The sequence below is a fragment of the Paenibacillus sp. ATY16 genome (assembly GCF_003399985.2).
Taxonomy (GTDB): domain Bacteria; phylum Bacillota; class Bacilli; order Paenibacillales; family Paenibacillaceae; genus Pristimantibacillus; species Pristimantibacillus glycanilyticus.
In genome coordinates this window covers 1-115,343 of record NZ_NMOK02000015.1, presented here as the reverse complement: position 1 = coordinate 115,343, position 115,343 = coordinate 1, and the positions used below count along the sequence as shown (strand labels likewise).

Here is a 115,343-nt window from a genome sequence, read left to right as displayed (position 1 = left end):
TAATCCACCGGTTTTGAAGCCGATCATCAAATTTTCTTTCAAAAAGGAATTGAAAAATACAGGGCGGTATGTATAATGGAGTTAAGCGCTTAACTAATTTTACTTAACTTTGTTTTATATTGTCGAATAAAATCTTATAATTACTTATTTCATGTCTAATTAAGCGATTAACTAAACGGGAGGTACTATGACTACTATCCGATTGACGATGGCCCAGGCTTTGGTTCGGTTTCTCGATGCGCAGTATGTTTCAGTCGATGGCGAGGAGATCAAGTTCGTTCAAGGCGTCATGGGGATTTTTGGACACGGCAACGTAACGGGGATCGGCGAGGCGCTGGAGTATAGCCCCGGCAGTCTGACTTTGATCCAGGGCAAAAACGAGCAAGGCATGGTGCATGCGGCCGCAGCCTTTGCCAAGCAGAAGAATCGCCTGCAAATTTATGCCTGCACCTCTTCCATCGGACCTGGCGCGCTGAATATGGTAACCGCCGCCGGAACCGCTACCGTGAACCGCATACCCGTACTGCTCTTGCCCGGAGACAACTTTGCTTCCCGTCAGCCGGATCCGGTGCTTCAGCAGCTGGAAGTCGCTTCCGATTATACGGTATCCGCTACGGATGCTTTCAAGCCGGTCAGCAAATATTGGGACCGTATCGTACGGCCCGAGCAGCTCATGCCGGCAGCGCTCCAAGCGATGCGTGTGTTGACGGACCCGGCCGAGACGGGGGCCGTGACCTTGGCTATGCCTCAGGATGTTCAGGCGGAAGCTTATGATTACCCCGAAGCGTTTTTTAGTAAGCGCATTCATTATATCGACCGCCGCCCGCCTGCCGAGGGCGCGGTGCAACGCGCGGCAGAGCTCCTTAAGGGCAAGAAGAAGCCGCTTATTATTGCCGGCGGAGGCGTATTGTACGCATCGGCCGTGAGCGAGCTTCAAGACTTGGCGGAGACGTACGGCATTCCGGTAGCGGAGACGCAAGCCGGGAAAAGCGTACTCCCATGGAATCATCCGCTCAATGTTGGCGGCGTTGGAGTAACGGGAACGCTGGCCGCTAACCTGCTGGCGAAGCAAGCGGATGTCATCATCGGGGTGGGAACAAGGTATTCCGACTTTACCACATCTTCCAAATCTGCTTTTGCGGATGATGTTCAATTTATAAATATTAACGTGAGTCCGCTGGATTCCGCCAAATGGGGCGGTGCTGCCTTGACCGGCGATGCCAAGCTGGGACTTGCGCAGCTTGGAGAGGCTCTTGCGGCATCCGGCTACCAAACCGGTTACGGCGATCATGAAGTTGCGGATCTGAAGAAGACCTGGGATGCCGAGGTAGACCGGTTATACGCCTTGGAGCATGAGCAAGGACTTGCCCAGACCCATGCGCTTGGCGTCATTCAGAACGCGATTGATCCAAGCTCCGTTATTGTCTGCGCTGCAGGCAGCCTGCCGGGGGACCTGCACCGCTTGTGGAGACCGGCCGAGCCGAAAACGTACCATATGGAATACGGTTTTTCGTGCATGGGCTATGAGGTGAGCGGAGCTTTCGGAGCGGCACTGGCAACAGCCGGTGAACGGGAGGTCTATGCAATTGTTGGGGACGGAAGCTACTTCATGCTTCATTCCGAGTTGATCACAAGCCTGCAGGAAGGCGTCAAAATCACGATCTTGTTATTCGATAACCACGGCTTCCAGTGTATCCATAACCTCCAGCGCGGCCACGGAAGCGAAGGCTTCGGCAACGAATTCCGCTACCGCGACAAGGCTACGGGACGTCTTACCGGCAGCTATATGCCAATTGACTTTGCAGCCCATGCCCGCAGCTTAGGGGCCAAAGCCTATAAGGCGAATTCCGCGGAAGAGCTTAAGGCAGCTCTCCTTCAAGCCAAGCAAGAGACGGTAACGACCTTGATCGAAATTCCCGTCGTGCCGGGTACCAATACAGCCGGTTACGAATCCTGGTGGAACGTTGGCGTACCGGAAGTATCGGTCAGCAATAAAGTGCTGGACGCGCATGTGGACATGAAACAGCGGATCCGCGCCGCAAGAACGATATAAGACGCTAAGGGAGCTGAGGCTGATGAAGACATTGCCGTTCAAGATTGGCGCCCATCCGATCAACTGGGTCGGAGAAGACGTGAAGGAGCATGGCGCCGATACCACATACGAACAGATTATGGACGATATGCAGCGGTTAGGCTTGACCGGAACCGAGATGGGACGCAAATATCCGACCGATATCGGGGTTCTGAAGCAGGAGCTGGGGAAAAGGAACCTGAAGCTGGTATCCCAATGGAAATCCGTGCTTTTCTCGGATCCCGCTTACCGGGAGGAAGAGCTTGCGGCTTACGAGCAGCATGTCAAATTCCTCAAGGAAATGGGCAGTACGGTGATCAGCACCTGCGAAGTAGGCGGTTCGCTTCATTTCGATCCGCGCCGCACGCCTCACGAGAAGGAAGTTATTCCGTTAGACGAAGCAGGCTGGAAGAGTCTTGCCGAAGGGCTGAACGCAGCCGGAGCAATAGCCAAGCAGCATGGCCTCAAGCTGACCTACCATCATCATGGCGGTACGGCCGTAGAAAGCCCGGAAGAAATCGACCGTCTGATGGAGCTGACCGATCCGGATCTGGTGTACCTTCTATTTGATACCGGGCATGCCTACTATGGCGGAGCCAATCCGATTGAGGTGCTTCGCAAGCATTATAACCGGATCGCATATATTCATCTGAAGGATGTTAGGCAGCCAGTGCTGGATGAAGCGCGAGCGGAAAAAGCCGATTTCATCACTTGCATCCGCAAGGGCGTATTTACCGTTCCGGGAACCGGCGATCTTGATTTCCGCCCGGTTGTGGAGGAGCTGCTGGCCCGCGGTTACAACGGCTGGGCCATGCTTGAAGGGGAACAGGATCCTGCCAAAGCTCCGGCATTCGAATTCGCGTCCAAAGCCATCACTTATCTGGAGTCGCTACTTCCTACGAAAGCGGGGGAATCCCATTGAACGACATCAAGTTTCCGGCTGACCGGTCTCTCGACTTCACGGCAATCGGCCGTCTCTGCATCGACCTGAACGCGAACGAAATTAACCGTCCGATGGAAGAGACGAGTACATTCACGAAATATGTGGGCGGATCTCCGGCCAATATTACGATCGGCATGTCGCGCTTCGATCTGAAGACTGCGTTTATCGGCAAAATCGCCAATGATCAGATGGGCCGCTTTATCCGCGATTATCTGAAGAAGAACCGGATTGATACAAGCAATGTCGTTAACGACTACACGGGCGCGGTTACCGGTCTTGCTTTTACCGAGATCAAGAGTCCAACCGACTGCAGCATCCTGATGTACCGCGACAACGTGGCCGATCTGCTGCTTACGCCAGGCGAAGTGGATGAGGAGCTGATCGCCAAATCCAAGCTGCTCCTTATTTCCGGAACGGCGCTTGCCCAGAGCCCTTCGCGCGAAGCGGTGTTCCAAGCGCTTCAATACGCGAAGAAGCATGGCACGGTTATTGCCTTTGATCTGGATTACCGCCCTTATACATGGAAATCGCAAGAGGAAACAGCGGTTTATTATAATCTTGCCGCCGAGAAATGCGACATCATCCTAGGCACGCGGGAAGAGTTCGACATGATGGAATGCTTCGAGCAGGAGCATAACGATCATAGCACGGCATCGAGATGGTTCAATCATTCGGCGCAAATCGTCATTATCAAGCATGGCAAAGAAGGCTCCATCGCGTACACGAAGGACGGGGCAAGCCACCGGGCCAAGTCGTTCCCGGCCAAGGTGATCAAGACCTTTGGCGCCGGCGACTCCTATGCGGCAGGTTTCCTGTACGGCGTTATGCAAGGCTGGACGCTCGAGAAAAGCATGGAATTCGGCAGCGCGTCCGCGTGTATCGTTATTTCCAGCCACAGCTGCTCGGATGCCATGCCAAGAGCAGAGCAGGTTCATGATTATATCGCCCGCTGCGAACGCGGTGAAATTGTAGTCTAATTCGCAAATACAAGGAAGAGGTGCTCCTATGACGCAACAATTAAAAAACTGGATTGGCGGTCAATGGGTAGAAGCTGCAGCAACGCAAAGCGAGCCAGTCTACAACCCCGCTACCGAAGAAGTTCTCGCCAACGTTCCATTGTCTACGAAAGAAGACGTCGATCTGGCTGTACGCACGGCTGCCGAAGCATTCAAAACATGGAGCCGCACGCCGGTGCCAAAGAGAGCGCGTATTCTTTTCAAATATCAGCAGCTTCTGGTCGACAACTGGGATGAGCTTGCGAAGCTGGTAACGCTGGAGAACGGCAAAAGCTACAACGAAGCCTACGGCGAAGTACAGCGCGGGATCGAATGCGTGGAGTTTGCCGCCGGCGCTCCAAACCTGATGATGGGCAAGCAGCTCCCGGATATCGCAACCAACCTCGAATCCGGCATGTACCGCTATCCGATTGGCGTTGTTGGCGGCATTACGCCGTTCAACTTCCCGATGATGGTGCCTTGCTGGATGTTCCCGCTTGCGATTGCCTGCGGCAATACCTTTGTTCTGAAGCCTTCGGAGCGTACGCCGCTTCTGGCTAACCGTCTGGCCGAGCTACTGCAGGAAGCGGGACTTCCCGAAGGCGTGTTTAACATCGTTCACGGAGCACATGACGTCGTTAACGGTATGCTGGAGCATCCAACGATTAAGGCGATTTCTTTCGTGGGCTCCCAGCCGGTAGCCGAGTATGTGTACAAAACGGCTTCGGCGCACGGGAAACGCGTGCAGGCGCTTGCCGGCGCGAAGAACCACTCGATTGTTATGCCGGATGCGGATTTGAATCTGACGGTAAAAGAAATCGTAAACGCAGCCTTTGGCTCCGCGGGAGAGCGCTGCATGGCGTGCTCCGTCGTTGTGGCCGTAGGCGAGGTTGGCGACACGCTTGTCGGCAAGCTTAAGGAAGCGGCCGACAGCATTACGATCGGCAACGGCATGGAAGATGGCGTTTTCCTTGGTCCTGTTATTCGCGGACCTCACAAGGAACGCACGCTTAAATATATCGACATCGGCGAGAAGGAAGGCGCGCTGCTCATCCGTGACGGACGGAAGGACGCGGCTTCGGATGGTCAGGGATACTTTGTTGGTCCAACCATCTTCGACAAGGTGCAATGCGAGATGAAAATTTGGGAGGACGAAATTTTCGCTCCGGTCCTGTCGATTGTGCGCGTAGACACGCTGGACGAAGCGATCGAGCTGGCTAACCGTTCCGAATTCGCGAATGGCGCCTGCCTGTTCACCCAAAGCGGTGCGTCGATGCGCCAATTCCGCGAAACGATCGATGCGGGCATGCTTGGCGTTAACCTGGGCGTTCCCGCTCCAATGGCCTTCTTCCCGTTCTCGGGCTGGAAGAAATCGTTCTACGGGGACCTGCACGCAAACGGCACCGATGGCGTCGAGTTCTTCACGCGCAAGAAAATGGTTACAACACGCTGGTAATCGATCATACGGGAGGTCTACTCGATGTCTAAAGTGAAAATCGGCATCATCGGCGCTGGCCGAATAGGTAAAATACATGCGGAAAATCTGCTTAAGCATCCGGAGGTCGAGATCGTTGGCGTCAGCGATCTGTTCGCCGGACCGGAGCTTGAAGCCTGGGCGGCGGCAAAGGGCATTGGCCTCTTGTCCAAAGATTCCGATGCGATTATCGGGCATCCGGATATCGATGCTATCTTTATTTGCTCCTCCACCGATACGCATGTGCCGCTGATCAAGCAGGCAGCTCAAGCCGGCAAGCATATTTTCTGCGAGAAGCCGGTCAGCATGTCCATCTTGGAAACGGCTGAAGCGATAAAAGCGGTGAAAGAAGCCGGGGTTAAGCTGCAAATCGGATTCAACCGCCGCTTCGATCATAACTTCAAACGGGTAAGAGAGCATGTGGAAGCGGGAACGATCGGGGATTTGCATATCGTGAAGATCACATCCCGCGATCCGAACCCGCCGTCCAAGGAATACATTAAAGTTTCCGGCGGACTGTTTATGGACATGGCCATTCACGATTTCGATATCGCGCGCTTCGTATCCGGCAGCGAGGTTGTGGAAGTATTCGCGCAAGGCAGCGTTCTCGTTGATCCGGTATTCGAAGAATGCGGGGATATCGATACGGCGATTGTTAATTTGAAGTTTGCCAATGGGGCTCTGGGCGTTATCGACAACAGCCGCCAGGCGGTGTACGGCTACGACCAACGCGTTGAAGTGTTTGGCTCCAAGGGCAGCGTGGCGATTGCCAACGACCATCCGAATACGGCTGTTGTGAGCACGGCGGAAGGAATTATTTCCGACAAACCGCTGCATTTCTTCCTGGAGCGTTATATGGGCGCTTACGCGGATGAGTCGAAGCAGTTTATTGACAGTCTGGTTCACGGCACGGCACTGCCGGTAACCGGAGAAGACGGATTGCAGGCGGAACGGATCGCGCTTGCCGCGAAGCTGTCCTGCAAGCTGAACCGATCGATCAAGCTGGCAGAGCTGGACGAATTGCTGTTGCAGTCTGTCATACTATAACGGAGGTATACGAACATGTCCAAGCTTATCGTCACGCCAGAGAGAGCAGCGGATCCGGACGGCTCCGTCCTGTCCATTACGCCTGAATCGGCCGGATGGACATATGTCGGTTTTGAAGTTCTGAAATTGCAGAAGGGCCAGACCGTCGAGAGACAAACGGAAGACAAAGAAGTATGCCTGGTTCTGCTGAGCGGGCTGGCGAACGTAAAGGCTGCCGGCAAGGAATGGAACGAAATCGGCCGACGGATGAGTGTTTTCGAGAAAATCCCGCCGTATTCGGTCTATGTCCCCAATGGCCAATCTTACGGAATTGAGGCTTTGACGGACTTGGAGCTTGCCGTCTGCTCCGCACCCGGTCACGGAAACCACGAAGCGCGTTTGATCCCGCCCGAACAGGTAGGGACGGAAGTAAGGGGCTCCGGCAATATCGAACGTCTCGTCCAAAATATTTTGCCGGAGCAGGAGCCGGCCGACAGTCTGCTTGTGGTTGAAGTGTTTACGCCAAGCGGCCACTGGTCCAGCTATCCGCCTCACAAGCATGACAGGGATAACCTGCCGGAGGAATCGTTCTTGGAGGAAACCTATTATTTCAAGGTAGATCCGGGACAAGGCTACGCGATTCAGCGGGTGTATACGGATGAAAGGGATCTGGATGAGACGCTGGTCGTGAAGAACGGCGAGGCCGTGCTTGTTCCGCGAGGCTATCATCCGGTTGCTGCACCTCCCGGCTATGAAGTCTATTACTTGAATGTCATGGCTGGACCGCGCCGGATATGGAAATTCCACAATGATCCCGATCATCAATGGATCTTGAACTCTACGGCCAAGTAAGCCCGGCAATTGGCGCTCTCCACGGTTGCAACTGCCGATAGAAACACTCATAATAAGAAATCATGGGGATAGGTCATCTATCCCCCATCTTACTTTTCAGAGGGATTCGGCATGAAAGCAACCATATACGATGTGGCCAAAGAAGCAGGGGTATCGATTGCCACTGTCTCCAATGCCATTAACGGTAAAGGCAATGTCAGCAAGAAAAGACGGGAACAAATCTTTAAAATAATGGAGCAGATGAATTACCAGCCGAACGTAAACGCTTCCGCCCTGATGGGGAAAAAGACCTATACGCTGGGATTGCTTATACCCGATATATCCAACCCTTTCTTCTCCGAGATTGCGCGGGCTATCGAGGATCAGGCGCATCAATTGGGGTATAGCGTAATTATGTGCAGCACGGACAATAAAGACGAGAGAGTAGAACGTTATATTGCGCTGCTGGAACAAAAGAACGTCGACGGCATTCTTATTGGAACCGGCGTAGACAACCTGGACATCCTGACAAACCTGCAAGCCAGGAACATCCCGATCGTGATGATCTCAAGGGAAGCGACGGCTTTGGAGGTGGATACGGTTGTTGCCGACGACTATGTTGGCGGGCTCATGGCTGCGCAGCATTTGGCGGATATGGGACATACCCGGATCGCCATCTTGTCCGAGCAATTGAAGGTAAGCAGCGCCCGGGAAAGGATCCGCGGCTTCAAGCAAGGGCTGCAGGACCGCCGGATTTCATTCGACGATCGCAATCTCGTCATCTGCGATTACATGGTAGAGGAAGGACGCCGCGGAGCCGGCGAGCTGCTGGGCCGCGAGGACCGTCCAACGGCGATATTCTGCTGTAACGACGTGCTGGCAATCGGGGCGATGCAGGAAGCGAGGAGTCTCGGGATCAAGGTGCCCGAGGAGCTGTCGATTGTTGGCTTTGACGATACGATCCTGGCGTCTGTCGTTGATCCGCCGCTTACGACGGTAGCGCAGCCGATTGCCAGCATGGCGAAGCAGGCGTTTCAATTGATGATCTCCAATCTGGACGAAGCCGAGCCGGTCAAAAAAAGAATCGTGCTGCGGCCGGAAATCAATATCCGTCAATCGACGGCTAAAGCAAATACCTGATGAAATGCCTCCTGTAAGCCGGGAGGCATTTCATGTTTGTTCCGCGCCGGATTGGATGGCATAAGTTACGCAAAATTGGCTGGTTACAGAAGGTTGCCCGGACTTTATGATGAGGTCACTAACATCGTAAAGCAAAGGGTGGTTACGCATGAAGGAACTCATCTCCTTTATATTTCTAACGGCGGCGTTTATCTCCGGTCCGTTTCTTATTGTATTATTCGGACGTATGGCGGTACGCGGCGAGGAGCTTCTAGAAGCGGAGCAGAAGGCTCATTAAAAGAAAAAGACGTATGCATTGTGTCCCGAATGAGGACATGGCATACGTCTTTTTTCAATTGGACATCGTCTCTCTCAAGGCTGCGGCAAATTTATCAATCCCCGTCACAATTTCGTCGACGGAAGAACGGGCATAGGACAATCGGACAAACCCCGGCTCTGTGCCGAACACGCTGCCCGGAATGAACAATACGCCATGTTTGATTCCGTTATTAAGCAGGTGGTAATCTTTGATTTTTCGGTTGATTTTACACCAGAGATTTAACCCGCCTTGGGGCAAATGGAAGGAGACCTCGCTCCCAAGCTTCCGATGCAGCGCCTCCGCCATCATGTCCCGACGCAAACGAAGCGAATCCCTCAGCCGTTCCAGATGCGGAGCAAGCGAAGCGGACTCGAGCAAATGCGCGGCTATCCACTGCGGGAACAAGCTAAGGCCAAAATCCATCTGCTGCCGTGCATCCGACAGACGCTGGATAACGGTATGAGGCGCTGCCATCCAGCCGATCCGAAGGCCGGAAGCCGCTACCTTCGATAAGGAACCGATATATAGGACGCTCCCGTTCCGGTCCATGGCCTTGATCGGCGGAGGAGCGGCGTCATCGTAGGAGGTCAAGCTGAACGGATCATCCTCAACGATAGGTATTCCGAGCTGCTCGCAGCAGCTCAAGACCTCTTCTCTCCGCTGGGCGCTCATGACCATTCCGGTCGGGTTCTGGAAATTCGGATTGAGAAATACCATGCGGATCCGGTGCTGCTTGTAAAGAGCCCGTATTTCCTCCGGATCAACCCCATCTTCGTTAACCGTTAATCCGAACAAGCGGATTCCCGCCGATTGGAACATGGGCAGGGAGTAGCAATACGACGGATTTTCGATCGCGATGGCATCCCCCGGATTCAGCAGGCATTGCGTAATGAGATACAAGGATTGCTGAGAGCCCGAGGTAACCAGAATGGAATCATCGGTGGCCTGAATCCCGCGCAGCTCTTGGAGAAAGCCGGTTATTGCCGAGCGGAGCGGGACATAGCCTTGAGGATCTCCGTATCCGAGCGGCTCATGAAACGGCTGGTTCCGCATAATCGACGCAATCTCTTCGTTAGGCGACAGCTCCGGAGCTAATTCTCCGTTTGCGAAGTTAATAAACGGCTCTCCGCTTTGAACCGCTTCCCGAATCCTGCGCATGAATGGAAAGTTAGGCAGGAACGAACCGCCTTCCACGTAGCGGCTCCAATTCGGCGCGGGATCCATGCCCCATAGATGCCCGCAGACGCGGGTGCCGCTTCCCGTCAGGCTTTCGATCATTCCGGAAGCGCGAAGATTCTCATAGGCTTGGACAATGGTGCTCCGGTTAACGCCCAATTGCTCGGCCAGCTTGCGTTCAGAAGGCAAGTGGCTGCCGGGAGGCAGCTCCCCTAACGAAATTCTTTGCTCCAGATAGTCCGCGATTTGTTGATATAACGGTTTTTTATCCGTTCTGTCCGGTCTCCACATGCTGTTCACCTCTAACCACTACAATACTATACCGAAGAGCCATCCGTCTAAATCTGAGGCAGGGACGTTGATTTTGTCATGCCGATTAAAGTGTGCTAAAATTAGCACATATTATTGCGAAGGAGGAAACGGTCCGGCAGCTATGGCACAACTGAAACGGTTTGGATTTGGCGTACAGGCCTTAATCGTATTGGCTTCCCAGACAGAGCTGCTGACAAGCAGCGAAATTGCAGAGCGGATACATTGCGAGCCAACCGCTTTGCGGAAGATTCTGTCGCAGCTCGTGGAGGGCGGCATCATTGAAGTGAAGCAAGGGCGTACCGGCGGCTACCAGCTGGCCAAACGTCCGGAGCTTGTTACGCTCCGCGAGGTGTATAAGACCGTGCATGAAGAGGAGCCTCCGTGGGACCGCATGCTGGACACAACCGGGAATCATCATTTCGGCAAAAAAGTAAACGAATCTTTCAAGCAAATCATGGCGGATATTTCCGACCAGGTTTATTTTGTGCTGGGCAACTATACGATATCCGATTTATTGGATTAGAAATAGTCGTTCATCCATTCAAGAGCAGCCTCAACAGAGGTCTTCTCATTCTAAATTGTGCAGAAATACGCACATATTCAAAGGGGAATTCTTTTATGAAAATCAAATGGTATGGCCAATCTTCATTCTTGCTGACGACAGACGTAGGCACGCGGATCTTAATCGATCCTTACGGACGTCTCCTTGGCTACAGGATGCCCAAAAATATCGAGTCCGACATCGTTATCGTCACGCATGATCATAAGGACCATAACCAGATTCAGGTGGCTTCCGGCGAATATATGCTGGTTAATCAGCCAAGAGGATACGGGAAAAAGGAGGTGTCCATCTCAGGTATCCCGACCTTCCATGACAAAGCAGGCGGCAAGAAAAGAGGCCCTAATATCGTTTTTGTGATTAAGGCTGGGGACCTGACGGTATGTCATTGCGGTGACCTGGGACATCTGCTGACAGCGGAACAAATCGCTCAAATCGGAAAGGTGGATATTCTAATGGTTCCGGCTGGCGGAAAGATGACCTTAAACGGTGCGGATGCCGCGGCGGTGATGAACCAGCTCGATCCTGCCATTACGATTCCGATGCATTACCGGACTAAGGCGCTTGGACTGCCCGGCAAGCTTTTGTTCGATAAAGTGGAGAATTTCATCTCGGCAGCCGGCAAGCCAAGCCGGGAAGTGAGGCAGCTTGAAGTGAAAAAAGAATCGCTGAAGGATTATGCAGGCATCGTTACTTTCCTGTATGATTAACGAGTAAGGGAAGGAAGGATTGTAACGATGGGCAGGCATGCAATATCGGAAGCAAACGGAATTAAATTTTTGATAACTCTCTTAACCGCCGTTGGCGGCGGGATCATTTTCTACCTACTGAATACCCCGATACCGTGGCTGCTGGGGCCTATGATAGCGGTGTTAATCGGATCAAACGCATGGAAAGGCAAGTATAGATGGCCTCGCCAAATCCGCAATTCCGGCTTGATGATTGTCGGGTATACCATCGGTCTGTCCATGACGGGAACGGCTCTGAAAGAGATGGGGGCGCAGCTGCCGACGATGTGCCTGATGACCGTTATTTTGCTTCTATTATGCGGGGGAATTGCTTTTGCGGTATCGAAGCTTTCGGATACGGACTTCGAGACCGCTTTGCTTGGCAGTATCCCCGGAGGTTTGTCGCAAGTACTGACGCTTGCCGAGGAGACGAAAGGCGTAAATTTGACCGTTGTCACAGTGACGCAGGTCGTCCGGCTGATGATTATTGTCATTGGCATTCCGTTACTCGTGTTCAGTCCGATCTTCGGACAAGTGCATGACGCGGCTGCTGCAGCCGTGCCGATCGCGGCTAAGCATGATAACTGGGCAGCTCTATTCCCGAACATATTGATTTTTGCGCCGGTATGCGTCATTTGTGCGATTGCGGGCAACCGGATCAAATTTCCCACCGCTTTTCTGCTTGGCCCCGCGATTTCTACAGCTATTCTCCAAGGAATCGGGCTGCACGGGCCGTCGCTTCCGTCTACGTTAATAAGCGCATCGCAGCTGATGATCGGCACGTATGTCGGGCTGCTGCTTAAGCCGGGCAAGCTCCAGCGGAAGGTACGGACGTTTTCTTTTGCAATAGTAAGCAGATTGGTGTTAATGCTCTGCGCTTGGGGGCTTAGCGAGCTCATGACCTTGCTTCATCCGGTAACGCGGTCTACCGCTTTACTTAGTCTTGCGCCTGGCGGGATGGATCAGATGGGGATATTGGCCCATGAGATCAATGCGGATCTGTCGATGGTATCCGGTTATCAATTGTTCCGTACCTTCTTTATTTACTTTGCGGTATCGCCGCTGCTGCGACTGTTATTCCGGATCAAGCTGAAAAGCCCGCGCGCGGAGCAGCCGCAATAAATCCGTAATGGAAGGGAGAACGAAGACGTTATGAAAATCATGGTTGCCGGAGCTGCCGGCGTTGTCGGACGTTTGCTGCTGCCTTTGCTGACCGAAGCGGGGCACGAGGTAATGGGAATCACCAGGAGCGCTTCCAAGGTGGAACAAATCGAGCAAGCAGGAGCAACAGCGGTTGTTGCCGATGCTTACGATCGAGACAGACTGTTTGAATTACTTGCGGATTACCGTCCGGATGTCGTGATTCATCAGTTGACGGCTCTTAGCGAATGGAACTTGGCTGATAATGCGAGAATACGCATAGAGGGGACTCGCAACCTGGTTGATGCAGCCTTGGCTGCCGGGGTGCCGAGAATGATTGTGCAGAGTATTTCGTGGGCTTACGAGCCCGGTGAATCGGTCGCAACCGAGAAGGATCGTCTGGATGCGGAAGCGCCGCTGCCGCGAAAAATCTCGATTGACGGTGTCATTGCGATGGAGCGGGCAGCAGCGGAAATGCCGCATTCCGTTATTTTGCGGTATGGGGCCTTGTATGGGCCGGGTACGTTTTATGACCATGAGAGCGGGATGTTTGCCGGGCAGGTGAAGCAGGGTAAGGTTCCGGCAACCGACGGCCGAACCTCGTTCCTTCATATCGAGGACGCAGCACGCGCTGCCCTTCAGGCGCTGGATTGGCCGGCTGGTCCCGTAAATATCGTGGATGATGAACCGGCGGAAGGGAAGATCTGGCTGCCGTTATATGCCAATTCGCTTGGCGCGCCGGAGCCGGTTACGCAGGATGGCATGAACCGCGGCGAGCGCGGAGCCTCGAACGAAAAGGCTAAACAGCAATACGGATGGACGCCTAAATACCCGTCTTGGCGGGATCAATTGTTAAGGACTTGAGACATTATGTATCAAGTCCTTAATTTTACAACACCAATATTCTAAAGTTCACCCCTCCTTCATCTGGAAATGAAAGCGTTATTATTTAGCTAGACCTGCCACCTAGACTTCCATCCAATAAGATTTGGGAGGTAAAGAGGCAATTATGAAGAAGATGAAGAAGGTGACGGCCGCCGTTTCCGCATTGGCGCTTGCCATCAGTCTTAACACCGTCTATCCCGCAGTCACGCATGCTGCCATTCCGAGTTCCCCCGCTAACTCCACGATTTTTGGTCCTAATGTGTATGTCTTTGATCCATCTATGTCCAAACCCGATATTGAAAGCGTTACCAGCGCCGTATACGGCAATCAGGAAAGAAACGAATTCGGCGATGAACGGTATGCGCTGCTCTTCAAGCCGGGCGCCTACGACGTCAATATGAACGTCGGCTTCAACACATCCGTAGCGGGTCTTGGACAGAACCCGGATGACGTTACGATAACGGGCGCTTTAAATGTCGATGCCAAATGGGATAACGGCAATGCGACCCGAAACTTCTGGCGTTCCATCGAGAACGTAAAGATCGCTCCGGCAGATCCGAATGCAACCGTCAGATACGCTGTCTCGCAGGCAGCCCCGATGCGCCGCGTGCATGTCGTAAGCAAGGATATGCATCTGTTTGATTTTACGGCATCCTGGGATGCGGGCTGGGCAAGCGGCGGATATCTGGCGGATTCCAAGATCGACGCCAATATTATTCCGGCTTCCCAGCAGCAATGGTTCTCCCGCAACAGCGAATGGAACAGCTGGTCGAACGGCGTATGGAATATGGTATTCGTCGGGGATAAAAACGCGCCTTCCGGCGAATTCCCGGATCCTCCTTATACAGTCATCGATAAAACGCCGGTTGTGAAAGAAAAGCCTTATCTTTACGTCGATAACCAAGGACACTATCAAGTGTTTGTTCCTTCGCTCGAGACGAATACGCAAGGCGTCAGCTGGGCGAACGGCCAGACGCCGGGGCAGTCGATCTCCATCGATGATTTCTATATCGCGAAGCCAGACTCGGCTACTTCGGCGGCTATCAACGCCGCTTTGGAGGATGGGAAAAACCTGTTCTTCACCCCTGGCATTTATCATTTAAGCGACACGATTCACGTAACCAACCCGAATACCGTTGTATACGGCATCGGACTGCCGACATTGATTCCGGATAACGGGCAGGACGTCATTGTTATTGACGATGTGGACGGAGTTAACGTATCCGGGCTTGTTATCGAGGCAGGCGAGCAAACCTCCTCTACGTTATTGAAGGTAGGTGAACCGGGCAGCGCAGCCGATCACTCGGCCAATCCGATTTTTCTTGGGGGCTTGGCATTTATTCGTATTTCCGGGATGCGGCGGTTAAGCTGGAGAACGCGATTGAAGCACCGGCTAATCCGGGCATCAAATTGCATAATCTGACGACGATTTGGCTGAACGGAACCACAGGCAGCGAGATTACGCATATTGTCAACGGCAACGGCGGAAGCGTAACCTCCAGCAGCAACATGAGACAAACGATGAAATTGTTCGCGGGGGGCGACGCGGAAGCGCCAACCGCTCCAACAGGCTTGACCGCAACGCCGGTATCCAGCAGTCAGATTAACCTCAGCTGGACGGCTTCGACCGATAACGTTGGCGTTGAGGGTTATGAGATATACCGGAACAACACGCTGATCGGATCTACGATCGCTACCGCATACAACAGTACGGGATTAAAGGCGTCGACAGGCTATACGTATAAAATCGTGGCAAAAGACGGAAGCGGCAACCGTTCGGCAGCCAGCAGCCCGATAACGGCCGTAACGCCGGAAATATCCGGCGGTGCGCTTGACCGCACAGGCTGGACGGCGGAATCGTCGCCTTCCAGCGGAGATGCTCCGGCCAATATGTTCGATGGAGCAGGAACCCGTTGGAGTGCGGGAGTTCCGATGGCAAACGGCCAGTATATTATCGTGGATATGAAAACGGCAGCGGATATTACGAAGATTGTAACGGAATCGAGCGGGTCCGATTATGCCAAGAGCTATGAAGTATACGTATCCGCGGACGGCACGAATTGGGGCAGCAGCGCAGCCAGCGGCAATGGAGCAAGCGGTGCAACAACCATTAATGTCACGGCCGCGGGCGTCCGCTATATCAAATTGGTTCAGACCGGTACATCCAGCAGCTGGTGGTCCATCAATGAATTTAACGTATACGGCGTATATCAGAATACGCAGGTGGACACAACTGCGCCGGATACCGCAATTGTTTCTTCACCGGCAGCCGTATCGGTCGACAGTACCCCGTCGTTTACGTTCGGCAGCAATGAAGACGGATCAACCTTTGAGTGCAGCCTGGATAACAACGGTGAATATTACGCTGCTTGTACTTCGCCGGTTACTTTTTCGAAGCTTGCGGACGGCTCTCATACGCTGTATGTCCGCGCGGTAGATATTTTTGGCAATACGGACGAAACGCCTGTCCCGTATACGTGGGTGATTGATACGGTAAAGCCGGTGATTGCGATAAACGGCGATCCGGTTGTTCAATTGGAGAAGGGAACGGCTTACACCGATCCCGGAGCAGCTGCTACGGATAACCATGACGGGAATTTAACCGGGCAGATTACGGTTACGGGAACGGTTGATCCAACAACGGCAGGAGACTATACGGTTCAATATAATGTATCCGATGCCGCCGGCAATGCCGCCGTTACCGTAACCCGTACGGTCCGCGTGCTGGAGCCGGTCGTGTCGGAAGGACCTTCCGCTACGATTACCGGCGCGCCTAATGCCCTTTCGAACAGCAGCTCGGCTTCTTTCAGCTTTATAAGCAACGAGGAGAATGCGACTTTTGAATACAGCTTGGATAATTCGGACTGGACAGCGTCGGCTTCACCTCTCGCATTATCGGAGCTTGCCGACGGACCACATACCTTGCAAGTTCATGCAGGGAATGGCCAAGTAACAGGCGAAGCCGCATCGTACACTTGGACGATAGATACAGTGAAGCCGGTGATTACGCTTAACGGCGATGCGGAAATTCAGATCACGAGAGGCACGGCTTATCAGGATCAAGGAGCAACGGCAACGGACAGCAGACAAGGAAACTTAAATAACGTTGTTACAACAGGCGATGTTGTAGATGTAAATACCGTTGGCGTCTATACGATTCACTATAACGCGACTGATGATGCCGGCAATGCCGCCGACGAAGTCAGCCGTACGGTGCGGGTAGTAGCTCCGCCTCCGGTAATTAGCGGTCCATCGCTATCCAGTGATGCCAATTTGAAAGCAATCAGCCTGTCCGCCAAAGGGCAAGCCATCAGGTTGTCTCCAGCTTTCAGCCCGGCTACTACCGACTATACGGCTGATACGGAAGCTGATCAAGTAGAGATAAGCGGGACTGTATCGGATTCCAAGGCAAGAATAGGTTTCAAAGTAAACGGCCAGGTTCCGGCATCGCAAAGCTTCGTTCATCTAACGCTTGGAGCTAACGTGCTGGAGTGGACGGTAGCAGCGGAGAACGGCAATACCAAAACGTATAAAGTGACCGTTACCCGTACAGCAGTTCCGGCTCCGGTCTTTAAGGATCTTCAGGGGCATTGGGCGGAGGAACTGATCAAGCAGGCTGCGGAGAAAAAGATAGTGAACGGCTATGCGGACGGTACGTTCCGTCCGGACAATACCGTTACGCGTGCCGAATTTGTGGTTATGCTCGTAAAGGCACTGCAGCTTCCGGTCTCAAGCAAGGAAGTGGCGTTTACCGACGGAGCAAGCATTCAGGAATGGGCCGAAGATTCGATTGCAATCGCCGTCAATGCCGGTATGATTAACGGCTATGCCGACGGAACCTTCCGTCCGGACGCTGCCATTACCCGTGCGGAGATGGCGGTTATCATTGCGCGTATCCTCCAATTGCCGGCAGCTTCCGCCGGGACTACGGGCTTCAGCGATGATGAGGCTATTCCGGCATGGTCGAAGCAAGAGATAGAAGCGTTAAAGCAAGCAGGAATCCTTAACGGGCGCGGAGGCAATCTGTTTGCGCCAAACGGAACGGCGACGCGCGCCGAGGCTGTCGTGCTGCTGCTCCGGCTACTGGAGCAATAGGCAGCTAGAAAACCACGCCAGCCGGCGTGGTTTTCTAGTATTAATTTCCATATTAAACATGGTAAGCTTAACTGGTAGATTAATATGATGGGATGTGAAAAGAATGGCCGAAGCTACAGCAGGTCGTAATCAGCTTACGTTTGATATTGTTATTCAGGCTGCACCAGAGGATGTATGGGCAGCGGTTGCCACCTCAGAAGGGGCTCAGGCAACCTTATTTGGCTGCACGATGCAATCCACTTTTGAGCCGGGAGCGCGAATTGAATTCCGCGGGCAAGGGGCGGACGGAGACAACACGCTGCATGTATACGGTTTTGTCCGCAGCTATGAACCCAACCATGAATTTGCTTATGAACAGCATGCCGCGCCGGCTTACGATCCTCATCATGAGACAAATTATTGCGATATGCACTTCCGTATTATTCCTGAAGGAGAGGAGACCCGGCTAATTCTTACCTGTGACTGGACGGCTGGCAATGCCGGCTATGAGCATGCCAAAGCGACTTATCCAGAGTCCGATTATATGGATGGGATTAAGCGTTTTGCGGAATCGCGGTAATGGCCTTATTTGTGGCAAGCATGACAAGCGCATACGCCATGCGGCTCTTGTCCCACATACAGTAACGGGACAACAACCATGGAGGTGCAGGCTTGAAATCCGCAGTCCGGAAATCTAGGAAGCACAAAAAGCATTGCAGGCGCAAAAAGGTATGCCGTCACCACAAAAAGAAACATTGCAAAGTCCATGTGACTGATGCGGAATTCGCTCGATTGATTAGCATTCTGGAAGGGATTAAGAATGAGCTCCCTACGGCGCTTACGCATACGGAGAGTCAGCATAATCACGGGCTGATGATGCAAAACGTCCGGCTGCACGATTTTGTAGCCAAATCCGGAATGTGCCGCAAAGATACGCTGCTGAAGCTGCTTAAAGATTTTATCGACCTGCTCAAGCGGATCGAGCTGTCCTTGATCGATAAGGCGATAGAACAGCAGGTCATTATTAATCAGTTGTTTATTACGATGGAAACGGTCAACCTGACGACCGTACAGCAAAACACGTTTGTAACCGAGATCAACCAAATTAACAATATAATTAACGTATTCGAAAATGATGGCCCTCCGGGTCCGCAAGGCCCCCCTGGCCCTCAAGGTCCTCAGGGTCTGACGGGACCGCAAGGCGCGCAGGGAGCACAAGGTCCGGCAGGAGCGCAAGGCCCTCAGGGAGTGCAAGGGCCGGCAGGTTCGTTCTCGCCGGCTTACGCCAATGTGTACGATAATGCGGCGCAGACCTTGGTTAATAATCAGGCGGTACGCTTTAATCAATTCGACCAGCCGTCATCCGTTATCGCAGGGGGAATTGTAGCAACGGCTACTTCGTTAACGGTGCCGACAGCCGGTGATTACACGGCAGACTGGAGCGTGTCCTTTCTGCCGCCTCCAACCCATTGCGCGTTCGGAATTTTTATTAACGGCACCTTGCATCCCGCAACCACCTCGGGGCTAGCCGTAACCGACGGTCAGCAAGTCAACGACGTAGGGGCAACGGCTATAATGCGTCTAGCTGCCAATGATGTGGTCGAGCTTCGGGCGCTTATCCCTGCGACCAGCACTCAGACCGCAATCAATATTAGTGCGGTCATCCAATACCCGCCGTTTGGCGGCGTAGCCGACCAGCCTATCGCCAGTGCATCGCTTAGAATCATCAAGCTGACCGCTTAACCGGATTTTTCTCGTTTAACTTCGCAAGGCTAGACAGGTTGTCTAGCCTTGTTTGTTATGTCCGGGTTTGTTTATCGGTTACTGGTTCACGCATCGGTTGACGACTAACTGCAACGTATGCTAATCTTGACTACGTTACTTATTTAGTAAATTAGTAAACAAGTATGAAGGAGATGATGAGCAAATGGAGAAACAGCGCAAGCGCGAACTAGGGACGGCTTACGCCCAAACCTTCCGGAGAATGGGTGTTTATCAGATTCGGAATACGGAGAACGGGAAAATTCTGGTGCTTGGCTCAATGGATTTGGATGGAGCAAAGAACCGGCTCGCCTTCATGCAGCAGACAAACATGAACACCGTATTCGAATTGCAGCAGGATTGGAACAAATACGGAGGAAGCTGCTTTGTTTTTGAAGAGCTGGATTCGATCAAGCCGCGCGAAGAGAATGTGACGGACCGTTCCGAGCTGAAAAAATATCAGGCGGAAGTGGATGCTCTACTCGAGCTTTGGATTGAGAAGCTTCAGCCCTATGAAGAAAAAGGCTATAACCGCCGGCCGCGCGCGAATTAAATCGTAACAACCTGTCATTCGATAATATACGGAACAACCCGCGACTTCCTTTGGAGGCTGCGGGTTGCTTTTGCATTCTGTGCGAATAAAACAAGCGAAAAGCTTCAGAAGGGGAAGCCCGCGACGTAGTTAAGCTTGCTACACGATCCTTGTTCACCTACAATCGAATTAGGACATTATCGGAGCTTGACGTGGGAAGAGGGGAATAGCCATGCAGACTTATACCGATCGGCAGTTTGAAGGCGTTGATTTCAGCGGGGAAGATTTCAGGGAAGCCGAGCTGACGCGCTGCGTATTCATAAAATGCAAGTTTATCGGCGCTCGGTTGGAGGAAGTTATTACGACGGGCTGCAAGTTCGAGGAATGCGATTTTCATGGCGCCGCGCTTAATGCTTCCGTGCATACCGAGTCGGCGTTTACGAATTGTTTGTTTGAAGGAGCAAATCTGTTTGTCGCAAAGTTCGCGGCCTGCAAAATGACCGGCTCCGACTTTACGCGTGCCGAGCTGAGCGGAATAACGATTGTTAAAGGCGACTGGTCCTATACGAATCTCAGGCATGTAAAGCTGGACAAGCAAAATCTGAGGGATATCCGCTTCGTGGAAGCCGATTTGATGGGAGCTTCGCTCGAGAAATCCGATCTTTGCAAATGCGATCTGACAAGGGCAAACCTGACGCAAACGAACTTAAGCGGCGCGGACTTGCGTGGGGCCGAGCTGGAAGGCGTACCTTGGAAGACGGTTAATCTTAAGGGAGCCCGGATGGATGCCATACAAGCGATTGTGCTGCTCAGGTCGCTAGGCGCTAAGGTAGAATGATGAAAGCGCATTAAAAATCTGCTAGGATAGAGTGGTTAGCACTTATCCTGTCATCATTTCATCATACATAAGGGGAGAAGCGGAAATGGCGGAATCTTCGGGCATTACGAGCTTTCTGGAAACAGTGGATATAGAATCCGGCGAGCGGAGCGTCCTGGCGTCTTTCGATTATCTGATTGAGGCGCCGAACTGGACAAGCGACGGCAAGACGCTTATTTATAACAGCAGGGGCCGGATATACAGCTTTAATATTGAACAAGGGACCAGCACGGAGATCCCTTCCTCCTTCGCCGTGCATTGCAATAACGACCACGTATTGTCACCGGATAATACCCGTCTTGCGGTCAGCCATCATACGAGAGAAGACGGACAATCCCGTATTTATACGTTCCCGCTGGAGGGAGGAGATCCCGTTCTTGTCACTCCGATGGGACCAAGCTATCTGCACGGCTGGTCGCCGGATGGCCGAACTCTCGCTTATTGCGCGGAGAGAAACGGACAGTACGACATTTATACGATACCGGCAATCGGCGGCGAAGAGACGCAGCTCACGAATACGCCGGGACTCGACGACGGTCCCGAATATTCGCCGGATGGCGGCTATATCTGGTTCAACTCCGTTAGAACGGGCCTTATGCAGGTGTGGCGAATGAAGGCCGACGGCAGCGAGCAGATGCAAATGACGTTTGACGAGAGCAACAGCTGGTTCCCTCATGTGTCGCCGGACGGCAAGCAGGTTGCTTATATCACCTACCGTAAGGGGGATGTGGCACCGGGAGATCATCCGGCCAACAAGCATGTGGAGCTCCGTCTGATGGACAGCAATGGCGGAGAATACCGGACGCTTGTTAAGTTGTTTGGCGGACAAGGGACGATTAACGTCAATTCCTGGTCGCCGGACAGCCGGAAGCTTGCTTTTGTCAGCTATCGTTTGGAATCCTAATACGGAATTATAAAAGCCGCTCTGCGCCTGCCTTATGAAAGGGGGCGATAGAGCGGCTTTTTCCTGTCTTCCGCAAGTCCGCTATAGGCAGGAATGCTTCATAAACTGGATGAAGGAGCGGACATGGAAAGCCATAATATCGGCCTTTCGGAAGGCCAGGCAAATATGGCGCTGCTGCACGTTTCCCGGCAGCTCGCGAAGCACCAGCTCCTTCGCCTGCACCTCTCTTGTCACGCTCCGCCAAGGCAGCATGCCAATGCCAATCCCGTGCTTGACGGATTCCTTGATCGTCTCGATCGCCCCAAGCTCCATGATAACCCTCCATTCCAGGCCATTATCCCTCGCCCATAGCTCGGACAACTCTCTGGAAGTAGAGCCGTGTTCATGCAGAAGGAAAGATTCATTCTTTAAATCTTCAACAAGGATAGTTTCTTTGTGGGCAAGCGGATGATTATAAGGCAGCACCAGCTTCAAATCGTCATCCGCCAGCGGAATAATCTCGAGATCGTCGAAGGGGCGGACGATCAGCGATACAACCGCGACATCAATCTCGAATTCTCTCAGCAGATTGATAACGGTACCGGCCTGCTTTACTGTCATTTGCGGCATAACCTTGTCGTATTTAGCTTGAAAGGCAGCTAAATAGGGGGGGAGGAAATAGGTAGCGGGCGTATAGCTTGCCCCTATTTTCAGATGCCCCCGGCCCTGCTCCCGGTGCTCCTTCATGAGCTGACCGGACTCATCCAATAACGCGCATATCCGCTTGGCATAGGGCAGCAAGGTTTGTCCCGCATCCGTCAGGCGCAGCTGCCGGGGATGCTTATAGAACAGCTCAACGCCTAGCGCTTCCTCGAGTTTTTTCAGATGAAAGCTTACCGTTGGCTGTTTAAGCTGCAGCTCTGCTGCAACCTCGGTTAAGGTAGACAGGCGTGCGGCATGGGCAAATACGCGAAGCTGCTGAATATTCATTATGGGCTCATCTCCTTAACTCTTCTTGTCATACTATAGATAATTTCGATGAAGCTATCAATATAGATAGATGTTATTTAATATAACTTTATCATTCACTTAATCTTCCATTTACAATCCGTCGTTAATCTGAGAATGAAAGAAAAAGACATTGGAGGGGTAAGAGAAATGGCAAACGGGTATAAAATGAAGGGTCTTATGCTTGTCAGCGTCTTGGCGGTAACAGCAGCACTGTCGGCTTGCGGAAATAACGGCAATAACGAAGCTAATACGGCAGCAACGGGCAACGGCGCAACAAATGCCTCCGCAACAACGGAAGCAAGCACGGAGCCATCAGCGGATGCGGCGGCTAGCCCGGCCGCGGCGGATGCAAGCAAGGATGAGCCTCTCGTTGTATATTTGAATGATTTCGACGATATCGTAAAACCAATGTTCGAAGAGAAGACAGGCTATAAGCTGGAGATCGTTTCCGGCAACGGCGCCGAGATCGCTTCCCGTATCGAAGCGGAAAAAGGCAACCCGCATTGGGACGTCGTATGGATGGACTCGATGCCAACCATCGACCAAATGGGTAAAAACGGACAGCTGCTCGACAACTGGACACCAAGCAATCTGGATGGATTGACGGATTTCGCAAAGACGGTCGTTCCAGCGAACAACACCTACTTCCCTACGGGCGCGCATGCCGCATCCGTTATCGTCTATAACACGAAAGCATTTGACGCAAACAGCGCTCCCAAAACATGGGATGACTTGCTTGACGCGAAATATAAAGGCGTAGTAGGCATGGCCGATCCGGCCGTAGCCGCACCTGCGTATCCGTTCGTAGCGTGGTTCTTCCAATCCAAAGGCATGGATCAGGGCAAAACCTATTTCGAAAGCCTTATGAAAAACGGCGTTCACGTTTATCCGAAGAACCCTAACGTAGCTAAAGCGCTGACCGACGGCGAGATCAAAGCGGCAGCTCTTCAAGAAAGCAATGCGTACACGCTGAAAAATGCCGGCGAACCGGTTGATATTATCTGGCCGGCGGAGGGCGCGCCTGCATCGGTACGCGTGGCAGCGATTCAAAAAGAGTCCAAGCATCAGGAAGCGGCAAAAGCATTCGTAGAATTCCTCCTTGATCCGGCAACCCAGCAGGCGCTTATCGATAAAGGCGACGAGAGCTATTTCGAGCCATCGGTAAAAGGCGTTAACCCAAAAGCCGACCGTGCGGCAGATGCAAAGCTGCTTGTTGCGGAAGCTGGCTGGGCGGGCGAGCATGAAGGCGAAATTAAACAATGGTTCGCGGATAACGCGGTGAAATAATGCTGCGACTTCAATCACAAGGAAACCGGACTGGCTGGCTCGTGCTGGCCGTCCTGTTTCTTCTTATTCTGCTGCCGCTTATTGCCGTCGTCATTCAGGTACTCCTGCCCGGAGTTTTTTTTGGTCAATTCGAGCTTGGCGATTTATCGCTTTTGCTGGATGTGTTCCGGCGGCCGCTTTGGTATGTTTCCCTGAAAAATTCCGTCATTCTTGGCATTGGAACCACGGTGCTGGCCACGATGATCGGTACGGCCATCGCGATGGCCAGATCGAACTGGGCCTTCCGCGGCGCCAAGCTGCTTGACTTTGCCGTATGGATTCTGATTATTACGCCATCCTTTATTTTGGCGCAGGGCTGGGTCATGTTTGCCTCTGCAGACGGACTTGCCGCCAAGTGGCTGGGCTGGCATAGCCTGCATTCGTTTATTTTTCAGCCAATCGGGCTTATTACCGTCATGACGCTCAGCAAATTCCCGCTTGCTTATTTAACCGTCTATTCCGCGCTGGAGTGGAAGGTAGACCGGCTGAGCGAAGCCGCGCGATTGTCGGGCGGGTCCAGCTGGACGGTATGGCGTACGATCCAAGCGCCGCTCCTGCTTCCGGCCATCTGTTCCGGAGCCATGCTTGTCTTTATGGATACGGTAGGCGACTTTGGTCTCCCGGCGTCCATCGCGACCATTTTCCGTTTTCCAACCTTGCCTTATTCGATTTATTCCGCGTTATACACGTCGCCGATCCGGTTCGATATGGCCGGGGCGTTATCGTTCTATCTCGTGCTCCTCATTGCCCTGGCGATGAGCGTACAGCTGTATGCCATGCGCAAGTCGCGTTATGATTTCCTGTCTTCGAGAGCAACGCGCTCAGAACCTAAGAAGCCGCGTAAGGGCGGGATTTATCTCGTTATTGGCAATATCGTGTTTCTTGCCGTCGTAATCGGTATTCCGTTCGGCTCCAACCTGCTGATGTCTATTTCGGGCAGCTCGACCGCCGGCAAAGGGCGCGAGTTGACGTTCGAACATTATAAAGCTTTATTTGCCGGTAATAACCGCAATTTGCTGGAAGGACTTGTCCATTCGCTGGAGATTGCGGCCGTAGCAGCCGTTCTCGGTCTGTTTGTTGGGTTCCTTGTCGCGTACGTTCTGACGTATTCGCAATTCAGGCTGCGCAAAACCATTGATGTCATCTCGCTGGTATCGCTCGCCGTACCCGGAATCGTACTGGGGATCGGGTATATCTTCATCTGGAATCAGGCATGGCTCGAAAAGATTGGACTTCTGCTGTACGGAACGCCTTGGATTCTGATTCTGGCTAGCGTAGCCGGCGTGATTCCGGTTATTACGCGCGTAGTGGTCGGAGCGATGGCGAAGGTGCCGAGACAGCTGCTATCGGCGGCGCAGATGCAGGGAGCATCGTTCGGCCAGAGAGTAACCACGATTCTGATGCCTCTAATAAAAGGGGCTCTCCTATACGCGGGTCTGGCTGCTTTCGGAGCAAGCGTATTTGATCTGGCCATCTCGTCCATTCTGTATCCGCCTAACTTTATGACGCTTCCGGTTGTCATTAACAAGGCATTCGAGGATCTCAAGTTTGGATACGCGGCGGCAGCAACGCTGACCGGCGGGGGAATTGTCATCTCGATCATTGCCGTAATGGAATTGCTTGTTAAACCTTCAAGAAAGCGGGTAAAATCATGACGAATACGATACTGGAAGTTGAACGGCTGGGCAAATCGTTTGGTTCCCATACCGCGCTGCGGGATATTAACTTCTCGGTGAGCCAAGGGGAGATTATCAGCGTGCTAGGACCGTCCGGGTGCGGCAAATCCACGCTGCTCCAGCTGATTGCCGGCCTCCAGCAGCCGGACGAAGGCGAGATCCGCCTGCGCGGCGCAACGGTGGCGTCGGTATCCCGGCTGGTTCCGCCGGAGAAACGCGGCATCAACATGGTATTCCAGGATTACGCGTTATGGCCGCATATGACGATCTATGACAATATCGCTTACGGCCTCCGCAGGCAAAAGGCAGCGGCAGCAGCCATCCGCGAACAAATCGCGGAGCTTGTAGCACTCCTGCATCTGGAAGGGCTGGAGGATAGGCTTCCGCCGCAATTGTCCGGCGGACAACAACAGCGGGTAGCTATCGCGCGTGCGCTGGCAACCAAGCCGGATCTGCTGCTGCTTGACGAGCCGCTCTCCAATCTGGACATGCGGCTCCGCATCGAGATGCGCTCGGAGATGGCTTATTTGTTTCGTCAGCTCGGCACAACCGTATTCCATGTGACGCATGATCCCGATGAAGCCTTTGCCATGGCCGATCGTCTTATGATTATGCGGGCTGGCGCCGTTGACCAGATTGACCGGCCGCAAATTTGCTACGACCGTCCGGCAACCTTGTCCGCAGCCATGCTGCTTGGAGCGGGCAATCGCTTGAAGAGCAAGCTGGTCAGGGAGGGGGAGCATACAACCGTACGGATAGCGGGACAAGAAATAGTAGGCACGTCACCAGGCTCTCCCGGGGTACAACGAACACATCTGGTTGATCTGCTGTTCCGTCCGGATTCCGCCGAGTGGAGGTCCGTGCCAACGGCTTCGGCGAACCAGCTGCCCGTCCATGTTCTGCATAGCGTATTCGAAGGGAAACGCTGGCGCGTGCTTGCGAAGACATCCGACGGACAGTCGATCTCCTTCCTGCACGACGAATACCTGGATGCGGGAGAGGAAGGCAATCTGCATATCAGCGTTTCCGATGCGTTCGTGTATCCGCAGCAATCGGCATAAAGGCATTCAAAAAGAGACAACCGTCCATGCGGTTGTCTCTTATTGGTCTTATTAGCACCACAAGTGCGGGTTAGAAGAAATAAGGCGGGTTGGGCTGCTGGAGATAGCTGAAGGGTTGCGGATATTGCTGCTGTTGCTGCGGATAAAACTGGGGTCCAAAGGGACCATGTGGGCCATAACCCTGCGGTTCATTGGGATAGGGAGCATAGGGCGGCTGGGCCTCCGGCTCGCGCTGCATTTGCTGCGGCTGGCAATTGGCCGGAGGACCGATGACTGTCGTATCCGTAATGGGTGCCAGCGTTTCTTTGACCATTTGCTCGTTCAGACAGTAAGTATGGGCGAGAACCCCGGGAGGCGTCAGGCGCAGCATATCGGAATATCCGATAAACTCCGGCACAGGTGCGTCAAAGATTGCAAGCAGATGGGTGTTATCTACCGTAGCGATTTCGTAATGCGGCCAGCCTTGCGGCACGTTCGCGACTTGACCGGGCTCTATCGGGAAGTTCAGCAGCTTTTTCGTAAACGGGTTAATAATGGATACAACGGCCGAACCGGAAATGCAATAGACCAGCTCGGTTGCGTTCTGATGAATATGCGGCTCAACTACATTCGAACGGCTGAGGTAAATATCCAGCAATGAAACGTTGCCTAGCGTATTTAATTGTGCAATCGACAAGGTATTGATGAAGTTGCGATTGTCTTTCTTGAACGTTGTGTTTGTGTTCACGTCATACCAGAACTGCACGTTAGGGGAAGTGAAGTCCATATAGGATACCGCCACTAGCTCTCCGCCTTTCCAGACTCTAGACTAATGGGATATCCTATGCATTCGCCCGGAACGACGTTCGCCTATTTCAAATAGGATTTGCCCGGGTATTTCACGACCGGCCACTTCTCCTTGCGCAGCGCATTCAGAAGCTCGGGGCCAACATGCAGATTATCCCTTATCAGATCTCTTGGCGTAAGCGCCATCCATTGGTTGAGGGATACGTCCATAAACCGGTCGCTCTTGAACATCTCCAGAAACCATAAGGACTCATCGCCGGTATTCTGAATGTAATGCCCATAAGCAAACGGCACGTAACCGACATCTCCCGCCCGGTAATCAAACGTTCTTGCGGCACCGTTCCCGGCAAAAACGGTCATCCGTCCTTGTCCTGTCAAATAATATTGCCATTCGTCATTGTTTGGATGCCAATGCAGCTCCCGCATAGCGCCGGGTTTGATCTCGACAAGCGCTGCGGCAATCGTTTTGGCGGCATGAAAGTTGGTCGAGTCTGCAATCCGAACCGTGCCGCCCGGCGTAACGATGGGCGTCTGGGCAAGAAGGCGGTATTTGAAGCTTTGAGGTACCGTGCCGTAAGGCGAGTGGACCTGCTGGCTTTCGATCGAGCCGGGTACTTCATCCTGGAAAATATAAAGCTGATCCGTCGGGATGGAATCAAAGGCCGATTCCGGTACGCCAAAGTTAGCGCATAATACCTCTTTTGGCGTGTGGGCGAACCAGTCGGAGATCGACAACGTATTCAGGTCGGAAAATTTGCCATCGTCAAAAACAAGCAAAAACTCGCAGCCATGCTCAAGCCCTTGTATGGAATGGGGCAGTCCTGCCGGAAAAAACCATAAGTCGCCTGCTTCAACGTCCGCGATGAAATTGCGTCCGTCCTGGTCGACGGATGTGATCCTCGCGCTTCCCCATATCATATAAGCCCACTCGGATTGCTGATGCCAATGCAGCTCGCGGACACCGCCGGGCGTCAAATACATGTTTACGCCGGCGAGAGTTGTGGCAATCGGCATCTCGCGCTGCGTGATCTCGCGGGACCAGCCGCCCTGATTGAGCTGCATATGCGTATCGGAGAACGAGAATTTCAGATTCGGTACCAGTCCGTTGTCGGTTATCGGAGGTCGAAGCATATCGGGATTTTCCAAATCCCGCATAATGTCCCGCGGACCTAAGTCAGGGCCTCCCGCGCAATCGATTGGCCGATAAGGCTGAGGAACGGCAAACGATTCGCTTTTCCCGCCATTCGCCTCAGGATTATTGGAAGCATTGGCATTGTTACTGCCTGCGTTGGAGTCGTTCATTCCTTTCCCTCCTAAAAATAAGCTCTTCAAGCATGCTTATGACGGAAGGGTTGGTTATTATGAGGCAGGCTGGCAGAAAAAAAGCCGGGCAAGCCGCCCGGCTGTCATGCGTTTTAGAAATCGGCTGGTCCCATTTTGCCATCCTGGAAGTCGACAAACGCTTGAAATACTTCTTGTCGGCTGTTCATGACAAACGGTCCTTGCTGGAAGACCGGTTCATCGATCGGTTCACCGCTTAGAACGATCACTAGCGTATCGTCGGTCTGACCCTCAATCTGAATGGCTCCTGCGGTATTGGAGAAAAGGACAAAATCACCTTCGGCGGCTTTTCGCTCTCCGTTAATGAGGGCATTGCCTTTAAGCACCATCGCCGCCGTATTGTAAGAAGCCGGGAGCTCAAAGCTTGCTAGACCTCCCGCTTTAAAAGAAATGTCAAACAGATTAACCGGCGTAAAGGTTTGAGCAGGACCGGTTACGCCGTTGAAGCTGCCCGCAATGACGCGAACCGTACCGCCGCCGTCAGGAAGCTCCGAATACCCCATATCCGCTTTTAGCAGCTCCTGATATTTTGGCGCATGCATTTTGTGCGCGCGGGGAAGGTTAATCCACAGCTGAATGACGTGGAACAGTCCGCCGCGGCGGGAGAAGCTTTTCTCATGATATTCCTTGTGCAGCAGACCGGAGCCCGCCGTCATCCATTGCACATCGCCTGGACCGATAATTCCGTGATGGCCTTTGTTGTCATGATGCTCGACGTAACCGTCATAAGCGATGGTCACCGTCTCGAATCCGCGGTGCGGATGGGCGCCAACGCCTTTCACCTCATTGCTTGGCGGGAAAACAAACGGCGCATTGTAATCCATCAGAATGAAGGGACTAAAGCGCTCGCCGAAGTTCGTGCCGCCAGGGAAATAATTCGATACCCGGAAGCCGTCGCCGACCATATGGATCGGAGCCCCTTGATATACGCCTTCTACTGCCCGTAATGTTGTTGTCATGATTGAAGCAACTCCTTCTATGTGAATTTTGTCGATGAATAATTATCTTAATTTAAAGATATTGTACTATAAAAAAGTAAGTGTGTAAAGGGGAGGGTGTGACACGGAGAAATTCGTACCAGCGTATGCTTATCTAATTGATTGGACATGAATATAAATGAAAAGAGTGAATTTATGCTGATAATTAATAAGGTGGACTCTCTTGAATATACGACCTCTAAGAACTAAAGTAATCTCAAAAAAATAGCGACTGAACAGGAAACTTCTGTTCAATCGCTATTTTTATTCTAAAGCGGCATCTGAGCGAGAATTCGCCTGCTCGTGTGCTTAGCCCAATTTGATTCCAATTGTTGCATTGTCATCCGGTGTTCCAAGCCAGTAACCGTAAGCGATAGCGACTTGAACAAAATGTTGCAAAACTTCCGGCGAAGGAGGACCTGGTTGAATCGTATCAGCTGGACGGCCGATTTCAACGAAGAAATCTCCCATTTTCGCAGTCGAGGCGACCAGCAATTTGACGGTTTCATTCGTGGAATTTCTCCAAGCGTGCTTCACGTGGCCCGGAATATCGACCGTTTGTCCAGCATGAACGGTTTGCCAGCTGTCATTTGTAAAAGCTTCGAGTTGACCCTTGAGAACGACAAAGGTTTCGTGGTCATCGTGACTATGAACTGGAACGACCACACCTGGCGGAACTTCCGCTTCCATAAGGCTGTACTCCCGATTTTCCGCTAAATCAGTCAAAAGTTTGATACGTGGTCCCATAACATCTAAAAACGTCGACATAGTTGTTTTCCTCCATAATGTGTATTGTATTTTGTGCTATATTTCGGTTCTGACCCGATATAAGCTTCCTTTCATGTTCGATATTATAGCCGTAATGTTCTTTCGGTTCTGTAATCTATTTTACGAGAAACAAATTTTATGTAATCTCCCACATTCCTTGGTCTGCAGAAGCCGAAAATATGATGCATTATGATGAATGCAGCAATTGAATAGAGGAAATATTACTCGATAGCGAATGGAAAGAGGAGGACTCATGTGGAGCATTTCGAGGCAATTATTATTGGTTTCGGAAAAGGCGGGAAAACGTTGGCCGCAGCTTTGGCTGACCGAGGCAAGAAAGTTGCAGTGATCGAACAGTCCAAGATGATGTACGGGGGCACCTGTATTAATATCGGCTGCATTCCGACAAAGGCGTTGGTGCATCATTCAAAGCTTTCCCAGTTGAAGAGACTATCGAGTTTCGAGGATCAAGCCAGTGAGTACCGTTCAGCCATTAACAAAAAAACGGAGTTGATCGCTGCCATGCGGCAAAAAAACTTCGAAAACCTCGATAAGAAAGAAACAGTAACACTCTATACGGGTAAAGCTTCTTTTGCATCTCAGCATGAAATCTCCGTACAAACGGAGACCGGCAATGTGATGCTGCACGGCGAGCAAATTTACATTAATACTGGAGCAACTACTGTCATACCCGAAATTGATGGGATCCAGGAAAGCAAACATGTTTACACTAGTACTTCATTAATGGAACAGACTGCTCTTCCAAAACGCCTCGTTATTATTGGTGCTGGTTATATCGGATTAGAATTCGCTTCCATGTATGCCGGTTTTGGTTCCGAGGTTATCGTTATGGATTCGCATCGCGACTTACTCGAAAGGGAAGATCGAGATATTGCGCAAGCCGTGCGAAGCTCATTAGAGAAAAAAGGAGTAACATTCCATAACAACGCAACTATTGAATCCGTGAGAGATGTGGAACATGCCGCAATCGTTACATATGCAGAAGCCGATCAAAAGCGGCAGGAAACAACGGATGTTGTCTTGGTTGCAACGGGTAGGAAACCGAATATTGATGGTTTGCAACTTTCTAACGCTGGAATTGCGATTACCGAACGAGGCGCAATCCAAGTAAACGAGCGTTTGCAAACAACTGTCCCTCACATCTTTGCGATGGGTGATGTAGTAGGCGGGCTACAGTTCACATATATTTCGTTGGATGATCAACGGATCATCATGGACCATTTGTATGGAAACAAACGTCGGACAACTCAAGACCGACAATTCGTTCCTTATTCCGTCTTTATCGACCCGCCGTTGTCTCGTGTAGGATTAACTGAACAAGAAGCTGTCGCATCTGGACATGAAGTGAAAATTGCACTCTTGCCGGCCGCAGCCATACCTCGAGCCAAATTGAGCGAAGAGACGGAGGGACTCTTAAAAGCGGTCGTCGATGCACAAACGGATCGAATCCTAGGCTGTACGTTGTTTTGTGCCGACTCTCACGAGATGATAAATATCGTTCAAATCGCAATGGTAACCGGACAGCCCTATACCTTCTTAAGGGATCATATGTTTACGCATCCTTCGATGAGCGAATCCTTGAATGATCTATTTCAAAAGATTTCGAACTGATCGGTGGAGACTGGGGAATGTTTGAACATCGGTTGGATTTATGAACTGTAACTTAAATTACAGAAATATGTCGTAAGCTGCGCTAAGATGAGCACATAACAAGGAGGGATGCACAATGAATAGGATTGAAAATGAAGCGCAATTCCAAGAACAAATCGGTCAAGATAGCTATACCATTATGAAGTTCGACGCAACCTGGTGTCCGGACTGCAAAAATCTTGATCGTTTTATCGGAAATATCATCAGTGAAAATAGCGACAAAGCCTTCTTCGCCGTCGATTCGGAACAATTCGAGACGCTCGCAGAAAAGTATGACGTTAGAGGAATACCAAGCTTGCTTGTATTCAAGAATGGTGAGAAATTGGATCACTTGCACAGCAAGTTTGCAAAAACTCCAGCTCAAATTAGGGAATATTTGAGTAAGTTAGATTCACCTTCAAAAGATCAATAAACAAAAACGATGGAACAGGAATAGGGGGAGTCATCGTGTCCAATCAACAAGTTCAACTAAATATTCGCTTCAAAGCAAAACCAGGGAAAAAGGAAGAATTCCGCAAGGCGTTATCTTCCCTTATCGAAGAAATGTCATCAGAGAAATCATTCATCAGCGCTATCGTCTCCGATGATCTGGATCAGCCTGATGATTTAGTCATTTATGAAACATGGCAAGGCACAAGAGACAGCTGGATTGCAGAGGAATTCACCAAGCCATATCGTAAGAACTACGAAGGAACTCTAAGCGATTTAATCGTTGATAGAAATGTTAGTTGGCTTGAACCTAAGGGTGAATGGGGAAGTCAAATCACAAACGCGTAATCATACGGATAATCGTTTTTCAGTTCAGGCAGAGGAGACTAATTACAGCTCCCTGCCTGATTTTCATATCCCGGCGTACGGAGGATCGGCACCTGTTGTAGAGGAATGATCCTGTTCCATTTCGATTCAGTAAAAATGTAAACACAAGGAGAGAGCGTAATGATTAACGTATACCCCGCAGAATCGAGACATTCCTTCGATCTGGGTTGGCTGAAAGGCAGCCATAGCTTTTCATTCGGTAATTACTTCGATGAGGAGAATACCGCGTTTGGCCCGTTAAGGGTCCTGAACGATGATACGATTTCTCCAAAACGTGGTTTTGGCGCACATCCGCATAGCGACATGGAGATTCTTTCAATTGTTCTTGATGGAGCGCTCCGTCACGAGGACAGCTTAGGAAACGTGATGGTGACGACATTTGGTGGCGTTCAGCGAATGTCTGCTGGCACTGGAGTGGTGCATACCGAACATAATCCTTCGGATACCGAAGATGTCACGCTGCTTCAGCTCTGGTTCGAGCCAGAAAGAAGAGGATTAGCGCCATCTTATGAGACAACGAAGTATGATCCGAGCTTGCTTCCCGGACGGTTGCTGCCGATCGCTTCTAGCAATTCGGTCGAACATTCGGTTGCAAAATTGCATCAGGATATGACTGTTTATCTAAGTAAACTGCAAGCTGGCTCAACGGTGTCATTTAAACAACAACCGGGAAGAAGGGTATTTTTGTTCGTCATTGAAGGACGGCTAGAGGTAACCGGCACGAACGATGCAAGGACGCTGCTGTCCAGACGGGATTCCGCGCGCCTCGTGAATGAAACGGTTTTGAAGCTTGAAGGAGTACAAGAAGCAGATGAAACATTCTTTATGTTGATAGACTTGCCTTAAGGAGGAGCCATAATGGCCAGATTTTTGATCAAGCATGCTGTAGGCGGGAGGACGTTCGTAGATACTGATGCTAACCCGCAAATTCAATTTGTAGTGAAGGCACTAGATAAAGGCAGAAAGCAGATAGCCGTCTATCTTCCTGCGGAGTTGGAACCGGAAATAGCTGAGTTGCTAAAGTGGAGACAAGAACTGAATGTGTTTATTTTTGACGAGCTTGAGAATGGGCTTCAGCAGAAAACCTGGTTTTATTCGGGAGATGGCGACCTCCATTACAATGAGACCGATCGAGTCTTAAATATCGGCAGCAGCCGCGATATTCGTTATTTGCCTTCCAATTTCCTAGAGTAGTATCAGTAAGAAACGCTATTCAAGGTCTCAGATGGGCGATCTGTTCATATTCATACTATGACGGTTGAACTTGCAAGGAGGGAGAGCTATAGATGTCCTTGGCTGTGCAGTATAAGAAAATGAACATCGAAGGGATAGAAGTCTTCTTTCGCGAAGCAGGAAATCCGCGGAACCCGGCGATTATTCTTCTTCATGGATTTCCGAGTTCTTCCCATATGTTTCGGCATTTGATACCGCTACTGGCCGATTGCTATTATGTCATTGCACCAGACTATCCCGGATATGGAAACAGCAGCATGCCCTCAGTGGATGAGTTCTCGTATACGTTTGAACATCTTTCATTGGTAATAGAACAATTGATTAATGGACTTTGCATTACTCAGTATATTTTATATTGTCATGATTACGGTGGTCCTGTCGGTTTCAGGCTTGCTATCCGTCATCCGGAGCGGGTACTAGGCTTTGTGATCCAGAACGCAGTTGCGCATGCTGAAGGGCTTGGACAACCATTTGATTTATTCAAGGCGCTTTGGGCAGATCCTAGTCCAGAGAACAAGGACAAGTTTGCCACGCTTGTTGATGCTGAGTTCACCAAGAAACAATATACCTTTGGTGCGTGCGATCTTTTTCGAATTAGTCCGGATGGTTATATAATGGACCAATATTTCCTCGATCGGCCGGGCAATGGCGCTATTCAGTTGGCATTAGGCTATGATTACCGAAATAACGTGGAGCAGTACCCGAAATGGCAACAGTATTTACGGACCTATCAGCCTCCAACCTTGATCGCCTGGGGCAAAAACGATTTTATTTTCACCTTGGCGGGGGCATATTCGCTCGCAAGGGAACTAACATGTGTCGAACTCGTGCTTTTATGCGGCGGGCACTTTGTCCTCGAAGAAGAGAGCTTCACGGTTTCTAGATTAATCAAATCATTTTTTCGTCGGGTTTATGGATTTTAGTGAGAAATTATTAAAACAGATGAAACGGATGGCGTTCAGCCGATCCGTTTTTTTTTTGCGTTGATCGATAAGGGTTAAATTGGATTTGACGTTTATTTATAAAATATATTAGAAAGAAGGATTAAGATTATGTCTACAGTTTTGTATATCACCGCACATCCGAATGAAACCGAGGCTTCGTATAGCTTGGCGGTTGGCAAACAATTTCTTGAAGCATACCAAGCAGCCAATCCGAACGACGATATTGTTCATCTTGACCTGTTCAAGATGGATATCCCGCGCATCGATGCTGACGTATTTAGTGCTTGGGAGAAGTTGGAAACCGAGACGGCATTCAATGAACTAACGATCGCGGAACAAACGAAAGTCGCTCGACTCGGCGAGCTGGTTGATCAATTCGTAGAAGCAGATAAATATGTATTCGTTAACCCGACTTGGAATTTCTCTTATCCTCCAGTATTGAAAGCATACATTGACTCGATTTGCGTCGCTGGAAAAACGTTTAAATACACGGAAAATGGTCCTGTAGGTCTTCTGGACAACAAAAAAGCCATCCACATTCAAGCTAGTGGAAGCGTACTGTCCCCGGGCTCCGATTATGCTGAATTTGAAATTGGGCACCGTCATCTGGACGTCATTATGAAATTCATCGGTGTTCCTAGCTTTGACGCTATATTCGTAGAAGGCATGGCGGCAGCGGCAGATCAGGCTCGTCAAATTAAAGAGAATGCCATTCAACAAGCATGGAAACTTGCAAGAACATTCTAATATTGAGGGAGTCATATTAACTTGATCCAACTTTATCTGCGTAGCGGGGAAGACATTCCAGTATGTCCCAGGCAAAGGCCCGGTTGGATTATTGGAACACAAAAAGGCGGTTCATATTCAAGCAAGCGGCAGTGTATTGTCGCCTGGTTCTGACTTTGCCTCTTTCGAGATGGGGCATCGCCACCTGAACGTAATCATGAAATTTCTTGGTGTTCCTAGCTTGGAAGGTACAACAAAGTGATTATGATTAGTGATTTTTTTTTGGGAAAAACTAAGCAATAAAACTGCGATTTCGCACAATTTGAGAGGGCGTAATGGATTCGATTGTCGTATTATTGTTCAGATTTGAGATGATCTATACAGAATTCAGGAGGTGGGCATCTCGGAATGTTAGATAAACGATATTACTTATCACAAATGAGTATATTTGATGTACTGACTCCCGATGACTTAGATGAACTAGATCATATATCCCCAATGACACATTTTAATACTGTCCCTAAAGGGAGTATCATACAGAAGCCTGATACTGCCCAAGACGGATTGTATTTTATTAAAGAAGGAAAAGTACGTTTATATAGAATTACTCCGGAAGGTAAGCAATTTACGGTGGTCATTTTAGGTAAGGGTAATATCTTCGGTGAAATAGAAACATTTTCGTTTGGAACGAATGGTTATTACATCGAGACCATGGATGAAACGTTGATCTGTTCGGTGTCTAAACAAAATTTTGAAGGATTCCTTGCTGAGCGGCCTTTGCTTGCTATGAAAATGTTAACGGAATTGAGTAAAGTTCTTAAGGATAAGGATGAGATGCTTGAAAAGTTAGCCCTTGGTGATGTCCGAGAGCGCATACTTCATTTATTATTCAAGCTATCCGAACGATTTGGAGTCGAAGATGAGGGGAATATAAGAATCGATTTGCCAATCACACACCAGGATTTAGCGAATATGGTAGGCGCTACTCGCGAAGCGGTTTCTGTCATTTTGAAGACTCTTGAGAGGAATAATATTATTCAAACGGGAAGAAAATCGATTTCCATCTCACCCTTGAAAGTAGCGGAAATACTCGAACTAACCTACTCGTGAAGAAAGTAAGAAAGCAAAACATAGCAGCTCCCAATGCGGGGGCTGCTTTTCGTTCCTTTTGTAATCTAGATTACAGATGAGATTCAGCTTGCTGAGCTATGATGGCACAGGAGGGTTTCAAAATGAAAAAAAACTTTTTATCGGGAACTAACGAAGCATATGGAAGCTAAATTCAGCATGTCGCAAATTAAGTCATTCGAATCTCTTTCGTCGGAAATAATTGATGTGATGGATCAGGGCATGAATGATTCAAATCTGATTACGAAGCCGAAAAACCACATCATTCAAACACCTGGTCATGAGAAAAATGGTTTGTTTTTCATCATTTCCGGTAAAGTTCGATTCTATAAAACCAACTCAGCCGGTAAAGAATATACGGTTTGCATTCTTGACGATGGGGGAGTGTTTGGCGAAGTTGACTCGTTCTCTTTAGGGAATAAAGGAACTTATGCAGAAACGCTGGAGGGAACGACATTCTATAGAATGCCGAATGAACAATTCGAGCTTCTTATTACCAAATATCCAGAGCTTTCTTTACCCTTCTTATCCGAAATAAGTAAGCGATTGCGACTTCAGGATGAATTAATTGAAAAACTGGTTTTTAGAGATCTTCGAGGAAAAGTACTTTACTTTCTCAACAGACTTTCCAATAAATTTGGTATTGAAGAAGACGGATACCTAAAGATCGATATACCGCTAACACATCAAGAGCTGGCTAATATGATTGGTGCTACAAGAGAAGCTGTATCGCTTACCTTACAAGAACTATCCAACGAAGGAATACTCTTAACCAGCAGAAAAATGATCATGATTCATATTGAAAAGGCAATGAATGAATTGACGTGATTGTAATCTTTAGCAGTAGCGTATAAAGCGCCGCTTCGTTCACAATAATGGATTCTGTATGACTTGAGGAAACTAAAGACGGTTATTCGTTTAAAAATTGAGAGTTACACGAGGTGCAAGTGAGTGTATCCAATATTAATGTCGTGGGATGTCCCTGCGATGCTAGTGATGTTCATGCTTGGTTTAATCGCTTCGACATTTGGTGCCATTGTGGGTTTAGGCGGAGGGGTTGTAATCGTACCCGCGTTGCTCCTGCTCGGCCCATCCATGCTCGGTAAGAACATAGACACGTCACTGGCAGTTGGCGTATCGCTCGGTGCGCTCGTGTTTACATCGTTTACATCAACGCTAACGTTTGTAAAGGAGGGAAAAGTCGACCTTCGCAGTGCGTTATTCTTCTCGATCTCAAGCGGTCCGTTATCAGTATTGGGCGCAAGCCTGACCTCGCTGTTCGATCCGGAAGTATTCCAGCGAGCATTCGGGTATTTCATGCTGTTCATGGTCATGCTGCTTCTGTTTCGAAAACAAATCAAACCTTATACCGGTAACTGGCGTTATGTGCGGAAATACACCGATAGCGCTGGAGTGGAGCAAGAATACGGTTATAACGTGTTACCGGCATTGTTAATTGGCGGGGCCGTCGGCTTAATTGCCGGATTGCTCGGCATCGGCGGTGGTATATTACTTATTCCCACCATGCTACTTTTGTTCCGCTTCCCGCCGCATATGGCTACGGCTACCTCAATGGCCGTTATCTTCGTCTCGGCATTGTTCGGCAGCGGCATGCATCTGATCCGCGGTGAATGGGACTGGTTGCTTGTATTGTCTCTGGCCCCGGGAGCGCTGCTTGGCGGCTGGATCGGCGCACGAATATCGCGACGGATCAGCAGCGTGCTGCTGATTCGCATCATGTGCGGCACCTTGCTGCTGTTCGCAGTGAGGATGATTCTTACATAACTCGGGAAAGAGCAAGCGCCATAAAAAATCCCCTCCAGTTCATGGTGAGTTTCTTGTAAACTCAACATGAACTGGAGGGGATTTAATCAATTATTCATATAACTTCATTTCTCTGTTTCAAGAAAAATGTTTGCCTACCGTAATCGTAGTTCCCCACTCAGCTGTCGGTGTGTAGAAGCTAAGCTCCCTTCCCAATAAAAACTCTGCTGCCTTCGTATAAGGACCTTGACGATAAGCCTTCGATTCCTCTTCTGCCAGCCAAGTCTCTTTCGAACAGTTCCAAATTTCATAGAAGACAATTTCATCCGGATTGTCAACATTCTCATGAACAATTCCATTTACAAATGTCGGTTCTTTTGACATGGTATCAAACAGTGGCTTTAGATTATCAAAAAAGGCTTGTTTATCTGAGTTAGGCTTTAATTGAAAGCGAGCAATAATTACGCTCTGTTCTTTTGAATTCATTATAATTTCTCCTTTTAAGCTCAATTTATTTTAAGTTTCCCGGGAACACTTCAAATTATATCGGGAACTTTCCGAAAGGTCTGTATGCTAAATTACAAATCAGCTTTGGCAAAGTTCCACAACATCCGTCTTGACGTTGCCCAATTGATTTGGATATTAAGTCCGTATAAATCCGGAAAGAATTGAGAATTGTATAAATTGCATTACAAGCTTGATTTTTGAGCGTCACTAGCGTCCATTACAGGAGGAGAACTAATGAAGGTATTTCCATTAAAAAAAGAAAATTTCCAAGCACAAATAGATCATGGAATTACACTAGTGAGCTTTTTTAAATCCGAATGTGAAACTTGTCAAAAAGAACTTCCTATACTAGAGGAGCTAGCCGATGAAGTAAGACATCAAGCAACACTTGTTCAAGTTGATATTGAGCAAGAAGGAGAACTTGCCTCGACATATGGCGTAACGAACACTCCGACTTTCATGCTATTTAAGGACGGATACCAAGTAGAAAAACTACATGGCTTTCAAAATAAAGAAAATCTGAAGCAGACCATCCTCCGATATTCAGGAATTGGAGATACGTGCTGATCTCATTCTTCAATGATTTTGATGCAGACCTGTTCAATACATTGAACAGGTTTTTGTGCTTTCCCACATGCGTCAATAGCGAATCAAATGCCATATTAAGGACATACTGGGGGGATAGGAAAGGGAGAATGGTAATGAATTCATTGCATGCGTCCACCAGCATAAATTTGCAAGAACTGAAGCGTCTTTATTCCGGCAACGAATTGTTCACCTTCCAAAATATAGGGAAATCGGATACCAACGATGAAGCCGTGGTCATCTATATGAATTCGCTCGTGGATGAAAAACGATTAAACCAATTCATTATTCGAAAAATGAATATGGATTTACGTGAAAACAGTGGGCTCGCTGGAGAAGTCTTATTGGATTCGCTGCATACACTTGGCGATGTCACCATTCTCTCAGAGATCGAAGAAATCATAAACCATATTGCTGACGCCAATTTCGTATTGATCATCGACGGGCATGTCGAGGCTTACGCCATGAAATTGCCCGGCTTCGAGACGAGGGCCATCGACGAACCGCAGGTTGAGCTTAACATTCGCGGCCCACGCGAAGCCTTCACTGAGGACTTACAAAAAAACTTGGGTATGGTGTTGCGGCGGATAAAGTCGCCGCAATTGAAAGCGAAATCGTTTGTCATCGGTAAAGACAGCCAAACGAAAGTGATGCTTCTCTATCTTGACGACAGAACCGATCCCCAAGTGTTGAACGAGCTCAAACAACGAATGGATGCCATTCAATTAGACGTGCTGTCTGACAGCATGCAGATCGAAGAATGGATACAAGACAGCACGTTTTCGCCATTCCCGCAAGTACTGAATACGGAAAGACCTGATCGCGTCGTCACGGCGATGACTAGGGGCAAAATTGTCATTTTGACGGACGGTACGCCGAATGCCCTTATTACCCCAAGCACGTTTTTTGAAATGCTCCATCCCAGCGAGGACCAATTTGAACGGTTTTACTTTGCTAATTTTTTGCGTATTATCCGATTAATTACATTGATTGTTTCATTAATCGGTCCTTCATTCTACATAGCATTGACTACGTTCCATCTTGAGATGATTCCGACTCCGTTGTTAATCACGTTTCTATCCGCTAAGGCGGGGATTCCTTTCCCAACGTTCATTGAAGCATTGATTATGGAGGTCGCTTTCGAGGTGCTGCGGGAAGCGAGTATGCGCCTTCCTCGCATTATGGGACAATCCGTCAGTATCGTAGGAGCGCTAATCATCGGGGAAGCAGCCGTGCAATCCGGGATCGTTTCTCGTCCAATGGTAATTGTCATTGCGATGACGGGACTTGCTTCCTTTACAATCCCTTACTACAGTACGTCTATTGCACTTTGCTTGTTGCGTTTCCCGTTAATGTTCCTAACGGCTCTTACTGGGATGTTCGGATTATCCATAGGAATGTTTATTATCATTTTCCACGTTTGCTCCCTACGGTTTTGTGGGGTGCTGTTTCTTGATCCGATCGGTTCGGAAGGTTATCGGAAATCAATAAAAAAAATCTTCTTGCCTCCAATCAGGTACAGAGCAAGATTGAAACACGAAAGGAGCGAACTCGATGCACCCTCTAGACAACAATCTCATTATTTTCAAGGGAAGGAATGGGATTAGTCTTAGAAACATAGCTCGTCTTATTTTAGCGTGCTTTTGTGTGGTTTCAATCGCAGGATGTTCACCGGACGTAAACGAAATTAGCGATATTGCTCTGGTGACAGCAACAGCAATTGACTACAATGCCGAAACGAAAAAATTTTCGTTCAGCGCCTTTTGCGTCATGCCCTCGAATACAAGTCAGGAGAAGACTTCGACACTTACCCAATGGGTTTCAAGCGCCACCGGCACAACACCGTTGGATGCCGCAAGAAAAATGCGGTCGCGCGTTGGGAAGAATTTGATATTCCAGCATAATAAATTCTTCATCATCAGCGAAAGCGCAGCAAGACATGCTCTTTACGAGGTGGTGGACTACTTATCGAGAAAAAGAGAATTTCGGCTAACTGCATATCCCATTATCGCGCCAGGACAAGCCTCCGACAAACTTAAGCTCGGTACGGAATCCGGTGATATGTTACCCAACGACTTGCTGGGCCAAGTCCGTAATAATAAGCTGTCCGGTCAAGAAGTAGCGTTAACGATTAAAGATTTCGTGGATTTATTCGAGAATCCTAATCGGGGGTTCGTGTCAGGCAGAATAATGATCAAATCATCGGAAACAAGTAAAAAAAAGTCTCTCATTATGACCGGGGGAGCAGTGATATACAAACAGAAGTTTGCAGGATGGGTGGAGGGTAACGACGTATTGACCTTTAACACTTTGTCTAAAAGAAAAGTCTGGAAAGATATAGAATTCAATGATGTCATTCATTCGAAGAACGGATCGGAATTTTCGGCATTATTTCATGAAAAAGATTTGGAAATCCATGGCGATGTTCAGAATGGAAGCCCTAAAATGAGTGTTTATCTGAAATACACTGCTTCCTTGGAGGATGTGAACGAAGATTCCGATATCGGTGATTCGAGCGTTATATTACAAATGGAGCAAGCGGCCTCCAGACATTTGGAGAAAAAAATAAATAAGAGTTTGGCTTTTTTTCAAAAAAAATTGAAAATCGATGTTCTTGGTTTCTCCGATTATTACAGTCAGTATCATTCGAAAGCATGGAGAACAATGCAAAAGGATTGGGAGACGCTTTACCCCATGATTCCGATCCAAGTTCACGTCACCGTTCTGTTTGAAAAATCCGGCATGACAACATCCATACAGGAGGAGTCGTAAATGTTTAATATGGCTATTTTTGTCAGTTCTCTATGTTATGGCGTTGTATATTTTGTTCTGTTGCGCAAACGAGGAAAGATATCCGATGCTATAACGATGCTACTTCTTTGCGTTTTCATTGCAGGTTATAACGTTCCACTCATCGGGAAAACGTGGCCAACGGTCGAGAAGCTGTACAACGGCTTATATACTCCGCTCTCCCGGTACATCTTCGGTCATGTATTGAGATTTAGTAAGTGAAAAGGTGGGTCAAATGAGCGTGAAGGAGAAGATAACTCATCTTCAGTTAGGCTGCTTACTATTTGGATTTATCGCTGGTTTCGAAAGCATGTTTTTAACCGAAACCAAGCTGATGAAACAGGATGTATGGATCGCGAACCTTTTCAATACCGCAGCTGGGATCGCGTTGCTCTGGATTATTTCGTTCGTCCAACGTCAGTACCCGAACCTTAATTTGACTGAGATTTGTGACAAGTTGCTCGGAAGAGGGCTCAGCAAAGTGCTGCTCTGTGTGTATCTGCTCAATAACTTGGAAACTGTATCTGGTGGTTTCAGGGCGGTATCCATGTTTTATACGACGGTAATTTTGCCAAATACGAGTTCTGACTATCTGATATTGATGTACGCGGCTTGTTCAACCTATGCCGTATACATCGGCCTCGGTACTTTAGCGCGAACAAACCTGATCATCCTACCGTTCTTTTTAGTCGGTTTTCTTGTCACGTGCTTGTTTATCATTCCGGAAATCCAAACCAATCCTTTTCTTCCTCAGCTCAAGAGCTCATTGCCGGATAGGGTGGTCGGAAGCATGCATTTGTTTACGTTTACCTTCTCGCAAGTGATTACGTTTGGATTTCTCATGTCGCGAGTTGAAAATATAAAGAAAATTTTCCCTTCCTGCGCAATCGCAATATTGATGACAAGTATTTATTTAATTATGATTTCCTATTTGACTTTAAGCTCTCTGGGATTTAACTATGTGCAGACATCGACGTATCCGTTCTTTTCGACGATTCAAATGGTAAAGTTCGGAGAGTATCTAGAGCGGATTGAAGTTCTATTGGTGGGTCTATGGACGGTCCTTACCTTGGTCTATGTGGTGGTCATGCAATATGTGTTTACGCTTGTAGCTGGCCATGTTTTCGGTATTTCTAAGATGAAACCTTTTGTGGTAGCAATAGGGCTCCTATGCTTCGTACATACTTCAAAAAGCTATATTCGCACTGCAGATCACTTTACGTACGGCATAAAGATTTATCCGCTTTCCTCATTACTGCCCTGTATTGCCTTTCCGGTCTTGTTACTGGTTTTGACATTGATTAAGAGGAGAAGAGAAGTGAAGTCCTTATGATGGGGATAATGTAATGTACCTTACAGCTAACCATGCGGTTTTTGTAATAAACTGAGTTGAAGCCGAGATTTGAAAAGCTTAATGGAGCAATTGGCTTAAATTGCTTCTTAAATAAAATGTAAGAAAGGGAATGAAAAACATGAATCAAGCCATAATTGAAAAACATATGTATTCGGTCTGGAGCGAAACAGACCGGGAAAAGAGAAGAGCAGCTATTGATGAAGTTTATGCGGAGAATTGCTTAATTTACGATCCGTTGTTTCAAGAGCCTTTCCAAGGGCGCAGCAGGCTAATGGAGTTAATCGATAACGTACAAAATCAATTTCCTGAATCCGTCTTTCGCATTGAATCTTACGATATACATCATCAAGCGGTTCGACTCCACTGGTCGTACGGTAAGCCCGAAGAATCTCCAGCGGTAACAGGTGTAGACTTCATGCTCTTTGAAGGGAATAAAATTCAAACCATGTATATTTACATTGATCAACTGTCTTGATTAAACCGGCTTGATTGAAAGCGTAGGAATCAATTTCCTTCGGTTGCTCATCCCGTTTAGTAATCTATATTACGGTCGAAAAATTCATCTAGCGTTATGATTTCTTCATCCGGTAACGGAGCAACACGATAAAATAAAATTTCAAAGGAGCCAGTAACATGAACCAAACTGAACTGCAACAAAGACGTATTGATTCGGCAGTTAATTACTTTCGATATGTTGAAGTTGGGGATCCACGCTTAATGGCACTTTTTAAAGATAATGCTACAATTTATTTCCCGAAGGTAGGTATGGTACACGGCAAGGATGAAATTGGGCTTCTTGCTCAAGGATTCGGGGCTTTAGATGTCGCCTCTATGGAACACGACATCAAAAACTTTAATATTATGCCAAGCGGTGATTATGTAGTGATTGAGGGACAAGTAAAAGGCACTACAAATTCCGGCGAGGCTTTTCCAAGTAACGCGTATTCGCATGGTCGCTTCTGTAACGTTTTCGAATTTGACGGCGATCTCATTAAAGGGGTAAATGTGTACCAAGATCCTGATTTCAAGGGTGAGGATGCTCCGCGAGTAGAGTGGGCGAAAAAGGTTCAAGAATCCATTGCACAGCACAGAAACTCTCGCTAACTTATTGTCACTTTGATCTAATGAGTTTTTAATCACAATGTCTATGGATGTAACCTCGGGAATTTTTCTTAACAACAAGTACAACAAAATCCATGGAGGTACAGAAAAATGGACCTTGGTCTAAAGGATAAAGTAGCTGTGGTTTCAGGAGCGAGTAAAGGCATTGGACTTGCGATAGCGGAAGAATTTCTTAATGAAGGTGCTAAGGTCGTCGCCGTGAGTCGTTCTCTTAGCGAAGAATTGAAGCACTTAATAGCGACTAACAAGGTGGTTCATGTTCCCATGGATGTTGCAGCTGCCAAAGATGTGAAAGAAATATCGTCGAAATTAATCGAGCCGTTCGGCCGAATCGATATTCTAGTTAACAATGCTGGTGCGATTGATAAACGTAAAGGTATTGGGTTTATGAATACAACGAATGAAGACTGGGAAGAGCTTTATAATCTTAATTTTTTCAGTGTCGTGCGTTTTACGCAAGCAGTTCTTCCGCACTTGTTAAAACAAAAACATGCTTCGATCGTTAACATTTCTTCAGTAAATGCCTATCTTCCGGAAGTAACGTACCCCATTTATGGGACAACCAAGGCTGCTATGAACAATTTGACCAAGCTGTTAGCTGCAGAACTTGGTTCTAAACAAATTCGCGTCAACAGCATTTCACCTGGACCGGTAAAGACAGATATGTGGACAGAAGAAAACGGATTGGCAGATGAATTTGCGAAAAAATTTGGAACGACACCAGAGAATGCCATGGAAAAATTTTCTGAGATGGCAGGAATTTTATTAAGACGATTATCGGAACCGAAAGATATTGCTGAGCTTGCTGTATTTTTAGCTTCTGAACGAGCGAATATGATTACAGCCTGCGACTATGCGATTGACGGCGGAGTATTAAAAAAAGGATAACTTTATAAAAAAAAGGAGATTGAAAGATATGGGTATGTTTGATGGCAAAGTAGCAGTTGTAACTGGTGGTACTAGCGGTATTGGTCTCGGCGCAGCGCAGATGTATGTGAAGGAAGGTGCGCATGTTTTTATTACTGGACGAAGACAGGCAGAGCTCGAAGAAGCTTTAAAACTACTCGGACCCAATGCAACAGGTGTACAAGGCGACGTTTCAAAGTTGGAAGACATCGATAAATTATTTGATACCGTTAAACGCGAGAAAGGCCATTTAGATTTTCTTTTCGCGAATGCAGGTTTGGGCTCGCTCGTTCCTCTTCAAGAAATTACAGAGGAACATTACTACAAGACGTTTGATGTTAATGTAAAGGGAACCATTTTTACTGTAAAAAAAGCATTACCGTTATTCCCGAACGAAATCGGTTCGATTATTGTTGTCGGATCCTTGGCGGCTGCCCATGGCGACCCAGCATTTAGTGTATATGGCGGAACGAAAGCAGCCATTAGACAAATGGTGCGGAGCTGGATTTTGGACTTGAAGGGTACACAAATTCGAGTAAATGTCATTCACCCGGGATTCATTAATACGCCTGCATATGAACATTTATTTGGTAAAGAAGCACTACCAGCTGTTCTGGAAGGGATGGCAGAGAAAACCCCGCTCGGTAGGGTCGGCACAGCAGAAGATATTGCGAGAGTCGTTAAGTTTCTTTCTTCGGACGATAGTGCATATGTGAATGGAATCGATTTGTATGTAGATGGGGGAGCAGGTCAGTATTAAAGCAAGACTAAAGAAGGGAAAGGTGCGGAATTATTAGTTGACGGCGGATGAGCTCAAATCAAAACGGAAATTCGGGTAACTCTTTGATATCAGGAGCAATAATGGCGAAAGGGTTCGAAATGCGCGCCTTCGTCCGAGATTCAAAAACTCCCCCGTCATTGGCAAGCGCCGGAGCGAAAGTCTACAGGAGTTGAACAGGAAGGACTTCATCTCGAAGTACGCCAAGTTCATGTCTCGAGAAAGCGATAACCATCGCTCGACGAAAAGTTGAACGAATCCCAAGACACATTTCAAATCAAAAACAAAAAACAAAAAACAAAGAACAAGATCCATGGGATCTTGTTCTTTGTTTTATATAATAATGGGAAGAAAATGAATAACTGGGTGGATATATTTTTGCTCTTTTTGATTTATAAGTTTGATATAGCCTCCTTTGTCGTCCAAGTAGCACTGGCAAATGCTTTATAATTGGTAACGGCAGCTTGAAAATCATCTTCACTAATTGTTGCGGTCGCATCGTATACAACAGCTGTTTCAAAACCAGTTTCAATTAGATGCCTCATATGTGACTCTACACAAACGTTGGAAAGCACCCCTGCAATAATTATCTTCTCTTTTCTATGTTGGCGTAACTGATATTCCAAGTCATTTGTTTGTGGGCTGGCAACCTTGTGAGGAGTTGCAATGACGGTTCTTCTATCAAAAATATAAGGTTTAAAAGAATGAACAAAATCAGCTCCAAATGACGGTGGTGTGTACGCATTTGTCACTTGATACATTCTAAGACCTAATAGCATCTTTTGTTCATTTCCCGTAAATTGCCAGCCATTATCATGAGGGTATAAATAATGGGACGATATGAAAAGTTGGTATCCCTTATTCATGGCAGTTCTCATTAATAGTTCAAGGTTTTGTATAGTATTGTTTCGTTCAATAGTTCCTTTAGTCAGATGATAGCCTCTTCCCCCAGGACTCATAAAGTCATTTTGTGGGTCTGTGATTACAACAGCAGTATTATTGGGATGTGGTTTAAAAGGCAAATTACATACCTCCCTCGCAGCATGAGCTTGCGGAAATTTATGCATCCTGTTCAGGGAAGATGGAGGTGTTGTTTTCTAAAAAGTTCAGCATTAACACGACAACTGCACCGAACAAGTACATAGTCATTAAAAACTCTATAGGCATCTATATGTATTTGTAGTTTGTTTGGTTCCCTCTGTTATAGAATTTAGTGTACAACTTGCGCAGGAAGGGGCAATTGAGAGAGCTTTTCGTGCATTAAATCATAAGTTGATTCATCGTTCTCCAGGAACAACTTTCTCAAATCCATTCGAAAAATCGCAAAATAACTCCGAGGGGGAAGCATGCATTACTTTGCAGGCATTCAACTATCTAGTGCATATTGCATTAGTCGATATGATTTCACATTGGAGGCACTCTGTTACTAGAGCTGGCGTTCCACATGATCTTTGGCATAAAAGTCTCGAGGAGAATCCGCATCTAAGATAGATATAGGTTTATTGCAAGGGATATTAATAGAAAGCTAGCTGAATTAAAGAAAAACACTGGGGATTACGGCGTTTTAAACCAAATATTTAATTAATTGGCTTTGTTCCGTTATATACAGCAAGGAATAGGAGAATACCTCATCGAATAATAAAAATATGGTGGTCAAATCGTGCCTAGTTACTGTCAGCGACACGAACACAAAGCTTTGGCTTTCTGCTTATTCCTGATAACGAAATATATGTTCTCTATAATCACATTGAGTAAAAATTTTACGATATGGGCGGTGTAATCTTGTGGCTTCAACAGCTCAAATAATGGACGTTGCAGAAATGATTACGAGAAAACTCCTCAAGGAAGCATAGGTTTTGTCTTTGCAGGTTCAGTTAGCTCCTTAATTCAGGGGTGTGAAATAGCTCCAGGGGATATCGACATTCTTGTTCCAAAATCAAACGATGTTTATAAAATAGTGTCTATTTTAAATGAGTTTTTAGAGGATGAAATATTTCCCCAAGGGGAGGGAGCCCCTGATGGAAGTTGGTTCTCTACAATTGCCACTCCGATTAGGGCATTTACCGATTTTGATAATAACTGGACTTTTGCTCGTCTTATGGTTCATGAAATAAAAGTAGAATTGGCTAATATACAGCCCTTAATACATAATGCATATATACATGGCTCAGGATTTTGGGAAAATGGCCCACATGTATGGGAGCACATTAAGCTGGTACCATATAAGGACGTTACACTACCAGTCGTTCCATTAGAGATTCAACTTGAAACTAACATGAACCGAGAGTTAGATAACAGAGTTAAAGAAATCAGCAGAGTTTTTCGAGCCCAAGGCTATAACCAATGGTTGATTGAATATGCCCTGAATGAGAGAAACAGAGCAAAATTTCAGGAAATTCTACGCTAATTACGTAAAACTAAACAGGATACGATAGCTCGATTAACCGCCTTTTCACAAAGGCGGTTTTCTTATGGTTAAAAATCAACATCGATGTACGTAGCATTTACAGGTGTTCCTTCTCTCGATTGCATGAACATGGAAACGAAGCTTAATAAGTGATAACTATAAAGATATTAGGCATTATATATTAGACCAATAGAAAATTGAGCGATATGATTAGTAATTAATATTGAAGGAGGATTTGATATGGATTTATCCGTTAAAAAACTTTTTGATGCAATCGCTACTGATTATGATTTGCAAAGAAAACAACTTATCCCTTGTTTCGAAGAATTTTATGGGGTAGCTTTATCCTTGGTTGAATCTAATAGTATCTCCCCAAAAATTCTTGATCTAGGTGCTGGTACAGGGCTTTTTTCCAGTATGGTCTACCAAAAATACCCTAACTCGTGCTTTACGCTAGTGGATTTGAGTGAAAAAATGTTGGAGGGTGCACGTAAAAGATTTTCCGGATTTGACCAAGTAGATAATATCCAATTTGTAGTTGCGGACTATTCAAACTTAACTTTTTCTCAATCCTATGACATCGTCATTTCTTCCTTGTCGATACATCACCTGACGCACGCAGCTAAAAAGCAATTATTCTCTACAGTTTATCAGATATTAAGTGACGGCGGTATTTTTGTGAATGCAGACCAAGTAGAGGGTAATAATACTTACACAGATAATTATTTTAAAAGTCGTTGGCTTGAGCATATTAGTGAAAGTGGCCTCACCAAGGAGTCGATAGACGCATCTGTAGAAAGAAGAAAATTGGATATTAATGCAAAGTTGAATGATCAAGTTAAATGGATGGAAGAAACAGGGTTTAAAGATGTTGATTGTATGTATAAATACTTTGATTTTGGTGTTTTTTTTGGAAGAAAATAATGTAGCCAAAAATCGAGATTGACACATATCATTGGTTGAAAAATGTAACTAAGACTGTTGATGAGCTAACAAAAGACGAGGAAGCTTTAGAGAAAACACAGAAAAGAGACTGCTTCTCGCGATTAGCGAAGTACTGTCGAAATCGAACGACTAATACACAATGATAAACCAAAGATTAGCGTTCCCGGAAATTAACCGGGAACGCTGATTTTATTTCGGCCGCCAATCTATCTTCACGCAGCCATTGATAAGACGGTATGAAATAAATAATGCTAATCTTGTTGAATCAAACTACCAAGATTGTTAATCGAGACATCTACGATGTATTTGACTTTCGTGTTAGGATAATATTCCGTTCGCCAGTCGGCTAGTTGATTAAATGGAATTTTACCTCTAAAGTAATTGCCCATTCCTATAGGATCACAAGCACTTTTTTGAAGTTTTTCGGTTATCCGTTCCAGTTCTTTATTAAATAACCTTTTGAGATCCGCTTCATGTTTGCTCTTAGGCTCATCGAACTTCGACTCGGTTAGCGCTACTTTCAAGGATAGCTTGCCGACAAGTTCCGGTCCGCTACTGGCTATAGAGCTTCTCCATTTCATACGGGCAGCATGTATGGTGACGCGTCGAATATTGGATTCAAATTGATCGCGAGGGCATTCGTAAGCAGCTAGAGCGTAATGCAAAAATCTGAATTGCAGCAAAAAAAACAGCCTCACATGAGAAACCATGAATCTTTATTTGCTTAGACTACTATATTTAATTGAATTGCGATAAACGTTAGTTGAGAAAACCAAATGGCAGCCGATCATCAGATGATCGGCTGCCATTTTTATAGAAAGAACGGGCATTAACCTCCATACATTTATTCAAATTATTAAGAAAACAATAACTTTAATAATTTTTTTCGCCCAATAGTGAACTTTTTACAGCGCTCGAGCGTCACAGTGCTGTTAAACCGTTTTTAATCAGTACAACGATCCCAAAAATAGAGAGGAGTCTCGTCTGCAATGAGCACGAACGAGTTCGAAGATTCGGCCGAGATCCGACTCGCGGTTCGGGGAGACGAACGTGCGTTGGCAAGACTTCTGCAATCGAATTATGAGATACTTTATCGTTACATGCTTAAAGTGACGATGAATAAAGCGTTAGCCGAAGACCTTGTTCAGGAAACAATGTTAAAAGCAATTGAGCGAATCGGTACATTTAAGGCAAAATCAAAATTTTCGACTTGGCTTATCGCAATAGCAACACATCTATACATGGACGAGTTGCGACGTAAGGGAAGAGAATACCGATCTCGTATCGACGAACAAGCCCTTCATGCGATCCGATTTGACACACTATTGGTCCAAGAAGAATGGCCTTATGCTCTTGATGTATTGGCTGGCATGCAGCCCAACGCACGAGTACCCATTCTTTTAAAGTACTATTACGGGTATTCTTACGAAGAAATCGCAGAATGGCTCGGTATCCCACTAGGAACTGTTAAGTCTAGGTTACACAACGGATTGAAACTGCTGCGAAAGGAGCTGCGATTGAATGATCAAGAGGATATCGAAAAAAAATAAAGTAAAGGTAAAAAACTTCAAACAACGAATGGAGACAGAAAATCTCGAAAGTCAGGAAAAAATTATAACCATTCTCACAGAATCCTTGAATAGTTGGGATGCAAGCATTGAGCTGCAAGTTCCGCACATAATCGAGCTGGAACAACTTATATCTGATCATAAGGAAAAAACCAAACGCAGGCTTTGGCGTGATCTAATACTTCTTTGGATGCTCGGTATCCTTGTAATCGGAAGTATGATGCTTATATATGATTGGAATGATAATGCGTTTTGGTTTCTACAATTATTAGGCGTGGTGGGTGGCTTGTTGTTCTTAAGATTCGTAAATCGTGAGAGCAGGGAGGCGAAATACAAATGGACAAGATGAAACTATGGGTAATGGTCATTGTTTTTCTTTTGTTACTTTGTCAGTCTTCCTGGCTCTACAGCGATGCGAGGAAACGCAGTCGCTACCCATGGATTTGGGCTATCTGGGGTCTCATTCAATTCCCCATGCCGCTATTTTTTTATTGGCTCATCATCCTTCGAAGAAAAAAACGCAAATAAGGAGAATATCCTATATGGACAAAATGACAAATACTCAGCTAGTCTCAATTATTGCTCCGCTTTTTTTTGTTCAAATATTGTTAATGGTGATTGCTCTTATCGCACTATATAGAGCTGAGCAAACTCGCGGGCCAAAGTGGCTTTGGGTCATTATTATCGTGGTTGGAAACTTGGTTGGCTCGATTGCTTTCTTTTTGTTTGGAAGGAGGTCAAGCTAATGAAAACACTGCTCTCCGTGGACAAGCTAACAAAAAAATTTGAACATACTTTGGCAGTCGATGATATTGGCTTTGAGATTGGCGAAGGCCGATGTGTCGCGTTGCTCGGCCCCAACGGTGCAGGCAAAACGACGACAATTCGGATGTTAACGGGATTATTGCAGCCAACTTCCGGATCAATCCAATTCTTAGGGATGAGACAAAATCAAGACCGTCGTGAATGGATTGGATACCTTCCGCAGACACCGGCTTTCTATGGTTGGATGACGGGTCGTGAATTCCTAATCTTTACTGGACAACTGTGTGGACTCTCTGCAAAAGATTCTGCCTTACGTGGAGAGGAGTTGTTAACACGCGTTGGAATTAGTTCCGCTGGCAAGCGAAAAATCTCGGGTTACTCGGGAGGCATGAAACAACGGCTTGGACTTGCACAAGCACTCATTCATCGGCCTAAACTGCTTGTATTAGATGAGCCCGTGTCAGCCCTTGATCCAATTGGCCGCCGCGAGGTAATGTCACTGATCGCTGAGATAAAGAGTGAAACAACAGTGTTGTTTTCGACCCATGTACTTCATGATGCTGAGGAACTTTGTGATGACATTCTCATTATGCGTGAGGGATGTCTCGCGATTAGTGGCCCTTTAACCAGTATCCGCGAGGCAAATCGCCAATCGATATTATCACTGGAACTTGAAGGTGATAACTACTCGCAACAATGGTTAGCAGGGTGGCTTAAGAGGGTTCCTAAAGATTTTAAGATCATATCAGAGTCTTCGTCAGGTGCCAGGATCATCGTGCAAGACCTCCACACAGCTCGAAACGCTTTGCTGAAAGAAATCGCAGAATACGAAATTAGAGTGGCAAAACTGGAAGTCGGATATACAACATTGGAGGATTTATTCCTTAAGGTGGTGACTGCACCATGACGAAATGGTTTGTTTTATTCCGCAAAGAGTATTTGCAGATGATTCGGAACTATACCATTATATGGCTGCCGATCAGTTTTATCGTACTTGGTGCTTCACAACCAATCACATCATTCTTCATGCCTGACATCCTATCAAGCGCTGGTAACCTGCCCGAGGGTTCGGTAATATCTATCCCTGCTCCAATGCCATTCGAGGTGATGCAAAGTTCTCTATCGCAATTCGGGGTTATCGGTTTACTATTGGTTTCATTAACCAGTATGAGTGCTTTGTCTAATGAGAGGTCTTCAGGTACTGCAGCGATGATTCTCGTTAAGCCTGTTTCTTTCGTGTCGTTTGTAACGGCTAAGTGGGCGGCTAACCTCTCGCTTACCGTGATATCGTTCACATTCGGTTACTGCACCGCCTGGTACTACACAAGCACTCTATTTTCACCCCTAAATTTTAAAGTAGTTGTTCTTGGTGCGTTGTTTTTTGCTCTGTGGCTCAGTTTTGTCGGTACACTAAACTTGATGTTTAGCTCACTCATTCGTAGCGCAGCTGCAGCTGCCTTTAGTGCACTTGCAAGCGCAGCAATGCTCTCTATTGCATCCAATACACTTCCGTTTAAGTGGAGCTGGAATCCCGGCCAACTTCCTGGTCTAGCCGCTAATAGTTTAGATGAGACTGCGCGATTGAACGGTAGTACATTTTCCATTTTGATTACTGTCGTCATAACGATATTGGCAATAGTCATGGCTCTGATCGTTGCTGCGATTTCCATGAGAAGACAACCATCAGACGGTTAATACGGGGTTAACAAATACATTGAGGTACAACCAGCATCTTTCCCGAGTGTATATAGTTACTGTCACCAATCTAATTATGGAGGCTATATCTTGAATTCACCTTACATCGAAGTTAGCGATATTGATAAGAGCTACGGCCAACAGAAAGTATTGAACGGGGCGTCATTCTCGATCGAAAAGGGGACCATCGTCGGCCTGCTTGGGCCGAATGGTTCCGGGAAAACGACGTTAGTGCGCCTGTTGAATGGCGTTATTCTTCCGGACCAAGGCAAGATGCAGGTAAGTGGATACGACCCGATCACCGACGGAAACGCCATAAGGCGCATAAGCGGAGTGGTTACGGAAGGTGCCGGACTTTATCATGAGATGAGCGGGGTTGCCAATCTACGGTTCTTCGCAAAGCTATATAACTGTTTCGACGAGCAGCGGGTCCAGAGTTTATTGAAGCAATTCGGCTTAGAAAGCTCGCAGGAGAAGAAGGTCGGTAGTTACAGCACAGGCATGAAGAAACGCTTGGCTTTGGCGAAAGCGCTCCTCCATCAACCGGAGATCTTGTTCTTAGACGAACCGACGAACGGGCTCGATCCAGAAGGCATTAACCAAGTCGTGAGCGATTTGAGATACATGAACGAAACCTTCGGGACGACGATCATTTTATGTTCGCACGTGTTGCATCAGATGGAGTCACTGTGTCATACCTACATTTTTATGAAGAATGGAACCATTCTTGATTCCGGAACAAAAAAAGAACTGATGAAGAAGCATGTGAAGACGATTCAACTTCGATTAACAACCGGGCTTGCCGTAGAAGGAGATCAATACCATGGCTATCCTATTCGGCGACTGGGACCAAATCAGGTCCAATTGGAACTATCTTCAACGGATCAGATTTCGGCATTACTCCGTCAGATATTACAAGAGTCATGGGTGCATACTTCAGAGATTATGAATCATGACCTTGAATCGCTTTATTTTCAAGTTAGAGGTGAGCAACAATGAACTGGAATCAGATTACAGCGATCGCACAGAAAGACATCAAGGCGATCACAAGCAATGTGCAAGTATGGCTCGGGCTAGTCCTTCTTCCGCTTGTGTTTGGAGTTCTGTTGCCGGGCGCCTTGATCCTGCTGTTGAAATCGATAAACTTTGTCGATAATGATCTTGTCGATATGGTACAGAAAGTCATTAAGCAACTGCCGGAAGGGGCAAAGAAAGAGCAGATTACGGAGCTTCCAACTTTCAATCACCAGATTATCTACATTTTCGTGAACTATACGCTTGGACCATTCTTCTTGATCATCCCAGTGATGAATTCTTTAATGATTGCGCTTAACAGCCTCGTCGGAGAGAAAGAGCGCAGAACCCTGGAAAGTCTAATGTTCGCACCGATTGAGGTAAAGGACCTGTTCTTCGGAAAATTAATTGCAACCTTCATCCCAACCTTCGTCGTCACATTGGCTAGCTTCATCCTGTGCGGCATAATTGTTAACGGGCTGTCATACTCCATGTTTGACGGTCTTATCTTCCCGAATCTATCCTGGGGGATCATCTTGCTTTGGGTGGCACCGATGTTCTCCGGACTGGTTATTCTAATAAGCATTTTCATCTCCGCACGGTCCAAAAGCTTTCAAGAAGCTCAGCAACTCGGAGGCGTCGTCGTGTTACCTGTTGTTGGGGCTGCCATCTCCCAAGTTACCGGAATCGTGCTCCTAAGTCCACAACTATTGCTAGGCGCCGGCTTTGTGCTGCTTATCATCAACTTCTTATTATTGCATCGGCTTACGAGGATGAACCAACGGCACGTATTATTTGAGCGCCAAGTTCATTGAAAAGATAATTCCATCTTGAAAATTAGATTAAAATCCTCTAGTATTTATGCAAACGTTAATTCTGTTGGCGAAAAGAGGATTGATCATGCCGGTAACGCTTAAAGATATAGCAGCGGAATTGAATATTTCGGCGACTACGGTTTCCCGTGCATTAAAAGACGATGCCCGTATTTCGAAGGAAGTTCGGGATAAGGTGAAGAGGGTTTCGCGCAAAATGGGCTACCGCCCCAATTTAATGGCCAAAAGTCTGGTCAGCAATCGGACGGATACCATCGGTTTCCTCGTCGATAATTTATCCTGGTCCTTCTTTAGTGAGCTTGCGGAATATGTTCAAAACGCGGCGGAACAGCTGGGGTATTCGGTGTTTATTTACAGTAGCCAAAAGAGCTGGGAACGGGAACGTGCAGGAGTGGAGCGCTTCTTGTCTCGCGGGATTGACGGGCTGCTTGTATTTGCAACGGAAATGAAGGAGAACTTTGCTTATTATGAAGAGTTAAGCGAGCTTGGAATCCCCGTTCTTTTCTTTAATCATTTCAATCATATGAACGTGAACTGCGTAACAACAGACGATTACGACGGGGCTTGTAAGGCGATGAGGCATTTGCTGGACCTAGGACACCGGAAAATTGGCTATATTGGTTCGAAAGAAGATAGTTCTTTCAAGCGGCAGCGTTTGAGAGCCTATTCGGATATGTTGGCAGAAGTGGGTGTAACAGAGACTTCTTCCAGGATAGCATTAGAAGAGGATGACCCGCTTTATGGCTATCGCGTTTCCCAGAAGTGGTTCAAGCCTGGGGCGGTAGATAAACCAACCGCGATCTTTGCGCAGAACGACATGCTTGCATTTGGCGCGATCCGTGCCATTATGGAAGCGGGTCTTCGCGTGCCAGAAGATGTATCGGTCATCGGTTTTGACGATTTGGACGCCTGCGAATGTCTGTACCCGCCACTCACGACCGTCAAAATTCCACTTAAGCGGCTAGCCGAAGCAGCGGTACGTTTTTTATCCGAACAAATCGGAGACGGCAGGGATGAGGATGACGCCAGACTCAAAACAACAATCAGTCCTAATCTTGTTATTCGTCAGTCAACGGCTCATGCAAAGGGAGAATAAAATCATTAACATCGGAACAACCCTCGAGAGAGGGTTGTTTTTTACGTTTAGTATTTATTTTAAGAAGCAGAAAAAATACAAATTGACAGTTTTGACCGGTTAGACTTATATTATTTATGCGAACGTTCGCATTAATTGAATTGCGGTGTTTAAGATGGTGTTTTTACTGCTTTTGGATTTGCGATTGCACAAATTAATCTCAGTCTTTGAGGAGGAGAAATTACAAATGGCAAGTGGAAAACTTAAAGTAGCCGTTCTTGGCCTGCACAACCATTATCACATTTACCCAATGGCCCGTTACATTGCTCAAGGCGATATTCCGGATATCGAATGGGCCGGCGTTTATGACGAGCGAACCCTGCAAGCGGAGAAATTCGCTCGAGACTACGGTCTGACAGAATGTTATCCGACGAGGGAAGCGTTATTTGCAGACCCAGACGTAGACGCGGTGCTCGTCATGAGCGACACTGGGGCGCATGAGCGTGACGTGCTCGACTGTGCGAAGCATGGCAAACATGTTTTGCTCGACAAACCGATTTCAATTACAACCGATCAAGCCGAGCGGATGGTGCGTGCGGCAGACAAAGCAAACATCGTGCTGATGATGGCGTATCTAATCCGTTATTTGCCGCCTTATATCAAGGCAAGACAGCTTATCGAGCAAGGCGTAATCGGCAAGCCGCTGACAATGAAAATTTCTATCCGCTGCCCGCTCTATTTCATCACCGATTCACCAGATGTTTCTGAGCCTGGCTGGTATGTTGATCCGAAGCGCGGAGGTTATGGAGGGTTTAATGATCATGGCATTCATTACACGGATATTATGCGCTACTTGCTTGGCAGCGAACCGGCTTCCGTCATCGGCCAGGTTGCAAAGCTGAAGCATAAGGACCTTGAGGTTGATGATTACGGAGTATGCATCGTCACAATGGATGGCGGAGAGATTGTGACGATCGAGAGTACCTGGCATGCACCGGGCTGGTATACCCCGATGATTAGTCAAGAGGAATGCACAATCGTCGGTACCGAGGGAGAGATTCAAATCCATTATCAGAAGAGCCCGCAATTGGAAGTATCCGGAAACGGTATTCAAGGCAGAGATTATTTCGACTGGCAGGGAGACGACCGCTATGAAGTGTGTTACCGGGAGTGTCTGCTCGATTTCGTGAAAGTCGTCCGGGGCGACAAACCGCTGTCAGTAAGCGGTAATGACGGGCTGCAGGCGCTGCGGGTCATTGAGGGAGCCTACCGCTCCTCTGAAACCGGACGTCTTGTTCATCTGACGGAAGTAAGCGAGGGGGCAAAGCTATGAATCAGGTTCGAATCGGAATTATCGGCGCCGGGAGAATTTCGCATGTGATGTCGAAGGCTCATTCGGAAGTACCGGAATCCAGGCTGCACGGCGTATTTGACATCGTACGTTCCTCGGCAGAGAAGCTGGCGAAGCAGTATAACATCCCGAACATTTATGACAGCTATCAGGAGATGCTCGCCTCCAGCGAGATTGATGCGGTGCTTGTCTGTACGCCTACATTTCTACATGAGCAAATTGTGATCGACGCCGTTAATGCGGGGAAACATGTCTTCTGCCAAAAACCGATGGCGCTCACGGTAGAGCAGTGCGAGCGGATGAATGCGGCAGCGCAGGAAAACGGCGTTATTTTACAAGTCGGATTCATGATCAGGTACACCCCGCCATTCGTGGAGGTGAAGGAACGTATTGACACTGGAGAAATCGGCGATATTATCGCCATCCGCTCGGCTGTGTTCGGCTGGGAGCCGACGGGGGAATGGTTCTATGATCCGCAGCAGGGCGGCGGTCTTCTGGTCGATACGATCATCCATACATTCGACCTTTACCGCTGGTATGCGGGAGAAGTGTCGTCTATCTATGCCGACGGAGGAGCTTACGTATTCGAAGGCGCGCGTAAATACGGGACAGCGGACAACATCATGTGCTCGTTGAAGTTTGCGAATGGCGCAATGGGAAGTATTTATGGCAGCTGGTCCAGCGGCTATGGCGACAAGACGCTTGAGATTTACGGCACGAAAGGCTCATTCTTTATCGATTTGATGGAAGCCCAGGGTGGGAGAGCATTTATCAAGAAAGACAGGGAATCGACATTACCAAGCCCAACTGAAGGCTGGAACAATCTCGGCGTCCTTTGGAAATTCGGTTATCAGCAAGAGGCACGACAATTTACGTACAGCATTCTTGGAAAAGTTCCGCCGCAGGCCACTGGTACTGATGCGGTTGCTGCGCAGAAGCTAGCCTTGCTGGCCGATCAGTCCATTCGGACCTCCTCGGTTGTGCATATGTAAGGGGGGCTGGACAATGATTGGCGTAGGCGTAGTTGGAACAGGCTTCTGGGCAAGAATGACGCATTTGCCTGCTTTCCGGACGATTGAGGGCTTCGAATTGAAAGCGGTTGCCTCTGGAAATCAGGTCAATGCGGACAAAGCAGCAGAACAATTCAATATCCCCGTTGCGCATGAGAATTACTTAGCGCTGGTGAAGGATCCCAATGTGCAGGTCGTTGATATATGTACCCCAAACAACTTACATGTGGACATCGCAATAGCGGCTTTTGCGGAAGGCAAGGATGTGATCTGCATCAAGCCGCTAGCGACAAGCCTGGCGGATGCTTACAGGATGGTTAATGAAGCAGAAAAACGAGGCTGTAAGCTCTACTATGCGGAAAATGTTCCTTTCATCCCGGCACTTGCCAAGTTAAAGGAACTGATAGACGCCAGCTTGTACGGTCCGCTCTTCCGGTTCAAGGCATGCGAGGGCATCGGCTCGCTGCATGCATCCTGGTTCTCGGATCCGGAGCGTGCCGGCGGAGGCTCGATCATAGACATGGCGGTACACGGGATGTCCTTCCTGCAATGGATGGCTGCGGGAAAAAAGGCGGTGAAGCTGTATGCCGAGGCGGGAACCTTTGTCCATAGGCAGAAGGCGGAGGATACCTCTGTTATTGTCATCCGCTTCGAGGATGGATCAATCGGCCAAACGGAGGACAGCTGGTCGCTGGCTGGAGGGTATGACTCGCGGTTTGAAGTGTTTGGCACGAAAGGGCATGCGCTCGTCGACCTGCTCTACCAGCATCCGATCCGCTCGGTGACGGGAAGTTCGGCTGAAGGCGGCGCAACCGTGTCACAGCTCCATCCTGTGGATGAGCATTTCGTGAAGGATGGCCATTTGAACATGATGACGCATTTCCGGGATTGCATCCGGGACGGCAAGGTTTGCCGTTCAGAAGGAGCGGAAGGATTTGAAATTATGGAATGGGTAGACGCCGCCTATCGTTCTATGCAAACGGGCGTACCGGTTTTATTCAAATAATATAAGGAGGTACAGCAATGGCAAAGCTTAGAATTGGCATGATCAGCTATGAGCATGTACACGCCGATTTTCGTTCCAAGGCACTGTCTGAGATGGAGGAGGTTGAAATCGTAGCAGTCGCAGATGATGATATGGTCCGCGGCGAGGCGGCAGCTAACCGTTACGGCGGGCAATATTACGGGGATTACCGTCAATTGCTTGAGCGCAAAGATGTTGACTTCGTATTTATACATTCCGCAAATGCCGACCATTTGCAAATGGTGCTGGACACGGTGTCTGCCGGCAAAAATCTGTTCTGCGAGAAACCGATCGCGACAAGTGCTGCGGATGCGCTAGCTATGACGCAAGCGGTGGAACGCGCCGGACTCCGCAGCACGGTTGGCTTCTGCAGCCGCTTCATTCCGGAAGCCGAGCGGGCAAAGGAAGTGATTGACAGCGGGCTGATCGGCAAGATCATCGGAGTACGGTCCGTTATCGGGCTGGCAGGCATTCAAGAAATCGGCTGTCCGGATTATATGACGAGTTGGATGGTCGATCCAGTTCGCGGAGGCGGAGGCGCGTTTATCGACGAAGGTGCACACGCTATCGACCTGTTGCGCTGGTATGCAGGCGATATTACCGCGGTATCCACGCTAACGGCAAACAATGCGAAGCCTATGCTAAGCGTAGAAGATAATGCGGCGACCGTTCTGCAATTTGAGAGCGGCGCTCTAGGTACACTAAATACGCTTTGGAGCCTGCATATCGATGTTGGTATGCGTAATACGCTGGAGATCTACGGTACTCAAGGAACGTTATCGCTGGAGCTGACAAGCAAGCATCCTAAGCTGCAGGTGTATTCCGAATTTATGGGAGGGCAGGCAAGCGGCAGCTGGTTCGAGCCGCATATTAAACCAAGGGAAGCGGAGCCGCATGATTATCAGAGCTGGCCGACGCACGCGCAGCATTACAAGCGTGAAGTAACGGACATTATCGACTGTCTGCGGCAGGACCGGCCGTTCCGCGCCAGCTTCCGCGACGGGTTGCATGTTGCGCAGGTCACTGATGCCGGTTACCTGTCAGCTAGAGAAGGAAGAACAATTAGCATCGGCTAAAAAAGAACTAGTTTCGCTAACATGGACATATTGCCGTCATTTGGAAAAGCGTGGTATGATTACAAAAAAATCGCGGGCATTTACTATTTTTGGGGGATTGGGAGCAATGAAATGGACCAGCGTTTTCCGCACGGCTTCCTATGTTTGGAGAAGAAATACATTCGCGAAGCTGCTGCTGTCTTTCATCATCTTAAACGTCCTGAATCTGATCATCGTCTTTGGACTGTTCTATTACAAATCCAATCAGATTATGAAAGACGAGATTGATCAGCTGTCTCACAAGTTGCTTGCCCAAACACAAAATGTGTCCAACTATTTGTATACATCCACCGTAAAAGGCGGCTATGATCTTTATTATGACGAAAGCGTCTATTCGGCTATGTTTTCCGGAGACGAGGTTGACGTCTATGATCAGCATAATCTAGTGACCCGGCTTAACCGATTTCTCCAATCCAACCCGATCGTGCAATCCATTTACTTATATAATTTTGAGCTGGATACGGTCATTTCCACGGCATATCCCAATATGAGTACCAACCTGTTTCCCGATCAGGAAATGACCTCATTCATGCGTAAATTCCATTATGACTCGCCGCGCATCCCTTATTTGCTGCGGCATGGGATGCCGGGCAAGCCAAAGGACAGTCCAACGCTGTCCATGATCGTAACGGAGCCGTCTTCCGACTCGGAGCTCGTACGCGGGGCAATGATTATTAATATTGATGATGTCCAGCTCAAAAACCTGCTGACCGAGATGTCCAGCGATCCGGTTAATCAGCTCTTCATTCTTCAGAGCGACGGCGAGTTCGTGACGGATTCCAGCTCGAGTCTATTTGCCGGCGAGCACTCCACGTTCCGCTATAACAGCGTCATTCAAAGAGCACATGATGCCAGCGGGACCTTCATTCGGACGATTGACGGCCACAAGTATGTAATCGCTTACCAGAAAACAAATTTATCCAGCACGGGATTTGTTTACGTCAGTGTTTATCCGTATTCGATTTTATTCAAAAGCTTAATCCGCATCAGGGATATTACATTGCTTAGCAGCGCACTCCTGTTGATCGTCAGCGTGCTCATTTCGGTGCTTCTCTCCCGGAACATCTATGATCCTATCCGTTCGCTGACTCAATACGCGAAGAAACAAACGAAGAACGGAGCGGACTTTGCCGAGGCTGGCGATATCGAGACTATATCACGTGTCCTGACTGCCGTCATTAAGAAAAACGAAACGCTGGAGCATGGCTCATCCCTCACAAGCAAGCTTCTACGAGAGCAATTTCTGCGCAACATACTGCTGGGGTACGAGGATAGCCGCAGCTCATTTCAGCGATTGGTTCAAGAACACGGCATTGAGCTTGGAGCGGCTGAACGTATCCGCATTATCGTAATTCGGATCGATCATTACCGGCAAGTCGAAGTCAGCTACGAAAGCGAAAGCCGTTATTTGCTCCGATACTCGGTATGCAATATAGCCGAAGAATCGCTTGCCGGCGCTTTCCGGACATTATCGGTCGACATCGGCACGGATCATATCGCAGTTGTACTGGACCAGACGATGCAAGGCGAGGAAACGTTATTAGCAGGCCTGGAAAAGGTTAGAGATAATATAAGCAAATATTTGAAGCTTAGCGTGACTATCGGTATCGGCGATGCTGTCGAGACACTCACGGAGGCCTCTTATTCTTATGAGGGAGCGCTCACCGCTTCGCAGTACCGGATGTTTTACGGACGGGGAACCATTCTGTTCCGTGAGCGGATGTTTGTCCATTCAACGTCTGACTATCCTTATGACAAAGAGAAAATGATTGCAGCAGAGCTAAAGCTTGGCAGGCCGCAGAAGGTGAAAGAGGCCATCGACAGCCTGCTGGGCGGGCTGGAGAAGTATCCTCACCGCGATCTCTATGCCGTGCTTGCTCAGATGATTATGAATGTTATGAAGACCGTACAGTTAACGCAAGCGAGGCCTAATCATCTTCCTGCGTTAAGTTATGATGGTGTATATGCTCAGCTAAGCAAGCTGGAGACACGAGAAGAGGTCAGGGAGTCTCTTACAGAGCTGTTTATAGGAGCAACGGAAGAGAAGACGGAGAGCAAGTCGGCAAAGAGCCAGGCTGCCATCGAGAAGGGCATTCAATATATTGAAGAGAACTACCAGCAGGTCGAATTCTCGGTAACGAACGTTGCGGAATATCTTCGCTATTCGGTCAGTTATTTGAACAAACTGTTTAACGAGCATACTGCCTTTTCCGTCCATGAATACATTAACCGGAAACGGCTGCTCAAAGCGAAAGAGCTGATCGAGCAGACCGATATCCTTATTAACGATATTGCGGGAATGGTTGGCTTCAGCTCCAGCAATTATTTTTATTTCGTCTTCAAGAAAGAATTTGGTCAGACGCCAAATGCCTGCCGCAGAATGCATCATGCAGAATCCGGATAATATCCGGGTTCTTTTTTTGTGCCTTTTTAAGTCAGAAGCGGGATTTGGACTCCAAAATACGTATTTTAGCCGTTTTTCTGAGAGAAAATCAGATTTTAAACTAGAGCCGAGCTTCTCTCTTGGTCCAATATTATGAAGGTAAGCCTGCTAATTTAAAGGAGGGGTAGGCAAAGAACGGTATATCGCAACCACAGGAAGGTATTCCAAGCTTAAAAGTGAAAGCGCTTCAAATTAGTCAGCTGCTCATTTTCTTTTTACGTAAAAAAATAGGTGAGGAGGGTTATGATGCAACGTTTAACAAAACCATTACGAAAAGGGCTGCTTCCACTGCTTTGTATAAGCATGGCAGCATCGATTGCGGGCTTCGCAGGGATGGCCTCGGCCAGCTCTACATCACAATCGTTTAATACAAGCACCGGCTCCTTAAACGTGGACTACGCGGGTTATTTGTCCAAGCACGATGTTGTGTTTAATGCACCTGTTACGGATCCGAAGAGCGGCTTGACTGTAGGCAACGGTCGAGTAGGGGCAATGGTATGGAATTCCGCCAGCGGGCTTACGATGCAGGTGTCTGGAGTAGATGCTTCAGAAGAAGGCTTTGCCTCGCAAGGGCTGGTCAATTTGAATACAAGCCCGGCTATGGATACAGGGTATACCGCGTTTCAGGAGCGGCTGTCGTTGTACGATGGTCTTGTGACGACCAAATATGATAATAATCGGACGGTCACGGTTCTAGGATCTCCGAATTCTGAAGTGATAGGCATTCACGTCGATGACAGCCGGACCGGTGTCTCTAATGTGTCGCTTGATCTGAGCCTATGGGATGTTTCCGGCTTCGGCGGCGGAGATGTCCCGGATATTTCGACTTGGAGAACGGTAACTACCTTCGCGGATACTGCTGTGGCCGGCTTTAGCAGGGGACAGACGGATGCTAATCATTTCGGTTACACCCTTGCTGCGACGGTAGAAGGAGCGAACTTCACCACGCAAACCGTGAACGGCAGCAAGGTAAGGCTGAACATTACGCCTTCCTCCAGCTACACTATTTGGATCGCCTGCGCAAGCAGACTTAACGCGCCAAGCTATGATTCAGTAACGCAAGCCAAAAATCTGCTCACTAGTGTAAAAAGCACGGGCTACTCTACTACGTTAACGAACTATAAAAACTGGTGGCATAACTTCTGGGCCAAATCTTTCGTGCAGTATTCCAATACAGTCGGCGATGCGGACTATATGGAAAATATTTATTATCTCGCAACTTATATGATCGCGGCCGGCGGGTACGGAAATTATCCGTTTCATTTCATAAACGGAGTATTCAGTGCGGTAAAAGACGACGACAGCAGCAAGTGGAGCAATGCTTATTGGTACTGGAATCAGAGGGACATTTACAACTCCTTCCTTGCCTCCAATCATACCGACATGATGAATGTATTCAACAATATGTACAGCCGCAATTTCAACACGCTTAAGTCCTATACGATGACCAGGTACGGCATTGACGGGATCTGGGTGCCTGAGACGATGGGATGGAACGGCAGCGCGGCGGGAACGATCGGCAGTGACTTCGTCAACGATATTTATTCGACAGGCGCGGAAGCGGCACTGAACATGTATGCCCAATACAAGTACACGAACGATTCCGCCTATCTGAGCAATACGGCGTATCCGTTTATGAAGGAAGTAGCCAAGTTTTATGCAAGCAAGCTTTCTTACAACAGCAGTACCGGCAAATATTATATGGCTTCTTCCAATGCTCATGAGACTTATTGGGATGTCCAGAACGCGATCACAGATCTGGCTGCTGTCAGAAGCTTGTTCCCGAAAGTGATTCAGACGAGTCAGACGCTAGGTCTCGACAGCACGCTTCGCAGCGGGTGGCAGAACATATTGAACAATCTGGCCGACTATCCGGTTGATCCAAGCGATCCCAACAAATATTTCCCTCATACGCCGCCCGCCTCAACGATTCGCAACGGGGAGAATATCGTGCTGGAGCTGCTGTGGCCTTATAGTGTCAGCGGTATCGGAGCATCGGATTACCAGAAGCTGGTCAACAATTTCAACAGCCGTATCTTCACCTATGGCGCCATTTGGGATCCAGGAGCGATCCAGGCTGCACGTCTTGGCTTAGGCGACAGCGCCTTCCAAGGGATGAAGACGATGCTTCAACGTTATCAAGCGCTGCCAAACGGCCGCACGAACGACACGAACGGCGAGTTTGAATACTTAGGCGTACATTTGTCCGCCATTAATGAATCGCTTCTGCAAAGCTATAACGATAAAATCCGCGTGTTCCCTGCACTGCCGGGCGATACGAACTTCAACTCGAAATTCACTCTTCTTGCTAGCGGCGGATTCCTCGTCAGCTCCGAGAAGGAGAGCAACGAGATTAAATACGCGGGCATCAAGAGCCTATACGGTAATACCGCAACGGTAGTAAATCCGTGGGGGACTCAGCAGATACAGGTTCGAAGAGCTTCGGATAATGCTATTATTCTGACATCTTCCAATGCCGAGTTTACCTTTAATACAACTGCTAATACGGTATATGTTATTGAAAGAACTGCGAAGCCGCTCAGCAGCTACACGTATACTCAGCTTACCGGTACGGCTAATCAAGGTGTAAAAAAGCTAACTGGAACAGCAAGTGTTCTTGGTTCCTCGCCTTCAACTGGAGGAACAGATCCGCTCGTTAACGATGATGCTTCGACTGGATTCTCATACGACAGCGGTTGGTATAACAGTGACGGCAGAGGACTGGGTGACTATAACGACGATATTCACTACACGGTCACAACCGGCGCGACAGCTCAGTATACGTTCACGGGTACGGGCATCGATTACTACAGCGAGAAGAACAGTGATATGGGTAATGTGGATATTTATATCGACAACGTATTCCAAAAGAACGTGAATCTGAATGTCAGCGGTTCCCGTCAGGTGCAGCAAGTGGTCTTTAGCGTCACTGGTCTGGCGAACGACAGCCATACAATAAAAATCGTCAGCAAGACATCACAAGTTGCTGCTATTGATGCTTTCAAAGTATATACCGGGACTAGCGCAAGCACGGCGCCAATCGGTTCAACGATTTCGTTGCTGTCAATGGCTAACAGCATGTATGTGACAGCGGATAATGCCGGCGCCGAGCCGTTGATTGCTAACCGCACAGCCGTTGGACCTTGGGAGCAATTTGTTGTGGTGGATGCGGGCGGCGGCAAGATCGCTCTGCAAGCGGTCGCCAACAACAACTATGTATCAGCATCTAACAACGGAGCAGGCAGCTTAATTGCAAGTGCAACGACAATTGGCAGCAGTGAAAAATTCACCTGGATTGTGAACAATGATAATACGATTTCCCTTCAATCGGCCGTTAATAATCAATATGTGTGTGCCGACAATACGGGCGCTGATCCGCTCATTGCGAATCGCGCCACCATCGGGGAATGGGAGAAATTCCGGCTGTAAACTAAGGGAGGTGTGAACCATGAGGATGATTAGAAAAATGTTGATATTGGCTATCGCTGTGATAGTCGCTTTACCTCTATTGTTAAATCAATCAGAAACTGCAAGTGCTTCGACGGCCGTAATTGGCGAGACCATTGCGCTGAAAGCCTTGTCCAATAATAACTATGTAAGTGCGGATAATTCCGGCAGCGATCCTTTAATTGCAAACCGGACTTCAACCGGCGTCTGGGAGCAGTTCGTTGTTGTTGATGCAGGCGGCGGATTATTTGCTTTGCAGGCTAACGCCAATAACAAGTATGTATCTGTGCAGCCGACCAGCAATCTGCTTGTAGCGAACGCAACCTCCATTGGTGCAAATGAGAAGTTTCAGATTATCGATGCGGGCGGCAGCAACATCTATATCAAAGCTAACTCTAACGGTAAATATGTCGATGCGGATATAGCTCCAACTTTACCGCTGATTGCGGATCGGACCAACGCAGGTCCTTGGGAAACATTCGAGAAGGTCGTCATCTCCAGTCCACAGCTGCAAGGTCCGCATTATTTAGGGGTGACCTTTGGTTTCTCCGATACAACCTTGCATGGCGGTTCCTACGTCAACCAAGGAAATCCGATTTATAACCTGCCGATGTTCAAGGCTTCGTCGGATGAGTCCAAATTCTGGGATAACTATGTAGAAGAGCTCGTATCGTCTGGCGTCGATTTTGTAGCTCCTACCATTCGCGGCTATCTGGATCCCCCAATGAGTGCCAACAGCGGAGGAGATACGAGAAAGCTGAGCGGATTGGTTGATGCGATTAATCGGAGAGGTGTAGCCGGACAGCTTAAAATCAGCGCTCTGGATGATACGCCGGCTTCGATGACGGATAAGAAAAATGCGTTTAAGCACGGAACGGGCGGTTATAATCCTCCGTTTGATATCGGTGATGCCACGGGTGCGGGAGAAGGCGGTTACCAGTATATTTGGGACCATAACCTTCGCGCTTTTTTCCAGACGGTGCCTGACGCTATGAGATTCAAGATAGACGGCAGGCCGGTCATCTACGAATGGGGAATCGGGGATTTCGCCTTTACGAACCAAGGGAATGGCAATCTGAAAAAGATGGTTCAGTATATTCGCCAGAAAGCGCAGGATGAGTTCGGTGTGAATCCTTATCTGATCGTTGACCAGTCATGGCTGTCAGAAGATCCGACTGTCGCTTCCGTTGTTGATGGGGTTGACGGCTGGTTCCCGGTTCCGGGAGGGAAATCAGTTACTTCTTTCAATGGCCATAACTATGGCGTTACGGTTCCGTCGTTCCGCTTCGTTGTTGGTTCCACTAATATGGTCATTGATGCGAACCACGGGCAAACGCTGAAGGATAACTTAGCCGCTACTGTATCAGGCAGTCTTGTAACTCTAGTGGAGGGCTTCTCCGATTGGGAGGAAAACGCAGCGTTGTGGAGAGGCAGGGAAGGGACTTATGCCCAAACTCAATACGATTACCCGAACCAAATGATAAATATTTTACGGAAATATTCGCAGAATCCATTCCCGGCTGCCAGGAGAATAGAGGCCGAAAGTGCAGATTCCTACTACGATACAACACAAGGAAGCGTATTTAGCGGAATTTACCGTGACGGCAGCATCGATGTCGAGAACGCAGGAGATACGGGCGGCGGTTGGGATGTCGGCTCGATTGCAGCAGGGGAATGGCTGGAGTGGAAAGAAATTCCGCTGCAAGGAACGGTCACGATGAAAGTACGGATTGCGACGCCTAACAGCGGGAAACGGCTTCGTTTTGTCATCGACGGCACACCTGGAGCGACAATTACACTGCCTAATACCGGCGGCTGGCAGACCTATCAAACGGTCGACGCAGGTATGTTCACATTCCCGAGCGGCACGTATCATACGGTTCGAATTGAAATGATCGATGGTGATTTCAATCTTAATTATTGGTCTAACTAGTAACGGATAGCAAAGCGGGAAAGTCGTGAGATGCTGAGTATTACGAGTCAGCGTCCCACGGCTTTTTTCTTTAATTGGAGCGGAACAGATATCATTTTGATGTGAAATGCTGACTCCAATTATCGCGTTTTTGTCATTTATCTGAGTGATAATAGGATTTTGAACTAGTTTTCGTAGAGATTGAAATGGTTCACTATAGGAGTCGTAAAGCACAAATGTAGGGAGGATATTTGTATTTTGATAAAAGCGGGTCTGTAGGCGGGGCTAAGAAATTGAGCCTCCTATAGTTAACAAATTAATACCAACCTATAAAGTTTAGTTTTACCTCCGTGAAATTAATAACAGAGTCTTTTAGTATGGAAGTTGGGTTAATGGGTAGGCAAGAGCCTAATAATGTCTACTCCCCAATTGACGCCCTCTTCCTTGCTGAAGATAGTATGAAAACCGAGTTGGCGAAACGCGATGCAGCAATTGGATGTAATTATTGCTGAAACTCAAAAGCAAATCGATGCATACCTTGTAACTAAAAAGTAATAGCACTTTATAGTGACTAAGAAGAGGTCTGCCAGGAAGGCGGGCTTCTCCTTGTTGAGAAAGGAAGAATAAGATGATCAACAGTAAACAGATAGAACGAACAATGCAAAAGGTGAAGCGGCTTGGCGAGATTTACGGCGATTTTTTGTATGAGCAGGTGGATACGGCGGAGATGGCCTATTGGGAAACAATGGAGCATCTGTACGCCGTTCCGGAGGACGCGCCTTGGCGGCCTGCGCAGCTGGGGATGAGGTGGGGACAGCCCGGCGGATCCATCTGGTTCAAAGGAACGTACCGGATACCGGAGCATCTGCATGACAAAAAGCTGTATATCGTAGCCAAAACGGATGCTCACGAAACGATGTTGTGGGTAAATGGAGAGCCACGAGGCATTTATAACGTCAAGCGCAATGCCGGACAGCTTGGGTTTCACTCGGCGCTGGCCATGACTGGCCAAGCGGTGGCGGGGGAGACTTATGAGCTGGCTTTTGAAGGATATGCCGGCAAGCCGATCGTTGGCACACAGCCGTACCATAGCTATGAAACCGACGATACGTTTGCAAGTCCGTACAATCGCGAATTCGATGGTATCCACATCGCCGTCCGGCGTGAGGAAGTTAACACGTTTATATACGATCTGAAGACGCTTGTTCAAATCGCGGCCGCTCCAAGTACGGATCCGTTCCGCAAAGGGCAAATCGTTAACGGCTTGATGGACGTGTTTGAGACTGTCGTTCAAAAGCCGGAGGCTGTGGAAGAGTCAGCGTGGCGAGCGGGACTTGCCGCCGCTAGCCGGCGGATGCAACCGCTGCTGGCGCAAACAAACGGTGATTCCGCGCCGTCTGCCGGCATTATCGGGCACTCTCATATGGACACGGCCTGGCTGTGGACGCGCGACGAAGTGATCCGCAAATGTGCAAGAACGTATGCCAACGCGCTGAACCTGATGGAGCAGTATCCAGAATACCTGTTTATCCAAAGCTCGCCATTCCACGCAGAACTGATGCGCCGGCATTATCCTTCTATCTTCAAAGGCATCCAAGCGCGGGTGACGGAAGGCCGTTGGGAGCCCACGGGCGGTTCGTGGATTGAACCGGACTGCAACTTGACGTCCGGTGAATCGCTGGTCCGCCAGTTTCTTAAGGGGCAGCGGTATACTCGGAAGCACTTTGGCTATACGGCGGATACATTTTGGCTGCCAGATACGTTTGGCTACAGCGCGGCCATTCCGCAAATTTTAAAGGGTGTGGGCATTACGTCGTTTCTGACGACAAAGCTAAGCTGGAACGATATGAATCGTTTTCCATACGATTCGTTTATATGGAAAGGGCTCGACGGTACGCCGATGCTGACGCATTTTAACCACATCCACTGCTGGCCGGATGCGGAGACGATCATCGGCCGGGTATATGGCGCGGAGGGCGACCAGAACAATATTCAGCATAAGCAGGTGAATGACCGCCGGTTGATCTCGTACGGCTACGGAGACGGCGGGGGCGGCCCGCATGACGGGATGCTGGAGGCGGCAAGGCGGCTGGAAGACGTGGAAGGCGTGCCGAAGACGTCTCATACGACTGTCAGCGCCTTTATGGAAAGCTTACGTCAAACGTCGCGGCTTCCGGTGTACGCCGGAGAGCTGTATTTCGAAGGGCATCGCGGTACGCTGACGCAAATGGCGCAAATCAAGCGTAATAACCGCAAAGCGGAAATCGCGATTCATGATCTGGAATTGCTGGCCGTTCTTATGGCGGCTCAAGGCGGTACCCTAGATATTGTGGCGGAAAAAGCGGAGCTCGAGGAGCTGCTGCTAATCAATCAGTTTCATGACATTTTGCCAGGTACGTCCATTCCGGAAGTGCATGACCGGGCGATCCGTGAGGTTGGCGGTATCATCGAGCGGGCGGAAGAGTTGTCCCGCGAGCTGATGGGCAGTGCCGGGCAAGACGGCGATGCCGCAACGTTCTGGAATACGCTGAGCTGGGAGCGGAGTGGACAAGTCGTCATGGACGCCCGAGAGGACGGGCGCGTACCATCGGGACCGTCTATCGCAACCCAAAGCTATATCGATCTGAATGGTCGGGAGAAGCTGGCGGTTGGCGGCGTTACGGTTCCGGCGCTTGGCTATGTGTCGGTACCGCTTGAAAACGGGGAAGGCGAACGGGCCGAAAGCCCGTTCCGTTATGACGGCAGGACGCTGCAAACGCCTTTTGCCTCTGTTACGTTTGACGACAACGGCTACATGGCTTCCTTTGTTGATGTGCCAAGCGGACGCGAGCTCGTAGGGAAAGGCCATCCTCTTAATGCTCTGCTGATGGGCGAAGATGTACCGCTTGCCTGGGACAATTGGGACATTGACCAGGACATCAAGCTGAAGCTGGCGCTCCAGACGGATCTCGTATCGCGCGAGGTGGCCGCGGATGGCCCGCTGCATTTCAGGCTGCGCAGCGAGTATCGGATCGGCAGCCGTTCGGTACTGAAGCAGGATATTGTGTTTTATGCTGATAACCCCCGGGTAGACTTCGAAACCGTCATCGATTGGAAGGATCGGTACCAGCTGCTAAAGGTTGGTTTCGATGTGCAGGTATTAAGTAGTCAGGCTAGGCACGAAGTGCAGTTTGGCCATGTAGAGCGGCCGACCCACCGCAACACGGTGTACGACCAGGCTATGTTTGAGGTTTGCAACCATAAGTGGACGGACTTGTCTGAAAACCGGTTCGGTATCGCCGTGCTGAACGATTGCAAATACGGCGTTTCTGTCGAAGAATCGGATATCCGGCTTACCTTGCATAAAGGCGGCTGTCATCCGGATCCGCGTGGCGACGAAGGCATCCATGAGGTAACGTACTCCTTCTTGCCGCATCAAGGTGGATTCCAGGCTGAAACAGTCATTCGTCCAGCTTATGAACTGAACATGCCGGTGAAGCCAGCGGGAGGCGCAAGCCTTGAAAATAGCGGCTCGTTGCTGTATATCGATGCACCAAATATCATCGTGGAAGCGGTCAAACCGGCCGAGGAGGACGATGCCTATGTCATTCGGATGTACGAAGCGGAGCGTTCGGCAGCTTCAACGAAGATTGCATTTGGCTGGAAACCGAAAAAAGTAGCGATAACGAACCTGCTGGAAGAGGAGCTGGAAGAGCTGGCGGTGAATGAAGCGGGGGAAATCAACCTATTCTTCCGCGCATTCGAAATTGTGACGTTGAAAGTCTATTTTTAGGCGGAAATCCGATGTTAACTGTCCGATTAACTTGACTCGTGAAGGTAAATTTCTATGAGAGGAGTTATTGACATATGAGCACCTATTGGAATCCGGACATGCCGCTCGAAGACCGTGTCCGGGACTTGGTATCGAGGATGACACCGGAGGAAAAGCTTTCTCAACTTTTGCACGATGCGCCGGCAATCGAAAGGCTAGGCGTGCCTGCGTACAATTGGTGGAACGAGGCGCTGCACGGTGTAGCCAGGGCAGGGACAGCTACTGTTTTCCCGCAGGCGATTGGCCTTGCAGCGACCTTTGATCCTGAGTCGCTGCGGCGAATCGCAAGCGTTATCTCAGATGAGGCTCGGGCGAAGCATCATGAATCCGTCCGTCAGGGAGACCGCGGTATTTACAAAGGACTTACGATGTGGTCTCCAAACGTGAATATTTTCCGGGATCCAAGGTGGGGGAGAGGGCATGAAACTTATGGCGAAGATCCGTTCCTCACCGCAACACTTGGCGTCGCCTTCATTAACGGTTTGCAGGGGAATGATCCGAACTACTTGAAGGTCGCTGCCTGCGCCAAGCATTTCGCTGTGCACAGCGGACCGGAACGGAATCGCGAGTCATTCGATTCCATCGCATCCATAAAGGACATGTTCGAGACCTACTTGCCAGCCTTCCGTGCATGCGTTACCGATGGGCAAGTGGAAGCCATCATGTCCGCGTACAACCGGTTAAACGGCGAACCTTGCTCTACTAACGAATGGCTTCTGGGACAACTGCTTCGGGAAGAGTGGGGCTTTGATGGCCATGTCGTCTCGGACTGCGGCGCGATTTATTTCATCAGCGAATTTCATCAAACGGCGGAAAACGAAGCGGAGGCTGCTGCAAAGGCTGTTGCCGCTGGCTGCGAGTTGCATTGTGCAGGCACCTACCGCTATATGCTGCAAGCTTACGAAGAAGGGAAATTCCCGGAAGACGTATTGACGAGGGCAGCCGAGCGTGTGCTCCGCACCCGTTTCCGACTAGGCATGTTTGATCCAGAGGAACGGGTACCCTATGCCTCGATCCCTTATGAGATCGTCGATTGTCTTGAACATCAGCAATTATCTCGCCAAGCGGCAAGAGAAAGTATCGTCTTGCTGAAAAACGACAACAACCTGCTTCCGCTGCCGAAGACGCTCCGCTCGATTGCCGTCATCGGTCCAAATGCGGCTGACCGTGATACGCTGCTCGGCAACTATCACGGCACTCCGTCCCGCCCAGTCACTATACTTGACGGCATCCGGCAGGCCGTGTCGCCGGAGACGAGAGTCTATTACGCCAAAGGCTGCGAGCTGTTGAACAACCAAGGCAACAGTATGATTACGGCGCTGGACCGCTTTTATTATGCGGAGGCGCTATCGGCTGCTCATCGTTCAGATGTTGTAGTGCTTTGTCTTGGTCTATCCGCGCGGATTGAAGGGGAGAACGGAGATGCTAACAACTCGGACGCCGCGGGCGACCGCGTGTTTTTGGAGCTGCCAAGCGTTCAGCAGGAGTTGATGGAACAAATCCATGCATTAGGCAAACCAATTGTCTTGGTGCTGCAGAATGGAAGCGCACTCGCTATCAATTGGGCACAGGAGCACATTCCTGGCATTATCGAAGCTTGGTACCCGGGTGGTCAAGGAGGAGAAGGTGTCGCAGATATCCTGTTCGGCGATTACAGCCCTTCCGGTCGTTTACCCGTCACGTTTCCGGCAACGCTCGACGATCTTCCGCCGTTTGAGGACTATGCCATGACGAATCGGACCTATCGTTATTCGCAGGCGAAGCCACTGTATCCGTTCGGCTACGGCTTAAGCTATACGATTTTCACCTATAGTGCCCTTTCGATAGCCGGCAATCCTTTGGAAGGCTTGCAAATAACCGCTACCGTCACCAACACCGGTACGGTTGCCGGTTCCGAAGTGGCACAGCTCTACGTGGAGGATGTTGAAGCCTCCATTCAGATTCCGAGATGGCAGCTCAAAGGAATCCGTAAAGTCGCGATTCAACCCCATGAATCGGCTGTCATCACCTTCGAGCTGAAGCCGTCCGATCTTGCTCTTGTTAACGAGGAGGGAGCTGAGGTCATTGAGCCGGGGTTATTCCGCTTCTACGTAGGCGGCTCTCAGCCCGACGCGCGGAGCGAGGAACTGACGGGAACGAAGGTGTTATTCGGATCTTTCCGGATCGAATTCTGAGCATAGAAAAGCGACTGTCTTAAGATAATGCCAGTATCTATTCCTTGGAGTACAGGAAATAGAAGGCTGCGGGAGATGGAAAGGTCGAAGGGTTAATACGACAAACTATAATAAGCAATTGAAGCTTTGGAAATAAGATAATAAAAAAACGAGGTAATTACCTCGTTTTTTTATTGCCAGAATACCATGCAAGATCCGCCAGTTCCTTTTCTCAACATGTTTACGATTGGAATATAGGAGTCGATCAGCTTATTGCCAGTCGACTCTCTATACATTCTGGGAGAAATTCCGAGTGTAAACATTAGAGGCGCAATTCATAAGGTTGACGAGTAGAATACTTCTTTACGAGATCGGTACTTGATCAGCTTTATTGCTGTTTTCTAGATGTCCGATATAGTTCCTTCTACGCCAGTTAAGGTCGAGATATTTGAGCGAAAAGGCGATAGATGGCGGTTTCAACCTTAGTTATTAGGCGAAGTAACAAAGTAGTAAATCCTTGAGACGCAGTTCAGCGTCCAGTCGAATTTTTTTTCTTCTTATGGAGCGTTTTTCATTACTCAGATGTGAAATGCTGACTGCAATTAACGCATTTTAGTCAATTATCTGAGTGATAATCAGATTTCGAACTAGTTTTTGAAGTTTGAAATGGTCCACTATAGGAGACGTAAGCCAAGCACAAATGTGAGGGAGGGAGGAAGCGAAATGCAGCAGGTCGCAGCTAGGCGGCCACGCCGAAGGCTTCGATCCGGTCAAAGCGTGCTTTATTGGATGGCGCTGCCGGGGATGTTGTTTTTTCTGATTTTCAATTATTTGCCTATGCTCGGAGTCATTATCGCTTTCAAGAATTATAACTTCAGGGACGGGATTTTCGGAAGTCCTTGGTCAGGGTTCGCGAACTTTGAATTTTTCTTCACTTCGCCGGATCTGTTCCGAGTCACTTATAACACCTTATTCCTGAATGTATTGTTTATCGGAAGCGGGACGATTGCGTCCGTAGGTACAGCCATTCTGCTTAATGAAATCCGAAGCAAAGTGAGCGGGCGAATCTTTCAGACCTTTATTTTCTTTCCTTATTTTATTTCGTGGATTGTTGTCTCGCTCTTCCTCGGTACGTTCCTCGCAACGGACAGAGGAATTATCGACAATCTGCTTGTTCATTTCGGCTTCGATAGGGTCGATTTCATGAACAGCCCCGGGTTATGGCCGGCAATTCTGGTGCTGGTCTATCTGTGGAAGTCAACGGGCTACGGAGTTGTTGTCTATCTGGCAGCGATAACCGGCATTAATCCGGAGTACTATGAGGCCGCTAGAATTGACGGGGCAAACAGGTTTCAGCAAATTACCCGCATCCTGCTGCCGCAGCTGAGACCAACCATTCTAGTCATGCTGATCCTGGCTGTCGGCCGGATCTTCTATGGAGATTTTGGTATGATCTATGCGCTTGTTGGGGACAACGGACAGCTGTATTCCACAACGGACGTTATTGATACGTACGTATTCCGTTCGATGAGAACACTTGGTGACATGGGGATGACATCGGCTGTTGGTCTCTATCAGTCGCTGATGGGATTAATAATGATCGTCGCTGCAAACTGGGTGTCCAGGAAAATGAACGACGAGAATAAAGGGGTTCTTTATTAATTAAGGAAGGAGCAGCTTCATGGTTGAACACAAAACATTCGGCTTCCGGTTATTTAACGTATTCAATTATTTGTTTTTCAGCATACTTGGATTGGTCTGTTTAATTCCTTTCCTGATCGTGTTAGGAAGCTCGTTTGAATCCGAGAACTACCTGAAGGCAAATGGATTCGCTCTTATACCGAAGCATTTCACGCTATTTGCATACGAAACCGTCTTTCAGCTGAATACCGTTATGCAATCTTTTCTAGTCAGTATTACCGTAACTGTCCTAGGTACGCTGCTCGCTTTATTGGTAACGAGTATGCTCGCCTATCCTCTCTCCCAGCGGGAAATGCGGTTCCGTGGTGCAATCCTGGGTTTCGTGCTGCTGACCATGCTGTTCAGCGGCGGTCTCGTGCCCTGGTATATTCTGATCACCAAATATTTGCATCTGAAAGACACATTGTGGGTATTAATCGTGCCTTATCTTGTGAACCCGTTTAATATGTTCGTACTCAAAAGCTTCTTCGAGACGATCCCTAAGGAAATCGTAGAATCCGCGAGAATTGACGGGTCCGGTCACCTGCGAACGTTTATGAGCATTATTATCCCGCTATCAACTCCAGGACTTGCGACAATTGGCTTATTCTATGCGCTGAACTATTGGAATGACTGGTGGCTGTCGCTTAACTTTATTGAATCCGACAAGCTTGTTCCCGTGCAGCTGTTGCTGAAGAAGATGATTTCCAATTTGACTTATATTTCGAGCCAGGTCGATACCTCCAAATTCATTCAGGTACCGGCCAACGGCGTGCAGATGGCGACAACGATTATATCAATCGGCCCTATTATACTGGTATATCCGTATATTCAGCGTTATTTCGTTAAGGGGCTTACGATTGGAAGCATTAAAGGTTGAATCTAGCTATTCACCGATTCCTGGTATAGCATATAAAACAAAGGGAGGTTTTACTAAGATGAGCAAAAGACTCTCCAGGCTTACGATGCTCGCTGCGGCGATCACGCTCATCGCATCCGGCTGCTCGAGCAATAGCGGCAATAACGGGAACGGGTCCGTGACGAACACAGACCAAGCAAGTCCAAGCAATAATGCAAGCGCTTCACCTGCAGCGACAGAAGATGCAGTCAAGAAGCAGGATCAGGTCAGCTTGAAGCTGATTCTGCCTGGTGATAAGCCGCAGCGCTACGATGAAGTTATGAAGGTCCTTAACGAGAAGCTGACTGACAAGATCCAGGCGACTTTAAGCATCCAGTACATTCCATGGGACAGCTACAAGGATCAAATTTTGGTGAAGCTAGCCGCTGGTGAAGAATTTGATTTCTTCTACGACGGCTGGTGGCAGAACTATGCTCAAGTGCTGAGCAAGAACGGCGCCTTGGATATTACCGATCTCTTCGAGAAGTATGCGCCGGATCTGTACAGCGGCCTTACGGCAGATTATATCAATACGAACAAATATAACGGCAAGGTCTATGGTATTCCGGTTCCTGGCCCGCTTGAATATCCGCAGGTCTATACGTACCGTGCCGATCTGGCGGAGAAATACGGTTATACGGCAGACAGCTTCAAGACACTCGACGATATTACCGCTTTCACCAAGAAAGTAATGGGAGCGGATAAAACTAGAATAGGCGGCCGGTTTAACGGGGAATACACGGGCAGCTATCAGTCGATCGCATTCCTTGGCACGCAAAGAGAATTTATCCCGAGCAACGATTATAATTCGCCGGGTATGCTGCTGAACAACGAGCCTGTCGTAATCAATCAATTTGAAAGCCAGCAATACAAGGATTATTTGAAATGGGCCAAAATGAACTGGGATGAAGGCCTCGTCGATCGAGATTCTCTCTTTAGCAAGTCCACCGTTACGACGGATGCCAATACCGATGTCAGCACAATTGGCGGTATCGGCAATGCGCCGGAAGGCTGGCTTGGCGACCGCACAGAAGCACTGTCGAAGATTGAGGCAGGTGCTCGCGTTGATGCCGTATTTATGGAGAAAGGAACGAAGATGGTCAGCTCGTTCAAGGCAGGCAACTTCACCGTGCTCTCCCCAAGCTCTAAAAACCCTGAGAGGGTGCTGCAATTCCTGAATCTGATTTACTCGGACAAAGATATTCGCGATACCTATCTCTATGGCATTGAGGGCACGGACTTCATCGCTGTTGGAGATGATCAATACAAATATCCGGATGGACTGGACGCTACCAAGACCTTTAACAACCAATGGTGGATGGTAACTCCATGGAAGAATACAAGACTCTCTGCGAATGCTACCGAGACAGACAAACAATCTATCGCTTATATTACAGATCCGAACAACTTCGTGAAATCGGTTATTGCCGGGTTCGAGTTTAATCCGGATGCTGTGAAATCCGAGATTTCCAAAGTATCAGCCGTTGTTGCCGAGTACCGCAAAATACTGGAGAGCGGTTCCGGAACACAGGCGCAGCAGGATGCGAAATATAATGAGTTCCTCTCTAAGCTGAAAAAAGCAGGCGTTGACAACATCATTAAAGAGAAGCAGCGTCAGATCGATGAATTTCTTAAAAAGTAACGATTTGCCGGGGAGCCGCGCTAACCGTACGGCTCCCGACCAATAAACTATTGATGGAGGTTAGAAAAAAATGAATATAAGTAGAAGGATGCTGCTGTCAGCGATTGCATTCTTATTGGCTATGCCGTTTTTCACCTATTCCCCGTCTAAAGCGAACGCTTCATCCGTTGTAATTAGCGAAACAATCGCATTCAAAGCGCTGTCGAACGATATGATCGTCACCGCCGAAAATGCAGGCAAAGATCCTATGCTTGCGAATCGCAGCGCCGTTGGCGTCTGGGAGCAATTTATTGTCCGTGATGCAGGCGATGGCTTGTACGCTCTTCAGGCGAATGCGAACAATAAGTTTGTTTCCCTACAAGCTAATAATCAGCTGATCCCGACAGCTGAAACGATTGGAGCTAACGAGAAATTTCAAATTATAGATGCCGGCGGCGATAATGTATACCTCAAATCTACTGCAAACGGCCGCTACGTCAGTGCTGATGTGTCATCGTCTGTTCCGTTAATTGTAAATAAGACGGAAGCAGGGCAAGCGGAAACCTTTAAACGCGTTATCGTGTCGAGTCCGCAATATGAGGGCCCGCATTACCTAGGCGTCACCTTCGGATTCTCAGATACGACGCTGCATGGCGGTAACTATGTCAATCAGGGTAATCCCATTTATAACCTTCCTTTATTTAAAGCTAGTGCTGATGAGTCCAAGTTTTGGGACAATTACGTAGAAGAGCTGCTCTCCGCTGGCGTAGATTTCGTAGCTCCAACCATCCGCGGCTATCTCGATCCTCCAATGAGTGCGAACAGCGGCGGTGACACGAGAAAATTAAGCGGCCTGGTAGAAGCAATCAAGCGCAGAGGCGCAGCTGATCAATTAAAAATCAGTGCGCTCGATGATACGCCTGCTTCCATGACCGATAAGAAAAATGCGTTCAAACACGGAACCGGCGGTTATGATCCGGCATTCGACGTTGGTGATGCCGACGGTACAGGGGAGGGCGGCTACCAATATATTTGGGATCACAATCTGCGGGCATTTTTCCAAGCAGTGCCGGATGAGATGAGATTCAAAATTGACGGAAGACCGGTTATTTATGAATGGGGTATCGGGGATTTCGCGTTTACGAACCAGGAAAACGGCAACCTGAAAAAGATGGTTGAATATGTCCGCCAGCAGGCACAAGCCGAGTTTGGCATTAATCCCTATTTGATCGTCGATCAATCCTGGCTGACTGAAGATCCGTCCGTCGCGGACGTCGTTGACGGTGTTGATGGCTGGTTCGGGGTACCAGGAGGCAAATCGGTTACTTATTTCAATGGTCACAACTTTGCTGTAGCCGTGCCTTCCTTCCGGTTCGTTGCAGGTTCAACCTACATGGAGATCGACCCGAATCATGGCCAAACGTTCAAAGAAAACCTGAAAGAAACAGTGCCGGGAAGTCTGGTTACTCTCGTAGAGGGCTTCAGCGACTGGGAAGAAAACGCAGCGATGTGGAGAGGCAGAGAAGGATCGTACGAGCAAACCCATTATGATTATCCAAACCAAATGATCAATATTTTGCGCAGCTATTCCCAAAATCCGTTCCCTGAGAATATGCGGGTGGAAGCAGAAAGCGCGGACAGCTACAGTGACACAACAACCGGCAACAGCTACGGGCTGTATAGAGACGGAGATATGGATATCCAGTCGAACACTGATTCTGAAGGCGGCTGGAGCGTAGGAGATACTGCGCCAGGCGAGTGGCTGGAATGGAAGGAACTGCCGCTTCAAGGAACAGTTACGTTGAAGGTTCGTGCCGCTGCGAAGACGGGGAATGTACGGCTGCGGTTTGTCATTGATGGAGTGGCTGGTCCTACAATTAAAGTTCCAAACACCGGAGGCATGCAGTCGTATGAGACGGTAAACGCAGGGACATTCACGTTCCCAACTGGATCGTATCATACCGTTCGCCTCGAGATCTTGAAAGGTAGCGTCAATATCAATTACTGGTCAAACTAGGCATTTAGAAGCTTTACTGCATGGATATAATCCCAATTGCCTCTTCACTCTTATAATCGAAGTTATAGTTAGTTGAACTGTTCAAAAACATATTTAGATTCCAATTTTACAGCAGCCAACCGGCTGCTGTTTTTTTGAAAATTATCTGCTTATCGTGTGAATAATAAAAGTTCGAAAAAACAGACTAGTTCTGTTGTTGTTGGACTGTTATTTTTTGCAGGATACACCAATATTGGTCCAGTTACAAATCGGTATTTATTTTACTACTGAACAGGGCGATTGAGTAACATGGAGGTGGTACGGCATTGATTCTGGTCCAATTGCCGTCCAACTCTGACGGCTTATTTCATCTGCGACAGCCTCGTGATCCGCTCGTAAAAGCGCCAGTGGCTTGAACAGAAGGAACCGCCCCATTTTTGGAGGGCGATTTTAATTTTGACATTGACACGAAAAGAGAGGATCATTTATATTATTTATGCGAACGTTCGCATAAGTTAAAACAATAATTGTAAGCGCTACTAATCTTATTAATTATGTTAACGTTATTCCATGGGAGGGGAAACCGATGGGTAATACGAAAATCCGTGTGGCCGTGCTAAGCCTGTACAGTCACTATTACACATGTGCAGCAACTACAAGCGGGAAGTGACCGGCATCATTGCTTGCTTGCGTGAGGACCGTACGTTCCGCGCAAACTTCCGCGACAGGCTTCATGTGGCGGAAGCCGGATACCAGTCGGCCCGGGAGAGAAGATGGGTCTCGTTCGGAGAAGGGAGAAAGGAACAATCTCGCAAACTAAAGGGGAGGTTTTTGTAAATGAAAACAAAAAAGCTCCGTTTGGCCTTGATTCTGGCATCTGTCGCCGCGTTTCTGTCCGCTTGCGGCTCGAACAGTAACGGCGCGGACTCATCTTCTTCCGCCTCCGGCAGCAACGGTGGAAAAGTAACGCTGACGATCTCCCGCTGGGCGGGGCCGCACGCTGACGACCAGAAGGAGATGCTGAAGCAGTTCGAGCAAGAGACCGGCATCACCGTCAAGATGGACGATGTTGACTATGCGCAGCTTCAGCAGAAGCAGACGCTTAACCTGTCAAACAAAACCGGCGAGTACGACCTGGTCTGGGCGCAAGAGATTTGGATTCCCGAATACGTCAAGAATGGCTACTTGCTGCCGATCGACGCTTATGTCAAGGATGACAGCCTCAACCCTAAGGATTTTGACTTCGCCGATTACAATCCGAATCTGATCAAGATTGTGACGGCAGACGGCAAGCTGTACGGCCTTCCGACTTTCATCCAGCTTCCGATCATGGTCTACAACAAGGACATATTGCAGGAGGAAGGACTCACGCCGCCGAAGACGTGGGATGAGACGCTAGCGGTCGCGAAACACTTTCACGACAAGGGCACCGGCATCGCTCTGCCCAGCAAACAAGGACAGGCGGCAGTGGATGTTTTCACTTCGCTCATCCGCTCCAACGGCGGCGACTATTTCGGCGCCGATGGCAAGCTGGACCTCTCCGGCCAAGCCAGCATGGAGGCGGCCAACTTTTGGAAGGACTTGAACGCCGTCGCGATGAACGGAAGCGCGACCTGGCACTATGACGAAGTGACCAAAGCGGTTCAGTCCGGGCAGGCGCCGATCGGCTTGACAATCTCTGGGCAGATCGGTTCCCTCGAAGACCAGGCCAATTCGTCCGTGGCCGGCAAGATCGGTTACGCCCCGCTACCGTACAGCAAGCAGCCGTTCGGAACGCTCTCGGTCTGGAACTGGTGCGTGGCGGCGGACAGCAAGCATCCCAAGGAAGCCTACGAATTGGCGGCTTGGCTAACAAGCAAGGAGACGGAGAAGGCGATGAGCCTCAAAGACGGACAGATGCCCGGCCGGCAATCGCTGTTCAGCGATCCGGAGCTGTCGGCGAAATATCCGTTCTTCCCGGCAGTCGGGGAAGCGATGAAGCAGGCCGATACGCAGCCGCTCATCGCGGACGCTCCGAAGCTGATGGACCAGCTGGCCACCGCGTTGTCGGCGATAGCCGTGGGTAACACGGACCCGCAAGCGGCGCTCGCTCAAGTCCAGCAGGATATGGCCTCCGCATCCATCCAGTAGTTTTCATGCCGGCGCAGACGACCACGGAAGTGCGCGGCGTTTACACCGGCCGACATCAGAAGGGAGGTTAGCCATGGCCGCCAAATCTAAATCTTCTTATCTTGCGGGGTTTCTCGTGCTGCCGGCGGCGGCGGTCGTCGCCCTGGCCATGATCGTACCGCTCGGTTATGCCGTTGTCATGAGTCTGTTCGATTTCTCTCCCGGGAAGGAAACGGCCGGCGTCTTTGTCGGCTTGCATTATTACGGGGCTTTCTTCCAGGATCACGTCGCGCTGAAGTCGCTGCTCGTCACACTGATTTTCACGGTGGCGGCGCTTGGATTGGAACTTGCCATCGGCATCGGCATGGCCGTCGTGCTTGCCGGTCTGCCGGATCGGCTGTCCCGGATCCTCCGGGCCATCTACTCGATGCCGCTTCTAGTCTCGCCGATCATCGTCGGTCTAATCTGGCGCTATCTGTACGATCCGACGTTCGGACTCGTCTATCAATGGCTCAAAGCGTTCGGCTTGGAGCACTTTGGCGGGCTGTCTAGGCCGGGCACGGCGCTCTTCTGTATCACCGTCGCCGACGTATGGCAGACGACGCCGTTCATCCTGCTGGTCATCACTTCCGGTCTGACAACGGTTCCTCACGAGGTGTACGAAGCGGCGCGAATCGACGGCGCTGGCTTCTGGCGGACGCTCTTCCGCATCACGCTGCCGATGATCGGCAAAGTCATCCTGCTCGTTACGCTGATCCGCGGGACGGATGCATTCCGGGTGTTCGACATCATCTATGCGCTTACGGGTGGCGGACCGGCGAACTCGACGCTGTCACTCAGCATTTACGCGTTCAAGCAAGGCTTCGAGCAGTATCAGATGGGCTACGCGATGGCTATCTCGCTCATCACCATGCTGGTGCTGATTCTGCTGTTCGCGCCACTTGTGAAACGTTCTTCGTACTTGGAACAAAGCTAGAGAGGGGGGCCGCCGATGTTGCGCAGAAGCGCCCGCAACGGCTTCAAAGGTATCTTGCTTTTGGCGTTCGCCTTATGGACGATCATCCCGATCTGGATGGTCGTGATGACGTCCTTCAAGACGCAGAAGGACACCTTCACGGTGCCGGTAAAATGGTTCTTCCATCCGACGCTCGACAACTATTCGAAAGCGTTCTCAAACGGCGATTTCGGTCGCTACTTCGGAAACAGCGCGCTTGTGGCGCTGATCTCGTCCGCGCTGGCCGTCGGCCTCGGCACGTTGTGCGCTTACGGCCTCACCTCGTTCGGTATGAAGCGTTCGGGCGTGCTGATGAACTTCTTCATGCTCGGAAAGCTCGTTCCGGCCGTAACGATGCTGCTACCGATGTTCGTGCTCATCAACGAGGTCGGCCTGCTCGGCAGCTACGTGGGACCAGTTCTCGCCCACACGGCGGTAAATCTGCCGTTCGTCGTCTGGCTGGCGATTAGCTTCTTGAAGGATGTGCCGAGAGAGCTGGAGCAGTCCGCGCTGATCGACGGCTGCACGAAGATGCAGGCGTTCCGCAAAATCATTTTTCCGATCATCCTGCCGGGCGTGACGGCCGCCGCGATTCTGTCGATGCAGTATTCGTGGAACGAGCTCGTGTTCTCACTGCAACTCACGAATATTGACACGTACACGCTTCCAGTCGGCATCTCGAGGTTCGTCGGCTCAGTCTCGGTCGATTGGGGCAAAAGTAGCGCGGCGGCGACGGTGACGATGATGCCGATAATCGTTGTCGGGTTCTTCATCCAGAAGTATTTGGCGGAGGGCACGACAGGAGGAGCGGTCAAAGGATAAAGAAAAGGTTAAGGAGGTCTTCGCATGTTCGGTACGCAGTATTATCGTCCCCCGTTCCCTGGCTCGCCGATTGGGATCGCGAGAGTGGTCGACTTCCAGTTTCTCGTGTTACGTTAGTTGGGCACAACAATATGGCAGCTGATCCAGATGATCAGTTGCCACGCTGATAACGTCAAAACAGCTAAAAAATCAAATCAACCTCTTAAAAAAGAGGTGTTTGAACGTATTGACGACATAAATGAAACTACGATGTATGCAGTGAATATTAACCAAACATGTAACGGATTTTATTTGAGGGATAACGAAAATCGGGGTCAGCACAGCCATTTGATGTTTCCGAAGTAACTAACTCCGAGGAGTCAATCACAACAATCGAGGAGCAGTTTGCCGCCGCGGCAGCTGCTCTTTTTTTCCTTAAGCGAATGGGCAGGATAACGTTATAAAACTATAAATTTTTGCATCTTTATGAAAGAGATGTTTTTTATTGATTTATGTGATGGAGGGGAACCAATGGTAATGACCGGCTCTGGAGAGGAGCAACGCCGTTATCCGGAAATGTTCCCCGCTATGTGCGAGATTCCTATCGAAGCGGGGAGCGAGCTCACGATAACGATTGAGGGGAACGAAAAAATATGGATGTTGGGTATAGGAAGATGAAATATTTCTGGAACTAGTGCGGAGGAAACCGAATCGCAGTAAATCAATATGCTAACGGGAGAACGTTAGTTAGACCGTGAAAAAGCTGCCAGCGCTGATCGACAGCTTTATTCTGATAATGGGCTGATTAAAGATTAATCTATGGGGTCCGACATTCCTGGTATTCGAACTCGTCGATTTTGCCCGATGTTAAGAGATAATAGATGGTTGCTTCTTTATGGTATGAAGTTTGTCTCGATATGCGGTTGTTGCGTTGTTGAAGATCAGAGTAGCGGGCCGGATAATCATAATGCACAAGATGATTTGCGGCCGTAATGTCGAGACCGGCGTTGACAGCATCCGTAATAAGCAGAACGGTAGATTCCGGTAATTTATTAAATCTGTCTATTAGCTCATTGACCTCATGGATGGAGAGCTGTTTCGTCATAATAAAAACGCCTTTGATGTCCTCGTCCGCAGAAAGCTCGTCTAATAACAGAGCGGTAACGGCATTCGATTTGGAGATGACAACCGCCTTTTCCCTTTTGTCACTTACATCTCGGATGATGGACTTCAGCATGCTAATTTTTTGCGGATTCCGGTTGCACATAAGCGCCATTTGCTCTTTAATCGCCATGAGCTGTTTTTTTTCAAAAATGGAGGAGGCCCGGCTGTCTCGCTCGGAGGCCGTAAAGTAATTATTCAATAGTTTCAAGTATTCGGTTTCATATTCGGGCTCCAAGGATACGACGATCTGTTTTTCAGTAATGTTCATGATATCAGTCATCCTTCCTTTTTCTTATTCTTTAAATAATAACAATTTAACTTATGATAAGGTTCTCTCGACGAAACGGCAAGCTTCATAAAATGGAATTTTACAAATGCTACGGCAAGAAATTGCCTCCAACGGCCGGACAAACGTAACTATTTCATAGCTTTTACTTAAAATCGGCAGCGTACCCGGGAGGAATGAGCGATGAATCAAGCATGCGAGCCTATCAGCCCTTGGGAGGAACACCTTTTTTGGCTGGAAATTCTGGACGATCACTCGATTTTTGTCCGTGACTTTTTGTCGCCTACGGAATCTCACTGGGTGGTATTGGCTCAACAATACAGCGAACGATTCCGTTATTTGCGGGCTGCTGGCGAAGATACCAAGCCGAAATCTCCCGATCCATGACCCGGCGATGATTGAGTTCGCCCATGTTGTCTATCCTGTTGCGGAAGGATACTATCGATTGGAAGGTACGCTGCAGAACTTGCGGTTAACAAACAGAGTCAATTTAAATGCCACGCATACTTAAGTATCGCAAACCGTTGCCGAGTTCTACTCGTTTGTCGTGCAGATTATCGAGCAATTCGCCAATACGGAGCTATTAAGCCGGACAACGCAGCGTTTCCTGGAACACCATCTGCCTGAGACCTGATATTTTTTGCGTAAATTGAGCTGTTTTAATCCCGAAATCTTCACGATCCCACACTGTTCGCTAGCGAAGCCGACCTTATATAAGACTTAAATCGATTCCCGAAACTCATTTTACCGCGCCTGTGCTTATCAACTTGATATGTGTTGTAATCTCGATGTCCGCTTGGGCAAACGCATCTCCCAGTTGTTTTCGACCTTCTTCCATTGAGACAATTGGTAAGTTTTTACATAATAGCCGAATCCAATTGGATCGACGTGGTAACGTTTAATTTTGTTGATAAGCTTTTCACACTCCTGTTGAAGCTGCTTTGAGACTTCCTGTTCCACCCGCTCGCAAAGCAAGCTGTGCTAAAGCTGGAGGATTTCTACGGGCAAGTGTTCCTCACCAATGAGAAGGGTTGTCCCTATCGAACGATGTTTGACCGGTCATTTGAGAAAGAGGGCATGGATAGCATTACGTATTTAGAATTTCAAAGTGCTGAGGCCATTAAACAATGTGCCATTTCGGGAATCGGTATTGCCTTTCTTCCGGAAATCGTAACGGAAGCCGAGGTTGAACGCGGCGAGCTAGTTCCCCTTGCGTGGCAAATTCCCGGCTTGCGCGTATATACACAGATGTTGTGGCATAAAGACAAGTGGCTTTCGCCAATCGTGTTATCTTTTATAGAAGCAGCAAGGGAAGTACTAGCCGTACAAAATGAAAATGTTCTGCCGGAAAACGTCCAAAGGAATTAATTTCCCCTTTTTGCCTATCTCGGGAACGCTGGTAGTTACAGCTTGCGTAATTCGCTTAATATATCCTCGGGCTCAAACCGCTTCATGAAGTCCGGGTTAACGTATGCCGAACGGATGAAGCCACTCTCGTTAATCATGAATGTCGAGGGCACTGGTAAAATCCAACGGCTCGTTGCGTTGTATTCAGCCAGATTGAGACCTAAGCCTTGCTGAAATATGTCCTGTACGTAGAAGGGCACGTCGTATAGGATACGATACCTCGCCGCAACCAAACCGTTCCGGTCGCTTAGAACATGGAAACGCAGCTCTTCCTTTTCTATTTGGGACAGTGTGGCATCTGGGCTTTGCGGACTGATTGCGATCAGTTGAGCGCCAAGCTTTTCGATCTCGGGCAGCACTTGCTGATAAGACTTGAGCTGTCTGCTGCAGTAAGGGCACCAGCCTCCACGGTAAAAGGTTAAAACGACAGGGCCTTTGGCCAGCTCATCGTATAAATGGACTGCCCGACCGAGTGCATCCTGCAGGGTGAAATCCTTAGCCTTCTGTCCAACAGGAAGACCAAACGGATCTGGCGATTCCTGTTGCTCCCGGATTAGCCGCGACAGAGCGGCCTGCGCTTCCATTGGCGTATGAGGGTCAAACGTCTTCTTCATCTGCGCTAGTTCTTCATTTAAGGTCATTGTCATTCTCCTTTTATTTTTATATTTTCATAAACCCAATAACCAGAAAAACGATGCCAATCGCGATGGAGAGGTAACCGGCAACTTTTCTTACAGGACCGCCCCATCTTGCTAATTTGCTTAGAATGGAAATAGAAAAGACTGCGACAGCCACGAGTATCACGCCTTTCCCTAACGAATAAGTCGTCATGAGCAGCGCTCCGTGCAGCGGACTCCCCTGAAGCGCGATATAACTAATCAGCGCAAAAAAGATGGGAATCGCGCAAGGCGAGATAACAAGCCCGTAAGGAATCCCTAGCTTGAAAGCGGCCAAATGGTTTTGCGGATGCTGTGGCCGGTTCAGCTTTTGAAAAGCAGGCATTGCGAATGAAATGACGCCAAGCAGCTGCAGCCCGGCGATTATGTCAAAGAGGGGCGGAACCCAGGTTAGCAAACGATATTTTTCAACAGCGGGCAGGAACTGGTGGCCGAGCAGTGCGATGATCAAACCAAACAATACCGAAGTGACAACCATACCCAAGATAAAGCTGACAGCGATCCGGACGGCTTTTCTTCTCTCTCCGGAAGCTCCTTTCTGTACATAACTTGCAAACATAGCAAGCACGGGCAAATAACAGGCCAATACCGCGCTTACGATTCCGACGATAAACACGAGAATGTAGGTAGAGGCGGAAATTCCGCCTGTAATCGTAAAATGATATAATTCTTCCATTTGTTTCTCCTTTTATCCAGTGGATTTATTGATGAAGTAATTCATACACGCGTTCACGAAGCTTAGGCAGTGAGGGCAAAGTGGCAAATTCCGCTCTCCCATTGATAAGGATCGCTCCGGCACTGAAAATGCTCAGTTCCTGGAGACGTTCAAACTGATCAACCACATGCAATTCCTGAATCTCGATTTGCGGAAACTCGTCCGCGACTTGCTTCACTGCCTTCATCGCTTTTTGACAAATGGAACACCCCGGTCCAGCTGTTACAACCTCGATTAACAATAGATCTCCTCCTTCTTTTCCTTTTTCATAAAAATCCGCCATGCAAAAGGAAGATTTGTTTTGATTATAATGATCGCGCTGTTAAATCCTTGTTAAGTCACTGAAGCTTCAAAAGAGCGCCGGATTTTCCTCGTTTCGCCGAAAAATGTGTGATATCCTATTTTCATTGTCATGGAAGGAAGGGGTGGATGATATGCGAATCCTCATTGTCGAAGATGAGGAGGATCTTTCACGCGCATTAGCCAAGGGTTTAAGGCGGGAAGGTTATGCGGTGGATATCGCCGTTGACGGGCTAACGGGGTGGGAGCTCGCGGATACGAACGATTATGACGTCATTCTCCTGGACATCAATCTTCCGGAGCTGGATGGGATTTCGCTTTGTCAACGAATTCGCCAGTCCTCGCAGTATAACGATGTTTTTATTCTCATGCTTACAGCCCGCAACCATCCGGATGAGGTGGAGGAAGGGCTTGATTCGGGTGCGGATGATTACCTCCGCAAACCGTTTATGTTCAATGAATTGCTTGCCCGCATCCGGGCGCTTCTTCGCCGGAGCATGTCCGTGAAAAGCTCCGTCCTGCGGTTCGAGAGGCTTACTCTTGATTCAAAGACAAAGGAAGTCTGGCTGGATAATGTGCTTATCCCGTTAACGAAAAAAGAATTTGGTTTGCTCGAATATCTGATGCTCCATCCAGGCGAGGTCATTTCGTCGGAGAAGCTTCTTGAGCATGTTTGGGATATCTTCGCGGATCCTCTTTCTTCAACGGTCAGGGTTCACATTAATTTCTTGCGAAAAAAGCTCTCGACCCATGATCCGGAGGCAGGAGAACGATATATTCAGACTGTTCAAGGTTATGGGTATAAATGGGCTCAGAGCCTTGAAAAAGAGGAAACGACATGAAACCATGGAACCGGCTTTCACTGCGTGCAAGATTGACGTTGTTCGCTATTCTATTTTTGGGAATTTTGATCACTCTATATGTGGGGATAGATACTTTATTATCCGTTTACAAGTTTATTCCGGAGATGCAGGGGCGACTCCTAAGCTTGCTTGTCGTATTGGCAGGCATGGTTCTCAGCGCGCAATGGCTCGCGGTGATTATCCTGAAGCCTGTCAAGAGAATGAGTGAAACCGCGGCCGGAATAACGGCAGCTACCCTGCACCAACGGCTGGAGATTGACCAGCTTCACGATGAATTGAAGAAGCTAGGGATTGTATTTAATACGATGCTGGATGGGCTGGAACATTCTTTCACTCAACAAGCTCGCTTCGTTTCCGCGGCTGCGCATGAATTAAGAACGCCCCTTTCCATCCTTCGAACGAATCTGGAAGTGGCCGGAGACGGTGACAGCATTGATTCAAGCGAATGGAGAGATTATAGGGCGACAACAGAACGGACGCTTGCGCGCCTGGAATCCTTAACGGAGGATTTATTGCTGTTGGCTGACGGTACTTACGACCGGGAAAATAACATGCACAAGGTTGCGGAGCTTGCGGACATTCTTGCGGACGCAGCTTCTTTCATGAAACCGATGGCAGACAAATACGGGGTGACGCTTCATTTGGCGGAGCCCTGCGATGCCCTTGTTAAGGGGGAAGAAAGCTTCTTATTCCTGGTCTTTCGCAATCTGATCGACAATGCGATACGGTATAATCGGCCAAATGGGAACGTGACGCTGCAGGTATCGCAGGAAGAGGGACGGATTGTGGTTCGGGTTTCGGACACGGGAAAGGGGATACCCCTTTCATCAAAGGAACTGGTGTTCGAGCGTTTTTACCGGCTTGACTCCTCACGGGCACGTCGTCATGGCGGCGCTGGGTTAGGCCTGTCAATCGTTCGCCATTTGCTGGCAATCTCCCAGGGTACCATTGAGCTCGAGTCGAGTTCCGAATCGGGCAGCGTGTTTAAGGTTACCTTGGTCCGGGGTTAAGATGCGGACAAGATACTTACCGACAATTTTTTGGTCATGAGCAGGGACGAAAACCTCCATTCGGGCACGAGCATTCGTGTAGGAACGGAGGTTTTTGGTTGTAGAGACATTTTTTAATCAAGAATATGTACAGGTGCCTGGGAATGGAAACGATTTCGCACACTTTGTTTACCAATTAAACAAAGTGTGCTACGATAGAAAGGGAGATTAAAGCGCTTTCTTAAAAAGACAATGAAGATCAGCATTGAAGATTCAAACCAGCCTTGTAAAGCAGTCACTATTATCAATGAGGAGATCCGAAAAATGAAAAAGCAAGGTTTAAATCCCTATCTTCCTTCATGGGAATACATTCCCGACGGGGAGCCGCATGTCTATCATGATCGTGTGTATGTCTACGGTTCGCATGACCGCTTCAATGGGCATGTCTTCTGTTTGAACGACTATGTCTGCTGGTCGGCACCAGTAGATGACTTGGCCGACTGGCGGTATGAGGGCGTTATTTATCGGATAACGGACGATCCTCTCAATCCGGATGGCCGGATGTGTCTCTACGCGCCAGACGTTACGCAGGGTTCCGATGGCCGTTATTATTTGTACTACGTACTGGACAAGGTCTCGGTCGTGTCGGTCGCCGTTTGCGATACGCCGGCCGGCAAATTCGAGTTCTATGGTTACGTACAGTATCCCGACGGCACGCGTCTTGGCGAGCGGGAAGGCGACCAACCTCAATTCGACCCAGGCGTTTTGACGGAGGGCGACCGGACGTACCTGTACACCGGATTTTGCGCAATCGGCGACAAGTCCCGCATGGGGCCAATGGCAACGGTGCTCGGTCCCGATATGCTTACCATTCTGGAAGAGCCTGTTTTCATCGCCCCAAGCGAGCCTTACAGTCAGGGCAGCGGGTACGAAGGGCATGAGTTTTTCGAGGCGCCTTCCATTCGCAAAATAGGCGATACCTATTATTTCATCTATTCATCGGTCGTCATGCATGAACTGTGTTATGCTACGAGCCAGCATCCGATCCGGGGCTTTGTCTATCAAGGCGTCATTATCAGCAATAACGATCTCCATATCGATACCTACAAGCCTTCGGACAAACCGATGTATTACGGCGGTAACAACCATGGAGGTATCGTAGAGATACGAGGACAATGGTATATTTTCTATCACCGCCATACCAACGGTACGAGCTTTTCCAGGCAAGGCTGCATCGAGCCGATTGCATTCCGGGAGGACGGGACGATTCCTCAAGTCGAGATGACTTCTTGCGGGGCTAATGGGGGGCCGCTGATCGGCCGCGGGGAATACCCGGCCTATCTGGCCTGCAATCTATTCTGCCAGGACGAAGCGGTATACACGGGAACACATGGAGCCTGGATGGACGGCCGGTTCCCGAAGATTACCCAGGACGGTAAGGACGGAGACGAAGAAATCGGGTACGTTGCCAACATGCGGGATTCCGCGACGGCAGGGTTCAAATATTTCGACTGCCAGGGTATCCGTCAGGTTAAAATCAAGGTTCGCGGCTACTGCCGCGGTTATTTTGCCGTGAAGACGGCGTGGGACGGACCGGAGCTCGGCAGAATTTCAGTTGACTTTACGAACGTATGGACCGAATATTCGGCGGATATCGTTATACCTGATGGCAAGCAAGCCTTATATTTCACGTATGTGGGCATGGGTAACGCAAGCCTGGCTTCATTTACGTTAAATTAAAATAGCGAGCAAAAACGAAGGAGCATGCTGCGGCAGCTCCTTTTGTCATTTTCGACGATAGACCGGATAACGCTGTTAGGCTATTCAAACAAAGTAGTAGACAGCATCAAGAAAAAAAAGGTAAAATTGATATTGTAGAATAGAGTTCTATAATATAAAACTGAAAGAAGACCTAACTCATGCCGATTATCCAATCGCTCGATCGGGCGCTGTCCATTCTGGACCTGTTCGACGAGCGGAATAGAGAGCTGAAAATTACCGAGATCAGCGCACAAATGCAGCTTCACAAGAGCACCGTTCATTCGCTGCTCAAGACGCTTCAACTGCACCGGTATATCGAGCAGGACGCGGACTCGGGCAAATACCGGCTGGGCATGCGGCTGCTCGAGAAGGGACAGCTGCTGCTTCAGGGCTTCGATATCCGGGAGATTGCGCGTCCCCATCTGGAGCAGCTGTCGCAGGAGACGGGGCAAACTACGCATTTGGTCGTGCAAGACGGCTCGGAAGGGGTGTATATCGACAAGGTGGAAGGTGCGAAAGCAGCCATCCGATATTCCCGAATAGGCAAACGCGTCCCGCTGCACAGCAGTGCAGTCGGCAAAGTGCTTGCTGCCTATTTGCCAGTAATGGAACTGAACCGGATCCTTGCAGCGTATCACTACCAGATCCAGACACCGCATACGATTACGAACGAAGCCGATTTGCGCGCCGAGCTTGAGCGCATACGGGCAAATGGCGTCGGATTCGACCGTGAGGAGAATGAACCGGGAGTGCGATGCACGGCCGCGCCGGTGTACGACCACAGCGGTCATGTCTCCGCCGCCGTTAGCATCTCCACAATGGTGTCCGCTGTTAATGACGAGGAGTTCGCCGAGTTCTCCGCGCTGGTCGTACGGACGGCAGACAGCATCTCTAAAGGGCTTGGCCGATTATAAGTCCGTGTTCTCACGTACATGCCGTTTGGCATGTGCGGATGCTGCTCAAATATGAGAACATAGTTTTATAATATAAAACTGAAATGGAGTTGAGCGTATGCGTATCGTTCGTTACCGGGAAGCATCGTTTTCACGATTAGGCGCTTTGACGGAGGAAGGGTCCGTCTATCAGCTTGAAGCGTCGGACCTGATGGAGTTGGTGGCCGAGGCGCGAGCTAAAGGACTATCTCCGTCCGAGCATGTAACCGGCTTGATCGCTGGGAAGGCGCCTATTGCTTTCTCTCTCGAAGAGCTTGAACTGCTGACACCCGTCGACGCGCCGGAAGTATGGGCAGCCGGAGTCACTTATTTGCGCAGCAAGGAAGCTCGGAATTATGAGGCAACCGGGGGTAAGCTGGATGCCACTACGTTCTACGACAAGGTGTATGAGGCGGAGCGGCCGGAGTTGTTCCTGAAATCAACCTTTGCACGCACCGTTGGACCGGGACAGCGGGTATGTCTCCGCAGCGATTCGAATTGGCAGGTCCCTGAAGCCGAGCTGGGTCTCGTGCTTGACCGAGAAGGGACTATTATCGGTTATACGGCCGGCAACGACATGAGCTGCCGAGACATTGAAGGCGAGAATCCGCTGTACCTGCCGCAGGCCAAGGTATGGAGCCGTTCCTGCTCGATCGGGCCAGCCGTCCGTTTGGCTGAAACGGTTGCGGATCCGTATGCGCTGCAGATCATATGCCGGATTTACCGCAACGGCGAGAAGCTGGTCGACGAGCAGGCAAGCACGGGCATGCTGAAACGCAGGCTGGAGGAGTTGGTAACGTTCCTGAAGCGGGATAACGAGCTCTATGACGGAACAGTGCTTCTGACCGGCACCTGCTTGGTACCGCCTAATCAATTTACTCTTGATTCGAGAGACCGGATTGAGATTGAAATCGAAGGCATTGGCATCCTGGCCAATACGGCTGTCTATAAACATGAACTGACGCAGCCGTTCTATCAGACCAATTAAGAAAGGGTGAGTGTTCATGAATGAACAAGCAAGAATCATAGACAATTATATTCACGGAGAATGGACGGCCCCGCTGTCCGGCAAGCGGATACCGAGCATCAATCCGGCAAATAAGAGAGAGGTTGTCGGCGAGGTGCCCGATTCGATTGATGCCGATCTGGAGAATGCCGTAGCCGCCGCCGAAGCGGCCCGTGTTTCCTGGCGGAAGCTGACCGGCGCGCAGCGGGGGGCCCTGCTGTTCAAGGCAGCGGATCTGCTCGAGGCGAGGCAAGAAGAGATCGGAAGAATGATGACGCGCGAGATGGGAAAAACGTTGCCTGAAGCCAAAGGCGAAACGGTGCGCGGCGCGGCGATCCTCCGCTATTATGCCGGCGAAGGCATGCGCAAGGTTGGGGACGTTATCCCTTCAACCGATGCCGAAGCGCTTATGTTCACGACACGGGTGCCGCTTGGCGTCGTTGGCGTTATCTCGCCATGGAACTTTCCAGTTGCCATTCCCGTCTGGAAAATGGCTCCCGCGCTTATTTACGGAAATACGGTCATCTGGAAGCCGGCTACTGAAACCGCTGTCACAGCTGCTCTTGTTATGCAGTGCTTCCATGATGCAGGATTCCCGGCCGGCGCGGTGAACATGATTGTGGGCAGCGGCAGCGTAATCGGCGGCGGTATTGCGTCGCACAACGGCGTTCACGGCGTCACATTCACCGGCTCCAACGCGGTGGGCAAACGGGTCGGGCAGGCAGCGCTTGCGCGCGGAGCGAAATACCAGCTCGAGATGGGCGGGAAGAACCCGGTCATCGTGGCTGCGGATGCCGATCTTGAGCTTGCCGCGGAAGCTACGATCAGCGGCGGGCTGCGCTCCACCGGCCAGAAGTGCACGGCGACCAGCCGCGTCATTGTCGTTAGCGACGTTTACGAAGCTTTCAGGGAAAAGCTGGTGGCCAAAGTAGCGGAGCTGCGAGTCGGCGACGGACTCAAGGAAGGTACCTGGCTTGGCCCGTGCGCTAACGAGAGCCAGCTCAATACCGTCATGTCCTATATCGGCAAGGGCAAAGAGGAAGGAGCGCGGCTTCTTGTCGGCGGTGAACGGCCGAGCCAGCCTGAGCTCGCCGACGGCTTTTATGTAACGCCTGCCGTATTCGACGACGTGAAGCCGGATATGGCCATTGCAAAAGATGAGATCTTTGGTCCGGTACTGTCGCTCATTCGGGTAGACAGTCTGGAAGAAGCCATCAAGGTGGCCAACGATACCGAATACGGACTCAGCGCTTCCATCTATACACGCAATATCGGCAATTTATTGACTTTCGTTCAAGATATGGAAGCTGGGCTGGTTAGGGTTAACGCTGAAACGGCTGGCGTTGAGCTTCAGGCTCCGTTCGGCGGGTTGAAGCAGTCCAGCTCGCATTCACGCGAGCAGGGGCAGGCTGCGATTGAATTCTTCACCTCCATCAAGACCGTATTCATTAAGCCATAGGCCTTCGAGAGGGGCAATTCGGGATGAATGAGCAGATAAGAACCATAATGGGCGAAGACGACGGGACCTTCTTCTCCGTGAAGACACATGCGCCTGGGCCTGCGGGCAAGCTCCCGCTGACGCCAGAATTATTGCTTCATGCGCCAAGCGGCGATCTGTTCGGACTGACGCAAAATGTCGGCATGGGCTGGAGCCCAAGCCGGCTTGGCGGGAAACAGGTGCTGATCATGGGGACGATGGGCGGTATCCGGAACGAGGACGGAAGCCCGGCGGCGCTGGGCTATCACACCGGGCATTGGGAAATTGGGATGCTTATGAAGGCAGCCGCTGACGAGCTGACCCGTGCCGGCCACATCCCGTTCGCCGGCTATGTCAGCGATCCGTGCGACGGGCGCAGCCAAGGAACGACGGGGATGTTTGATTCGCTGCCTTACCGTAACGATGCGGCGATCGTGGTTCGGAGGCTGGTGCGCTCGCTGCCTACCCGTTCCGCCGTCATCGGGGTGGCGACCTGCGACAAGGGACTGCCGGCCATGATGCAGGCGCTGTCCAGCATGCGCGATCTTCCCGTAATCATCGTACCCGGCGGCGTAACGCTGCCTCCGACATCCGGGGAGGATGCGGGCAAGATCCAGACGATTGGCGCCCGGTATGCCCACGGGGAACTCAGTTTGGAGGAAGCGGCGGACCTCGGCTGCCGCGCCTGTGCGACGCCGGGCGGCGGCTGCCAATTCCTCGGAACCGCGGGAACGGCGCAGGTCGTCGCAGAGGCTCTTGGTTTGACGGTGCCCCATGCAGCACTCGCACCTTCCGGCCAACCCGTATGGGAAGAGATGGCGCGCCAATCCGCGCGAGCTGCGGTTTCTATGGCGGAGCAGGGCATTACATCAGCCCATGTGCTGACGGATGCCGCTATCCGGAATGCGATGGCGGTTCACGCCGCATTCGGCGGCTCTACGAATCTGCTTCTCCATATCCCGGCGATCGCGCACGCCGCAGGTCTGTCAATACCAGACGCAGGCGACTGGACCGAGATTAACCGCAGTGTTCCGCGACTTGTCAGCGTATTGCCGAACGGACCGATCCCCCATCCGACCGTCCGCGTGTTTCTAGCAGGCGGCGTTCCGGAGGTCATGCTTCATCTGAGACGGCTCGGAGTCATCGACGACCGGGTACTCACTGTGACTGGATCAACGCTGGGCGAAGTGCTCGATTGGTGGGAGGGCTCGGAACGCCGCCGCCAGATGCGCAGCTATCTGCTGGAGCAGGACGGGATCGACCCGGACAGTGTCATCTACAGCCCGGAGCGAGCCAAAGAGGCGGGACTAACCTCAACGGTGACGTTTCCGACCGGCAATCTGGCGCCGGAAGGGGCGGTCATCAAATCGACGGCCATTGACCCGGCTGTCATCGACAGTAACGGCATTTTCCGACATGTCGGGCGAGCCAAGGTATTCACAACCGAGCGTTCGGCCATCCGCGCCATCAAGACGGGCGGGATCGCAGCAGGAGACGTGCTGGTCCTGATCGGCCGCGGGCCTTCCGGTACGGGTATGGAAGAAACATACCAGCTGACATCGGCTCTGAAGCATCTGCCTTACGGCAAACAGGTATCTCTGCTCACCGATGCCAGGTTCTCAGGCGTATCCACCGGAGCCTGTATCGGGCATATCGGACCGGAGGCTCTCGCCGGAGGGCCAGTAGGTCGGCTGCGCACGGGCGACTGGATCGATATCCGGATTGATACTCGCCGGCTGGACGGCACCGTCCATATGGTCGGCTGCGGCGATAAGCCGGAGACCGAGTTGGCGGGAAGCTTGATACTTGCCTCCAGGCCGCAGCATCCCGAACTGGCTGAGGATCCTGCACTGCCCGATGATACCCGGCTGTGGGCTGCGCTTCAGGCTGTAAGCGGAGGCACCTGGAAGGGCTGCGTCTATGATGTGGACCGGATCCTTGAGGTCCTCTCGGCCGGAATGAATGCGCTTACAGGAGAAAAGTCGGGGACGCATGCAGATTGACGCCATAGACGAGTTTGTTTTCGTTGACGGCCGCAGGCAGCGGAAACACCGTATAAGAAGACTCACTTTGATCGCTGAACTAACGCGATAATCCAGGAGCAGTTTGCCGCCGCGGCAGCTGCTCTTTTTGTCGATAAGCTATTGGGCTGTATAACGCTCTGCCTCGTCTAATTCGCAATGTCCACAGAAGAAGGATGAACTCGTCGCGATATATTTAAACAGAAACCACCTTATTTAAGCCTTACGTTAATCGTGGTAAAATGTGGATTAAATCTATTTAGAAACGATGAAACATATTAGGGTGGTGATAGAATGTGAAGTTGTCTAAACTAGGGGAATTGGCCGTTATTGCTATTGTTGTTGTATCCGTTGTTTTATGCGTCCAGTACACCAAACGCACCTACTATGGGAATGATGGGGTAGTCATCATAGCTGAAAGTAAACCTATGTTAAATGAGGTGCCGGTAGAGGTTAAAGCAACTATCGCTGAAGTTCATGGGATATTAGATGATTTACTCGGCTGGGGGGCCGATGAGGATTTTCAATTCACGGGTTCTTATAAGGAACAGTTAAAGGAGGCCGTGGTCAAATTGGATGGCGTTCCGCCGCTTTCAAGTCGCTTTTTAAGAGAGGATTTACAAAGTGCTCAAAACCTTCTCAAGTTCGGTGTCATGCGTGAAGATCTGAAAGCTATTCAGTATGCGTACCGTATCCTAAATGATTTAGATATTGCCTTTAATAATTACTTTGGCGATAAAGTTTGGAACTATTCGCTTGCGGGAGCGGGTAATGGAAAGAATGTCGAGAAGGTAAGAAAATATCTGAATCTCACGGATAATGGATAAAGGATTTCATTTACGAGGTTAGTGATTACAACGGAAGTTGCATAAACTGCGGCTTTTTTATTTTTTGCATAGAAGTCCTTGTCGTCTGCTCAAGACAAGAACTTCTATACATAAGCGACAAGCGAACAACCAAGATCGACCCGAGAGTGAAGAGATGATCGCAATGCTGATGCGAGCAGGACGCAAATTCTGATTAAGCGACTATCGGAGGGATATGCTCCCTTCCTTACTTACCTTGTCTCTCGATGAAGCGTCATCTTTTTATGAGAAGGACAATATTTGCTAAGCTCCAGGCGGCTCGGATTATTTTTCTTGTTTTTCATTGTCGTGTAATTACGGGCACCGCATTCCGTACATGCTAAAGTAATGATCACTCGCATGATGATTATCACCTTCCTTTATCACCATGTTATGTATGAGCTGAACCACTTGATCAGCACGAAATAAAGAATATACCGGAATTCATCATATTTTATTTAGGACATGAAAAAGCATCAACTACTCAATTTTATGCCCAATTGCACGGGGAACGTTGTAATTTTGATAATAACCGCCTGTGTTTACATATATGTGGTGCTGCTATTTTGAGTAAAAGGTAAAATGGATTATTCCGAAAGTCCAATCTCTTCATCATAAGCTTCAAAAATTTTTCGAGCAATTGGTGCAGCACTCCAACCTCCAAATCCACCCTCAGGAATAACAACTGCTACAGCTAACTTAGGGTTTTCAGCGGGCGCAGATGCGATAAATACACCGTTATCAATAGTTTTGCCCCCAACTTGTTGTTGTGAAGTTCCTGTTTTACGTAAGAAATTATATTTGAAGCCTTCAAATCCTTGAACACTGACTTGACGCATACCTGATTCAATTTCATCCCAATATTTATCTGGAAGATCTATAGTATTCATTACTTCTGGTTTGAATGTTTGTATAGGTGATCCACTTGAACTTACTATCTACTCAACAAATTGTGGTTTAATACGATTTCCTCGTGATGCAAGAGTTGCAACATATTAAACCAATTGTAGGGTAGTATATCTACCTTGTTGACCAAATGAGGCATAGACGAGAGGAGACTGGGCGCTTCCGGAGCTTTTGTATTCATTGTAGTATTCTTTAATGCCGGCTTGTTCTCCTAAAAGCCCGCTACCAGTTAAAACACCTAGCCCAAACAGTTGCATATAGTTATCCCAAATATCGAGGCCCTTTTTTCCATCTTTTATATAAAGTTGATTTCCAACCATTGCTGCCATGAATGGATTTGATGATTTGGCTATTGCCCTTGATGGATCTAAAAGACCGTAGACATGTCCCGATGCATTTCTTACATACGTTTCATGTCCCTTTTTACCAAATGAGAAGGAACCAGTATCTGAATATGTAGAGTTTATTGTAAATAAATTCTCATTTAGCCCGATTAATACGGAAAGGGGCTTCATAGTTGAGCCCGGTGGAACCAATGAAGACGGATGTTTCTTAAGTTCTTGATCGGAATATTGAGGGTAAACCTGACGAATCGTACCGTTATTCATTACCCACATTAAATTTTTATAGTCATAGTTACTTATAGAACCTCCAGACCAAATATTCGGATCATAATCAGGCATAGAGGCCATAGCAATAACTTTACCAGTTTGAACTTCCATGGCTACTGCGAATCCTATTTTTGCATTTGGAGCGCGTTCAGCACTATTTGTAGATGTCCTTATTTTATTGATTTGTTCAGTAATTGCCCGTTCTGTTGCTAGCTGGACATTTTGATTTATTGTCAAATATAGATCATTGCCCTTTTGGGGATTTGTTATTTGAACCGGCCCGATAATTTGTCCGGCATTGTTTACTGGGTATTGTTTGACACCATTTTTACCGCGAAGGTAATCTTCGTACATGAACTCTAATCCGTCAACACCAACCTCCTCATTATCTAAATACTGAGTAGAGGGGTCATCGTTATCTTTATTCACATCTTTATATTTCTCCATTGATTGACTTACGCCTTTATATTTCTTAACATAACCAACCAATTGAACAGCAACAGAATCCTTCGAATAATTTCTAATACTTTCCTCAACAATATCGATACCAGGAAATAAACTACGATGCTCCATAAAATAGGCTATTTCTGTATTTGTGAGATTGGTTTTAATCCTTCTTGGAGTAGAGATGGTATTAATTTTAAAATCCAAATCCATTTGACGAGTGATATCTGCAACTGACAATACATGGCTCTTATCTCCTAGTGTAGTGAAAACATCGTATAGTCTAGTCGCTAAGTCATTAGCATCACTTTTTTTTAAAATTAGGAGAAATTGAAAAGTATAGAGATTGTGTTGAAGTAGAATATGTAATCGGTTTACCAGTAGAATCAAAGATATTCCCGCGAATTGGTGCAGTAAGGACATTACGAGTTCCTTTTTTATTCCCGTTCTCACTAAGAGTAGGGCCTTCTACAAATTGTAAAATTGCTAGTTTAATAATAAGAATACTAAACAAAACAAAAACTATAAAGAAAAAGACATTTAACCGAAAGGGGAAATTTCGTCGAAGATTGCTTTTTTCATTATCAGTATTTGACATTAAAAACTCACCAATCCCTATTTTCATTTATCTCTTATCCTTAGTATTGAAGTGCCTCATATCTTTACAGACAATTACATATTATACCAAATAAATAAACTGAGGTGGAATAAGTTTTAAAAGGAAACTTATGATACTATAGATGTATATTTTAAAAAGTTTTCCTTTTAATAAAACTAACATAGTGTTCGAAAGGTCTAGATATTTAATCTGTTTTGTTTAAGTGCTATATTCAGCATACGAAAGAAATAAAAAATTATAGTGATGGTGGGATCAAATTATATGCCAGATCGAAAAGAAGAACAAAAAAGAACCTACCGCGCTTTGGTCATTGTCCTTTGTATTTTATCTATATCAATTGCTTTTTTGTGCTACGGATACTATCAAATTTTTTATGCAGAAAAAATAATTCTAACGCAAAACTCTCCTAACAAAATAAATCAAATCGAAATTAGAGTTCGAGGTCAGAATGCCTTTTTTTCGAATGCACCGATACGAATACACTATGGGAAAGTTGGACATATTCGCCCTTATATCGAGGAGAGAATTATCAACGACGGGAAAAGTCTTCATGCCGAAAATTTTGAAATTAATTGGGTAACAGAAGACAAAGTCTCTATTACTCTTAAAGGAGAAGAGCAGGAAGATAAAAAATTAGAAATTACTATTCCTAATTGATTTTGTAAGATTACATAATTTTATACAAACCAACTATTAAGAAAATTTTGAGTAAGCCATTCAGGAGCAGTGTATGCCACAAAGGCAGCTGTTCCTTTTTTTATTAAGTTAAAGGGCAAAGGTAAGATAGCTCAAATATGTGGTATTAGGGCGATATAAAAATAAAATTTTGTGGATCAAAAACTCTTTTAAAATAAATCGAACAAATTGAAGATATGGATTGTCTATATATTGAGGTGATGAGAATTGTTGGAAGGGTCCCTAAAGTATTTGGTCAATTTAGATGAAGTATCTTTCGATATGCTGATGAAAGATTATGGACAAGAGGTTTGGAATTTTGCTTATTCAATCGTCAAGAATCAGAGCATGGCCGACGATATAACTCAGGATGTTTTCTTGCAGGTGTTCAGGCATGTCACATCTTTTCGCAGAGAATCTTCAATTAAGACATGGTTGCTCAAGATTACACGGAACATCAGCTATAACTATCGAAAGGCAGCCTTTTTTCGGAAGGTGTTTCTTGTTGAAAGAATAGATAGGACTGAGTACAGTGTTTCAGCAGAGCAATCTTATTTCGATAAGGAAGCGACAAATGATATTTGGAGGTATGTCTTTAAGTTGCCTGTGAAATCGAGAGAAATACTTATTTTGCACGCTAAATATCAACTATCCATTCTGGAAATTGCTCAAGTATTAGGCATTCCAGAAGGAACCGTAAGATCCCGATTGTTCGAAGCCCGTAAGAAAATGAATGTGCTATTGGGGGAGGCTTACTCTTATGAAACGATCAGATCCTGATTGGTATAAGTTGTTACAAGGGGATATTCTGAAGGAACAGAAATTCGATAATGAACTCATGCAAAAAATCAGGCTGCGCACAACGCAAATTGAAACCATTCGTACGAAGAATAGGTTGCACCAAGCGGCTTTCGCAAGTCTGGCATCATTAATTGTAGTTGTGGCGATTTTGTTTACAGTAAGTGAAACCGCAACGCATTCTTCAATTTCTCAGCAGAATACAAATATAACAGAAGACGGGCACTCAGGTGGACAAGCAAATTCAGAGGAAATAGAAGAACTGCCAGAACTAACGGATAAGGATGGCGATCAATTGCCTGGAGCGGTTGATCTATCGAAAGTGCCGGAGGATGAGATTTTTATACCAAAAATGATTAATCTTCCTGGTTCAACGAATGAACAATCTTACTCAGAGGAATTGAAGATATTTGCTCAGAATACGGATGAGGGATTAATACTAAGAACGAAAGATTTTAACACGCCAACTGGTGTGATTTTCAAGATTACACAGGCACCTGCAACCATGAGCGAAGATGACACGATTCAATGGTTATTAACGAAAGCTTATACACAAAACAATAAAGAAAAAACCGAAGTTGAAGGTCATACCGTTGTGTATATTGAACAAAAAAACAGGACGGTTGCGCATCTGATTACCCCGCATCACTTCTTTACCGTTACGGCGACGAATGGGACCATAGAAGATTGCACCAAAATACTTATGCAACTCAAGCCAGAGACAGAGACATCCAGCCTTTCAACTACTCCTAACCGAATAGACCTAACCATGGTAAAGGATACGATTCATCTGCCTTTGAATTTAGTAGACCCACCTCTACAGCATACCCAAACTTCTTCGACTGCCCTCCAAATTACTAAATTGGTGGATGCGTATGGGCAAACTTCTATTAATGGAGAGACCATCTTGGTTATCTACCAACTTAACGATGATAAGCATGAGGTTATATTTACACAATCTCACAACAAATTCGAGGATGTACAAGCGGCAGTTGAGGATACAAAATCTTGGTATAAATCGGAGGATGTCAAGGTGATGGAGATTAACGGGTGCACAGCCGTAATCGAAGATTCGCCTAGCCGAAAACAAGTGCATTTGATTACAGCTACTCATTTCTACACCATTGGCTCTCCAGGTACACTGGATCTGGAATATCTAATAAAATTGGCTGGGAAAATACAGTCACCTTAAGGTAAGATGACGCTAGCTCGCATGGTAACATTTTTTGATTATAGGTAAAATACGGGTTTGCTTATTGAACTAACTATAGGCCCTGTATTTATATTGCTCCTAAGGAGATAACCGAATGGAAGATTACTATTGGAACGATAAATTTGATTATTTAAGCAAGACCAGATGGTTGTATTACAATGATGATTATTTAAACTTCCTTATAAGCTCTGTTTGGAATATCAAAAAGCCTGTTCGAGTCATCTGGATAATCCAAAGGCAATACTACAAAAAATGATAGATAGTTTGGTGGATCAAGGCAGAATAATTTGCTTTGAGCCTCATTGGATCTCAAGCATGGCAAGCTATCATCTTGAAGGTCATGCACTATCAGATATAGTGCAATTGGGGTTCCTCCAGGAGTTATATGAAAGGGATGCGCAACGGAGTGGGAAAGACGGCAATATAGGAATAAAGTTGCCTATTTATTTAAGCCAGTTAGGGGTTAGACAAATCGAATGCAGAGTCAGCGACAGGGTAAATTTTTTAGATCCCAATTCTGACTTTGAAAAAAACAGTGTACTTTACAACTCTCTAAAGGAAGATGGCTTCGGGGCTGATCCGGGGGAAGAAGAGCCGTTTATTAAGAATTTGGTGGACCGTGGTGCTGCCCTTGAAGAAGCGCAAAAAGAACACAGGCTGGAATCTTCCTTGTCGGTAGCTTTTAACAATGATGTTTTCTGTCGTATGCACCAAGTATGAAGATAACTTCAGGAATCATTGAAAGATAGGAAACTCATTAAGCCCCTCGGTACGATTCAGTTTCTTACAGCAGCCGGTCAATAATGACCGGCTGCTGACGTTTCTCAACTAATGGGCAGAAGAGTTGAATTCGATAACTTGGGTAACTTTCATTATAGTAAGCATGTAAGTTGATCCCTATTTCTTTACCTTCTGCTAATTCCAATGCTACCGATGGCTTATCGGTTTTCCTTGCGCTCCGTTCGAGACAGCTTCCCACGTCTCCCAAGTGGCTAAACGATCGGCATAGGTTTCGCGCACCAAAGGCAAGACCCCAGCGCCGACCGCAAACCGCAGAGGTGGGTCCTCGGCGTCTACGATTTGAAGAATCGCTTCGGCCGTCGCCTTCGGATCGCCACGTTCTTCGGTCGATAAACGAGTGGATACCCGATTTCGAAGTTCAGCGTAAACTTCCATTACTTGTGATGTCTTCATGGACAAGGGGCTTCCAAAGTCGGTGGCAAAGGCGCCCGGCTCAAGCAACGTGACCTTAATGCCGAAGCCTTTAACCTCTTGAGCGAGGCTATCGTGCAGTGCTTCGACTGCCCATTTGGAAGCGCAATAGAAGCCAATGAGCGGCGCCGCAACAATTCCCATGGCGCTTGATACGCCGAGAATGTGCCCGCTGCCCTGTAGTCGAAGCAGAGGCAGGGCAGCCCGGATGACACGAAGCGTACCAAAGTAATTGGCGTCAAATAGTTCGCGGACGTCGGATTCGTTAGCCTCCTCAGTCGTGCCAACCAGCGTATAACCGGCATTGTTTAAGACGACGTCCAGCCTGCCGAAATGCGCGTGAGCCTGCTGAACGACATGCTCGACCTGACGAGAATCCGTTACATCGAGCGCTAAGGGGAGAACAGCGTCTCCAAAACGTTCCTTAAGGTCGATGATGCTTTCCGGTGTGCGAGCGGTCGCGGCAACCATATCCCCGCGAGAGAGTGCGGCCTCTGCCCAGATGCGCCCTAATCCGCGAGAGGCTCCTGTAATAAACCAGACTTTTTTTTCCATAGTATTATCCTCCAATGCCGTTCCTGTGTGTAGTATTTTTAAAGCTTCTGTTTTCTTTTTTGTTCACCTCTAATGTTACGGCTTAGTAGCTTGATACGGAATTTCAAATAAGTTAGCATGGTATTAACCTATGGTTTATACAAAAGGAGGGGCCTTCCTGAATGATTGAGCAACTGAAGACCTTTGTTCAAGTGGCGGAGTCCGGAAGCTTCTCTAAGGCAGCCGAAAAGCTTTTTATTTCTTCAACCGCTGTGATGAAGCAAATGAATTTGTTGGAAAAGCAAGCTGGAGTCCCACTATTTATCCGTACCAATCACGGTGTCAGGCTCACAAAGGCAGGAATAACTTTTATCAAAGATGCAGAATTTATGCTGCAGTATTTCCAAGAATCTCTTATCCGTATGCATCAGTCCGCACAGACCAATCGGCATATGGTTCGGGTGGGCACTTCTATGCTTAACCCCTGTAATGTTTTGATTGAATTGTGGAATGGGATAAGCGACTTATACCCGCAATTCGGAATAAACATCGTTCATTTCGAAGATGACGCACATACACTCCCAACCACTTATCGCATGATTGGCCAATCACTGGATATCATTGCAGGGCCATTTCTTACAGATAACTTGAAGGATTACTACCGTATGCTTAAATTGGGAAGTTACCGTGTTTGCTTTGCCGTATCTCGGCAACATAGGCTAGCTTCAAGAAAAACACTTTCTGTCAAAGATTTATATGGGGAAAGATTGGCTATAGTGAACGGCGGCGAGAGTGCGATCATTCATGACATACGTGATTTCCTGATAATGAATCATCCTCAAATACGAATTAAGGATGTTCCGCGTCTCTATGATCTTGATGTGTTTAATCGCTGCGAGGAAAGTAATACGGTTATGCTAACATTGGAGGCCTGGGCAGATATTCATCCATCTTTGGTGACGATCCCTAGTGATTTAGATATAGAGATTCCATATGGTTTGATATATCCATTACATCCATCCCAGGAAGTTGATCAATTCTTAGAAATCATAAAAGAAATGCAAGGTAATGTTCTAGCTAAGGTTGAGTGATTCGAGGTGCAATGTGTAGAAGATGGTGACTGGAGCTGGAGCTTCAACAACATGGATATTAGATGGGATGGATATGTCATCGCGATTGATATCTGTTGAAATGGACGAATCAATACAGAACATTGCAAAATCTGTTATTAATGACGAGCGGGTACAGTTTGTTACGGCAGATGGTGGTGTTTTTATTGAAGAAAGTAAAGGAAAAAAATTTGATTTTATTTTTGCAGACACTTGGCCAGGAAAGTATTATTACTTAATTGTCGAACTTAACTGGTCGACGGGATTAATCATTGCAACTAGAAAATGAGGCGTTAAGCTATCGGTGAACGATATCTCAATTAGAAACGTCAGCAGCCGGTCAATAATGACCGGCTGCTGACGTTTCTTAACTAATACGGTCCTCTAGATGAAGATAAATGCATGTTGAGTTTTCGCTTAATCAAGTTTACAGATCGACTTTCCAGTTCCCCATCATCTTTGCAACTTCCGGATCACGGTACGATAAGAAAAGACTTTTTCGCGTATCGAGAGTGGAAATTTGTTCGATGTCGTCCGTGCTCAATTCAAAATCGAAAATGTTAAAGTTTTCGACGATCCGTTCTTTTTTTACCGACTTCGGGATTACAATGATTCCACGCTGAACAAGCCAACGAAGCACGACTTGAGCGACGGACTTGTTGTGTTTTTCAGCAATTGAGACCAGTACTTCGTTCCCAAACAAGTTGTTCAGTCCTTCAGCCAAAGGTGCCCAAGACTGGTGCTGTACTCCCTGCTCTTTCATAAATGCTGCACTCTCGATCTGGTGGTAGAACGGGTGCGTTTCGACCTGATTGACGGCGGGCACGATTTCGTTATGCACAATAAGGTCCATCAAACGGTCAGGCAGGAAATTGCTCACCCCGATTGCCTTGATTTTGCCTTCACGGTACAGCTCTTCCATCGCATGCCAAGCTCCATAGTAATCGCCGAAAGGCTGGTGAATAAGATATAAATCCAGATAGTCGAGCTGGAGCTTCTTCAGGGATTTGGCAAATGCCAGCTTGGCACTCTCGTAGTTGGCATCCTGAACCCAAAGCTTGGTTGTAATGAACAGCTCCTCACGTGGTATATTGCTGCGCTTGATCGCACGGCCGACCGCTTCCTCATTCAGATAACCGGAGGCAGTATCGATTAGGCGGTAACCAGCCATCAGCGCTTCATATACGGCTTTCTCGCATTCTTCAGCATCAGGGACTTGGTAAACACCGAAGCCGATGATCGGCATTTTCACACCATTGTTTAATGTTATGGATTGCATTGTAATTCCTCCCAGTTTTCAAATGTATAACAGCAAACGGCGCTCTTCCTAAATCGGACGCTGCAGCGGGGTTTCAAGATACGACCCGTTTGCGTTACACTAAGCTTAGAACCTTCGTGTTACACGAAGTCAAGCTGTTATACTATTTATTTTTCAAGGGGGATTTCACGTGTATACAGTTAAAGAAGCCGTTCAAATAACGGGACTCACCGAGCACGCAGTACGTTTTTACACGGATAAAGGTCTGGTTCCAAGTGTACAACGTAATAAAAACAATATTCGGATGTTTGATGATGAATCGATCAACTGGCTGCATGGCATCAAATGCCTCAAGCAATCCGGGATGCCGATTGAAGTTATCAAAATGTACGTTGATCTCTGTCTTGAAGGGGATACGACCCTCTCGCAACGCTATTCACTCATGATGGAGCATAAAAAGGAGGCAATCGCTAGGCTTGAAGAAGCCAAACAGCACGTTGCCCATTTGGAACAAAAAACCCTACTATATCAGGCCATTCTGGAGCACCGCTCTCCAGACACGATGAATCCTGGTAACTGGGACAAAATCAAGCATATGCATAGTGACGTATTTTACTCGCAGAAAACGTAAGATATCACAAGAGATTTAACCCCTTTGAATAATAAACTCGGATCGTCCTTTACCCATTTAATTTCTAACAAAACGGGAATGGATGAAAAAGATGCGGCAGCTGATCAATGATCAGTTGCCATTTTTGTTGAAGAAAAGGGAGGATTACGTTATAAAACAATAAGTTTTTGCGTCTTTATAATAGAGATGTTTTTTATTGACCTATGTAAAGGATGGAAAGGAGTTAACCATGTCACAACACCGTAAGATTATTTCTACCATAACCGTACTCTATACTATTTTGATTCTTTATTTTTTATTTCTCGCTTTCGGTAGAATAGGTGCCGCAGAGCAAACGACTGGCTACACCTTTATATTTTTACCGGACGATTTCTTTAAGTTGCCAAGTATATCGGATCTTCTACATCCTACCTTGATGGATTTTGTAGGATTTGGAAACCTCGCAGCCTTCATTCCTTTCGGCCTATTGATTCCATTGTTATATCGGATCACCTTTGTTAGATTCATTACAGTGTTCTTCCTGTCGATTCTCTTAATGGAAACCATACAGGCACTAACGTTGCTCGGCAGCTTCGATATTAACGACGCGATTCATAACGCATTAGGCGCGGCAGTCGGTTTTGGGGCATACAAGCTTGGTGTTCGCTATAAAAACGGTTGGCGCAATATTGTGATGACTGCCATCTCCTGCATGGTTCTTTTATTAGGGGTATGGGGATTGTTTGGGATTGTAGATAAAGCGTTCACCAAAGAAGAAGGTCCCTTTGTAGCGATAAACGAATTGAAAGACAGCTCCGAAAATTCATCAACGGGAGAAAAAACGAATAGCTTAATAATTAGCGGTCAAAACGTAAAACCCCGCTATAATATGTACGGCGTCGAAGGTGAAAATTTAGAAACGTTCACCTATACGTTTAAGGAGAAGTCTATTTTCTCCTTGTATTACGGAATACCTGATCAAACGGATGATTCCGGAAGCATTCGTGTTTCCGTCAATGGGAGCGAGGTAATGACCGGTTCCGGAGAAGATCAACGCCGTTATCCGGAACTGTTCCCGGCTATGTGCGAGATTCCTATCGAAGCGGGGAGCGAGCTCACGATAACAATTGAGGGGAACGAAAAAATATGGGATGTTGGGTATAGGAAGATGCAATATTTCTGGAACTGAGTCGAATTAAATCGAACTGAGTCCATCGCTGTACTTATTATTTTTGCTCGCTATCGAGGAACATCAGCATAAACAAAATAATACAGCTGCCGTGATTAAAACGGCAGCTGTTTTTCATTGAATCATAGAGACAGGATAGTTTAATCAATCCGCCGAATACCTTAGGCACGGCGAAATATGTGGACCGATGTACTTGAAGATCATCAACGAATACTTCACATTGTTAATACGATGGGGGAATGAATAAATGAAACATAATGAAAATATTCTCTATCTGATATCGGGACCACTCGGGGTTGGCAAATCAACCACTTCGAAAGAACTTGCACGAAATGTTCAGCAATGCGTACTTATTGAAGGGGATATTCTACTTGGCATGTTAAATGACGAACTATCACTTTCGTGGGAAGAACGCTTACGACTCACATGGGATAATATACTGACATTAACCAGGAATTATTTGCTGCATAATTTAAATGTCGTTATTGATTTTGTAGTGGAGGAAGAACTGGAATGGTTTTGTAACCAATTATCGGACTTGAAAAATGTGACTTTAAAATACGTCGTGCTGATAGCGGATAAAGAAAAAATAATCGAACGGCTAAACTCTCGAGGGGATATTGATTCCTTGGAACGTTCTTTGTTTTTATTAAACAAGATGGAAAGTTCACATTTCAATAAAAAATTTAGCTATAACACTACCCATAAACACCCGACAGAAACGGTAAAAGATATTATCGAAAGCTCTCGTTTTCATGTGCCATTGAATCCTTTTAGATTGAACTAACGGCAAAAACTTTAGTGCAATCAATACAGCTGCAGCTTAGGTTAGCATTTGACCATCCATAGCGGCCTTAACGGATGATCTTCAGATTGAAGTTCGAGTGACCGAGGGCGCCATATATTCTGGAAGTCAGCAGCAGAAGGCCCTCCGTTGCGCGCGCGGACGAGATGTCGCCTAGATCAATAATGTTCTTCCAGCCGAACCATTGTCGCAGGTACTCCGAAACCTCATTTTTAGCTTCTGTATCATTGCCCCCAATAAACATATCATGCTGTCCCTCCGCCAGATTAAGCGGATTGATCATAAGGGCAGACGTTACGGTATTTAGAGTTTTGACAACTTTTGTCTCCGGGAAGGCTTGCTGGATCTGCTCTCCAAGCGAGTCGTTAGGGGCGACTGACAATCGCAGCTCACCATTGGTGAATTCAAGCGGGAGCGCAACATCGATGAGAATTTTGCCGGCAAGCGACTTCTGACCAATCGACTGCAGCACTTCAAGCGAGGCGACTCCCGGAGTAGCGTTAATCACAAGTTCACCATGTTCGGCTGCTTCCCGATACGTACCAACGCTCGCAAGTTCGCTGTTCCCAAGAGATTGCTTCCAATTCGTCAGCTTGGCCGGTTGCCTCGCTCCTAATTTAACATCATGACCCTGCTCAACCAGAACGTGCCCCAACGTTTGCCCGACATTGCCTGAACCAATGAATCCTATCTTCATACCTTCTCCTCCTTAGAAAAGTATACATACAAGTCTGTATACTTTTGGATTTTATTGACAGTATACATACCGATCTGTATACTGTCAACTATAGAGGTGAAAAATAATGAGTGTTGCAAACGACCGGAAGTCTGCCGCACGAGAGCAATTGCTGTTGACCGGGAGCAAGCTATTTTTCGCGAATGGCTTCCATGCCATCGGCGTCGACCGCATTGCTGGTGAAGCTGGCGTTACAAAGATGACGCTTTACAAACATTATCCATCCAAAGATCACTTGATCGTAGCCATTCTGGAACGCTCCAGCGAGATGTACTGGGCTTGGTTCGAGGAGACGGTCGAGGGTGAGGCTGAACCGAGGGGCCAACTGCTCGCGCTTTTTCAAGCGATCGCAAGCCAGCATTCGAAGTCTCCGCAGTCGAGTTTTTGTCTGTATCAATCTGCCGCAGTCGAATATCCATTCCCTGACCATATGGTGAATCAGGCCGTAAGCCGTCACAAGCAATCTATCGTTCGGCGATTGGAAAGCTTGTGCCGGCAAGCAGAGTTTCGGTCCCCCGAGGTCTTGTCGAGGCAGCTCTTCGTGCTGATGGAAGGATTCTGCATGACCGCACGGTTAATTGGCCCCGGCGCTCCGCCGGCTGAAATCGTGCAAGCCGCGATGACGCTGATCGAGGCATATGGCAAGTGAGACTTTAATTGTTATAAAGGTTTTCAAAGCCGAACCGAAGAATCGGTACGGCTTTGTTTGCATTTCGTCGATCTGAGCTCCTGGGTACTGAGTGTTGACAGCCATCCAAATATAGGATAACATGATGCCAGTCACCACTGACAGACATTAACGGGAGACGAGGTGTTCATCATAGATATCAGCAAGTTGGGAAGTAGCGAAAGACTCTTGCTAGTGGCGATCGATCTCATCTCGGAGAGAGGCTACAATGGGGTTACCACGCAAGAGATCGCTACGGCCGCCGGCCTGAGCGAGAAGACATTGTTCCGGCACTTCGGCAGCAAGCTGAAGCTACTTGAAGCCGCCTTCGAACGGTATCATTACGCCGAAGAGATGAGAAAGATTTTTGCGGAAAAGCTATCATGGGAGCTGGAAAAAGATCTCCTGACGATCAGCAAGACATATCACGAGATTATGAACCGCAATCGTAAATTGCTCAAGATCAGCATTAAGGACGAAACTCAGATGTCGGGATTTAAAGAACGATTGCTTAGGCATCCTCTACAGTTGCTCGAGTTTCTAACGAATTACTTCAACACGATGAGCGAGAAAGGGAAACTGCGTTTGACGGATCCGAGGATGCAGGCTTTTACGTTCATGATGTCGCAGTACGGAGCATTTATGAACGATCTGGAAGCCGGGAGGAACTACCCGGATATCGCGCTGGAACCTTTCATTGAGGAAAGCGTCAGAATGTTTGCTAGGGCTTTAACCCCCTAGCTTTTTTTTCAAACTAAATGTCAGTAAGTACTGACAGACAACAAGGGGGATTGAAATGGCAGGACTAGAAAACCTGTACGATGTAGCGGTGATTGGCGGAGGACTGTCGGGTCTTACGGCCGCCGTATATCTGGCTGCAGGCATGGCAAACGCTAAGAAAGCTGCTTTCTTTGGAGGTGATGAGCGATGAAAGGGGATAAGCTCGCCTACTTGCTGGCCGTCGTCAATGCCGTCGTAATTGGGATGTCGTTCCTAGTCGTCAAAAAGTCGCTTAACTACGCAAGCCCATTCGATACGTTGACGTTTCGCTTCGCCGCAGCGTTCGCCATCCTATCCATCATGGCAGCATCCGACTTGTTCAAGTTGAACTACCGCGGCAAACCGCTATACAAATTGCTGATGTTGTCCATTATGTATCCTCTCGGTTTTTTTACCTTGCAAACGTACGGACTGCAGTACACAACTTCCGCGGAGGGAGGAATTATTAATGCGCTTTCGCCTCTCGCAACGATGGTTCTCGCCTCCGTATTTTTGAAAGAAGCGACGTCCCGGCCGCAGAATCTATCCCTTATCCTATCCGTGTCAGGCGTCGCCTTAATATTCATCATGAAGGGCAACGGCATCGGCTTTTCCAATATGAAGGGCGTGCTTCTGTTGCTGCTGGCTTGCGCGGCTCTCGCCGGATACAGCGTGCTTGCCCGTTCCGTGTCGAAATCTTTCAGCCCGGTGGAAATCAGTTATTTCATGGTAGGAACGGGATTTGCCGCATCGCTGGTATTCTCCCTTGCCTTCCATGTATCGGACGGAACGCTGAGCAGAATGGCGGCACCGCTCGCGAGCATGACATTCATGATGCTGATTCTTTGCCTCGGAGCGGTTCAAGTCGCCACGGCGCTGATGGGAAACTACATCCTGTCCCGAATCGAAGCCTCGCGAATGGGAGTATTCATCAACTTGTCGACGGTTGTCTCCATTGCTGCCGGCGCCGGGGTCCTCGGTGAACCTGTTGCCTGGTATCATTTTATCGGTTCAGCACTTATTGTTGCCGGAGTTATTGGAATGAATCTGCGCATACGGAAGGAAGGACTGGCCTTATGATCAAGGGGCCGTCTCAAAAGGTGATCGCTCAAT

Annotated in this window: 108 protein-coding genes and 3 pseudogenes; 91 read left to right on the top strand and 20 right to left on the bottom strand. The window is 48.3% G+C overall.

The window, feature by feature from the left end; translation table 11 throughout:
• Positions 1-187 precede the first annotated feature (187 nt).
• The 8 genes from iolD to CFI03_RS31035 all read left to right on the top strand — a co-directional run bounded on the left by iolD (position 188) and on the right by CFI03_RS31035 (position 8,757).
• Positions 188-2,053, top strand: coding sequence for a 3D-(3,5/4)-trihydroxycyclohexane-1,2-dione acylhydrolase (decyclizing) (gene iolD / locus CFI03_RS08955; protein WP_248757104.1), 1,866 nt, complete (start codon positions 188-190; stop codon positions 2,051-2,053).
• 22 nt (positions 2,054-2,075) lie between these two features.
• On the top strand, positions 2,076-2,993 hold the full coding sequence (iolE, locus tag CFI03_RS08950) for a myo-inosose-2 dehydratase (RefSeq protein ID WP_248757102.1): 918 nt from the start codon (positions 2,076-2,078) through the stop codon (positions 2,991-2,993).
• Positions 2,990-3,991: a 5-dehydro-2-deoxygluconokinase gene (iolC, locus tag CFI03_RS08945; protein WP_127493617.1), complete on the top strand. Its 1,002-nt coding sequence runs from the start codon at positions 2,990-2,992 to the stop codon at positions 3,989-3,991. Before iolE ends, iolC begins: the two co-directional genes overlap by 4 nt.
• Positions 3,992-4,019: 28 nt before the next feature.
• Entirely contained in the window at positions 4,020-5,465 is a 1,446-nt protein-coding gene (locus CFI03_RS08940) for a CoA-acylating methylmalonate-semialdehyde dehydrogenase (protein ID WP_248757100.1), read from the top strand.
• Positions 5,466-5,489: 24 nt separating this feature from the next.
• The gene (iolG, locus tag CFI03_RS08935) at positions 5,490-6,530 is read left to right on the top strand and encodes an inositol 2-dehydrogenase (protein ID WP_248757098.1); all 1,041 of its coding nucleotides are present in this window, start codon (positions 5,490-5,492) and stop codon (positions 6,528-6,530) included.
• A 15-nt stretch (positions 6,531-6,545) separates the two neighbouring features.
• Positions 6,546-7,361 carry a 5-deoxy-glucuronate isomerase gene (iolB, locus tag CFI03_RS08930; protein WP_248757096.1) on the top strand — a complete coding sequence of 272 codons (816 nt, stop codon included), beginning with the start codon at positions 6,546-6,548 and terminating at the stop codon, positions 7,359-7,361.
• 111 nt (positions 7,362-7,472) lie between these two features.
• A complete protein-coding gene (locus CFI03_RS08925) occupies positions 7,473-8,480 on the top strand; it encodes a LacI family DNA-binding transcriptional regulator (protein ID WP_248757094.1) in 1,008 nt (335 codons plus the stop codon).
• 148 nt (positions 8,481-8,628) lie between these two features.
• Positions 8,629-8,757: a hypothetical protein gene (locus CFI03_RS31035; protein WP_268960325.1), complete on the top strand. Its 129-nt coding sequence runs from the start codon at positions 8,629-8,631 to the stop codon at positions 8,755-8,757.
• 54 nt (positions 8,758-8,811) lie between these two features.
• Here the strand turns inward: CFI03_RS31035 and pdxR are convergent, their stop codons facing one another.
• Positions 8,812-10,245, bottom strand: a complete 1,434-nt coding sequence (gene pdxR, locus CFI03_RS08920) for a MocR-like pyridoxine biosynthesis transcription factor PdxR (RefSeq protein WP_248757093.1) — start codon at positions 10,243-10,245, stop codon at positions 8,812-8,814.
• Between the two features lie 142 nt (positions 10,246-10,387).
• Here pdxR and CFI03_RS08915 point away from each other — a divergent pair, with 142 nt between their 5' ends.
• From CFI03_RS08915 to CFI03_RS08865, 11 genes are all read left to right on the top strand, one after another.
• Positions 10,388-10,789 (top strand): Rrf2 family transcriptional regulator, encoded by a 402-nt coding sequence (locus tag CFI03_RS08915; RefSeq protein WP_015843559.1) that lies wholly within the window; start codon positions 10,388-10,390, stop codon positions 10,787-10,789.
• A gap of 95 nt (positions 10,790-10,884) precedes the next feature.
• Positions 10,885-11,535, top strand: a complete 651-nt coding sequence (locus CFI03_RS08910) for an MBL fold metallo-hydrolase (RefSeq protein WP_248757091.1) — start codon at positions 10,885-10,887, stop codon at positions 11,533-11,535.
• A 27-nt stretch (positions 11,536-11,562) separates the two neighbouring features.
• Positions 11,563-12,675, top strand: coding sequence for an AbrB family transcriptional regulator (locus CFI03_RS08905; protein WP_248757089.1), 1,113 nt, complete (start codon positions 11,563-11,565; stop codon positions 12,673-12,675).
• A gap of 30 nt (positions 12,676-12,705) precedes the next feature.
• Entirely contained in the window at positions 12,706-13,557 is an 852-nt protein-coding gene (locus CFI03_RS08900; protein ID WP_248757087.1) for an NAD-dependent epimerase/dehydratase family protein, read from the top strand.
• A 145-nt stretch (positions 13,558-13,702) separates the two neighbouring features.
• A complete protein-coding gene (locus CFI03_RS08895; RefSeq protein WP_248757085.1) occupies positions 13,703-15,001 on the top strand; it encodes a hypothetical protein in 1,299 nt (432 codons plus the stop codon).
• Positions 14,989-17,673 carry an S-layer homology domain-containing protein gene (locus tag CFI03_RS08890; RefSeq protein ID WP_248757083.1) on the top strand — a complete coding sequence of 895 codons (2,685 nt, stop codon included), beginning with the start codon at positions 14,989-14,991 and terminating at the stop codon, positions 17,671-17,673. The genes CFI03_RS08895 and CFI03_RS08890 overlap by 13 nt, the downstream gene beginning before the upstream one ends.
• 103 nt (positions 17,674-17,776) lie before the next feature.
• A complete protein-coding gene (locus CFI03_RS08885) occupies positions 17,777-18,232 on the top strand; it encodes an SRPBCC domain-containing protein (RefSeq protein WP_248757081.1) in 456 nt (151 codons plus the stop codon).
• A 212-nt stretch (positions 18,233-18,444) separates the two neighbouring features.
• The gene (locus tag CFI03_RS08880) at positions 18,445-19,395 is read left to right on the top strand and encodes a collagen-like triple helix repeat-containing protein (protein ID WP_248757080.1); all 951 of its coding nucleotides are present in this window, start codon (positions 18,445-18,447) and stop codon (positions 19,393-19,395) included.
• 184 nt (positions 19,396-19,579) lie between these two features.
• Positions 19,580-19,966, top strand: coding sequence for a GIY-YIG nuclease family protein (locus tag CFI03_RS08875; protein WP_127493641.1), 387 nt, complete (start codon positions 19,580-19,582; stop codon positions 19,964-19,966).
• 211 nt (positions 19,967-20,177) lie between these two features.
• Positions 20,178-20,783 carry a pentapeptide repeat-containing protein gene (locus tag CFI03_RS08870; protein WP_248757079.1) on the top strand — a complete coding sequence of 202 codons (606 nt, stop codon included), beginning with the start codon at positions 20,178-20,180 and terminating at the stop codon, positions 20,781-20,783.
• A gap of 85 nt (positions 20,784-20,868) precedes the next feature.
• Entirely contained in the window at positions 20,869-21,726 is an 858-nt protein-coding gene (locus CFI03_RS08865) for a TolB family protein (RefSeq protein ID WP_248757077.1), read from the top strand.
• Between the two features lie 81 nt (positions 21,727-21,807).
• Here the strand turns inward: CFI03_RS08865 and CFI03_RS08860 are convergent, their stop codons facing one another.
• Positions 21,808-22,695: a LysR family transcriptional regulator gene (locus CFI03_RS08860; RefSeq protein WP_248757075.1), complete on the bottom strand. Its 888-nt coding sequence runs from the start codon at positions 22,693-22,695 to the stop codon at positions 21,808-21,810.
• A gap of 168 nt (positions 22,696-22,863) precedes the next feature.
• Between CFI03_RS08860 and CFI03_RS08855 the strand changes: the two genes are divergently transcribed.
• The 3 genes from CFI03_RS08855 to CFI03_RS08845 are packed head-to-tail and all read left to right on the top strand — an operon-like array spanning position 22,864 to position 26,779.
• Positions 22,864-24,003 (top strand): ABC transporter substrate-binding protein, encoded by a 1,140-nt coding sequence (locus CFI03_RS08855; RefSeq protein ID WP_248757073.1) that lies wholly within the window; start codon positions 22,864-22,866, stop codon positions 24,001-24,003.
• Positions 24,003-25,697, top strand: coding sequence for an ABC transporter permease (locus tag CFI03_RS08850; protein WP_248757071.1), 1,695 nt, complete (start codon positions 24,003-24,005; stop codon positions 25,695-25,697). Before CFI03_RS08855 ends, CFI03_RS08850 begins: the two co-directional genes overlap by 1 nt.
• A complete protein-coding gene (locus CFI03_RS08845) occupies positions 25,694-26,779 on the top strand; it encodes an ABC transporter ATP-binding protein (protein ID WP_248757070.1) in 1,086 nt (361 codons plus the stop codon). The genes CFI03_RS08850 and CFI03_RS08845 overlap by 4 nt, the downstream gene beginning before the upstream one ends.
• Positions 26,780-26,849: 70 nt before the next feature.
• Here the strand turns inward: CFI03_RS08845 and CFI03_RS08840 are convergent, their stop codons facing one another.
• From CFI03_RS08840 to CFI03_RS08825, 4 genes are all read right to left on the bottom strand, one after another.
• Positions 26,850-27,560, bottom strand: a complete 711-nt coding sequence (locus tag CFI03_RS08840; protein ID WP_248757069.1) for a cupin domain-containing protein — start codon at positions 27,558-27,560, stop codon at positions 26,850-26,852.
• Between the two features lie 68 nt (positions 27,561-27,628).
• Positions 27,629-28,867 (bottom strand): oxalate decarboxylase family bicupin, encoded by a 1,239-nt coding sequence (locus tag CFI03_RS08835; protein ID WP_248757068.1) that lies wholly within the window; start codon positions 28,865-28,867, stop codon positions 27,629-27,631.
• Positions 28,868-28,980: 113 nt separating this feature from the next.
• Positions 28,981-29,865 carry a pirin family protein gene (locus CFI03_RS08830; RefSeq protein ID WP_248757067.1) on the bottom strand — a complete coding sequence of 295 codons (885 nt, stop codon included), beginning with the start codon at positions 29,863-29,865 and terminating at the stop codon, positions 28,981-28,983.
• Between the two features lie 327 nt (positions 29,866-30,192).
• On the bottom strand, positions 30,193-30,651 hold the full coding sequence (locus CFI03_RS08825) for a cupin domain-containing protein (protein ID WP_248757066.1): 459 nt from the start codon (positions 30,649-30,651) through the stop codon (positions 30,193-30,195).
• Between the two features lie 255 nt (positions 30,652-30,906).
• On the opposite strand from CFI03_RS08825, the gene CFI03_RS31310 reads away from it, so the two are divergent.
• The 11 genes from CFI03_RS31310 to CFI03_RS08770 all read left to right on the top strand — a co-directional run bounded on the left by CFI03_RS31310 (position 30,907) and on the right by CFI03_RS08770 (position 38,954).
• The gene (locus CFI03_RS31310; RefSeq protein ID WP_248757065.1) at positions 30,907-32,283 is read left to right on the top strand and encodes an FAD-dependent oxidoreductase; all 1,377 of its coding nucleotides are present in this window, start codon (positions 30,907-30,909) and stop codon (positions 32,281-32,283) included.
• A 115-nt stretch (positions 32,284-32,398) separates the two neighbouring features.
• Positions 32,399-32,734 (top strand): thioredoxin family protein, encoded by a 336-nt coding sequence (locus CFI03_RS08815; RefSeq protein WP_248757064.1) that lies wholly within the window; start codon positions 32,399-32,401, stop codon positions 32,732-32,734.
• A gap of 35 nt (positions 32,735-32,769) precedes the next feature.
• Positions 32,770-33,099, top strand: a complete 330-nt coding sequence (locus CFI03_RS08810; protein ID WP_248757063.1) for a putative quinol monooxygenase — start codon at positions 32,770-32,772, stop codon at positions 33,097-33,099.
• Positions 33,100-33,258: 159 nt separating this feature from the next.
• Entirely contained in the window at positions 33,259-33,984 is a 726-nt protein-coding gene (locus CFI03_RS08805) for a pirin family protein (protein ID WP_248757061.1), read from the top strand.
• 12 nt (positions 33,985-33,996) lie between these two features.
• Complete coding sequence (locus CFI03_RS08800) at positions 33,997-34,332, top strand: hypothetical protein (protein WP_248757059.1); 336 nt, start codon at positions 33,997-33,999, stop codon at positions 34,330-34,332.
• Positions 34,333-34,424: 92 nt separating this feature from the next.
• Entirely contained in the window at positions 34,425-35,294 is an 870-nt protein-coding gene (locus tag CFI03_RS08795) for an alpha/beta fold hydrolase (protein WP_248757057.1), read from the top strand.
• A 129-nt stretch (positions 35,295-35,423) separates the two neighbouring features.
• Entirely contained in the window at positions 35,424-36,062 is a 639-nt protein-coding gene (locus tag CFI03_RS08790) for an NAD(P)H-dependent oxidoreductase (protein WP_248757056.1), read from the top strand.
• A 34-nt stretch (positions 36,063-36,096) separates the two neighbouring features.
• Positions 36,097-36,303, top strand: coding sequence for an NAD(P)H-dependent oxidoreductase (locus CFI03_RS08785; protein WP_349292467.1), 207 nt, complete (start codon positions 36,097-36,099; stop codon positions 36,301-36,303).
• A 146-nt stretch (positions 36,304-36,449) separates the two neighbouring features.
• Positions 36,450-37,151 carry a Crp/Fnr family transcriptional regulator gene (locus CFI03_RS08780; RefSeq protein WP_248757055.1) on the top strand — a complete coding sequence of 234 codons (702 nt, stop codon included), beginning with the start codon at positions 36,450-36,452 and terminating at the stop codon, positions 37,149-37,151.
• A 159-nt stretch (positions 37,152-37,310) separates the two neighbouring features.
• A complete protein-coding gene (locus CFI03_RS08775) occupies positions 37,311-37,997 on the top strand; it encodes a Crp/Fnr family transcriptional regulator (RefSeq protein WP_248757054.1) in 687 nt (228 codons plus the stop codon).
• 159 nt (positions 37,998-38,156) lie between these two features.
• A complete protein-coding gene (locus CFI03_RS08770) occupies positions 38,157-38,954 on the top strand; it encodes a sulfite exporter TauE/SafE family protein (RefSeq protein WP_248757052.1) in 798 nt (265 codons plus the stop codon).
• A 117-nt stretch (positions 38,955-39,071) separates the two neighbouring features.
• On the opposite strand, the gene CFI03_RS08765 is transcribed toward CFI03_RS08770, so the two are convergent.
• On the bottom strand, positions 39,072-39,419 hold the full coding sequence (locus CFI03_RS08765) for a putative quinol monooxygenase (RefSeq protein WP_210664426.1): 348 nt from the start codon (positions 39,417-39,419) through the stop codon (positions 39,072-39,074).
• A gap of 255 nt (positions 39,420-39,674) precedes the next feature.
• Between CFI03_RS08765 and CFI03_RS08760 the strand changes: the two genes are divergently transcribed.
• The 8 genes from CFI03_RS08760 to CFI03_RS08725 all read left to right on the top strand — a co-directional run bounded on the left by CFI03_RS08760 (position 39,675) and on the right by CFI03_RS08725 (position 46,957).
• Positions 39,675-40,007, top strand: coding sequence for a thioredoxin family protein (locus tag CFI03_RS08760; protein ID WP_248757050.1), 333 nt, complete (start codon positions 39,675-39,677; stop codon positions 40,005-40,007).
• A gap of 134 nt (positions 40,008-40,141) precedes the next feature.
• Complete coding sequence (locus CFI03_RS08755) at positions 40,142-41,632, top strand: spore germination protein (RefSeq protein ID WP_248757049.1); 1,491 nt, start codon at positions 40,142-40,144, stop codon at positions 41,630-41,632.
• Entirely contained in the window at positions 41,580-42,797 is a 1,218-nt protein-coding gene (locus CFI03_RS08750; protein WP_248757047.1) for a Ger(x)C family spore germination protein, read from the top strand. Before CFI03_RS08755 ends, CFI03_RS08750 begins: the two co-directional genes overlap by 53 nt.
• Before the next feature lie 253 nt (positions 42,798-43,050).
• Positions 43,051-44,148, top strand: a complete 1,098-nt coding sequence (locus CFI03_RS08745; protein WP_248757046.1) for a GerAB/ArcD/ProY family transporter — start codon at positions 43,051-43,053, stop codon at positions 44,146-44,148.
• A gap of 139 nt (positions 44,149-44,287) precedes the next feature.
• Positions 44,288-44,644, top strand: a complete 357-nt coding sequence (locus CFI03_RS08740) for a nuclear transport factor 2 family protein (protein WP_248757045.1) — start codon at positions 44,288-44,290, stop codon at positions 44,642-44,644.
• 158 nt (positions 44,645-44,802) lie between these two features.
• Positions 44,803-45,273 (top strand): nuclear transport factor 2 family protein, encoded by a 471-nt coding sequence (locus tag CFI03_RS08735; RefSeq protein ID WP_248757044.1) that lies wholly within the window; start codon positions 44,803-44,805, stop codon positions 45,271-45,273.
• 108 nt (positions 45,274-45,381) lie between these two features.
• Positions 45,382-46,179, top strand: a complete 798-nt coding sequence (locus tag CFI03_RS08730; protein WP_248757043.1) for an SDR family NAD(P)-dependent oxidoreductase — start codon at positions 45,382-45,384, stop codon at positions 46,177-46,179.
• A gap of 28 nt (positions 46,180-46,207) precedes the next feature.
• Complete coding sequence (locus tag CFI03_RS08725; RefSeq protein ID WP_248757042.1) at positions 46,208-46,957, top strand: SDR family NAD(P)-dependent oxidoreductase; 750 nt, start codon at positions 46,208-46,210, stop codon at positions 46,955-46,957.
• 410 nt (positions 46,958-47,367) lie between these two features.
• Here CFI03_RS08725 and CFI03_RS08720 read toward each other — a convergent pair whose 3' ends face one another.
• Positions 47,368-47,997, bottom strand: a complete 630-nt coding sequence (locus CFI03_RS08720; RefSeq protein ID WP_248757041.1) for a cysteine hydrolase family protein — start codon at positions 47,995-47,997, stop codon at positions 47,368-47,370.
• Between the two features lie 935 nt (positions 47,998-48,932).
• Between CFI03_RS08720 and CFI03_RS08715 the strand changes: the two genes are divergently transcribed.
• Positions 48,933-49,382 (top strand): hypothetical protein, encoded by a 450-nt coding sequence (locus CFI03_RS08715; protein ID WP_248757039.1) that lies wholly within the window; start codon positions 48,933-48,935, stop codon positions 49,380-49,382.
• A gap of 240 nt (positions 49,383-49,622) precedes the next feature.
• Positions 49,623-50,306 carry a class I SAM-dependent methyltransferase gene (locus tag CFI03_RS08710; protein ID WP_248757038.1) on the top strand — a complete coding sequence of 228 codons (684 nt, stop codon included), beginning with the start codon at positions 49,623-49,625 and terminating at the stop codon, positions 50,304-50,306.
• Positions 50,307-50,578: 272 nt separating this feature from the next.
• On the opposite strand, the gene CFI03_RS08705 is transcribed toward CFI03_RS08710, so the two are convergent.
• Positions 50,579-51,010, bottom strand: coding sequence for a Ger(x)C family spore germination C-terminal domain-containing protein (locus CFI03_RS08705; RefSeq protein ID WP_248757037.1), 432 nt, complete (start codon positions 51,008-51,010; stop codon positions 50,579-50,581).
• Between the two features lie 306 nt (positions 51,011-51,316).
• Between CFI03_RS08705 and sigY the strand changes: the two genes are divergently transcribed.
• The 25 genes from sigY (at position 51,317) to CFI03_RS08580 (ending at position 85,663) form a co-directional block, all read left to right on the top strand.
• A complete protein-coding gene (gene sigY, locus CFI03_RS08700; RefSeq protein WP_248757036.1) occupies positions 51,317-51,877 on the top strand; it encodes an RNA polymerase sigma factor SigY in 561 nt (186 codons plus the stop codon).
• Positions 51,849-52,244: a YxlC family protein gene (locus CFI03_RS08695; RefSeq protein ID WP_248757035.1), complete on the top strand. Its 396-nt coding sequence runs from the start codon at positions 51,849-51,851 to the stop codon at positions 52,242-52,244. The genes sigY and CFI03_RS08695 overlap by 29 nt, the downstream gene beginning before the upstream one ends.
• Positions 52,232-52,423, top strand: a complete 192-nt coding sequence (locus CFI03_RS08690; protein WP_248757034.1) for a transcriptional regulator — start codon at positions 52,232-52,234, stop codon at positions 52,421-52,423. Before CFI03_RS08695 ends, CFI03_RS08690 begins: the two co-directional genes overlap by 13 nt.
• A 14-nt stretch (positions 52,424-52,437) precedes the next feature.
• The gene (locus tag CFI03_RS08685; protein WP_248757033.1) at positions 52,438-52,641 is read left to right on the top strand and encodes a PLD nuclease N-terminal domain-containing protein; all 204 of its coding nucleotides are present in this window, start codon (positions 52,438-52,440) and stop codon (positions 52,639-52,641) included.
• Positions 52,641-53,567: an ABC transporter ATP-binding protein gene (locus CFI03_RS08680; protein WP_248757032.1), complete on the top strand. Its 927-nt coding sequence runs from the start codon at positions 52,641-52,643 to the stop codon at positions 53,565-53,567. The genes CFI03_RS08685 and CFI03_RS08680 overlap by 1 nt, the downstream gene beginning before the upstream one ends.
• The gene (locus CFI03_RS08675) at positions 53,564-54,355 is read left to right on the top strand and encodes an ABC transporter permease (RefSeq protein WP_248757031.1); all 792 of its coding nucleotides are present in this window, start codon (positions 53,564-53,566) and stop codon (positions 54,353-54,355) included. The genes CFI03_RS08680 and CFI03_RS08675 overlap by 4 nt, the downstream gene beginning before the upstream one ends.
• A gap of 90 nt (positions 54,356-54,445) precedes the next feature.
• On the top strand, positions 54,446-55,354 hold the full coding sequence (locus tag CFI03_RS08670) for an ABC transporter ATP-binding protein (RefSeq protein ID WP_248757030.1): 909 nt from the start codon (positions 54,446-54,448) through the stop codon (positions 55,352-55,354).
• Positions 55,351-56,184, top strand: coding sequence for an ABC transporter permease subunit (locus CFI03_RS08665; RefSeq protein WP_248757029.1), 834 nt, complete (start codon positions 55,351-55,353; stop codon positions 56,182-56,184). The genes CFI03_RS08670 and CFI03_RS08665 overlap by 4 nt, the downstream gene beginning before the upstream one ends.
• Before the next feature lie 85 nt (positions 56,185-56,269).
• On the top strand, positions 56,270-57,298 hold the full coding sequence (locus CFI03_RS08660) for a LacI family DNA-binding transcriptional regulator (RefSeq protein WP_248757028.1): 1,029 nt from the start codon (positions 56,270-56,272) through the stop codon (positions 57,296-57,298).
• A 226-nt stretch (positions 57,299-57,524) separates the two neighbouring features.
• Positions 57,525-58,610, top strand: coding sequence for a Gfo/Idh/MocA family protein (locus CFI03_RS08655; protein ID WP_248757027.1), 1,086 nt, complete (start codon positions 57,525-57,527; stop codon positions 58,608-58,610).
• On the top strand, positions 58,607-59,620 hold the full coding sequence (locus CFI03_RS08650) for a Gfo/Idh/MocA family protein (RefSeq protein ID WP_248757026.1): 1,014 nt from the start codon (positions 58,607-58,609) through the stop codon (positions 59,618-59,620). The genes CFI03_RS08655 and CFI03_RS08650 overlap by 4 nt, the downstream gene beginning before the upstream one ends.
• A gap of 13 nt (positions 59,621-59,633) precedes the next feature.
• The gene (locus tag CFI03_RS08645; protein WP_248757025.1) at positions 59,634-60,644 is read left to right on the top strand and encodes a Gfo/Idh/MocA family protein; all 1,011 of its coding nucleotides are present in this window, start codon (positions 59,634-59,636) and stop codon (positions 60,642-60,644) included.
• Between the two features lie 17 nt (positions 60,645-60,661).
• A complete protein-coding gene (locus tag CFI03_RS08640) occupies positions 60,662-61,738 on the top strand; it encodes a Gfo/Idh/MocA family protein (RefSeq protein WP_248757024.1) in 1,077 nt (358 codons plus the stop codon).
• A 106-nt stretch (positions 61,739-61,844) separates the two neighbouring features.
• Complete coding sequence (locus CFI03_RS08635) at positions 61,845-64,181, top strand: helix-turn-helix domain-containing protein (RefSeq protein WP_248757023.1); 2,337 nt, start codon at positions 61,845-61,847, stop codon at positions 64,179-64,181.
• A 282-nt stretch (positions 64,182-64,463) separates the two neighbouring features.
• Positions 64,464-67,649, top strand: a complete 3,186-nt coding sequence (locus tag CFI03_RS08630; protein WP_248757022.1) for a glycosyl hydrolase family 95 catalytic domain-containing protein — start codon at positions 64,464-64,466, stop codon at positions 67,647-67,649.
• 19 nt (positions 67,650-67,668) lie between these two features.
• On the top strand, positions 67,669-69,600 hold the full coding sequence (locus CFI03_RS08625) for a DUF5010 domain-containing protein (protein WP_248757021.1): 1,932 nt from the start codon (positions 67,669-67,671) through the stop codon (positions 69,598-69,600).
• 607 nt (positions 69,601-70,207) lie between these two features.
• Positions 70,208-73,351, top strand: a complete 3,144-nt coding sequence (locus tag CFI03_RS08620) for an alpha-mannosidase (protein WP_248757020.1) — start codon at positions 70,208-70,210, stop codon at positions 73,349-73,351.
• Between the two features lie 74 nt (positions 73,352-73,425).
• The gene (locus CFI03_RS08615) at positions 73,426-75,564 is read left to right on the top strand and encodes a glycoside hydrolase family 3 C-terminal domain-containing protein (protein ID WP_248757019.1); all 2,139 of its coding nucleotides are present in this window, start codon (positions 73,426-73,428) and stop codon (positions 75,562-75,564) included.
• A gap of 702 nt (positions 75,565-76,266) precedes the next feature.
• A complete protein-coding gene (locus CFI03_RS08610) occupies positions 76,267-77,205 on the top strand; it encodes an ABC transporter permease (protein WP_248757018.1) in 939 nt (312 codons plus the stop codon).
• A 19-nt stretch (positions 77,206-77,224) separates the two neighbouring features.
• Positions 77,225-78,103: a carbohydrate ABC transporter permease gene (locus CFI03_RS08605; protein ID WP_248757017.1), complete on the top strand. Its 879-nt coding sequence runs from the start codon at positions 77,225-77,227 to the stop codon at positions 78,101-78,103.
• Positions 78,104-78,161: 58 nt separating this feature from the next.
• Positions 78,162-79,763 (top strand): DUF3502 domain-containing protein, encoded by a 1,602-nt coding sequence (locus CFI03_RS08600; RefSeq protein ID WP_248757016.1) that lies wholly within the window; start codon positions 78,162-78,164, stop codon positions 79,761-79,763.
• 70 nt (positions 79,764-79,833) lie between these two features.
• Complete coding sequence (locus tag CFI03_RS08595) at positions 79,834-81,759, top strand: DUF5010 domain-containing protein (RefSeq protein ID WP_248757015.1); 1,926 nt, start codon at positions 79,834-79,836, stop codon at positions 81,757-81,759.
• A gap of 816 nt (positions 81,760-82,575) precedes the next feature.
• Positions 82,576-83,868, top strand: a complete 1,293-nt coding sequence (locus tag CFI03_RS08590) for an ABC transporter substrate-binding protein (protein ID WP_248757014.1) — start codon at positions 82,576-82,578, stop codon at positions 83,866-83,868.
• 73 nt (positions 83,869-83,941) lie between these two features.
• Complete coding sequence (locus CFI03_RS08585; protein ID WP_248757013.1) at positions 83,942-84,823, top strand: carbohydrate ABC transporter permease; 882 nt, start codon at positions 83,942-83,944, stop codon at positions 84,821-84,823.
• A 15-nt stretch (positions 84,824-84,838) separates the two neighbouring features.
• Complete coding sequence (locus CFI03_RS08580) at positions 84,839-85,663, top strand: carbohydrate ABC transporter permease (RefSeq protein ID WP_248757012.1); 825 nt, start codon at positions 84,839-84,841, stop codon at positions 85,661-85,663.
• Between the two features lie 796 nt (positions 85,664-86,459).
• On the opposite strand, the gene CFI03_RS08575 is transcribed toward CFI03_RS08580, so the two are convergent.
• On the bottom strand, positions 86,460-87,074 hold the full coding sequence (locus CFI03_RS08575) for a helicase-related protein (RefSeq protein ID WP_248757011.1): 615 nt from the start codon (positions 87,072-87,074) through the stop codon (positions 86,460-86,462).
• 201 nt (positions 87,075-87,275) lie between these two features.
• Here CFI03_RS08575 and CFI03_RS08570 point away from each other — a divergent pair, with 201 nt between their 5' ends.
• Entirely contained in the window at positions 87,276-87,479 is a 204-nt protein-coding gene (locus tag CFI03_RS08570) for a DUF2935 domain-containing protein (RefSeq protein WP_248757010.1), read from the top strand.
• A 375-nt stretch (positions 87,480-87,854) separates the two neighbouring features.
• Here the strand turns inward: CFI03_RS08570 and CFI03_RS31420 are convergent, their stop codons facing one another.
• Entirely contained in the window at positions 87,855-88,052 is a 198-nt protein-coding gene (locus tag CFI03_RS31420) for a Ger(x)C family spore germination C-terminal domain-containing protein (protein WP_481857663.1), read from the bottom strand.
• On the opposite strand from CFI03_RS31420, the pseudogene CFI03_RS08565 reads away from it, so the two are divergent.
• Positions 88,050-88,460 (top strand): annotated as a pseudogene (locus CFI03_RS08565) (substrate-binding domain-containing protein); the annotation flags it as partial. The gene CFI03_RS31420 and the pseudogene CFI03_RS08565 overlap by 3 nt on opposite strands.
• 35 nt (positions 88,461-88,495) lie before the next feature.
• On the opposite strand, the gene CFI03_RS08560 reads toward CFI03_RS08565, so the two are convergent.
• Genes CFI03_RS08560 through CFI03_RS08550 form a run of 3 tightly spaced genes read right to left on the bottom strand, consistent with a single transcriptional unit; the run spans position 88,496 to position 90,132 of the window.
• Positions 88,496-89,140 (bottom strand): peroxiredoxin-like family protein, encoded by a 645-nt coding sequence (locus CFI03_RS08560; RefSeq protein ID WP_248757009.1) that lies wholly within the window; start codon positions 89,138-89,140, stop codon positions 88,496-88,498.
• A 19-nt stretch (positions 89,141-89,159) separates the two neighbouring features.
• Positions 89,160-89,852, bottom strand: a complete 693-nt coding sequence (locus tag CFI03_RS08555; protein WP_248757008.1) for a cytochrome c biogenesis CcdA family protein — start codon at positions 89,850-89,852, stop codon at positions 89,160-89,162.
• A 25-nt stretch (positions 89,853-89,877) separates the two neighbouring features.
• Positions 89,878-90,132: a thioredoxin family protein gene (locus CFI03_RS08550; RefSeq protein ID WP_248757007.1), complete on the bottom strand. Its 255-nt coding sequence runs from the start codon at positions 90,130-90,132 to the stop codon at positions 89,878-89,880.
• Positions 90,133-90,325: 193 nt separating this feature from the next.
• Here CFI03_RS08550 and CFI03_RS08545 point away from each other — a divergent pair, with 193 nt between their 5' ends.
• The 8 genes from CFI03_RS08545 (at position 90,326) to CFI03_RS08510 (ending at position 100,067) form a co-directional block, all read left to right on the top strand.
• On the top strand, positions 90,326-91,033 hold the full coding sequence (locus CFI03_RS08545) for a response regulator transcription factor (RefSeq protein ID WP_248757006.1): 708 nt from the start codon (positions 90,326-90,328) through the stop codon (positions 91,031-91,033).
• Entirely contained in the window at positions 91,030-92,064 is a 1,035-nt protein-coding gene (locus tag CFI03_RS08540; protein WP_248757005.1) for a sensor histidine kinase, read from the top strand. The genes CFI03_RS08545 and CFI03_RS08540 overlap by 4 nt, the downstream gene beginning before the upstream one ends.
• Positions 92,065-92,367: 303 nt before the next feature.
• Positions 92,368-93,783, top strand: coding sequence for a family 43 glycosylhydrolase (locus tag CFI03_RS08535; RefSeq protein WP_248757004.1), 1,416 nt, complete (start codon positions 92,368-92,370; stop codon positions 93,781-93,783).
• Between the two features lie 179 nt (positions 93,784-93,962).
• On the top strand, positions 93,963-94,718 hold the full coding sequence (locus CFI03_RS08530; RefSeq protein ID WP_248757003.1) for an IclR family transcriptional regulator: 756 nt from the start codon (positions 93,963-93,965) through the stop codon (positions 94,716-94,718).
• A gap of 97 nt (positions 94,719-94,815) precedes the next feature.
• On the top strand, positions 94,816-95,724 hold the full coding sequence (locus CFI03_RS08525) for a fumarylacetoacetate hydrolase family protein (RefSeq protein WP_248757002.1): 909 nt from the start codon (positions 94,816-94,818) through the stop codon (positions 95,722-95,724).
• A 16-nt stretch (positions 95,725-95,740) separates the two neighbouring features.
• Positions 95,741-97,201: an alpha-ketoglutaric semialdehyde dehydrogenase GucD gene (gene gucD, locus CFI03_RS08520; protein ID WP_248757001.1), complete on the top strand. Its 1,461-nt coding sequence runs from the start codon at positions 95,741-95,743 to the stop codon at positions 97,199-97,201.
• A gap of 23 nt (positions 97,202-97,224) precedes the next feature.
• The gene (locus tag CFI03_RS08515) at positions 97,225-99,222 is read left to right on the top strand and encodes a YjhG/YagF family D-xylonate dehydratase (RefSeq protein ID WP_248757000.1); all 1,998 of its coding nucleotides are present in this window, start codon (positions 97,225-97,227) and stop codon (positions 99,220-99,222) included.
• A 314-nt stretch (positions 99,223-99,536) separates the two neighbouring features.
• The gene (locus CFI03_RS08510; protein ID WP_248756999.1) at positions 99,537-100,067 is read left to right on the top strand and encodes a hypothetical protein; all 531 of its coding nucleotides are present in this window, start codon (positions 99,537-99,539) and stop codon (positions 100,065-100,067) included.
• 230 nt (positions 100,068-100,297) lie between these two features.
• Here the strand turns inward: CFI03_RS08510 and rpmG are convergent, their stop codons facing one another.
• From rpmG to CFI03_RS31305, 3 genes and pseudogenes are all read right to left on the bottom strand, one after another.
• Entirely contained in the window at positions 100,298-100,447 is a 150-nt protein-coding gene (rpmG, locus tag CFI03_RS08505; protein WP_015844858.1) for a 50S ribosomal protein L33, read from the bottom strand.
• A gap of 225 nt (positions 100,448-100,672) precedes the next feature.
• A pseudogene (locus CFI03_RS08500) lies at positions 100,673-102,469 on the bottom strand (peptidoglycan D,D-transpeptidase FtsI family protein).
• The gene (locus tag CFI03_RS31305) at positions 102,351-102,671 is read right to left on the bottom strand and encodes a hypothetical protein (protein ID WP_349292469.1); all 321 of its coding nucleotides are present in this window, start codon (positions 102,669-102,671) and stop codon (positions 102,351-102,353) included. The pseudogene CFI03_RS08500 and the gene CFI03_RS31305 overlap by 119 nt, the downstream one beginning before the upstream one ends.
• 255 nt (positions 102,672-102,926) lie before the next feature.
• Here CFI03_RS31305 and CFI03_RS08495 point away from each other — a divergent pair, with 255 nt between their 5' ends.
• The 4 genes and pseudogenes from CFI03_RS08495 to CFI03_RS08480 all read left to right on the top strand — a co-directional run bounded on the left by CFI03_RS08495 (position 102,927) and on the right by CFI03_RS08480 (position 106,100).
• Positions 102,927-103,322, top strand: coding sequence for a hypothetical protein (locus CFI03_RS08495; protein ID WP_248756998.1), 396 nt, complete (start codon positions 102,927-102,929; stop codon positions 103,320-103,322).
• 300 nt (positions 103,323-103,622) lie between these two features.
• Entirely contained in the window at positions 103,623-104,120 is a 498-nt protein-coding gene (locus CFI03_RS08490) for an RNA polymerase sigma factor (protein WP_248757293.1), read from the top strand.
• Positions 104,101-105,330, top strand: coding sequence for a hypothetical protein (locus CFI03_RS08485; protein WP_248756997.1), 1,230 nt, complete (start codon positions 104,101-104,103; stop codon positions 105,328-105,330). The genes CFI03_RS08490 and CFI03_RS08485 overlap by 20 nt, the downstream gene beginning before the upstream one ends.
• Before the next feature lie 115 nt (positions 105,331-105,445).
• Positions 105,446-106,100, top strand: a pseudogene (locus CFI03_RS08480) (class I SAM-dependent methyltransferase).
• A gap of 178 nt (positions 106,101-106,278) precedes the next feature.
• On the opposite strand, the gene CFI03_RS08475 reads toward CFI03_RS08480, so the two are convergent.
• Entirely contained in the window at positions 106,279-107,118 is an 840-nt protein-coding gene (locus tag CFI03_RS08475) for an SDR family NAD(P)-dependent oxidoreductase (protein ID WP_248756996.1), read from the bottom strand.
• Between the two features lie 161 nt (positions 107,119-107,279).
• Between CFI03_RS08475 and CFI03_RS08470 the strand changes: the two genes are divergently transcribed.
• Together CFI03_RS08470 and CFI03_RS08465 are read left to right on the top strand one after the other, a co-directional pair.
• Positions 107,280-108,188, top strand: a complete 909-nt coding sequence (locus tag CFI03_RS08470; RefSeq protein WP_248756995.1) for a LysR family transcriptional regulator — start codon at positions 107,280-107,282, stop codon at positions 108,186-108,188.
• Positions 108,189-108,210: 22 nt separating this feature from the next.
• Entirely contained in the window at positions 108,211-108,495 is a 285-nt protein-coding gene (locus tag CFI03_RS08465) for an O-methyltransferase (RefSeq protein WP_248756994.1), read from the top strand.
• Between the two features lie 138 nt (positions 108,496-108,633).
• On the opposite strand, the gene CFI03_RS08460 is transcribed toward CFI03_RS08465, so the two are convergent.
• The gene (locus CFI03_RS08460; RefSeq protein ID WP_248756993.1) at positions 108,634-109,485 is read right to left on the bottom strand and encodes an aldo/keto reductase; all 852 of its coding nucleotides are present in this window, start codon (positions 109,483-109,485) and stop codon (positions 108,634-108,636) included.
• Between the two features lie 169 nt (positions 109,486-109,654).
• Here CFI03_RS08460 and CFI03_RS08455 point away from each other — a divergent pair, with 169 nt between their 5' ends.
• The 3 genes from CFI03_RS08455 to CFI03_RS08445 all read left to right on the top strand — a co-directional run bounded on the left by CFI03_RS08455 (position 109,655) and on the right by CFI03_RS08445 (position 112,050).
• On the top strand, positions 109,655-110,095 hold the full coding sequence (locus tag CFI03_RS08455) for a MerR family transcriptional regulator (protein ID WP_127493861.1): 441 nt from the start codon (positions 109,655-109,657) through the stop codon (positions 110,093-110,095).
• Positions 110,096-110,324: 229 nt separating this feature from the next.
• The gene (locus CFI03_RS08450) at positions 110,325-111,263 is read left to right on the top strand and encodes a VanZ family protein (protein WP_248756992.1); all 939 of its coding nucleotides are present in this window, start codon (positions 110,325-110,327) and stop codon (positions 111,261-111,263) included.
• Positions 111,264-111,510: 247 nt separating this feature from the next.
• Positions 111,511-112,050, top strand: coding sequence for a P-loop nucleotide/nucleoside kinase family protein (locus tag CFI03_RS08445; RefSeq protein WP_248756991.1), 540 nt, complete (start codon positions 111,511-111,513; stop codon positions 112,048-112,050).
• 67 nt (positions 112,051-112,117) lie between these two features.
• On the opposite strand, the gene CFI03_RS08440 is transcribed toward CFI03_RS08445, so the two are convergent.
• Positions 112,118-112,765 carry an NADPH-dependent F420 reductase gene (locus CFI03_RS08440; RefSeq protein WP_248756990.1) on the bottom strand — a complete coding sequence of 216 codons (648 nt, stop codon included), beginning with the start codon at positions 112,763-112,765 and terminating at the stop codon, positions 112,118-112,120.
• A gap of 106 nt (positions 112,766-112,871) precedes the next feature.
• Here CFI03_RS08440 and CFI03_RS08435 point away from each other — a divergent pair, with 106 nt between their 5' ends.
• The 4 genes from CFI03_RS08435 (at position 112,872) to CFI03_RS08425 (ending at position 115,310) form a co-directional block, all read left to right on the top strand.
• On the top strand, positions 112,872-113,453 hold the full coding sequence (locus tag CFI03_RS08435; protein WP_248756989.1) for a TetR/AcrR family transcriptional regulator: 582 nt from the start codon (positions 112,872-112,874) through the stop codon (positions 113,451-113,453).
• A gap of 171 nt (positions 113,454-113,624) precedes the next feature.
• Positions 113,625-114,212 (top strand): TetR/AcrR family transcriptional regulator, encoded by a 588-nt coding sequence (locus tag CFI03_RS08430; RefSeq protein WP_248757292.1) that lies wholly within the window; start codon positions 113,625-113,627, stop codon positions 114,210-114,212.
• 55 nt (positions 114,213-114,267) lie between these two features.
• Positions 114,268-114,402 (top strand): hypothetical protein, encoded by a 135-nt coding sequence (locus CFI03_RS31025; RefSeq protein WP_283094465.1) that lies wholly within the window; start codon positions 114,268-114,270, stop codon positions 114,400-114,402.
• Positions 114,399-115,310 carry a DMT family transporter gene (locus CFI03_RS08425; protein WP_248756988.1) on the top strand — a complete coding sequence of 304 codons (912 nt, stop codon included), beginning with the start codon at positions 114,399-114,401 and terminating at the stop codon, positions 115,308-115,310. Before CFI03_RS31025 ends, CFI03_RS08425 begins: the two co-directional genes overlap by 4 nt.
• The last annotated feature ends 33 nt before the right edge of the window (positions 115,311-115,343 follow it).

Bases quoted from the DNA above. Each gene is read 5' to 3' on its own strand.
- CFI03_RS08745 (WP_248757046.1), top strand. From the start codon at position 43,051: ATGAGCGTGAAGGAGAAGATAACTCATCTTCAGTTAGGCTGCTTACTA.
- CFI03_RS08760 (WP_248757050.1), top strand. From the start codon at position 39,675: ATGAAGGTATTTCCATTAAAAAAAGAAAATTTCCAAGCACAAATAGAT.
- CFI03_RS08620 (WP_248757020.1), top strand. From the start codon at position 70,208: ATGATCAACAGTAAACAGATAGAACGAACAATGCAAAAGGTGAAGCGG.
- CFI03_RS08940 (WP_248757100.1), top strand. From the start codon at position 4,020: ATGACGCAACAATTAAAAAACTGGATTGGCGGTCAATGGGTAGAAGCT.
- CFI03_RS08470 (WP_248756995.1), top strand. From the start codon at position 107,280: ATGATTGAGCAACTGAAGACCTTTGTTCAAGTGGCGGAGTCCGGAAGC.
- CFI03_RS08905 (WP_248757089.1), top strand. From the start codon at position 11,563: ATGGGCAGGCATGCAATATCGGAAGCAAACGGAATTAAATTTTTGATA.
- CFI03_RS08605 (WP_248757017.1), top strand. From the start codon at position 77,225: ATGGTTGAACACAAAACATTCGGCTTCCGGTTATTTAACGTATTCAAT.
- CFI03_RS08495 (WP_248756998.1), top strand. From the start codon at position 102,927: ATGCCAGATCGAAAAGAAGAACAAAAAAGAACCTACCGCGCTTTGGTC.
- CFI03_RS08885 (WP_248757081.1), top strand. From the start codon at position 17,777: ATGGCCGAAGCTACAGCAGGTCGTAATCAGCTTACGTTTGATATTGTT.
- CFI03_RS08535 (WP_248757004.1), top strand. From the start codon at position 92,368: ATGAAAAAGCAAGGTTTAAATCCCTATCTTCCTTCATGGGAATACATT.
- CFI03_RS08735 (WP_248757044.1), top strand. From the start codon at position 44,803: ATGAACCAAACTGAACTGCAACAAAGACGTATTGATTCGGCAGTTAAT.
- CFI03_RS08515 (WP_248757000.1), top strand. From the start codon at position 97,225: ATGAATGAGCAGATAAGAACCATAATGGGCGAAGACGACGGGACCTTC.
- CFI03_RS31035 (WP_268960325.1), top strand. From the start codon at position 8,629: ATGAAGGAACTCATCTCCTTTATATTTCTAACGGCGGCGTTTATCTCC.
- CFI03_RS08450 (WP_248756992.1), top strand. From the start codon at position 110,325: ATGTCACAACACCGTAAGATTATTTCTACCATAACCGTACTCTATACT.
- CFI03_RS08740 (WP_248757045.1), top strand. From the start codon at position 44,288: ATGAATCAAGCCATAATTGAAAAACATATGTATTCGGTCTGGAGCGAA.
- CFI03_RS08590 (WP_248757014.1), top strand. From the start codon at position 82,576: ATGAAAACAAAAAAGCTCCGTTTGGCCTTGATTCTGGCATCTGTCGCC.
- iolD (WP_248757104.1), top strand. From the start codon at position 188: ATGACTACTATCCGATTGACGATGGCCCAGGCTTTGGTTCGGTTTCTC.
- CFI03_RS08655 (WP_248757027.1), top strand. From the start codon at position 57,525: ATGGCAAGTGGAAAACTTAAAGTAGCCGTTCTTGGCCTGCACAACCAT.
- CFI03_RS08710 (WP_248757038.1), top strand. From the start codon at position 49,623: ATGGATTTATCCGTTAAAAAACTTTTTGATGCAATCGCTACTGATTAT.
- CFI03_RS08575 (WP_248757011.1), bottom strand. From the start codon at position 87,074: ATGAACATTACTGAAAAACAGATCGTCGTATCCTTGGAGCCCGAATAT.
- CFI03_RS08560 (WP_248757009.1), bottom strand. From the start codon at position 89,140: ATGACCTTAAATGAAGAACTAGCGCAGATGAAGAAGACGTTTGACCCT.
- pdxR (WP_248757093.1), bottom strand. From the start codon at position 10,245: ATGTGGAGACCGGACAGAACGGATAAAAAACCGTTATATCAACAAATC.
- CFI03_RS08445 (WP_248756991.1), top strand. From the start codon at position 111,511: ATGAAACATAATGAAAATATTCTCTATCTGATATCGGGACCACTCGGG.
- CFI03_RS08835 (WP_248757068.1), bottom strand. From the start codon at position 28,867: ATGAACGACTCCAACGCAGGCAGTAACAATGCCAATGCTTCCAATAAT.
- CFI03_RS08425 (WP_248756988.1), top strand. From the start codon at position 114,399: ATGAAAGGGGATAAGCTCGCCTACTTGCTGGCCGTCGTCAATGCCGTC.
- CFI03_RS08775 (WP_248757054.1), top strand. From the start codon at position 37,311: ATGGAAGCTAAATTCAGCATGTCGCAAATTAAGTCATTCGAATCTCTT.
- CFI03_RS08530 (WP_248757003.1), top strand. From the start codon at position 93,963: ATGCCGATTATCCAATCGCTCGATCGGGCGCTGTCCATTCTGGACCTG.
- CFI03_RS08555 (WP_248757008.1), bottom strand. From the start codon at position 89,852: ATGGAAGAATTATATCATTTTACGATTACAGGCGGAATTTCCGCCTCT.
- CFI03_RS08915 (WP_015843559.1), top strand. From the start codon at position 10,388: ATGGCACAACTGAAACGGTTTGGATTTGGCGTACAGGCCTTAATCGTA.
- CFI03_RS08625 (WP_248757021.1), top strand. From the start codon at position 67,669: ATGAGGATGATTAGAAAAATGTTGATATTGGCTATCGCTGTGATAGTC.
- CFI03_RS08755 (WP_248757049.1), top strand. From the start codon at position 40,142: ATGAATTCATTGCATGCGTCCACCAGCATAAATTTGCAAGAACTGAAG.
- CFI03_RS08660 (WP_248757028.1), top strand. From the start codon at position 56,270: ATGCCGGTAACGCTTAAAGATATAGCAGCGGAATTGAATATTTCGGCG.
- CFI03_RS08600 (WP_248757016.1), top strand. From the start codon at position 78,162: ATGAGCAAAAGACTCTCCAGGCTTACGATGCTCGCTGCGGCGATCACG.
- CFI03_RS08870 (WP_248757079.1), top strand. From the start codon at position 20,178: ATGCAGACTTATACCGATCGGCAGTTTGAAGGCGTTGATTTCAGCGGG.
- CFI03_RS08825 (WP_248757066.1), bottom strand. From the start codon at position 30,651: ATGTCGACGTTTTTAGATGTTATGGGACCACGTATCAAACTTTTGACT.
- CFI03_RS08860 (WP_248757075.1), bottom strand. From the start codon at position 22,695: ATGAATATTCAGCAGCTTCGCGTATTTGCCCATGCCGCACGCCTGTCT.
- CFI03_RS08690 (WP_248757034.1), top strand. From the start codon at position 52,232: ATGGACAAGATGAAACTATGGGTAATGGTCATTGTTTTTCTTTTGTTA.
- CFI03_RS08895 (WP_248757085.1), top strand. From the start codon at position 13,703: ATGAAGAAGATGAAGAAGGTGACGGCCGCCGTTTCCGCATTGGCGCTT.
- CFI03_RS08925 (WP_248757094.1), top strand. From the start codon at position 7,473: ATGAAAGCAACCATATACGATGTGGCCAAAGAAGCAGGGGTATCGATT.
- CFI03_RS08435 (WP_248756989.1), top strand. From the start codon at position 112,872: ATGAGTGTTGCAAACGACCGGAAGTCTGCCGCACGAGAGCAATTGCTG.
- CFI03_RS31305 (WP_349292469.1), bottom strand. From the start codon at position 102,671: ATGAAAATAGGGATTGGTGAGTTTTTAATGTCAAATACTGATAATGAA.
- CFI03_RS08900 (WP_248757087.1), top strand. From the start codon at position 12,706: ATGAAAATCATGGTTGCCGGAGCTGCCGGCGTTGTCGGACGTTTGCTG.
- CFI03_RS08595 (WP_248757015.1), top strand. From the start codon at position 79,834: ATGAATATAAGTAGAAGGATGCTGCTGTCAGCGATTGCATTCTTATTG.
- CFI03_RS08730 (WP_248757043.1), top strand. From the start codon at position 45,382: ATGGACCTTGGTCTAAAGGATAAAGTAGCTGTGGTTTCAGGAGCGAGT.
- CFI03_RS08685 (WP_248757033.1), top strand. From the start codon at position 52,438: ATGGACAAAATGACAAATACTCAGCTAGTCTCAATTATTGCTCCGCTT.
- CFI03_RS08490 (WP_248757293.1), top strand. From the start codon at position 103,623: ATGCTGATGAAAGATTATGGACAAGAGGTTTGGAATTTTGCTTATTCA.
- CFI03_RS08795 (WP_248757057.1), top strand. From the start codon at position 34,425: ATGTCCTTGGCTGTGCAGTATAAGAAAATGAACATCGAAGGGATAGAA.
- CFI03_RS08545 (WP_248757006.1), top strand. From the start codon at position 90,326: ATGCGAATCCTCATTGTCGAAGATGAGGAGGATCTTTCACGCGCATTA.
- CFI03_RS08815 (WP_248757064.1), top strand. From the start codon at position 32,399: ATGAATAGGATTGAAAATGAAGCGCAATTCCAAGAACAAATCGGTCAA.
- iolB (WP_248757096.1), top strand. From the start codon at position 6,546: ATGTCCAAGCTTATCGTCACGCCAGAGAGAGCAGCGGATCCGGACGGC.
- CFI03_RS08765 (WP_210664426.1), bottom strand. From the start codon at position 39,419: ATGAATTCAAAAGAACAGAGCGTAATTATTGCTCGCTTTCAATTAAAG.
- CFI03_RS08475 (WP_248756996.1), bottom strand. From the start codon at position 107,118: ATGGAAAAAAAAGTCTGGTTTATTACAGGAGCCTCTCGCGGATTAGGG.
- gucD (WP_248757001.1), top strand. From the start codon at position 95,741: ATGAATGAACAAGCAAGAATCATAGACAATTATATTCACGGAGAATGG.
- CFI03_RS08875 (WP_127493641.1), top strand. From the start codon at position 19,580: ATGGAGAAACAGCGCAAGCGCGAACTAGGGACGGCTTACGCCCAAACC.
- CFI03_RS08680 (WP_248757032.1), top strand. From the start codon at position 52,641: ATGAAAACACTGCTCTCCGTGGACAAGCTAACAAAAAAATTTGAACAT.
- iolE (WP_248757102.1), top strand. From the start codon at position 2,076: ATGAAGACATTGCCGTTCAAGATTGGCGCCCATCCGATCAACTGGGTC.
- CFI03_RS08645 (WP_248757025.1), top strand. From the start codon at position 59,634: ATGATTGGCGTAGGCGTAGTTGGAACAGGCTTCTGGGCAAGAATGACG.
- CFI03_RS08780 (WP_248757055.1), top strand. From the start codon at position 36,450: ATGTTAGATAAACGATATTACTTATCACAAATGAGTATATTTGATGTA.
- CFI03_RS08640 (WP_248757024.1), top strand. From the start codon at position 60,662: ATGGCAAAGCTTAGAATTGGCATGATCAGCTATGAGCATGTACACGCC.
- CFI03_RS08610 (WP_248757018.1), top strand. From the start codon at position 76,267: ATGCAGCAGGTCGCAGCTAGGCGGCCACGCCGAAGGCTTCGATCCGGT.
- CFI03_RS08855 (WP_248757073.1), top strand. From the start codon at position 22,864: ATGGCAAACGGGTATAAAATGAAGGGTCTTATGCTTGTCAGCGTCTTG.
- CFI03_RS08865 (WP_248757077.1), top strand. From the start codon at position 20,869: ATGGCGGAATCTTCGGGCATTACGAGCTTTCTGGAAACAGTGGATATA.
- sigY (WP_248757036.1), top strand. From the start codon at position 51,317: ATGAGCACGAACGAGTTCGAAGATTCGGCCGAGATCCGACTCGCGGTT.
- CFI03_RS08910 (WP_248757091.1), top strand. From the start codon at position 10,885: ATGAAAATCAAATGGTATGGCCAATCTTCATTCTTGCTGACGACAGAC.
- CFI03_RS08790 (WP_248757056.1), top strand. From the start codon at position 35,424: ATGTCTACAGTTTTGTATATCACCGCACATCCGAATGAAACCGAGGCT.
- CFI03_RS08615 (WP_248757019.1), top strand. From the start codon at position 73,426: ATGAGCACCTATTGGAATCCGGACATGCCGCTCGAAGACCGTGTCCGG.
- CFI03_RS08460 (WP_248756993.1), bottom strand. From the start codon at position 109,485: ATGCAATCCATAACATTAAACAATGGTGTGAAAATGCCGATCATCGGC.
- CFI03_RS08580 (WP_248757012.1), top strand. From the start codon at position 84,839: ATGTTGCGCAGAAGCGCCCGCAACGGCTTCAAAGGTATCTTGCTTTTG.
- iolG (WP_248757098.1), top strand. From the start codon at position 5,490: ATGTCTAAAGTGAAAATCGGCATCATCGGCGCTGGCCGAATAGGTAAA.
- CFI03_RS08750 (WP_248757047.1), top strand. From the start codon at position 41,580: ATGCACCCTCTAGACAACAATCTCATTATTTTCAAGGGAAGGAATGGG.
- CFI03_RS08485 (WP_248756997.1), top strand. From the start codon at position 104,101: ATGAAACGATCAGATCCTGATTGGTATAAGTTGTTACAAGGGGATATT.
- CFI03_RS08650 (WP_248757026.1), top strand. From the start codon at position 58,607: ATGAATCAGGTTCGAATCGGAATTATCGGCGCCGGGAGAATTTCGCAT.
- CFI03_RS08695 (WP_248757035.1), top strand. From the start codon at position 51,849: ATGATCAAGAGGATATCGAAAAAAAATAAAGTAAAGGTAAAAAACTTC.
- CFI03_RS08525 (WP_248757002.1), top strand. From the start codon at position 94,816: ATGCGTATCGTTCGTTACCGGGAAGCATCGTTTTCACGATTAGGCGCT.
- CFI03_RS08675 (WP_248757031.1), top strand. From the start codon at position 53,564: ATGACGAAATGGTTTGTTTTATTCCGCAAAGAGTATTTGCAGATGATT.
- CFI03_RS08850 (WP_248757071.1), top strand. From the start codon at position 24,003: ATGCTGCGACTTCAATCACAAGGAAACCGGACTGGCTGGCTCGTGCTG.
- CFI03_RS08725 (WP_248757042.1), top strand. From the start codon at position 46,208: ATGGGTATGTTTGATGGCAAAGTAGCAGTTGTAACTGGTGGTACTAGC.
- CFI03_RS08665 (WP_248757029.1), top strand. From the start codon at position 55,351: ATGAACTGGAATCAGATTACAGCGATCGCACAGAAAGACATCAAGGCG.
- CFI03_RS08570 (WP_248757010.1), top strand. From the start codon at position 87,276: ATGAATCAAGCATGCGAGCCTATCAGCCCTTGGGAGGAACACCTTTTT.
- CFI03_RS08440 (WP_248756990.1), bottom strand. From the start codon at position 112,765: ATGAAGATAGGATTCATTGGTTCAGGCAATGTCGGGCAAACGTTGGGG.
- CFI03_RS08800 (WP_248757059.1), top strand. From the start codon at position 33,997: ATGGCCAGATTTTTGATCAAGCATGCTGTAGGCGGGAGGACGTTCGTA.
- rpmG (WP_015844858.1), bottom strand. From the start codon at position 100,447: ATGCGAGTGATCATTACTTTAGCATGTACGGAATGCGGTGCCCGTAAT.
- CFI03_RS08635 (WP_248757023.1), top strand. From the start codon at position 61,845: ATGAAATGGACCAGCGTTTTCCGCACGGCTTCCTATGTTTGGAGAAGA.
- CFI03_RS08845 (WP_248757070.1), top strand. From the start codon at position 25,694: ATGACGAATACGATACTGGAAGTTGAACGGCTGGGCAAATCGTTTGGT.
- CFI03_RS08630 (WP_248757022.1), top strand. From the start codon at position 64,464: ATGATGCAACGTTTAACAAAACCATTACGAAAAGGGCTGCTTCCACTG.
- CFI03_RS31025 (WP_283094465.1), top strand. From the start codon at position 114,268: ATGGCAGGACTAGAAAACCTGTACGATGTAGCGGTGATTGGCGGAGGA.
- CFI03_RS08770 (WP_248757052.1), top strand. From the start codon at position 38,157: ATGCTAGTGATGTTCATGCTTGGTTTAATCGCTTCGACATTTGGTGCC.
- CFI03_RS08465 (WP_248756994.1), top strand. From the start codon at position 108,211: ATGGTGACTGGAGCTGGAGCTTCAACAACATGGATATTAGATGGGATG.
- CFI03_RS08805 (WP_248757061.1), top strand. From the start codon at position 33,259: ATGATTAACGTATACCCCGCAGAATCGAGACATTCCTTCGATCTGGGT.
- CFI03_RS08585 (WP_248757013.1), top strand. From the start codon at position 83,942: ATGGCCGCCAAATCTAAATCTTCTTATCTTGCGGGGTTTCTCGTGCTG.
- CFI03_RS08830 (WP_248757067.1), bottom strand. From the start codon at position 29,865: ATGACAACAACATTACGGGCAGTAGAAGGCGTATATCAAGGGGCTCCG.
- CFI03_RS08540 (WP_248757005.1), top strand. From the start codon at position 91,030: ATGAAACCATGGAACCGGCTTTCACTGCGTGCAAGATTGACGTTGTTC.